Origin of the sequence: Streptomyces sp. NPDC126497 (genome assembly GCF_040302425.1) — a bacterium.
Classification (GTDB): Bacteria; Actinomycetota; Actinomycetes; order Streptomycetales; family Streptomycetaceae; genus Streptomyces.
Map to the genome: position 1 here is coordinate 1 of NZ_JBEORT010000007.1, position 114,818 is coordinate 114,818.

General features: G+C 72.1%; 95 protein-coding genes and 10 pseudogenes (1 of these 105 running past the window's edge). 54 read left to right on the forward strand and 51 right to left on the reverse strand.

What is annotated here, in order from left to right:
* Window positions 1–572 precede the first annotated feature (572 nt).
* Entirely contained in the window at window positions 573–983 is a 411-nt protein-coding gene (locus ABTY20_RS06085; protein ID WP_351995774.1) for a hypothetical protein, read from the reverse strand.
* Window positions 984–1,330: 347 nt separating this feature from the next.
* Here ABTY20_RS06085 and ABTY20_RS06090 point away from each other — a divergent pair, with 347 nt between their 5' ends.
* The 5 genes from ABTY20_RS06090 to ABTY20_RS06110 all read left to right on the forward strand — a co-directional run bounded on the left by ABTY20_RS06090 (window position 1,331) and on the right by ABTY20_RS06110 (window position 5,429).
* Complete coding sequence (locus ABTY20_RS06090; protein ID WP_351995775.1) at window positions 1,331–1,915, forward strand: TetR/AcrR family transcriptional regulator; 585 nt, start codon at window positions 1,331–1,333, stop codon at window positions 1,913–1,915.
* Between the two features lie 71 nt (window positions 1,916–1,986).
* Window positions 1,987–2,562: an MFS transporter gene (locus tag ABTY20_RS06095; RefSeq protein WP_351995776.1), complete on the forward strand. Its 576-nt coding sequence runs from the start codon at window positions 1,987–1,989 to the stop codon at window positions 2,560–2,562.
* 28 nt (window positions 2,563–2,590) lie between these two features.
* Window positions 2,591–3,355 (forward strand): SDR family NAD(P)-dependent oxidoreductase, encoded by a 765-nt coding sequence (locus tag ABTY20_RS06100; protein WP_351995777.1) that lies wholly within the window; start codon window positions 2,591–2,593, stop codon window positions 3,353–3,355.
* A gap of 735 nt (window positions 3,356–4,090) precedes the next feature.
* Window positions 4,091–4,501, forward strand: a complete 411-nt coding sequence (locus tag ABTY20_RS06105) for a hypothetical protein (protein WP_351995778.1) — start codon at window positions 4,091–4,093, stop codon at window positions 4,499–4,501.
* 79 nt (window positions 4,502–4,580) lie between these two features.
* The gene (locus ABTY20_RS06110; protein ID WP_351995779.1) at window positions 4,581–5,429 is read left to right on the forward strand and encodes an SDR family oxidoreductase; all 849 of its coding nucleotides are present in this window, start codon (window positions 4,581–4,583) and stop codon (window positions 5,427–5,429) included.
* A gap of 17 nt (window positions 5,430–5,446) precedes the next feature.
* Here ABTY20_RS06110 and ABTY20_RS06115 read toward each other — a convergent pair whose 3' ends face one another.
* Complete coding sequence (locus tag ABTY20_RS06115; RefSeq protein WP_502991750.1) at window positions 5,447–6,673, reverse strand: MFS transporter; 1,227 nt, start codon at window positions 6,671–6,673, stop codon at window positions 5,447–5,449.
* A 580-nt stretch (window positions 6,674–7,253) separates the two neighbouring features.
* On the opposite strand from ABTY20_RS06115, the pseudogene ABTY20_RS06120 reads away from it, so the two are divergent.
* Window positions 7,254–7,461: pseudogene (locus tag ABTY20_RS06120) on the forward strand (Tn3 family transposase); the annotation flags it as partial.
* A 55-nt stretch (window positions 7,462–7,516) separates the two neighbouring features.
* Here ABTY20_RS06120 and ABTY20_RS06125 read toward each other — a convergent pair.
* From ABTY20_RS06125 to ABTY20_RS06145, 4 genes and pseudogenes are all read right to left on the reverse strand, one after another.
* Window positions 7,517–8,110, reverse strand: a complete 594-nt coding sequence (locus tag ABTY20_RS06125; protein ID WP_351995780.1) for a CAP domain-containing protein — start codon at window positions 8,108–8,110, stop codon at window positions 7,517–7,519.
* A gap of 286 nt (window positions 8,111–8,396) precedes the next feature.
* Window positions 8,397–8,510, reverse strand: a pseudogene (locus tag ABTY20_RS06130) (IS5 family transposase); the annotation flags it as partial.
* 79 nt (window positions 8,511–8,589) lie between these two features.
* Complete coding sequence (locus ABTY20_RS06135; RefSeq protein ID WP_351995781.1) at window positions 8,590–9,141, reverse strand: hypothetical protein; 552 nt, start codon at window positions 9,139–9,141, stop codon at window positions 8,590–8,592.
* 600 nt (window positions 9,142–9,741) lie between these two features.
* On the reverse strand, window positions 9,742–10,866 hold the full coding sequence (locus ABTY20_RS06145; protein ID WP_351995782.1) for a GlxA family transcriptional regulator: 1,125 nt from the start codon (window positions 10,864–10,866) through the stop codon (window positions 9,742–9,744).
* 53 nt (window positions 10,867–10,919) lie between these two features.
* On the opposite strand from ABTY20_RS06145, the gene ABTY20_RS06150 reads away from it, so the two are divergent.
* The gene (locus ABTY20_RS06150) at window positions 10,920–11,573 is read left to right on the forward strand and encodes an HD domain-containing protein (RefSeq protein WP_351995783.1); all 654 of its coding nucleotides are present in this window, start codon (window positions 10,920–10,922) and stop codon (window positions 11,571–11,573) included.
* A 482-nt stretch (window positions 11,574–12,055) separates the two neighbouring features.
* Entirely contained in the window at window positions 12,056–12,787 is a 732-nt protein-coding gene (locus ABTY20_RS06155) for a DJ-1/PfpI family protein (protein ID WP_351995784.1), read from the forward strand.
* 872 nt (window positions 12,788–13,659) lie between these two features.
* Here the strand turns inward: ABTY20_RS06155 and ABTY20_RS06160 are convergent.
* Complete coding sequence (locus ABTY20_RS06160; RefSeq protein WP_351995785.1) at window positions 13,660–14,232, reverse strand: CGNR zinc finger domain-containing protein; 573 nt, start codon at window positions 14,230–14,232, stop codon at window positions 13,660–13,662.
* Between the two features lie 160 nt (window positions 14,233–14,392).
* Between ABTY20_RS06160 and ABTY20_RS06165 the strand changes: the two genes are divergently transcribed.
* From ABTY20_RS06165 to ABTY20_RS06185, 5 genes are all read left to right on the forward strand, one after another.
* Complete coding sequence (locus tag ABTY20_RS06165; protein ID WP_351995786.1) at window positions 14,393–14,848, forward strand: VOC family protein; 456 nt, start codon at window positions 14,393–14,395, stop codon at window positions 14,846–14,848.
* Between the two features lie 100 nt (window positions 14,849–14,948).
* A complete protein-coding gene (locus ABTY20_RS06170; protein ID WP_351995787.1) occupies window positions 14,949–15,866 on the forward strand; it encodes a pyridoxamine 5'-phosphate oxidase family protein in 918 nt (305 codons plus the stop codon).
* Between the two features lie 51 nt (window positions 15,867–15,917).
* Window positions 15,918–16,115 carry a ferredoxin gene (locus tag ABTY20_RS06175; RefSeq protein WP_351995788.1) on the forward strand — a complete coding sequence of 66 codons (198 nt, stop codon included), beginning with the start codon at window positions 15,918–15,920 and terminating at the stop codon, window positions 16,113–16,115.
* Window positions 16,112–17,365, forward strand: a complete 1,254-nt coding sequence (locus ABTY20_RS06180) for an NAD(P)/FAD-dependent oxidoreductase (RefSeq protein ID WP_351995789.1) — start codon at window positions 16,112–16,114, stop codon at window positions 17,363–17,365. Before ABTY20_RS06175 ends, ABTY20_RS06180 begins: the two co-directional genes overlap by 4 nt.
* Window positions 17,366–17,719: 354 nt before the next feature.
* On the forward strand, window positions 17,720–18,508 hold the full coding sequence (locus ABTY20_RS06185) for a sulfite exporter TauE/SafE family protein (RefSeq protein ID WP_351995790.1): 789 nt from the start codon (window positions 17,720–17,722) through the stop codon (window positions 18,506–18,508).
* A 564-nt stretch (window positions 18,509–19,072) separates the two neighbouring features.
* On the opposite strand, the gene ABTY20_RS06190 is transcribed toward ABTY20_RS06185, so the two are convergent.
* Entirely contained in the window at window positions 19,073–20,572 is a 1,500-nt protein-coding gene (locus ABTY20_RS06190; RefSeq protein WP_351995791.1) for a serine/threonine-protein kinase, read from the reverse strand.
* Window positions 20,573–20,750: 178 nt separating this feature from the next.
* A complete protein-coding gene (locus ABTY20_RS06195) occupies window positions 20,751–21,086 on the reverse strand; it encodes an N-acetyltransferase (RefSeq protein ID WP_351995792.1) in 336 nt (111 codons plus the stop codon).
* A gap of 764 nt (window positions 21,087–21,850) precedes the next feature.
* On the opposite strand from ABTY20_RS06195, the gene ABTY20_RS06200 reads away from it, so the two are divergent.
* Window positions 21,851–22,513 (forward strand): YceI family protein, encoded by a 663-nt coding sequence (locus ABTY20_RS06200; RefSeq protein ID WP_351995877.1) that lies wholly within the window; start codon window positions 21,851–21,853, stop codon window positions 22,511–22,513.
* Window positions 22,514–22,814: 301 nt separating this feature from the next.
* Here ABTY20_RS06200 and ABTY20_RS06205 read toward each other — a convergent pair whose 3' ends face one another.
* On the reverse strand, window positions 22,815–23,990 hold the full coding sequence (locus tag ABTY20_RS06205; RefSeq protein WP_502991753.1) for a PP2C family protein-serine/threonine phosphatase: 1,176 nt from the start codon (window positions 23,988–23,990) through the stop codon (window positions 22,815–22,817).
* Window positions 23,991–24,521: 531 nt separating this feature from the next.
* On the opposite strand from ABTY20_RS06205, the gene ABTY20_RS06210 reads away from it, so the two are divergent.
* Together ABTY20_RS06210 and ABTY20_RS06215 are read left to right on the forward strand one after the other, a co-directional pair.
* Window positions 24,522–25,379, forward strand: a complete 858-nt coding sequence (locus tag ABTY20_RS06210) for a MerR family transcriptional regulator (RefSeq protein WP_351995794.1) — start codon at window positions 24,522–24,524, stop codon at window positions 25,377–25,379.
* Between the two features lie 86 nt (window positions 25,380–25,465).
* A pseudogene (locus tag ABTY20_RS06215) lies at window positions 25,466–25,606 on the forward strand (IS5-like element IS4811 family transposase); the annotation flags it as partial.
* A 183-nt stretch (window positions 25,607–25,789) separates the two neighbouring features.
* On the opposite strand, the gene ABTY20_RS06220 reads toward ABTY20_RS06215, so the two are convergent.
* Entirely contained in the window at window positions 25,790–26,122 is a 333-nt protein-coding gene (locus ABTY20_RS06220; protein ID WP_351995878.1) for a hypothetical protein, read from the reverse strand.
* Window positions 26,123–26,151: 29 nt separating this feature from the next.
* Window positions 26,152–26,547 carry a S41 family peptidase gene (locus tag ABTY20_RS06225; protein WP_351995795.1) on the reverse strand — a complete coding sequence of 132 codons (396 nt, stop codon included), beginning with the start codon at window positions 26,545–26,547 and terminating at the stop codon, window positions 26,152–26,154.
* Between the two features lie 487 nt (window positions 26,548–27,034).
* Here ABTY20_RS06225 and ABTY20_RS06230 point away from each other — a divergent pair, with 487 nt between their 5' ends.
* The gene (locus ABTY20_RS06230; protein WP_351995796.1) at window positions 27,035–28,543 is read left to right on the forward strand and encodes a vanadium-dependent haloperoxidase; all 1,509 of its coding nucleotides are present in this window, start codon (window positions 27,035–27,037) and stop codon (window positions 28,541–28,543) included.
* Window positions 28,544–28,838: 295 nt separating this feature from the next.
* Here the strand turns inward: ABTY20_RS06230 and ABTY20_RS06240 are convergent, their stop codons facing one another.
* Together ABTY20_RS06240 and ABTY20_RS06245 are read right to left on the reverse strand one after the other, a co-directional pair.
* Window positions 28,839–29,645, reverse strand: coding sequence for a tat (twin-arginine translocation) pathway signal sequence (locus ABTY20_RS06240; RefSeq protein ID WP_351995797.1), 807 nt, complete (start codon window positions 29,643–29,645; stop codon window positions 28,839–28,841).
* A gap of 269 nt (window positions 29,646–29,914) precedes the next feature.
* The gene (locus tag ABTY20_RS06245) at window positions 29,915–30,754 is read right to left on the reverse strand and encodes a glycoside hydrolase family 16 protein (protein ID WP_351995798.1); all 840 of its coding nucleotides are present in this window, start codon (window positions 30,752–30,754) and stop codon (window positions 29,915–29,917) included.
* A gap of 661 nt (window positions 30,755–31,415) precedes the next feature.
* Here ABTY20_RS06245 and ABTY20_RS06250 point away from each other — a divergent pair.
* The 7 genes from ABTY20_RS06250 to ABTY20_RS06280 all read left to right on the forward strand — a co-directional run bounded on the left by ABTY20_RS06250 (window position 31,416) and on the right by ABTY20_RS06280 (window position 37,723).
* Complete coding sequence (locus ABTY20_RS06250) at window positions 31,416–32,480, forward strand: NAD-dependent epimerase/dehydratase family protein (RefSeq protein ID WP_351995799.1); 1,065 nt, start codon at window positions 31,416–31,418, stop codon at window positions 32,478–32,480.
* The gene (locus ABTY20_RS06255; protein ID WP_351995800.1) at window positions 32,477–33,313 is read left to right on the forward strand and encodes a UbiA family prenyltransferase; all 837 of its coding nucleotides are present in this window, start codon (window positions 32,477–32,479) and stop codon (window positions 33,311–33,313) included. The genes ABTY20_RS06250 and ABTY20_RS06255 overlap by 4 nt, the downstream gene beginning before the upstream one ends.
* Entirely contained in the window at window positions 33,313–34,494 is a 1,182-nt protein-coding gene (locus tag ABTY20_RS06260; protein WP_351995801.1) for an NAD(P)/FAD-dependent oxidoreductase, read from the forward strand. Before ABTY20_RS06255 ends, ABTY20_RS06260 begins: the two co-directional genes overlap by 1 nt.
* On the forward strand, window positions 34,491–35,573 hold the full coding sequence (locus ABTY20_RS06265) for a type III polyketide synthase (protein ID WP_351995802.1): 1,083 nt from the start codon (window positions 34,491–34,493) through the stop codon (window positions 35,571–35,573). The genes ABTY20_RS06260 and ABTY20_RS06265 overlap by 4 nt, the downstream gene beginning before the upstream one ends.
* A 3-nt stretch (window positions 35,574–35,576) precedes the next feature.
* Window positions 35,577–36,095 carry an isoprenylcysteine carboxyl methyltransferase family protein gene (locus ABTY20_RS06270; RefSeq protein ID WP_351995803.1) on the forward strand — a complete coding sequence of 173 codons (519 nt, stop codon included), beginning with the start codon at window positions 35,577–35,579 and terminating at the stop codon, window positions 36,093–36,095.
* A 10-nt stretch (window positions 36,096–36,105) separates the two neighbouring features.
* A complete protein-coding gene (locus ABTY20_RS06275; protein WP_351995804.1) occupies window positions 36,106–37,134 on the forward strand; it encodes an NAD(P)/FAD-dependent oxidoreductase in 1,029 nt (342 codons plus the stop codon).
* 73 nt (window positions 37,135–37,207) lie between these two features.
* A complete protein-coding gene (locus ABTY20_RS06280) occupies window positions 37,208–37,723 on the forward strand; it encodes a hypothetical protein (RefSeq protein ID WP_351995805.1) in 516 nt (171 codons plus the stop codon).
* Between the two features lie 127 nt (window positions 37,724–37,850).
* Here ABTY20_RS06280 and ABTY20_RS06285 read toward each other — a convergent pair whose 3' ends face one another.
* The gene (locus tag ABTY20_RS06285) at window positions 37,851–40,091 is read right to left on the reverse strand and encodes an MMPL family transporter (RefSeq protein ID WP_351995806.1); all 2,241 of its coding nucleotides are present in this window, start codon (window positions 40,089–40,091) and stop codon (window positions 37,851–37,853) included.
* Window positions 40,092–40,342: 251 nt separating this feature from the next.
* On the opposite strand from ABTY20_RS06285, the gene ABTY20_RS06290 reads away from it, so the two are divergent.
* On the forward strand, window positions 40,343–41,098 hold the full coding sequence (locus ABTY20_RS06290; protein ID WP_351995807.1) for a TetR/AcrR family transcriptional regulator: 756 nt from the start codon (window positions 40,343–40,345) through the stop codon (window positions 41,096–41,098).
* A gap of 697 nt (window positions 41,099–41,795) precedes the next feature.
* Entirely contained in the window at window positions 41,796–42,683 is an 888-nt protein-coding gene (locus tag ABTY20_RS06295) for an LLM class flavin-dependent oxidoreductase (protein ID WP_351995808.1), read from the forward strand.
* Between the two features lie 223 nt (window positions 42,684–42,906).
* Here ABTY20_RS06295 and ABTY20_RS06300 read toward each other — a convergent pair whose 3' ends face one another.
* Window positions 42,907–43,110: a hypothetical protein gene (locus ABTY20_RS06300; RefSeq protein ID WP_351995809.1), complete on the reverse strand. Its 204-nt coding sequence runs from the start codon at window positions 43,108–43,110 to the stop codon at window positions 42,907–42,909.
* Here ABTY20_RS06300 and ABTY20_RS06305 point away from each other — a divergent pair.
* Window positions 43,109–43,427, forward strand: a pseudogene (locus tag ABTY20_RS06305) (hypothetical protein); the annotation flags it as partial. The gene ABTY20_RS06300 and the pseudogene ABTY20_RS06305 sit on opposite strands and share 2 nt — an antisense overlap.
* Window positions 43,428–43,446: 19 nt before the next feature.
* Here ABTY20_RS06305 and ABTY20_RS06310 read toward each other — a convergent pair.
* Entirely contained in the window at window positions 43,447–43,821 is a 375-nt protein-coding gene (locus ABTY20_RS06310) for a hypothetical protein (RefSeq protein WP_351995882.1), read from the reverse strand.
* Window positions 43,822–44,548: 727 nt separating this feature from the next.
* Window positions 44,549–45,505, reverse strand: coding sequence for a quinone oxidoreductase family protein (locus tag ABTY20_RS06315; RefSeq protein ID WP_351995810.1), 957 nt, complete (start codon window positions 45,503–45,505; stop codon window positions 44,549–44,551).
* A gap of 49 nt (window positions 45,506–45,554) precedes the next feature.
* Here ABTY20_RS06315 and ABTY20_RS06320 point away from each other — a divergent pair, with 49 nt between their 5' ends.
* Window positions 45,555–46,136: a TetR/AcrR family transcriptional regulator gene (locus ABTY20_RS06320; protein WP_351995811.1), complete on the forward strand. Its 582-nt coding sequence runs from the start codon at window positions 45,555–45,557 to the stop codon at window positions 46,134–46,136.
* Between the two features lie 139 nt (window positions 46,137–46,275).
* Here the strand turns inward: ABTY20_RS06320 and ABTY20_RS06325 are convergent, their stop codons facing one another.
* From ABTY20_RS06325 to ABTY20_RS06340, 4 genes are all read right to left on the reverse strand, one after another.
* Window positions 46,276–48,363, reverse strand: coding sequence for a SpoIIE family protein phosphatase (locus ABTY20_RS06325; protein ID WP_351995812.1), 2,088 nt, complete (start codon window positions 48,361–48,363; stop codon window positions 46,276–46,278).
* 4 nt (window positions 48,364–48,367) lie between these two features.
* Window positions 48,368–49,525, reverse strand: a complete 1,158-nt coding sequence (locus ABTY20_RS06330) for an acyl-CoA dehydrogenase family protein (protein WP_351995813.1) — start codon at window positions 49,523–49,525, stop codon at window positions 48,368–48,370.
* Window positions 49,526–49,964: 439 nt separating this feature from the next.
* Complete coding sequence (locus tag ABTY20_RS06335) at window positions 49,965–50,942, reverse strand: magnesium and cobalt transport protein CorA (RefSeq protein ID WP_351995814.1); 978 nt, start codon at window positions 50,940–50,942, stop codon at window positions 49,965–49,967.
* A gap of 314 nt (window positions 50,943–51,256) precedes the next feature.
* Complete coding sequence (locus ABTY20_RS06340; RefSeq protein ID WP_351995815.1) at window positions 51,257–52,078, reverse strand: MerR family transcriptional regulator; 822 nt, start codon at window positions 52,076–52,078, stop codon at window positions 51,257–51,259.
* Window positions 52,079–52,358: 280 nt separating this feature from the next.
* Between ABTY20_RS06340 and ABTY20_RS06345 the strand changes: the two are divergent.
* Window positions 52,359–52,742: pseudogene (locus ABTY20_RS06345) on the forward strand (dihydrofolate reductase family protein); the annotation flags it as partial.
* Window positions 52,743–52,774: 32 nt separating this feature from the next.
* Window positions 52,775–53,068: pseudogene (locus ABTY20_RS06350) on the forward strand (dihydrofolate reductase family protein); the annotation flags it as partial.
* A gap of 531 nt (window positions 53,069–53,599) precedes the next feature.
* On the opposite strand, the gene ABTY20_RS06355 reads toward ABTY20_RS06350, so the two are convergent.
* Window positions 53,600–55,963 carry a SpoIIE family protein phosphatase gene (locus tag ABTY20_RS06355; protein WP_351995816.1) on the reverse strand — a complete coding sequence of 788 codons (2,364 nt, stop codon included), beginning with the start codon at window positions 55,961–55,963 and terminating at the stop codon, window positions 53,600–53,602.
* 171 nt (window positions 55,964–56,134) lie between these two features.
* The gene (locus ABTY20_RS06360; RefSeq protein ID WP_351995817.1) at window positions 56,135–56,380 is read right to left on the reverse strand and encodes a hypothetical protein; all 246 of its coding nucleotides are present in this window, start codon (window positions 56,378–56,380) and stop codon (window positions 56,135–56,137) included.
* Between the two features lie 327 nt (window positions 56,381–56,707).
* Between ABTY20_RS06360 and ABTY20_RS06365 the strand changes: the two genes are divergently transcribed.
* Window positions 56,708–57,301, forward strand: coding sequence for a dihydrofolate reductase family protein (locus tag ABTY20_RS06365; RefSeq protein WP_351995818.1), 594 nt, complete (start codon window positions 56,708–56,710; stop codon window positions 57,299–57,301).
* A gap of 89 nt (window positions 57,302–57,390) precedes the next feature.
* On the opposite strand, the pseudogene ABTY20_RS06370 reads toward ABTY20_RS06365, so the two are convergent.
* The 3 pseudogenes from ABTY20_RS06370 to ABTY20_RS06380 form a co-directional block, all read right to left on the reverse strand.
* Window positions 57,391–57,573, reverse strand: a pseudogene (locus ABTY20_RS06370) (IS5/IS1182 family transposase); the annotation flags it as partial.
* A 22-nt stretch (window positions 57,574–57,595) separates the two neighbouring features.
* A pseudogene (locus tag ABTY20_RS06375) lies at window positions 57,596–57,871 on the reverse strand (transposase); the annotation flags it as partial.
* Between the two features lie 134 nt (window positions 57,872–58,005).
* A pseudogene (locus ABTY20_RS06380) lies at window positions 58,006–58,329 on the reverse strand (VOC family protein); the annotation flags it as partial.
* Between the two features lie 93 nt (window positions 58,330–58,422).
* On the opposite strand from ABTY20_RS06380, the gene ABTY20_RS06385 reads away from it, so the two are divergent.
* Window positions 58,423–59,400: an NAD(P)H-dependent flavin oxidoreductase gene (locus ABTY20_RS06385; RefSeq protein WP_351995819.1), complete on the forward strand. Its 978-nt coding sequence runs from the start codon at window positions 58,423–58,425 to the stop codon at window positions 59,398–59,400.
* 826 nt (window positions 59,401–60,226) lie between these two features.
* Complete coding sequence (locus ABTY20_RS06390; RefSeq protein ID WP_351995820.1) at window positions 60,227–61,435, forward strand: hypothetical protein; 1,209 nt, start codon at window positions 60,227–60,229, stop codon at window positions 61,433–61,435.
* A gap of 253 nt (window positions 61,436–61,688) precedes the next feature.
* On the opposite strand, the gene ABTY20_RS06395 is transcribed toward ABTY20_RS06390, so the two are convergent.
* From ABTY20_RS06395 to ABTY20_RS06410, 3 genes are all read right to left on the reverse strand, one after another.
* A complete protein-coding gene (locus ABTY20_RS06395) occupies window positions 61,689–62,048 on the reverse strand; it encodes an STAS domain-containing protein (protein WP_351995821.1) in 360 nt (119 codons plus the stop codon).
* Window positions 62,049–62,708: 660 nt separating this feature from the next.
* On the reverse strand, window positions 62,709–63,356 hold the full coding sequence (locus ABTY20_RS06400; RefSeq protein WP_351995822.1) for a dihydrofolate reductase family protein: 648 nt from the start codon (window positions 63,354–63,356) through the stop codon (window positions 62,709–62,711).
* A 1,169-nt stretch (window positions 63,357–64,525) separates the two neighbouring features.
* Entirely contained in the window at window positions 64,526–65,290 is a 765-nt protein-coding gene (locus tag ABTY20_RS06410; RefSeq protein ID WP_351995823.1) for a calcium-binding protein, read from the reverse strand.
* Window positions 65,291–65,913: 623 nt separating this feature from the next.
* Between ABTY20_RS06410 and ABTY20_RS06415 the strand changes: the two genes are divergently transcribed.
* The gene (locus ABTY20_RS06415) at window positions 65,914–66,588 is read left to right on the forward strand and encodes a lytic polysaccharide monooxygenase auxiliary activity family 9 protein (protein ID WP_502991751.1); all 675 of its coding nucleotides are present in this window, start codon (window positions 65,914–65,916) and stop codon (window positions 66,586–66,588) included.
* Between the two features lie 410 nt (window positions 66,589–66,998).
* Here the strand turns inward: ABTY20_RS06415 and ABTY20_RS06420 are convergent, their stop codons facing one another.
* Entirely contained in the window at window positions 66,999–67,784 is a 786-nt protein-coding gene (locus tag ABTY20_RS06420) for an HAD family hydrolase (protein WP_351995824.1), read from the reverse strand.
* Between the two features lie 547 nt (window positions 67,785–68,331).
* On the opposite strand from ABTY20_RS06420, the gene ABTY20_RS06425 reads away from it, so the two are divergent.
* Window positions 68,332–69,057, forward strand: a complete 726-nt coding sequence (locus tag ABTY20_RS06425) for a ScbR family autoregulator-binding transcription factor (RefSeq protein ID WP_351995825.1) — start codon at window positions 68,332–68,334, stop codon at window positions 69,055–69,057.
* Between the two features lie 283 nt (window positions 69,058–69,340).
* Here the strand turns inward: ABTY20_RS06425 and ABTY20_RS06430 are convergent, their stop codons facing one another.
* On the reverse strand, window positions 69,341–70,417 hold the full coding sequence (locus ABTY20_RS06430; RefSeq protein ID WP_351995826.1) for a ferritin-like domain-containing protein: 1,077 nt from the start codon (window positions 70,415–70,417) through the stop codon (window positions 69,341–69,343).
* Window positions 70,418–70,921: 504 nt separating this feature from the next.
* On the opposite strand from ABTY20_RS06430, the gene ABTY20_RS06435 reads away from it, so the two are divergent.
* Complete coding sequence (locus ABTY20_RS06435) at window positions 70,922–71,791, forward strand: alpha/beta fold hydrolase (RefSeq protein ID WP_351995827.1); 870 nt, start codon at window positions 70,922–70,924, stop codon at window positions 71,789–71,791.
* Between the two features lie 13 nt (window positions 71,792–71,804).
* On the opposite strand, the pseudogene ABTY20_RS06440 reads toward ABTY20_RS06435, so the two are convergent.
* Window positions 71,805–72,356 (reverse strand): annotated as a pseudogene (locus ABTY20_RS06440) (flavoprotein); the annotation flags it as partial.
* A gap of 253 nt (window positions 72,357–72,609) precedes the next feature.
* Here ABTY20_RS06440 and ABTY20_RS06445 point away from each other — a divergent pair.
* Window positions 72,610–72,987, forward strand: coding sequence for an ArsR/SmtB family transcription factor (locus ABTY20_RS06445; RefSeq protein ID WP_351995828.1), 378 nt, complete (start codon window positions 72,610–72,612; stop codon window positions 72,985–72,987).
* A 123-nt stretch (window positions 72,988–73,110) separates the two neighbouring features.
* Here ABTY20_RS06445 and ABTY20_RS06450 read toward each other — a convergent pair whose 3' ends face one another.
* The 11 genes from ABTY20_RS06450 to gpmI all read right to left on the reverse strand — a co-directional run bounded on the left by ABTY20_RS06450 (window position 73,111) and on the right by gpmI (window position 88,854).
* Window positions 73,111–73,644 (reverse strand): 2'-5' RNA ligase family protein, encoded by a 534-nt coding sequence (locus ABTY20_RS06450; protein ID WP_351995829.1) that lies wholly within the window; start codon window positions 73,642–73,644, stop codon window positions 73,111–73,113.
* A gap of 100 nt (window positions 73,645–73,744) precedes the next feature.
* Window positions 73,745–74,833 (reverse strand): GNAT family N-acetyltransferase, encoded by a 1,089-nt coding sequence (locus tag ABTY20_RS06455; protein WP_351995830.1) that lies wholly within the window; start codon window positions 74,831–74,833, stop codon window positions 73,745–73,747.
* Window positions 74,820–76,040, reverse strand: coding sequence for an MFS transporter (locus ABTY20_RS06460; RefSeq protein ID WP_351995831.1), 1,221 nt, complete (start codon window positions 76,038–76,040; stop codon window positions 74,820–74,822). Before ABTY20_RS06460 ends, ABTY20_RS06455 begins: the two co-directional genes overlap by 14 nt.
* Complete coding sequence (locus ABTY20_RS06465; RefSeq protein WP_351995832.1) at window positions 76,037–76,927, reverse strand: hypothetical protein; 891 nt, start codon at window positions 76,925–76,927, stop codon at window positions 76,037–76,039. Before ABTY20_RS06465 ends, ABTY20_RS06460 begins: the two co-directional genes overlap by 4 nt.
* A gap of 46 nt (window positions 76,928–76,973) precedes the next feature.
* Window positions 76,974–78,227: a biotin carboxylase N-terminal domain-containing protein gene (locus ABTY20_RS06470; protein ID WP_351995833.1), complete on the reverse strand. Its 1,254-nt coding sequence runs from the start codon at window positions 78,225–78,227 to the stop codon at window positions 76,974–76,976.
* A gap of 34 nt (window positions 78,228–78,261) precedes the next feature.
* Complete coding sequence (locus tag ABTY20_RS06475; RefSeq protein ID WP_351995834.1) at window positions 78,262–83,253, reverse strand: non-ribosomal peptide synthetase; 4,992 nt, start codon at window positions 83,251–83,253, stop codon at window positions 78,262–78,264.
* Between the two features lie 17 nt (window positions 83,254–83,270).
* A complete protein-coding gene (locus ABTY20_RS06480) occupies window positions 83,271–84,425 on the reverse strand; it encodes a phosphonoacetaldehyde reductase (protein ID WP_351995835.1) in 1,155 nt (384 codons plus the stop codon).
* Window positions 84,415–85,542 (reverse strand): phosphonopyruvate decarboxylase, encoded by a 1,128-nt coding sequence (gene aepY, locus ABTY20_RS06485; protein WP_351995836.1) that lies wholly within the window; start codon window positions 85,540–85,542, stop codon window positions 84,415–84,417. Before aepY ends, ABTY20_RS06480 begins: the two co-directional genes overlap by 11 nt.
* Window positions 85,539–86,393 carry an isocitrate lyase/phosphoenolpyruvate mutase family protein gene (locus tag ABTY20_RS06490; protein ID WP_351995837.1) on the reverse strand — a complete coding sequence of 285 codons (855 nt, stop codon included), beginning with the start codon at window positions 86,391–86,393 and terminating at the stop codon, window positions 85,539–85,541. The genes aepY and ABTY20_RS06490 overlap by 4 nt, the downstream gene beginning before the upstream one ends.
* Before the next feature lie 144 nt (window positions 86,394–86,537).
* Window positions 86,538–87,302 (reverse strand): TauD/TfdA family dioxygenase, encoded by a 765-nt coding sequence (locus ABTY20_RS06495; protein WP_351995838.1) that lies wholly within the window; start codon window positions 87,300–87,302, stop codon window positions 86,538–86,540.
* 88 nt (window positions 87,303–87,390) lie between these two features.
* On the reverse strand, window positions 87,391–88,854 hold the full coding sequence (gene gpmI, locus ABTY20_RS06500; protein ID WP_351995880.1) for a 2,3-bisphosphoglycerate-independent phosphoglycerate mutase: 1,464 nt from the start codon (window positions 88,852–88,854) through the stop codon (window positions 87,391–87,393).
* 499 nt (window positions 88,855–89,353) lie between these two features.
* Between gpmI and ABTY20_RS06505 the strand changes: the two genes are divergently transcribed.
* The 6 genes from ABTY20_RS06505 to ABTY20_RS06530 all read left to right on the forward strand — a co-directional run bounded on the left by ABTY20_RS06505 (window position 89,354) and on the right by ABTY20_RS06530 (window position 96,220).
* Window positions 89,354–90,610 (forward strand): hypothetical protein, encoded by a 1,257-nt coding sequence (locus ABTY20_RS06505; protein WP_351995839.1) that lies wholly within the window; start codon window positions 89,354–89,356, stop codon window positions 90,608–90,610.
* Between the two features lie 74 nt (window positions 90,611–90,684).
* The gene (locus tag ABTY20_RS06510; protein WP_351995840.1) at window positions 90,685–91,908 is read left to right on the forward strand and encodes an argininosuccinate synthase-related protein; all 1,224 of its coding nucleotides are present in this window, start codon (window positions 90,685–90,687) and stop codon (window positions 91,906–91,908) included.
* The gene (locus ABTY20_RS06515; RefSeq protein ID WP_351995841.1) at window positions 91,902–92,693 is read left to right on the forward strand and encodes a hypothetical protein; all 792 of its coding nucleotides are present in this window, start codon (window positions 91,902–91,904) and stop codon (window positions 92,691–92,693) included. The genes ABTY20_RS06510 and ABTY20_RS06515 overlap by 7 nt, the downstream gene beginning before the upstream one ends.
* Complete coding sequence (locus tag ABTY20_RS06520) at window positions 92,690–93,910, forward strand: ATP-grasp domain-containing protein (RefSeq protein WP_351995842.1); 1,221 nt, start codon at window positions 92,690–92,692, stop codon at window positions 93,908–93,910. The genes ABTY20_RS06515 and ABTY20_RS06520 overlap by 4 nt, the downstream gene beginning before the upstream one ends.
* A gap of 88 nt (window positions 93,911–93,998) precedes the next feature.
* Entirely contained in the window at window positions 93,999–95,264 is a 1,266-nt protein-coding gene (locus ABTY20_RS06525) for a lysine N(6)-hydroxylase/L-ornithine N(5)-oxygenase family protein (protein ID WP_351995843.1), read from the forward strand.
* Between the two features lie 29 nt (window positions 95,265–95,293).
* On the forward strand, window positions 95,294–96,220 hold the full coding sequence (locus ABTY20_RS06530; protein WP_351995844.1) for a fatty acid desaturase family protein: 927 nt from the start codon (window positions 95,294–95,296) through the stop codon (window positions 96,218–96,220).
* A gap of 417 nt (window positions 96,221–96,637) precedes the next feature.
* Here ABTY20_RS06530 and ABTY20_RS06535 read toward each other — a convergent pair whose 3' ends face one another.
* A complete protein-coding gene (locus ABTY20_RS06535) occupies window positions 96,638–97,582 on the reverse strand; it encodes a helix-turn-helix domain-containing protein (RefSeq protein WP_351995845.1) in 945 nt (314 codons plus the stop codon).
* Between the two features lie 94 nt (window positions 97,583–97,676).
* Between ABTY20_RS06535 and ABTY20_RS06540 the strand changes: the two genes are divergently transcribed.
* The 5 genes from ABTY20_RS06540 (at window position 97,677) to ABTY20_RS06560 (ending at window position 105,157) form a co-directional block, all read left to right on the forward strand.
* The gene (locus ABTY20_RS06540; protein ID WP_351995846.1) at window positions 97,677–99,284 is read left to right on the forward strand and encodes an alpha/beta fold hydrolase; all 1,608 of its coding nucleotides are present in this window, start codon (window positions 97,677–97,679) and stop codon (window positions 99,282–99,284) included.
* A gap of 597 nt (window positions 99,285–99,881) precedes the next feature.
* Window positions 99,882–100,943, forward strand: a complete 1,062-nt coding sequence (locus tag ABTY20_RS06545; protein ID WP_351995847.1) for an ABC-2 transporter permease — start codon at window positions 99,882–99,884, stop codon at window positions 100,941–100,943.
* 303 nt (window positions 100,944–101,246) lie between these two features.
* Entirely contained in the window at window positions 101,247–101,867 is a 621-nt protein-coding gene (locus ABTY20_RS06550; RefSeq protein WP_351995848.1) for an SRPBCC family protein, read from the forward strand.
* A 36-nt stretch (window positions 101,868–101,903) separates the two neighbouring features.
* Window positions 101,904–104,216 (forward strand): FdhF/YdeP family oxidoreductase, encoded by a 2,313-nt coding sequence (locus ABTY20_RS06555; protein WP_351995849.1) that lies wholly within the window; start codon window positions 101,904–101,906, stop codon window positions 104,214–104,216.
* Window positions 104,217–104,422: 206 nt separating this feature from the next.
* Complete coding sequence (locus ABTY20_RS06560; protein ID WP_351995850.1) at window positions 104,423–105,157, forward strand: D-Ala-D-Ala carboxypeptidase family metallohydrolase; 735 nt, start codon at window positions 104,423–104,425, stop codon at window positions 105,155–105,157.
* Window positions 105,158–105,269: 112 nt separating this feature from the next.
* Here ABTY20_RS06560 and ABTY20_RS06565 read toward each other — a convergent pair whose 3' ends face one another.
* The 4 genes from ABTY20_RS06565 to ABTY20_RS06580 all read right to left on the reverse strand — a co-directional run bounded on the left by ABTY20_RS06565 (window position 105,270) and on the right by ABTY20_RS06580 (window position 108,374).
* Window positions 105,270–105,554, reverse strand: coding sequence for a hypothetical protein (locus ABTY20_RS06565; protein WP_351995851.1), 285 nt, complete (start codon window positions 105,552–105,554; stop codon window positions 105,270–105,272).
* Window positions 105,555–105,732: 178 nt separating this feature from the next.
* The gene (locus tag ABTY20_RS06570) at window positions 105,733–105,990 is read right to left on the reverse strand and encodes a hypothetical protein (protein WP_351995852.1); all 258 of its coding nucleotides are present in this window, start codon (window positions 105,988–105,990) and stop codon (window positions 105,733–105,735) included.
* Window positions 105,991–106,831: 841 nt separating this feature from the next.
* A complete protein-coding gene (locus tag ABTY20_RS06575; protein ID WP_351995853.1) occupies window positions 106,832–107,077 on the reverse strand; it encodes a DUF5133 domain-containing protein in 246 nt (81 codons plus the stop codon).
* A gap of 397 nt (window positions 107,078–107,474) precedes the next feature.
* Window positions 107,475–108,374 (reverse strand): aminoglycoside phosphotransferase family protein, encoded by a 900-nt coding sequence (locus tag ABTY20_RS06580; protein ID WP_351995854.1) that lies wholly within the window; start codon window positions 108,372–108,374, stop codon window positions 107,475–107,477.
* A 239-nt stretch (window positions 108,375–108,613) separates the two neighbouring features.
* Between ABTY20_RS06580 and ABTY20_RS06585 the strand changes: the two genes are divergently transcribed.
* A complete protein-coding gene (locus ABTY20_RS06585; protein ID WP_351995855.1) occupies window positions 108,614–110,101 on the forward strand; it encodes an FG-GAP repeat protein in 1,488 nt (495 codons plus the stop codon).
* A 433-nt stretch (window positions 110,102–110,534) separates the two neighbouring features.
* Here the strand turns inward: ABTY20_RS06585 and ABTY20_RS06590 are convergent, their stop codons facing one another.
* A complete protein-coding gene (locus tag ABTY20_RS06590) occupies window positions 110,535–111,269 on the reverse strand; it encodes a VOC family protein (RefSeq protein WP_351995856.1) in 735 nt (244 codons plus the stop codon).
* A gap of 353 nt (window positions 111,270–111,622) precedes the next feature.
* Between ABTY20_RS06590 and ABTY20_RS06595 the strand changes: the two genes are divergently transcribed.
* The 5 genes from ABTY20_RS06595 (at window position 111,623) to ABTY20_RS06615 (ending at window position 114,007) form a co-directional block, all read left to right on the forward strand.
* The gene (locus tag ABTY20_RS06595) at window positions 111,623–112,132 is read left to right on the forward strand and encodes an ATP-binding protein (protein ID WP_351995857.1); all 510 of its coding nucleotides are present in this window, start codon (window positions 111,623–111,625) and stop codon (window positions 112,130–112,132) included.
* Window positions 112,107–112,565: a Fur family transcriptional regulator gene (locus tag ABTY20_RS06600; protein ID WP_351995858.1), complete on the forward strand. Its 459-nt coding sequence runs from the start codon at window positions 112,107–112,109 to the stop codon at window positions 112,563–112,565. Before ABTY20_RS06595 ends, ABTY20_RS06600 begins: the two co-directional genes overlap by 26 nt.
* 42 nt (window positions 112,566–112,607) lie before the next feature.
* Window positions 112,608–112,811, forward strand: coding sequence for a hypothetical protein (locus ABTY20_RS06605; RefSeq protein ID WP_351995859.1), 204 nt, complete (start codon window positions 112,608–112,610; stop codon window positions 112,809–112,811).
* 50 nt (window positions 112,812–112,861) lie between these two features.
* Window positions 112,862–113,506, forward strand: a complete 645-nt coding sequence (locus tag ABTY20_RS06610; protein WP_351995860.1) for an ATP-binding protein — start codon at window positions 112,862–112,864, stop codon at window positions 113,504–113,506.
* A 282-nt stretch (window positions 113,507–113,788) separates the two neighbouring features.
* A complete protein-coding gene (locus ABTY20_RS06615) occupies window positions 113,789–114,007 on the forward strand; it encodes an EF-hand domain-containing protein (RefSeq protein ID WP_351995861.1) in 219 nt (72 codons plus the stop codon).
* A 141-nt stretch (window positions 114,008–114,148) separates the two neighbouring features.
* On the opposite strand, the gene ABTY20_RS06620 is transcribed toward ABTY20_RS06615, so the two are convergent.
* A protein-coding gene (locus ABTY20_RS06620) for a septum formation family protein (protein ID WP_351995862.1) crosses the window boundary here: on the reverse strand, window positions 114,149–114,818 show its 3' portion. It continues 218 nt past the right edge of the window; only the last 670 of its 888 coding nucleotides appear in the window; its start codon lies off the right edge, out of view; its stop codon occupies window positions 114,149–114,151.

A 114,818-nucleotide genomic window follows, 5' to 3' on the forward strand; every position in this document is an offset into this window, starting at 1 on the left:
CGGCCACCAGGCGGCCGGGCGCCGACGCCGGCCGGCCGACGGAAGGCGCGCGCACCCCCAGGACAACGCCGGTGTCCGCATCGGCTGCGGCCGGGGCGAGCAGAGCGCGCGCCGACCGTAGCCCGCTGTACGAGGCCGGACCACCGACGTGCACCAGGGCGAGGTCGTCGCCGAAGACCGGCAGCCGCACATCGTCGGGCAGCAGCGCGACATCGCGCGAGCAAGCCGGCCGACACCGCCCGGATCACCGCAGCGTCCGGGCGCACGGGGCCGCCGCAGCCGGCCGGACAAGCCGTCACCCCGCGTTCGCGCGGCAACACCGCCACCTCGAAGCCGGAAAGCCGGAAAGCCGGACCGTGGCCTCCTCGGTGATCTGCGGCGTCACCTTGACGAGCCGAAGTGACGTATCCGAGGTTGGTTCCACTGGCCGGGTGGGGGCACAGCGCCCGGTCCGATGATCTCGGGAACCGGGCGCTGGGCGCTCGCGGCGTGGAGCGTTGGCGGTGGCGCGGCTCCGTCTCCGCGCCGCTGACGTGTGTTGCGTTGCGTTGGGCCGTGACTCGGCCCGCTGCTCAGCAGCGGTTCGCGGTGCCGGTGGACCAGAGCGGGTGGTTGATGTCGCGGTAGATGGCGAAGTTGCCATTGTTACTGATCCGCGCGAACGTCGCGCCCTGGCCCCAGGTGCCGGAGTCCCAGATCGGGATGTCCTCCTTGGTGTACACGACGAGGTTACCGTCGCCCTGGAAGACGGCGTAGGCACCGGGGTTGCCGTCGGTCGCGGTGTCCCACAGGTACTTGCCCGCAGGCGAGGTGCAGTAGAGGACGAGGTTGCCGTCTCCTTGCATGATCAGGTAGCCGCGGTCCGACTGGTAGTGGTCGTCGGGGTTGAAGCGGAAGTCGGGCTTGAAGTAGATGTTGGCCGCCTGCGCGGGCGAGGCGCCCGCCACGGCGATGCCAACCACCGCGAGGCATGCGGTGAGCATGGTCATGAGTTTTCTTCGGAGCGGCAACGGTACCTCCTGGGGCGGGTGTTTCCGGTTGGTTGCGTCACCGGCGTCGGCTGACGTCGCCGGCCTGTCCTGATACTGACGAGGGCGCGGCAGGTACTCCATCCCAGGAATTGGGGGGGTAAGCACGGGGCGGGGGCGGTTCGGTCCCCACGGGCCCCCTTGAGGGGCGAGGGGGCCGATCCCCCGCCGGCGCCGCACCGGTCGGTGTGTCCCTCATCGGCCGAGCAGGCCCGAGATGAGTTTCGAGGGCAGCATCCTCGGCACGTCGCTCCATCAGACGGTACTTGACTGATCGTTTCATTATTTCCTAGGGTTCGAACGTGGCCAGAACCAAGGAATTCGACCCGGAAGCCGCACTGCAGTCAGCCCTGGAGTTGTTCTGGCGGCGCGGCTACGAGGCGACGTCGATGGCGGACCTCGTCGAACACCTCGGCATCGGACGCGCCAGCATCTACGCCACCTTCGGCAACAAGCACGAGCTGTATCTGAAGGCGCTGGACCGCTACAACGAGACCCACGACTCGGACCTGCTGCGCGAACTGTCCCAGCCGGGTCCCGCACTGCCCGCCGTGCGCAGGGTCGTGCTGCGCTTCGCGGCCGAGGCGAGCTCCGATGACCGGCGGCTGAAAGGGTGCTTCGTCACCAATACGGCCGCCGAACTGGGCGCGCACGACACGGCGGCGACCCGCCGGGTCGAGGCGAGCTGGGACCATGTCGAGACCCTGCTGCGCTCGGCGCTGGTACGGGCCCAGGCGCAGGGTGAGCTGCCCGCGGACCGCGACCCGCACGCACTCGCACGGATGCTGCTGGTGCTGATGCAGGGTCTGCGGGTGGTCGGCAAGGCGTCGGACGACCCGGGCCGGGTACGGGACGCCGCCGAACAGACGCTGAGGCTGCTGGACTGAGCGACACCTCCCGCAAGGAGGTGTCTTCATGACCAAATTACAGAACGCTCAGTCAAATACGAGGGGGAAAAGTGAGTGGCACGCGAAGCTGGAACACCACGATCGCAGCCACGTCGACCGGGTCCACGCCCGGCCCGGTTCTCGCGCTGCTCGGCACCGTACGGATGTCGCTGATCTTCACGCTCACCTCGCTCGTCGTGCCGCTGCCCCGGATCGGCCGCGAATTCCCGCTCGACCGGGACGGCTTGATTCTCCTCAGCGCCGCCTACGGGCTGACCTTCTCCGGGCTGCTGCTCTTCGGCGGCCGCGTCGCCGACCGTTTCGGCGGGCGTCGCGTCCTCACCGCCGGGCTGCTCGTGTTCACCGGCCTGGCACCGCACAGCCCCTACGCGTACGGGCTTCTCCCCGGCCTGCTCCTGCTGCCGGTCGGCGCAGCCGCCGGCTTCGCGGGGGCCGCTGTCCTCGCGACAGACGGGCTGGAGCCGCAACAGACCGGACTCGCGGGCGGCGTCATGAACACCGCGATGGAACTGGGCCCGACCGTCGTCCTCGCCGCCCTGCTCACCCTCGGCTCCGACACCGCCTCACTCGCCGCGACGGCAGTCGCTTTCGCCGCCGCCGCGTTCCTCAGCACCCGCACGAAGTGACCGAGTACCGACCAAGGGAGTCATCACCATGACCGCACGCTTCACCGGTAAGACCGTCCTCGTCACCGGCGCAGGCTCCGGCATCGGCCGGGCCATCGCACTCGCCTTCGCCGCCGAAGGGGCCTCAGTGATCGCGGCCGGACGTACCGCCGCATCGCTCGACGAGACGGTCACCCTGATCGAGAAGGAGGGCGGTTCGGCAGCCGCGGTCACCGCGGACGTGACCCGTTCCGAGGACGTCAGGACCCTGGTCCGCCGCACCATCGAACACTTCGGCAGCCTTGATGTCGCCGTCAACAACGCGGGCGTCTTCCGGGGCGGCGCGCCCGTAGCCGATCTCCCCGAGGAAGACTGGCGCACCCTGCTCGACGTCAACGTCACCGGTGTACTCCTCAGCCTGCAGGCCGAAGTCGCCCACATGCGCGAGCAACCCACCGGCGGCGCGATCGTCAACATCGCCTCCAACCTCGGCGCGCACAGCCGTACCCCGGGCTTGGCCGGCTACATCGCCACCAAAGCGGCCGTCTCCGCCCTGACCCGGGCCGCCGCCCTGGACCACATCGCCGACGGAATCCGCATCAACGCCGTCAGCCCCGGCCCGTCCGCCACCACCATGTCGCTGCGACCGGGCGAGACCGACGCCGACCGCGCCGTTCGCTTGAAGGGCGCGGTGCCGCTGGGGCGGGTCTCCTCCACCGCCGAGGTCGCGGCAGCCGTTCTGTATCTGGCCTCGCCGGATGCCGCTTCCATAGTCGGCAGCGACCTGGTCATCGACGGCGGCGCCTCTGCCTGACCGCGGTCCCGGTCGTGCAGCGATCCCGTGCGGGTGCCGGCAGGAAGCCAACCGGACTACGCCGGAAGCGTGCCGTGGGCCGCTGTGACCACCCCCGATGGCGAGCGGCGGGATCGTGCTCAGCGACGTGCCGGGCGGCCGCGTCGGCTCCGGGGCGGGCGTGGCGTTCCAGGGGCCGTACGGAGGCGTGACGGGAGCGGGCCGACAGCATCGGCGTGGACCTGCCGTCCTCCGCTTCGTGCGTCGACGCACTGTGCCTCAGCCGGTGCGGTGTCCACCCCTCCGGGCCCTTGATGTCCTCGGGCCGGGCAAGCGGGTTGTCCAGCGGCCGGGTGGACTCCTCGAAGATCTCCTCCGCCCCGCGGCAGGAGAGCCGGCCCCGGCCGGTCTCCTCGCACACGTCCGGCGCCGCGGTCCCAGCCGGGGCCTTGCACCCGGTCAGGAACAGCGGCCCGCGTGTGCGGCCGGCGATCAGACGAGGCGGGGGCCGAGGGGCGCCGGACTGCCAGTGGATCCACTCGGTCGCTCCGCCCTCGGCAGTGGTCCTGCCGCGCTTTTCCTGCGGGTGCAGGTCCTCCATGTTCAGGCACGACGCCTCGTCGGCTGGGGCCGCTGAGGCGTGGAGCAGCTTTCGGAAGGTCTTCTTCCGAAGCGCCACGTCGGGGTGTCACAGGGCGGTGATCCGGTTCGCGGCCAGGGCCTTGGGTGCGGTCCGGCGGGGCAGGACGCCGCTCGATGCCGATCGTCGGATCGCAGGTGATCCAGCACTGCCGCTGCCACCAGCCGATCGCCTTGCGCGCGACGGGCGGCTCCCGGTTGACGGTGTCGGCGGCCGACTCGGCCGGCACCCGCGGCAGTGCTGGGTCGTCGATGACGGGGACGGCGGGCCGCTTCGCTCCACGGCGGGCCCAGCCGGTCGGCGCCGGCTGCCCGGCGACCGTCCGCCCCCACGTCGTCAGCGAGATGCCGGATGCCGACGCCTCCACCGACGCCACGGAGGAGCACATCGCCCTTCTCGTCCGACAGGCGTCCGACGACGCCGGAAGGACCACGGGGAGGCCCGGCGTGAAGGGCCCCGGCTTCGAGAGCGCTCCGGCGTGCGCCGAAGCGCCCCCTCATGAGGGGGCGACCGGTGCGCTGCCGTAGCACACCATGAGGTCGGAGCGGACGAGGCCGGGCCGGGGCCTGGGCCGGCAGGGTTGTCGGGAACGCGACGGAGGCGTAGATGGTGCGGAAGTGGCTGGTGACAGGGTGTTCGTCGGGACTGGGGCGGGCGTTGGCCGCGGCGGTGGCCCGCGCGGGCGACGACGTGGCGATCACCGCGCGTGACACCGCCGCGCTGGGTGAACTGGTCTCCGCCTGGCCCGAGCGGGTCTTCCCCATCCCGCTGGAGCTGCGTGACGCCGCCCAGTGCGAGGAAGCCGTCCGCGCCGCCGCCGGTCAACTGGGCGGCATCGACGTCCTGGTGAACAACGCGGGAGCAGGCCTGTTCGGCGCGGTCGAGGAAGTCTCCGACGCCGAGGTGCGCGATCAATTGGAGACTCTCGTCGTGGGCCCCTGGCGGCTGATCCGTCTGGTGCTGCCGCTCATGCGCGCCCGGGGCCACGGGCACATCGTCAACGTCTCCTCGGTAGCGGGCCGGATGACGTTCCCCGGGCTGGGCGCGTACGTCGCAGGAAAGCACGCCCTGGAAGGCATGAGCCGGACACTGGCCGTGGAGGTGGCCTCGCAGGGCATTCGGGTCACCGTGCTGGAACCCGGCGGCTTCTCCACCCGCTACGGCACGTCTCTCGCCGAGTCGGGCCGCCGGATGCCCGAGTACACGGCGGTGACCGCCGAAACCCTCGCAGGGACACGCGGCATGGCGGACAACCCCGACATTGGACGCCCGGAGGACTTCGCCGCCCGGTTGCTCGACATCGTCCGCGCCGACGGTCCCACTCCGCTGTGCGTCCCGATCGGCGACGACGCCTACGCCTACCTCGAAGCGGTGGAACAGGCCTCACGCGAGGAACTCGCCGCCGCCCGTGCCCTGACGCAGGGCAGACCACCGTCACCCGCGACGGCGCCGTGACCCTCCCGCGGGGCGGGTCAGGCGTTGTCCGACCAGGTCGGGCGTCGAGCGTAGTGGGCCCATACGGCGATGACCATGAGGGCGGCCGTCATGCCTCCCAGAGTCATGACCGTCGAGGGTGAGCCGGCGTCGACGACGAGTCCGCCGGTCAGAGCGCCGAGGGAGATCGTGGCCTGGAACGACGCGGTGAACACGACGGAGGCGGCTTCGGGGGTGTGGGGGCTCGCCTTGGTGAACCATGTCTGTGAAGAAACAGGGACTGCCCCGTATCCCACGCCCCAGACGATGAGGAGGGCGATCGCTCCGGCCTTCCACTGGCCCAGAACGGGCAGGAGCAGGGTGGCGGCGGCCATCATGCCCGCGGCGGTGCCGAAGACGGCCCGCGGGTGGCGTGCGACCAGGGAGCCGCCCAGGAAGTTGCCGAGGACACCCGCCGCTCCGTAGATGAGCAGGAAGATGGTGATGAGCCCGGAACCGACGTCGGTGACCTGCTCGAGGAACGGTGTGACATAGGTGTAGGTGCCGAAGTGCGCCAGCACGACCAGAACGGTCAACAGCAGTGCGAAGCGGGTGGCACCCCTGTCGAGCATGCCGCGCAGGACGCGCAAGCGGGTGGCCTGGTGAGGTGGCAGTGGCGGTGTGACGATCAACAGCATGATCAGTACGCCGACGGTGAGGCCACCCATGGCGATGAACGCGGTACGCCATCCGGCCAGGTCGCCGATGAATGTGCCGGCCGGCACGCCGAGCACGGAACCCAAGGGCACCGCGGAGAAGATCACCGCTGTGGCTCGGCCGACCGATTCGGCGGGTACCAGGCGTTCGGCCAGTGAGGCGCCGATGGACCAGAAACCGCCGATGACGATGCCGACGATGACGCGGGAGACCAGGACCAGCCAGTAGTCGGGTGCTGCTGCCGCCAGGAAGTTCGCTGCGGCGAGCAGGGCCATGAAGACGCACAGCATCAGGCGGCGGTCGATCCGTGCGGTCGCGACGGTGACGACGGGTGCGGCAAGAGCCGCGAGGAAGCCGGGCATGGTCATCATCAGTCCGGCCATGCCGTCGGAGATGGTGAAGTCGGCGCCGATCCTGGTCAGAAGTCCGATGGGCAGGATTTCTGTGGTGACGATGGAGAAGATGCCCAGCATCACCGCGATGACGGCCAGCCATCCGATCATCGGGGAGCGGTGCGGTGGATCGGACCCGCCGGGATCGCGCGTGGTGACGGTGGTGGATGCAGCCATGAAATCCGTCCCGTGATGTGTGTGCCGTTGCCTGATCACTTCAGCAGGCGGAGCGGGGCAAGGGCTGGCGGATCCGCGACATCAGCGCTGTCTCGAAGGGTGACGTCGCACATCTGCTCATGGCCGCCCCGCGGTCGTTGCAGGCCACGGGTCGGAGGAGGGACTCCGCTGCTGAGGACCGCGGCCGTGCGGTTCATGCGCGGCTCGGGCGGATTCCCTCTGCGATGCATTCACAGGGCCCTACGCATGTGCACCACGAGCGTACTTACGCACGACTTCGGCAGGATTGCGTTGACCGGCACGGAGAGCCGGACGAGGGCGGGTCCCGTGCCGGTATCCGTGGCTCTGCTTCTCCCTTCAGCCGCTGCTGGATTGGACATCTCAGCAGCCCGTGAGGTTTTCGGCGTCGACCGTTCCGATCCGGCCGACCTGTGGTACGAATTCGCCGGCTGGACCCGGAACGACGCTCGGAGTTGCCGTGCCTGCCGTGTGGAGCTCCGTGCCAAAGGAGCGGGAGGCCCACCCAGCCGGTCCTGAAGCGCAGGGGCGGCCCTGAGGTGCCATGCGACGCGCGACATGTGTCGAGACCGGTACCTACGGCGCGGTGGAGGACCTGACCCGCAACCGCGTGAACCTGAGCAAGGGGATCACGCACTGGCCGGACATGCTGGAGGTCGCCGGCTCTCTGGATCACCCACCGGGTCCGCGCCCACGACCTGCTGCGCGTGTTCGGCCGCGACGGCCGCCCGACTCCGCCGGGGGCGGCGTTCACCGAGTACGGGCGCATGCACCGCGACGCGCCCGGACCGGTATGCACCCGGCCACGCTGATGGCCCCTCCCCGTCAGGCCGGCTGACAGCTCCCGAACGTCACGACGTAGGTTCCCGCTTCGCTCGCGCCGGCGCCGGCCGGATCAGCCGCGCCTCCCAGACCCCAGCGCCCGATCTCCTTCAGTGATGGGTCGAGGACGATCTGGCGGTGCCCCCATGTGCTGACGTTCACCCACCAGTTGACGGCCGCCCGTGGTGTGCCCCCGCCGCCCCAGCCGGTGTAGGTGATCTCGTTGACCTTCCAGGACCGGGGGTTCGGGCAGTAGCCCGCGGCCTTGATACGACTCTGTGGCGTCGAGCCGGTCTGGGGGTCGGTGTGCGAGTCCTTGCCGGGCCCCCACCATTTCAGGCGCACCGCCTGGCCGGCGTGCTGAAACGCGGCGTTCGTCAGAGACTGGTTGTACGTGAGCGCTGGTAGCCCATGTCGTGCGCGTTCGGCATTGATGAGACAGACCAGGGCCTGCTGTGTCCCGAGGGTGCCGTCGCCCTCTCCCGGGCTCTGGTCGTAGTAGGCCGCGGCGTTGTCGCACTCCGAGACGGCGATGGCCTGCGACGCGGTGACGGGGACGAGGGCTGCCGAGAGAACGCCTGCCGCGACGAGGGTCAAGGTGGTTCGGGTATGTGAAGCGTGCTTTCTCACAGTGGTTCGACCTCCCCCGCACAGATGGACAGATGGTTCGAGGCGGGTGCCGGGGTTGCCGTCATGCGATGTGAAGCGCCTTCTTCAACCGTTGCCCCATACGGCACGGACCGCAACTCAACTGGGGGCCACCGCGCCCACGAGGGAGTGCTGATCAGACGGCGGTTCTGACCTCATTCATGTGCCCGTGTACGTCGAGTGAGCGATTTTGTCGGGATTTCACGGTTCCCAGAGGTCGCTTTCACCTGATGCTTCATCCCGGAAGCAGCTGTTCGGCCTGGGGTGTCGGGTCGCGCCAGGAGATGGTGTTCTCGCCGGTGAGGCGGCGGGCCACGAGGTCGGTCATGGCGAGGCGGATCACGGCTTCGACGACAGCCACGAAGCATTCCCCACCTCGGACGCGCACCCGTCTGCCGACGGCGCCTTGAGACTGTACGCAGCCGGGTTCAGACGGCCTCGAGTGTCCAATCGCCCGCCGGTGCGGAATGAACCCACAGATAACCGGGGCCGCCCACACGAACTGTCCCTCGCCGGGTTCCCGTCCTGTCCACCTCGAGTGATTCACCGGTGTCGAACGCATGATGCGTGAACTGCAGGCCACCTGAACGGTCGGCGTACTCGTAGCGCATCTCCAGCTGCTCACCCTCCCAGCTGAAGAGCCGGGTGCCGTGGCCTGTGACGGTGGTCGGCAGAGGGGGCACGTCTTCAGGCGGCATCCTGTCGAGTTGCCAGCGAGCCACGCCGTTCCCCCTCGCCTTGCACACCTCCACGTGCGTATATCTGCCCGGCAGCACGAACGGATGCCACGACCGCCCCCACGTGTGGAAAAGGACGGCATCCGACGACCGCTCCCGCGCCGTGTCGATCCAGGGTGTCGCGAAGTAGGTGGTGATCGGCCCCCGCGACCTCAATTTCAACAGTGCCGGCTTCCCGAGCGGTCGAGGGACGGCAACAGTGCGCGTCTTCCAGCCCCCCACCGGAAACGTCTGTGGTGTCACGCCCAGCCCTCCTGGGACGAGCCCCTCCGGGCATCCCCTGCTTCGCCGGCCCGGAAGGTGATCCGGGCCATCTCACAGATCATTTCATGAGGGGTTCCAGGGCCCGTCTTCAAACGGATCTCGCCGGAGGAGGCAGGAATTCGTCCGCCTCCCCGGGGCGGCGTGCAGACGGGGCCGGACGCCGGCCTCGGTCCGGTCCCGCAGCCGGCGCCAGGCCCCCCCCCGGAACAGGCCACAGTCCCCGCGGGGACGTCCCGCCAGGCGGCACCGGTCCGCGACACGTACGGGGAGCAGAGGGGCCGGTCCGTGGCGATGCGATCGATCGGCAGGAGTGTGCGCCCAGGAACAGGTACACCTTCGCCGACGTGGCGCGGGCGGCGTCGGCCGGAGCGGGTCCGAGGGCCGCCCGGAGGACGACGCGCCGCCGGCTTTCGGACGGCCGGGACCAGCGTCCGCGTGTGACCGGCCCGGCTGCCGATGGGCGCCGCGGCCTCGGTGAGCACTTCCGGCACGCTCCGGCCACGCCGGTTCGTGCGACTGCTCAGGGACCGCTTCGCCGCTCCCGCCCGGATCGGTCGCGACAGCGTCCCGAACCACCGGCTACCTGAATGGGAGGCCCTCTTGCGGCAACGGCGAGGGCGGCACCTGCCGTGAGGTCGCCGCTGGGGTTCCCGGCGTCGTTTCCGGCCGGGACGGCAAGGCGGCCGACGGGCCGGCAGCCGTCGTCGGGGCGTGTACCCGCACGGAGTCCGGCCGTGCCGTCGGGGCGAACGCCGTGCGATAGGCGGTGGGGGTCGTCCCGAGGGCGCGCCGAAAGTGCAGCCGGAGGTTCGAAGGGCTCCCCAGACCGCACCGGTCGGCTATGTGGTCGACGGCGAGGTCGGTGCTCTCCAGGAGCTCCCTGGCGCGGTCGAGCCGGGCGGCGAGCAGCCACCGCAGGGGCGTCGTGCCGGTCTCGGTGACGAACCGCCGGGCGAAGGTCCGCGGCGCCATGTGCGCGTGCGCGGCGAGCCGCGGGACCGTCAGCGGTTCGTGCAGGCGGTTCAGGGCCCACTCCCGGGTGGCCGCGAGGGTGACGCCGGGTCCTTCGGGGGCCAGCGGCCGTTTGATGTACTGTGCCTGCCCGCCGTCGCGGTGGGGTGCCGCGACCAAGGTGCGCGCCACCCCGTTCGCCGTCCGCGCGCCCAGGTCACGCCGCACCAGGTGCAGGCACAGGTCGATGCCGGCGGCGACGCCCGCCGAGGTCAGCACCTGTCCCTCGTCCACGTAGAGCACGTGCGGGTCCACCGACACCGCCGGGTACCGCGCGGCCAGTTCGTCGGCGTACTTCCAGTGGGTGGTGGCCTTGCGGCCGTCCAGGATCCCGGCCGCCGCCAGCGCGAACGCGCCGGTGCAGATGGACACCAGCCGCCGGCCCCGGGCGTGGGCCCCGGCCAGTGCGGCGAGCACGTCCTGCGGAAGCTCCCGCAGGTGCGGTGCGTACCCCGGGACCACCACGGTGTCCGCGCCACGCAGCGCTTCCAGCCCGGCCGTCACCGTCACGGCGAACCCCGCAGCGGTCGTGACCGGGCGCGTGGTCCGTCCGCACAGGGTCAGCCGGTAGGGGGCGCCGGGCACGGCGATGAAGACCTGGGCCGGGATGCCCAGGTCCAGAGGCAGGACGTCGTCCAGGACCAGTACCGCCACTCGGTGCGGTGCGGCAGGGGTGGCAGTTTCCTCTCGCATGGAGGCAAGTCTGCCACTTTCACCGATAGTTGGAGCAGGCGATCGTTTACGCCATGAACAACGTGATGACCGCCGGCGTCCCGCCGCTGCCCGACTCCCCCGTCGCCCGCCGGGCGCTGGCCCTGGTACGCGAGACGGAGTCCGCCGCGACCGCCAACCACAGCGTCCGCAGCGCGCTGTTCGCCCGGCTCCGCGCCGACCACCAGGGCGCGGAGCCGGGGCGCGACTACGATCCGGAACTGCTGTTCCTGGCCTGCGTCCTGCACGACATCGGCCTGACGCGGACCGGTGACCGTCACCAGCGGTTCGAGGTGGACGGCGCCGACACGGCCGCGGAGTTCCTCACCGAGCAGGGCCTGCCCGCCGCCGACGTCGACGCCGTGTGGGAGGCCATCGCCCTGCACACGACGCCGGGCATCGCCGAGCGCCGCGGCGTCCTGTGCGCCCTGGTGCACCAGGGGACCGGCATGGACTTCGGCTGGGACACCGGTTGCGTCGACGACGCCACCGGGGCCGCGATCCACGCCGCCTACCCGCGGCTGTCCATGGCCACCACCCTCACCGACGAGATCGTCGCCCAGGCACGGCGCCGTCCGGAGAAGGCCCCGCTCTTCTCCATCGCGTCCGAACTGCTGCGGGAGCGGTCCGCGGCGCCCCACAGGACCCGGATGGAGACCATGGCCGACTCCGCACGCTGGGGTAACTGAACATGACCGCGTACGGAATCCTGCTGTTCGACTCGGCGCCCCCCGCTGGACGTCGTCCTCGTACCGGGCGGTTCCGGCGCCCGGGAGGTCGAGCCGTACGACGGGCGGGTCACCGGCCGGCTCACCGGCACCGCCGTGCGCCACCTGGGCGGCCGGCGTCCGCACCGGACCCTTCCTGCTCCACGCCGCCGGCCCGGGCCCGCCGGACCGCCACCCGCCGGCAGTACGAGGGGACGCTCGAAGGACGCGGCGACGTCACCGTCGTACGGGGCGCCCGCCATGTGGTCGACGGCAACCTGCTCACCAGCCAGGGCGTCTCTCCGTCGGCGTCGCCGGCACCCTGTGGTCCGTCGGCCACCTGCACGGGCGCGAGCACGCCCGCGCCGTGCGCCGCGCCCTCCGGTACAACCCGGCACCTCCGTACCTGGCCGACGGGCCTCTCCCCTGCTCATGACCGACCGAGAATCGGAGCACCGACCGAGATGAACCGCCGTACCCTCCTGCACGCCACCACCGCGCTCGGGGCCGCAACGCTGACCGTCGGCACCGCCGCCCGGGCCGGTGCGGCGGCCGCCGCACCTCCCGGGCACAACCGTCCGTTGCGCGTACACGTCGTCATGTTCGACGGTGTGGAGGAACTCGACTTCACCGCCCCGTACGAGGTGTTCTCCGCCTCCGGCCACTTTGCCGACCGGGAGGTGAGGGTCCGCTACGTCACGCTCGACGGTCCTCGTACCGTCGAGGCCGCCTACGGCACCAGACTGCGCGTCGACCACGGATGGGCTCCTCGGGAGGCGGACCTCCTCGTCGTCCCCGGCGGCGGGTACGCGCGCCGCGAGGACCCCGGAGTGTGGGCCGAGATCCGGCGCGGCTCCCTGCCGCGGGCCCTGGCCGCTGCGGCCCGCCCGGGTCTGACCGTCAGCGCGCTGTGCACGGGTGTGATGCTGCTCTCCGCCGCCGGGCTGACCTCGGGGCGCCCCTGCACCACCCATCACCGGGCGCGGGCCGACCTTGAGCGGCAGGGCGGCGTGCTGAAGAACGCCCGCGTGGTCGACGACGGCGACCTGGTCACCGCCGGCGGGGTGACTTCCGGACTGGACCTCGCCCTGTGGCTGGTGCGCCGGGAACTCGGCGCGGACGCCGCGGTCGGTCTGGAGGAGATGCTCGAGTACGAGGCCCGCGGCACGGTATGGACCGCGCGGGGCAGTCGGTGAGCGGACTTCGCCGGTCACGGTCCCGGCACGGAGGCGTCCGCCCCGGGACGGGTGTTCGGCCCCGCGGCGTCACTGTTCAGAGAACTTGACGCGCCGAGCACCGGCTCCTGTCCGCGTTCAGCGGCGTCTCGCCCCCACTTCCGGCCCCGCCGCCACCTGATGACCGCCAGGGTGGTCGCTCGCGGCTCGGCCGCGTGGCTGCGGCCGAGCCGGGTACAGCGGGTGGTTGCGGCAGGGAGGTGAGCTGCCGTAGCCGGCCGGTCGGGGTGAAGGCGGAAAGGGGCACGGTGCCGATCTCCGGGGTGCCGGTGCTGGATGCGGTGGGGGCGGGTCGAGCACGGGGGCGGTGGAGCGGTCGCCGCACACCAGGTGGGGTGCGGGCCCGTGGCGCAGGAGTTCGGTGCGCCGGTGGTCGGCGTCGTCGTATTCGCCGCTGTGGGCGTGCTCGTGGAAGGGGCAGTACTCGGCGACGGGGTGGCCGAAGCCGGCGGCGAAGCGCCGTCAGGAGCGAGCGCCGCTGCTGTCGCCGCTCAGGTGCGGCAGGCAGGTGAGGACGAGTGCACCGGCCTTGGCGGCACAGCGGCTGGTGGCGAAGGCGGCCATTCGCCTGCGGGCGTCCGGTCCGAGGGCCGGCGGGCAGACGGCCTTCGAGTCCCATGTGATCCCCGCGCCTGGGCGCGCCCATCACGGGCGGGGCAGGGCGGAGCGGTCCTGGACGGTGGTGTGGAGGGCGTGGAGTGGCCGGGTGCGGGTCGGGCGGATGACCTCGAACCAGTCGGTGCCCTCTTTCAGGGGTGGGCGATGCTGCGGTAGCGGCGCCGGCTGACGGCCCCTCGCGGGATCGTGCCGGACGAGAAGCCTGCCCCTGGCGGTCAGGCCTTTTTCTGACGTGCGTAGTGGCGTTGCGCCTTCGCCCGGTTTCCGCAGCCGGCCATCGAGCACCAGCGCCGCGTGCCGTTCTTGGACACGTCGTAGAAGTGCAGGATGCACTCGGGGTTGCCGCACGACCGGATCCGTTCGGGCCGCTCCGCGAGCAGCCGCAGGTAGTCCTCGGCCGCCCGCCACGCCGGCAGCCAGGACGGGCTTTCCACCTCGACGTAGGTGTCCGGCCCGTCGGGGCGCAGCAGCAGTCCCCTGCGGCCGTGCGCGAGTACGGCGTTGAGGGCCTCGACGGCGTCGGCATCCGGGTGCTGCGGGTTGGCGATCGCCTGGTCCAGGGCGGCGCGCGCCTGGAGCAGCCGCTGCAGCGTGTCGTGGTCCACCGGGGCCGGTACGTCGCCGAGAGCCTGGCACACCCGGGGGCCGGCGAGCCAGGTCGCCAGCCCGTCGAGCGAGTCCAGCAGGTCATGACGGCCGGTGGCGTCGATCCAACGGGTGTTGAGGAGGTCGATGCCGAGCGGCTCGTCGGTCATGGGACGGGGGTCGGTTCCCGGAGTCGGCGGCACGGTGCGGCGTCCTTCCTTCACGGTGAGGGCTGGCTCACACGACCACCATAACCGGTCATCCATTGATCATCGGTTGACACCTTTTTCCCCTAACCCCTAAAGTCAATTTCAGTGGTTGCGGGACGAGCTCGTGACGATGAGTGAAGGCATGTGATGGACCATGGCCAAGGCGAAGACCCTGCAGACCGGTCACGTGGGAGTGAACGTCACCGACCTCGCGCGTTCCCTGGCCTTCTACCGCGCCGTCTTCGACTTCGAGGTGATGGCGGAGGGCACGGAGGACGACCGCCGCTGGGCGTTCCTCGGCCGGGACGGCCGGATGTTCGTGACGCTGTGGCAGCAGAGCGCGGGCTCGTTCGCCACCGACCGGCCGGGGCTGCACCACCTGTCGTTCCAGGTGGAGACCGTCGAGGAGGTCAAGGCCACCGAAGAGGTGCTGCGCGGTCTGGGCGCCCGGTTCCACTACGACGGTGTCGTCCCCCACGGCGAGAACGGCACCTCCGGCGGCATCTTCTTCACCGACCCCGACGGCATCCGCCTGGAGATCTACGCGCCCACCGGTGCCGACCCGGCCGACGCACCGACCCCCCACGCCCCCACCTGCGGCTTCTTCTAGGAAGCCCGCCACTCCGCCCGGGGACGGCGGCCCTCCGGCCCGGCGCCCCCGGGTGGGTTGCCGGACGACCGCACGCCAGTACGCTCGGAAAGGACATGCCGTGGCCACCTATCACAGCGGCGAGATCGCGGTACAGGAACGCGCCGGCCTGGCCGGGCAAGCGGAGTTCTCACTCCGCGGCATCGGCGAGAGCATCCCGCCCGTGGCGAAGGACTTCCTTGCCGAGCAGCCGTTGATCGTGCTGGGCGGCGCCGACCTCGACGGCCGCATCTGGGCCACCCAGTTGACGGGCGAGGCCGGGTTCCTGCGGGTGCCCGACCCCCGCACCCTCATGATCGACACCCTGCCCCTGCCGGAGGACCCGCTGGCCGGCGTCCTGACCGGTGGACCGGCCGTCCGGATCGGGATGATCGCCATCGAGCCCGCCACCCGGCGCCGGATGCGCATCAACGGCCGGGCCCGCCGGGAGGGCGAGGGCCTGCGCGTCGACCTCGACCAGGTCATCGCCAACTGCCCCAAGTACCTGCAGAAGCGGGACCACCGCCGGGCCGGGCCGGGGCGGGGCGAGGCGGCGAACCGCACCGTCACCGACAGCGCCGAACTCAACCCGGTCCAGCAGCGGGCGGTGCGCACGGCCGACACGTTCTTCGTCACCACCGCCTCCGACCGCGGCGACGCGGACGCCTCCCACCGCGGCGGCAACCCCGGCTTCGTCCAGGTGCTCTCCCCCACCCTGCTGCGCTGGCCCGACTACGTCGGCAACGCCATGTTCCTGACCCTGGGCAACCTGCTGCTCAACGCGTCGGCGGGCATCCTGGTCCCCGACTGGGAGACGGGCACCACCTTGCACCTGTCCGGCACCGCGCGCACCGTGTGGGACGCCGAGGAGATCGCCAAGGTGCCCGGCGCGCAGCGCCTGGTCGAGTTCTCCGTCGAAGCCGTACGGGAGATCACCGCCGCCTCACCACTGCGGTGGACCAGCCCTCGATACTCGCGCTTCAACCCCCCGGCCGGCTGATGTCCGCACCGCACGCACCGACGACCATCACGGAACCCCTACGGAGCGACCATGCAGATCATCGTGGACATGAACCTCTGCGAAAGCCACGGACAGTGCGTCTTCGCGGCTCCGGAGATCTTCTCCTTCGACGACGACGACCACCTCGCCCACGAGGCCGCCCCGCCCGACGCGCTGCTCGGCAAGGCCGAGAAGGCCACGGCCGTCTGCCCGGTCCGCGCCATCACCGTCTCACCGGCCGCCTCATGAGGGCCGCAGACCGCCGCGAGCTGGTCGTCGTGGGCGCCTCGCTCGCCGGACTGCGGGCGGCCCGGACCTTGCGCGAGCGGGGTTTCACCGGAGCCCTGACCATCGTGGGCGACGAACCGCGTCCGCCCTACGACCGGCCACCGCTGTCCAAACGGGTACTGACCGCCCCCGACCGGCCGCCCGACGTCGAACTGCCCGTGCCGCACGGGCTGGAGGCCCGCTGGCGGCTCGGACAGGCGGCGACACGCCTGGATCTCGTGACAAGGACCGTCACCCTCGCCGACGGAGCGCGGCTGCCCTACGACGGGCTGGTCATCGCCACCGGATCGGCCGCCCGCAGCTGGCCGGCCGCGAAGCTCTCGCCACCGGCCGGCGTGGTCACCCTGCGCAGCTGGGACGACGCGCTCGCCCTGCGGGCCGCGCTGGCCGAGGGAGGGCCGCTCGTCGTCATCGGCGCCGGGTTCCTCGGCGGCGAGATCGCCGCCGCCGCCCGCGAACGCGGGCTCGACGTCACGCTCGTCGAAGCCGCGGCCCAGCCCCTGGAACACGCCGTCGGCACCACCGCGGGCGCCTACGTCGCCGCGCTCCACCGCGAGGCGGGCATCGAGATGAGGACCAGCACCACCGTCGAGAGCTTCCTGACCGGGGCCGACGGCCGGCTGGCCGGCGTCCGCCTCAGCGACGGCACCACCGTCCGGGCCGACACCGCGGTCCTGGCGCTGGGCGGGATGCCGGCGACGGGCTGGCTGGCCGGCTCCGGCCTCGCCCACGACGGCGGCGTCCACTGCGACCCCCATCTGCGTGTTCTGCGCACCGACGGCTCGGTCGTGCCCGACGTGGTGGCGGCCGGTGACGTGGCGCGCGTGCCGCAGCCGCTGGCCGACGGTGAACGCCTGGCACTCGGCCACTGGACCAACGCCGTCGAGCAGGGCGCAGCGGCCGCCGCCACGCTCCTGGCCGGACAGGACCCGGCCCAGGCACCCGGGCCGTTCGCGGCCGTGCCGTCCTTCTGGTCGGACCTGCACGGCGCCAGGATCCGCTCGGTGGGCCTGCCCGCCGGCGCCGACGAAACGCGGGTCGTGGAACACGACCTGGCGGGCCGCCGGCTGGAAATCAGCTACCACCGCGCGGGCCGGCTGGTCGGAGCGCTGACCATCGGACGGACGGGGAGGCTGGCTCCCTACCGCTCCGCGCTGGAGGAACGCCTGACCCCCACGACGGCGGAACCACCGCGATCGTCACCGCAGTGAGCGTCGCCGCGGCCGTCTCCAGCGCCGCCACCGGCGCCCGGACCGCCTCCGGCTTCGACGACGCGCTCCTCGTCGCCACCGGCTCGGCTGCTGACGGTCGGCTCACCGGGCGCGACTCCCCTGATCGGCGGCTCCCGGCAGGACGGCGGCGAGGGAAGACCGACCGGCAAGGGACATGGGCGCAAGCCCTGGGCCCAGCGGACCACCTGCCAAGCCGTGGACAGACGCCGCGTCCCGACCGCCGCACCCACGGCCGCCCCGGCTGCTCCTGCCGCTCATGAACATCTTGTTGCAGGCCACCCTCATGGGGGCCGGGCCACTGATACTGACCGGACGGACGAAACGAGGACACCGGTGGACTGGACATGGGCGGGAGGGCCGGCCGTCGGCCTGCTGATCGCGACCGTGACCGCGCCCGTCGGCGTGTCCGGTGCCGTGTTCCTCCTCCCCGTCCAGTTGAGCGTCTTCGGCGTGCCCAGTCCGGCGGTGACCCCGACCAACCTGCTGTTCAACGTCGTCGCCGGTCCTGGCGCCCTGTGGCGCTACCGCCGCGACGGCGCACTGCGCGGAGACCTTGCCCGCCGCCTGGTGCTGGGCACGCTGCCCGGCGTCGTCATCGGCGCCGCCATCCGTGTCTTCGCCCTTCCCGGCCCGGACGTCTTCCGGCTCCTGATCGCCGTTCTCCTGCTCCCGCTCGGCCTGTGGCTCTGCCTGCGCCCCCTCACCCCGATGCACCACCGCCGGCAGACGTCCGCGGGTGAATTGTCCCCACGCACCCTCACCGGCCTCGCCCTGGCGGTCGGCGTGATCGGCGGCATGTACGGCATCGGCGGCGGCTCCCTCCTCGGCCCGATCCTCATCGGACGCGGCCTGCCCGTCGCACGCGTCGCCCCGGCCGCGCTCGCCGCCACGTTCGCCACCTCCCTCGTCGGCGCAGCCGCCTACGTACTGCTGTCCCTGGTGAGCTCCGGAGACATCGCTCCCGACTGGTGGCTCGGACTCGCCTGCGGCACCGGCGGGCTGATCGGCGGCTACCTCGGCGCACGCCTCCAACCCCGCCTGCCCGAGCGAACCCTGCGCCTGCTGCTCGGTGTCCTCGCCACAACCCTCGGAGCCCTGTACGCCGCCAGGACCCTGCACTGAGCCACTCCGGGCCGGTGGGAGATCGGTGGCCGGAAGTCCTCGACCGTTGTCCGCACCGGGCATCGGTCACGGCGAGCGTCTGCCCGCGCCCCGGTCGGGGTGAGCGCTTCCAAGGCGGTCGCGGGACGGCTGCGGGTTCGCGCGTACTCGTTGGTCTCGGCGTCGGGTGGACGGGGGCGGGTCGGAGGTGCCGCCCGACGCCGGGCCACCGAACGGGACCCGAGGGCAGCACAGTGCCGGGTACTCGCGGACGTCGTCGCCCACGGCCGCTTCGGAAACCCGTCGCTGCGAGTGCAGGCGACGGGCCGGCTCAGTGAGCGGTGGGCGGGTGCGTCGATCGCGGGCCCCGGCGGCGGCAGGTCGAGGTGGCCGAGGCGTGCGGTGCCCGAGGGAGCGGACCCCGCGCGCCCGACCGCGGAGATCCCTGCGCCACTCGGCGGGACGCCGTCCGGACCAGCCGGGCGTGGGCGGCGCGGAAGCGGCCTGCGCGCGCTTCAGCGGAACCACTCGGCCGGGGAGGGGAAGGACGGAGAACGGCCTCGCCCTCCGTCCCGGGTCCTGGGCTCAGTGGCCGGAAGCTCGGTCCGCGGCGGCCGTCCTTCCCTTGTCCTTCCGCGCCCTCTTTTCTTCCCCCTGCGCTTTTCCCCTGCCCCTCTCAGCCGTTTCGGCCTTGCCGGGCCGTTCGCCGGAGGTCTTCGTCCCGGTCGGCTTTCCCGCATCGGGGAGGTCTGTGATCAGGTCGCCCTGAGGACCGTCCGCACGGGAGTGGGGTGTTGAGGCTCCGGTGCCGTGTGCGGCCGTCTCGGTGACTGGGTTCCGGACCGGCTCAGCCGGGGCGGAGCGAGGGCTTCGCCCCGAAGAGGCGTCGCGGGGCGGCTCGGCCGGGGCGTCGGGGAGGGAGGGCGACGCAGCCGCGGATGCCGCGTCGTTCCTTTCGACGGCGGTGTGCGGCGGGCCGGTCGGCGTGGAGGAGCGGTGGGCAGCCCGTGCCTCCTTCTCGCCGCTTCCTTCATGTGGGGAACCGCCGGGGAGGGCGAGAGCAGTGGTCAGCACGGCGGCGAACACGGCAGTCCCGCCGGCGGCCAGGACGCGGCGCCGTGCGGCGGCGGCTTTCGGCCCGGTCGCACCGCCCGCGGGCAACGGGTTCGGGTGCGTGGGCCCGGCATCCCGCACCGGTCCCCGACCCGGCGCGACACTCGTGGCGCGGGGCGCGGAGGGGACGGACACGGGATCCGCCGTGCCGGCGAGGGCGGTCAGCGTCCGGGCGCACTCGGGTGCCGTCGGGCGTTCCCACTCGTCCAGGGCGGTCATCTCCCGCAGCAGGGTCGCGAGGTCTTCCGGCAGGGATGCGGGCAGTACGGGCCGGCGATGGAGCCGTGCGATCGCTGCCTCGAGAGGGCCTCCGCCGTATTCGAGCCTGCCTGTGAGGCACTCGAGGAGTACGAGGCCGAGGGCGTAGACGTCGGCGGGCCGGTCGACGGACCGGCCAAGCACTTGCTCGGGGGACAGGTAGGCGGCCGTGCCGATGAGTGTGCCGGTGGCGGTACGGGTGGTGGCGTCGAGCAGCCGGGAGATGCCGAAGTCGGTCAGGTGGGGGCGTCCGGATGCGTCCAGGATGATGTTGGACGGCTTCACGTCGCGGTGGACGATCCCCGCTCCATGCGCGTGAGCCAGGGCTTCGGCGAGGTCGGCGCCGAGTGCGGCCGTCTCTTCGGGGGACAGGGGTCCTTCGGTGATGCGGCCCTTCAGCGTGGGGCCTTCGATCAGTTGCATGACCAGGTAGGCGCGGCCCTTGTGCCGTCCGGCGTCATAGGCGGTGACCAGCCCGGGATGGTGCATCCTGGCCAGGATGACCGCTTCGTCCCGGAAGCGTTCCTCCATGTCGACATCGGCGCCGGACCGGAAGACTTTGACCGCCACCGATCGTCTCAGACGCAGGTCGAAGCCGCGGTGGACGTCGGCGGCACCGCCCGAACCGATGAGTGCGTCCAGACGGTACCGTCCGGCCAGCACCTCGGTGGAACACCGGGAGGTCAGTGCCGAAGCCGATTCGCGGAACCTCATTTCATCTCCCACTGCTTCGAAGAGGTGTCCGTACAGGCACTCGTTGCCGACGGGATTCCGGACACACGTACCCATGAGGGATCGGGCTACCCCGACGGTCACGGCGGCGAAGGCCTCACCCGGTGCCGGCCGTCGGGACGACTCCACCGCCGCGCAGGAGGAAACTGCGGGGAACCCTTCACCCGGCGCTCCCGGCGGCGGCAGCGGACCGGAGGTGGGAGCAGGGGGCCTCGGTGGCCACCCGGGGAATGCGTATCCTGTGCAGCAGATCACGCGTGAGGCGATGGCCGTCGGTGGCACGCCAGGTGACGCCGGGGTACCGGGAACGCAGATGCGACAACGCCCTGGTGCCCAGTCCACTGTCGCGGAACGAGCCGTCGATGACCACATCGGTGATCACGCCCTTGGCGCACTCCTCGCACGTCCGGTAGGTCACCCGGCCGACCACCTTGCGGATATGAACCAGCAGCAGGCACTCCTCCCCTGCGGCACCGGGCGCGGGTGACTGCAGCAACCCGACCTCGCGATAGGCCAGGAGCCTGCGCCGCCACCGGCCCCTGCGTCGTCCGGCACGCCGGTGCCTGCCTCCGTTGCTGCGTGGCGACACGACGGACCACGGTTCCGACAGCCGACCGTGCGCGACATCCCTGGCGGATGTGTGAACGTGATGCATGGAGTAGCCGGTTCCCCCTTGTGCGGGAGTGATGTCCGCATCTCCCCCATCGGGGTGGAACCGATGAAGGCCACGTTCCCCATCCACCGGCCGGCGGTCCGCACCGGCACCGTCCGCGGCCGGACGTGCCGGGACGCGACGCGGCCCAGCCGTCGCCGACACCGCGCAAGCCGTTCTCGTGACCTTGTGGAGCGCGGCCATGACACGCGGCGGCATCATCGGCGGCACACTCCTGAAGTCCGTCGACATCACCGCCGGCGCCATCGCCGCGGCAGCGCTCGGAGCCCTCGGCCCGACTGTGATCACGCTCATGCGGAAGCATGCCTCCGCCACAGCGGACCGGGGCGCTTCTTGACCTGCCCCCTCGGCAGGAAGCGGTGACGCGGCCGGCGGGCCCCCGGGCACCCACGTTCTCTCCCTGTCGCTGCACGTGCCGGCCACGCGGGGGATCGACCTCATCGGCCATCCGCGGAGCACTCATGACGATCTTGTGCAGCTTTGCAGTCGACGGCATGGAACCCGGACGAGGCTCCTCATCTCGCCACGCAGCATCCGTCGACTTCGTGATAGCACGGAGCGACCAGACAGAGAGGGCCTACGACGTCATGGGCATCTTCAGCCGCCGCCAGACAGACGTGATCGAGCCGACGCCGGTTGCCGGTGTCGGCGTGCCCGCAGCGAGGGCCTCGACCACCGGTGCCGCACTGGATCCGACGCTGCGAGCGTTGACCGGGCGATGGACCATCGACCGCCCGCACAGCCGCATCGGATTCTCTGTCCGTCACGCGATGGTGACGACGGTCCGGGGCGCTTTCAGCGACTACGACAGCACTCTGTACTTCGACGGAGCGCGGCCTTCCGAGTCGCGGGCCGACCTCGTCGTCCGGGTTGCCAGCGTGGACACGGGCGTGGGACAGAGGGACGCGCACCTCATCGGCCCCGACTTCTTCGACGCGCGGCGCCACCCGGAGATGGTGTTCCGCAGCACCTCCACCCTCCACGAGGGCGGGGAGAGCTTCCGCATGACGGGAGAGCTGACCATCCGCGGCGTCACCCGGCCCGTCGACCTGCAACTCGACTACCTCGGCTCGGTCCTGGATCCGTTCGGGTACGAGCGGGCCGGCTTCGACGGCACCACCACCATCGACCGCACCGAGTGGGGCCTGGCCTACAACCAGCGCCTCAAGAACGGCGGCGCCATGGTGAGCGAGAAGGTCCGGTTGCAGTTCGACATCTCCGCGATCCGGGTCCCGTCGTCACTGTCCTGATGGGCGCCCTCGCCCTCCGGGAGGCGCCCGCCCCGCTGCGGACGGCCACCGCGGCGGAACGCACGGCTCAAGTCCCCGGCCGGACAGGTGCGCCAGCACGCTCTCACCGCCGGGGAGCAGCAGTGGCTGCAGGGTGACGGCGGGTCGGGAGGCCGTGTGCGGATCCAGGGCTCCCTCGGCCGCGACGAGGCGCCGGTCGGCACCCGGGCGATGGACGTACACCTCCAGGGCGTCTCGCCGATCGCGGTAAGCGCGCCGCCGGTCCGTGCTCGTCATCGATTCCCTTCGGGTAAGCCGTGGTTCACGGGATCAGTTCCTGCTGGTGGCCGCCGCGCCATTCGGTGAGCAGGAGGGTGGCGTCGTCGTCGAGTCTGCCGTCCTGGTGTTCCAGGACGGCGGCCATCAGCCGGCGCAGGGTCTCGTGCAGGGTGTGCCGGCCGGAGTGGTGACGGCGGATGAAGTCGACGAACCGGTCCCGGCCGAATTCCCTGCCCTCCGTGTCGCGGGCCTCGACGATGCCGTCGGTGTAGAGCAGCAGGCGGTCTGCGGGTTCGAGCTGTTCGGTGGCCGTGGTGATCGGCAGGCCGAGGCCCGCACCCATGGGGCCGGCCGGGGAGCAGTCCAGTTCGATGGCCCAGCGGTTGCCGCGGATCAGGATCGGCAGGTGGTGGCCCCGGTTGATCCACGTCAGCCGGCCGCTCTCCATGTCCAGGTCGGCGAGGATCCCGGTGACGTAGCGGCTGGTGCTGAACTGCTCGATCAGGGTCTGTTCCACCTGCTCGCTGGTCTCGGGCAGCGAGGCGCCCTGGCGGCGGGCGTTGCGGCAGGCGGCCACGGCGACATTGGCGGTGATCCCGGCGGTGGTGTCGTGGCCCATGGCGTCGAAGACACCCAGATGGAGGGTGCCGTCGGCCACCGCGTAGTCGAAGGCGTCCCCGCCGACCTGGTAGGCGGGCTCCATCGCCGCGCCCACGGTGGCGTCGTTCCCGGCGTAGGCGGGCGGCGGGGTGAGGTTCCACTGCATCTCGGCTGCCACGTTCATCGGCTCGGTGCGCACCAGACGGGCGTAGGAGTCACTGAAGGACCGCTTGCTCAGCAGCAGCAGTGCCGTCATGGACGCCAGATCGCGCAGGGCCTGCCGGACGGGTTCGTCGTCGGTGCGGGTGTCGGCCCGCAGCACGCCCAGGCGCTCCACGCCGTCGGTGACGGCCACCCACCACCGCCGCCCGCCCGTGGCGTCCCGTCCGGGTTCGGGGAGCAGTTCCACGCGCTGGTAGGCCTGGCCGGGCAGACTGCCCGAGACGGTGAACTCCTGCCCGCCGCCCCCGGCATCCAGTCCCCGGCCGGTGAGCCGGCGCAGCACCCTCTCCCGCATGTCGACCACGAAGAGCGCCACGTCGTACATGCCCGCCACAGCGGCGTGCTCAGCGATCATCTGCGGGAGCTGTTCGAGTGTGGCCGTATGACTGGCCTGCATCAGCCGCACCAGCGACACGGCGCTACTCTCAGTCACACCTCTGATCCCCTCGCCGGGCAGGCACGCGGCCTTGGGCGGACGGGCCACTTCGGAACTCCTTCACGGCCACCCAGGTGTATCCATCCTCAGGCACCGCACGGGTACCCGCTCCCACGCCGCGCAGGCGGGCCACCGCTTCACCGGCCGGCCCTTCGCGAACCGTCGGCCGTGAGCCTTGGCCGACTTGAGAACCGCTGGTCAGCGGGGCTGGTGCGACCGTGTTCCGGGGTACTTGTGCCGGCCGGGGGCCGGAGTCTGCGCTGTGGATCGTCCGTCGGCGGGCGGCTTGCCGGTTCCTGCTCGCGGCGGCGGACGGCCTTCCACGATCCGGTGTACGGGTCCCGAGCTGCTGGAGCGGATCACCGCGCGGCGATCCGTACGACCCTCGACGGTGCGGGAGCGCGGGGCGCGCACGGCAGAGCGGGGTTTGCATGTGTCGTAGCGGCATGTGGTCCAGTAGGCGGCGAGCACGAGATCGAGAGGTTTCCGCGCATGCCCCTTCCTGCGATTCCCCGCCGGGTCAAGATCGGCGATGCCGCCGCGTTCGCCGGGACCACCCCCCGCGCCATCCGCCACTACCACGCCATCGGACTCCTCGCCGAACCGGAACGCGGCGGCGACGACCGCCGCCGCTACGCGTACGACGACATGATCCGCCTGCTGTGGATCCGCAGGATGGCTGATGCGGGTGTCTCCCTGGACGACATCCGGGCCGGCTTCGAGGGCGCCACCGGCATCGAGCAGTCCCTGGCCCGGCTGGAGGAGTCCCTCGTCTCCAAGGCGGCCGCCATCGAAGCCCAGCGGGCCGCCGTGCACCGCCTCCGCGAGGTGGGCAGCCCCCTGGGCCTGCTCTCACCGCTGGTCAGCGGCCGCCTGCATGACCTGGCGCCCGGAGCCCTGCGCCCGGCCGATCTCGATACCCTTCTGGTCACGGAGCGTGTCTTCGGCTCCCTGGGGGCCGCCGTCCAGGCCGACCGGTTCATCGTCCTGGCCACCCACCCCGGGCTGCGGGCCGAGGAAGACCGCCTGGCCGAGGCCGAGGCGGCCTTGGACGACACCATCTCCCCCGACGACCCCCGCATCGAAGACCTGGCTGTCCAGCGGTGTGCTCATGAGACCGCCTTGGGAGCCACCATCGACAGATCCGGCCTGGACGAGGCCCTCGACGTCCTCCTGGACCAGGAGGACGAACACGCCGGCGAGGAGGAAGGCGGGGCGAGGACGAGTCCGACGGAGGCCATCGGCACGATGCCGTACGACTTCTCCCCGGCCCGCGTCCGGTACGAGGAACGTGTCATCGAACTGCTTCACTCGGCCGATCAGGACGGCGACACCCCACCGGTCTGCTGACTGGCACGGCTCGTGGACCGGTGGGCGGCTCGCGGGGTGGTGGGCTGGTACGGCCGCGGGCCATGTCGAGAGCGTGACGACGAGTGATGATGCACGCCCGTCGTCACGCGAGGGACGACGAACGGCTCGTCCGGCACTCCGAGACGCCGATCACCTGGGCGGCCGTCACCCCCATGGCCAGACGCCTTGCCCGGAACGGGGCCGTCCCCGGCCGGCGAAGGAAACCGGCACCGGCCGTCTGATCGCCCGGCCCGTCCACGCGCAGCCGGGCTGCTCGGACAACCATTCCCTTGCCGCTTCCAGGACAGGATCCTCGCTTCCCCCGCGTCCGAGGTTGTCGACGACTGGCTGGTCAGGTGGGATGGGGCTGTCGTACGCACGCCTCGTGCGGTCGGCATCCATCACCTCTGTCAGGTTGAGGGTCGCCCCGTCGGACAGTCGGTGCCGTGTGTTTCCGGTGGGGACGCCTGTGGTGTCCTCCCCGAAGGAGCGGTGTCAGGGCGTCCGCGGGAGGCCACCGTCACCGCCTCCCCGGAACTGGCAGTGGAACGGCTGGTGAGCACCGCGACAGGGGCTGATCCGCCGCCTACGGGAGGGCCGGTTCCCCAGCCGGTGGATTCACCGTCCAGCCGAGGGCTGCCCTTCTCGATGGACCACACCGTCTTCCTGCCGTCCGCATCGACGAACGACCCGACGTCGCCGTCACCGAGGCTCGGTCCCGCGACGGCAAGCATCGGCCACATGTTGCCACCGCGGTTGCGGCGCAGGTCGATCACCCAGCCGCAGGGTTCGGGCGATTGGCCTTCGCCACGGCGTCTCGCCCCTCCCGCACGTACTGTTGATAGACCTTCTCGGATCCCTGGACACCGGGAAGCGACACATACCCCATGCGGCCGGCCAACGCCCACCCTTCCACAGGCCGGCGGATCTGCTCGTCCCCGTCCGGCTCCTTCGCCCTCTTCGGGGCGTAGAAGCCGCTGTGCCCGTCTCCCAGTCCGCCCAGGGCAGCCTCAATGGCCCGATGGGTACCGGCGGGACGCCGCGCGTCGCCGGCTTCGGTGAAGGCTGTGCGCCGTACCTCGTCCCAGTCGACATCGTCGCGGCGAAGTGCGTTGTCCTCCATGAGGTCCAACGCCGTGGACGGGTAGGACCGGGCCTCGTCGGACATCGCCGCCCCTGGAGCCGACGCCTCCCCCCTCGAGCACCCAGCCCCAGCAGCAAGAACACCTACCAGACCAACAACTTTCCCATGCGGCAGACGCCACCACGCCATGCGCCCCCCATGGAGCCGTCGAGAATCCTGGTAAGACCGGCCCATTACAGGGGCACACCCGCGCCCGCCAGGATTGGGTACCTGGCCCGGTGCCGGCGGGGGGGAACGCTCTGGACCAGCTCAGTTGCGGTAACGGCCCGCGCACCTGATGCCCGGCGGTTGGCCGGGAAGGCTATGGCCCAAGGTGACCGAGAGCACCAAGATTCTTTCTGAGTTCCCTGGGCCGCCGTGGACGGCCGGGTTCCGTGCGTCCTCGCGCGGACGACACGTCTTCTTCCCGTAGGAGTGAGAGTTGCGTCAGAGAACCTCGGCCGCAGGCCATCCCTCGTCCAGTGCGGTCACAGCCGCCCCGCCGCTCCCTCAACGGCGGTGGAGGCGGCTCATGACGGCGCTGCCGGTGGCCCTGGCGGCCGTCCTCGCTGCCTTGTCCCTTCCGTCCCACCCGGTCGCGGCCGCGCCGCTCGCAGAGACGGCGGTCGACAGGGACCACGTCATCTACTGGAACAAAGTCCTGCAGCGGACCTTCCGCCAGCTGACCGGGGCGAGCGCGGCACCCACCGAGCTGGCGCGGGCCAGCGCGATCGTCCATGTGGCGATCTACGACGCGGCGAATTCCGCCAAATGCGTGCGTCCTGTCGGATGCCTGGGCCAGCCGTACCTGGTGAAGGTCCCGCTCGCGCAGGGGACCACTCCGGACTACGACACCGCAGTCGACTACGCCGCCTTCCGGGCCCTGACGAGCGTGTGGCCAGACCTCGACTTCTCGGCGGATCTGAGCGCGGCACAGGCCGCCGTGCCTTCGACCGTCACGAAGACCGCACGTGCGGCCGGGGCCGATGTCGGCACCAAGGCGGCCGAAGCCGTAGTGAGCGCCCGAGCGGGTGACGGGGCCGCGAATGTCACTGCCCACCCCGGAAGCACGCAACCGGGTTTCTGGCGGCCGACGGGTTCGGGTGCGGCGGTCACCCCGCACTGGGGAAAGGTGAAGCCCTTCGCGCTGACGACGGTCGACCAGGTGCGGCCCCAGCTCCCCGCGGGTAAGACCTCGATGCCCGAACTACTGGCCAGCCCTGAGTACGCCGCCCAAGTCAACGAGGTCAAACGCCTCGGCGGTGCCACCTCCACCACGCGTACGCCCGACCAGACAGAGGCCGCCTACTTCTGGGCCAACGACGTGGACGGAACGTACAAGCCCATCGGCCAGATCTTCGCGAACACCCAGACCCTGGTCGCCCAGCAGCGCATCCAGACCTCGGGTACGGCCAAGCTGTTCGCCATGCTGTCGTTGGCGCTCGCCGACGCGGGGATCGCAGCCTGGCACGCCAAGTACGAGACGCCGATCAACCTGTGGCGTCCGGAGAGCGCCATCAACCTGGACGACGACGGCAACGCCGGAACGGTGGCGGACCCGTCATGGCGCCCCTTGTCGGCCGACCGCAACGGCCAGAGCTTCAGCCCGCCCTTCCCGGCCTATGTCTCCGGCCACGCGACGTTCGCGGGTGCCTGGGCGAAAGTCATGTCCTCCTGGTTCGGTCAGGACCAGATGACCTTCGACGCCGCTACCGAGGACCCGCACGCGCAGGGCGTCATCCGACGGTTCCACAGCTTCTCGGCCGCCGCCGAGGAGAACGCCCTCGCGCGCCTGTGGCTCGGCGTCCACTACCGCTGGGACGCCGAACAGGGCCTGGCCACCGGTGGACGGGTCGGCGCCCATGTGTCGTCGAACCATCTCGGCCCGAACTCCGCCGCTGACTGGGTCTCGTTCGGAACCGCGTACAACCAGGAAACCTGTCCCGACCAAGGACAGAAGCTGCTCGATGAGCACCGGTGGACGCAGTACCAGTGCCAAGCGCTCGCCGACGGTGCGACCTTCCGCCTGCTCGTGAAGTGAACAAGCAGTACGACGGCACGAGCGATGCCGGCGCGGCTCCCCCGCTGCGCCGGCGGCGCGAACCGCGCTCGGCGCGAGCGGTCCGGCACAGGACGATTTCCCCCGGGCGTGGGGGCGGGCGTCATCGACTCGGATCACCCGTCGAGCGGACGATCTCCTGGCTGCACGGCTCCCGCCGCCTACGCGTCCACCGGGAAAGACGCGACGACGCCCGCGAAGCCCTCCCCGGACTCGCCCTCTGCCCGATACCCACCGGCACGTCCAGAGGCTTCGTCGGGGCCGGTAAGTGCGTCGCTCACCATCCCCCGGCGAAGAGGTGGGCGAGTGCCCGGGACGAGTTCGCCGCGTTCATGACGTTGGAGACGGTGATGACCAGCGCAGCAGCCGCCCACAGTGCCGAGACGGCAGCGCCTGGTCTCGTCGCACGCGGTGAGCGCCCGTCGGCCGATGCCCTCGACCGGTTCCACAACATGATGCTCGTGCCGGCCAGCACGCACGTGACCGTGGCGGCCATCGCGGCCAGTACGGCATGGTAGACGGCGAATTCGCCGACCATGAAGGCGAAGGCGGGAGAGTGCCCGGAACCCGGGTGGGCCTGTGCTTGCTGCCGGACCTGGGCGAGGACGGTGGCGAGTTCGCCCTCCGCACCGCCGTTCACCAGCATGGGCAGCAGCGAGGCGAAAGGCGCCACCGCGCCTTGCACGTTGGCCATGAGCGCCACCAGAGCGAAGAGTCCGAGCATTCCGGCCGGGACGCAGGACAGCCCGCGCCGAAGGCGAGCGGACCGCCCACCGGCGCGCTGCCGGGCGTGCCGCCACAGGACCACGCCCAGGGCCACAGCCACCGCGAGGAGCAGCAGGGAGAGGCCGGCCTTGACGAGGTGGAAGCGGAACCAGAAGGTGACCGTGTCCTCCAGCCGGGGTGGGAATCCCCGGCCGTCGGACTGCCAGTAGTCGATGAATCCCTGACGGAAGGAATCGCTGACGTTCGCCGTGCTGACGGACGTCCGGGCCAGGGCGTCGGGAGCGAGGAAGAAGGCGAGGAGGATCGCCCCGGCTGACGCGATCAGTGTGCTGATCCGCCGTCGTGGTGTGGCAGTCACGTAGGAAAGGGCACCGAAGCGTTTCATCGAGGCTCTCGTGTCTGTCGGAAGGCGGCGACTTTCCGCTGTGGTCGCGGATCGGGGTTCCCGGACACGGAAGTTAGCGCGTTGGTGCCCGGGTGGTCTCTGCAGCCTGCCTCCGGCTGGAGGGTGGGGTTTTCCTCACCACGGGAACGATGCGCGGCCGAATGCCGCCGGCGGGACGCCGGGACGGCTGGCCCGGGCCCGCCCTCTCCCCCGCCGTCCGGCCCGGCGGGCCCCTCGGACCCTCAGGCGTGGCCCTCGCCGTAGAGGCGGACGTAGTCGACGGTCATCGTCGCGGGGGACGGCGTCGAGGCGTCGGGCGGGCCCGGCCAGTCTCCTCCGACGGCGACGTTGAGCAGCAGGTGCATGTCCTGTTCGAAGACCCAGTCGCGTGGTGAGGGGAGCTTCGACGGGGTCAGGGTGAAGTACGGCTTTCCGTCGACGGACCAGGTGATGCGGTGCGGCTGCTTGTCGACGGCGTAGGTGTGGAAGGCCGTCGAAGCATCCGCGGTCAAGGTGGCGGCTCCGCCGATCCCGTCCTCGTTGGAGTAGGTCGGTCCGTGGGCGGTGCCGTACACCGTCCGCGGTTCTCCGCCGACCACCTCGCAGATGTCGATCTCCCCCTGTCCGGGCCATTGGGCTCCGTTGTCGCCCAGCATCCAGATCGCGGGCAGCAGCCCCGTTCCCGTGGGCATCCTCGCGCGGATCTCCGCCCGTCCACGGGTCAGTGCGACCTTTCCCTCCGTGGTCAGCCGGGCCGACGTCCAGGGGCAGGACCTCTCGGTGAAGCACGGCAGTTCGGCCCCCGGTGGAGCCGGACGCGCCGAGACCTCGAGGTGACCCGCGCCGTCGAGGGCGGAGTTGGCCGCGTCGTCCGTGTAGTACTGCAGCTCGTTGTTCCCCCACCCCTCGGCCTCCCGGTTCCCGGTCTCGGTGTTCCAGAACCTCTCCGACGGGCGGATGCCCGCCGCTCCGTCGAACTCGGCCTGCCAGAAGGGCTTCTCCCCGGCCGGCGCCGGGCGGTGCGTCCGCGGCGGCGTACCGCAAGCGCCCAGCAGGCCGCACAGGACCAGTACGAGTGCCAAGCCGGTCCGCCGGTTCACCGCGCTGTTCCCGAACGAGCCGGAGGAGTACGCATGGCCCGAAGCCTACAGAGGAGCTCGTGCACCTGACCGGACCGGTCGCAGCATGCTCGGCGATCACGCTGTGTCCTGCTGGGGCCGGTTGTCCCGACCAGCCGGTCCGCCGCCTTGACGGGTGCCCTCCGCAGCACCGAGCGGGCCCGGCCGACCGCGGTCCGGTCGGCGTCGGGACGCCGGCCGAGATGCCGAAGCCGGCGGAGAGGGGAGCCGGCGTCTCGTACGCGCGCAGGTGGACCGGGCCGATGAGCGCGTCGGCGCTACGGCGGAAGCGTGGAGCGGCGATCACCCTCATGGGTGACGACGAGCATGATGCCCCGCTCGGCCCGCGCGGGGGCGGGCCGAGCGGGGCGCGGCAGGAGACCGCCGAGGCGTCCGTACCGATGCGCTGATGCGTCGAACGCCCTCCTCACCGGCGCGGATGCCCTCGTGCGTCGCGTCCTCGCCCCGTCATCCCGCCTCGGTGACCGCTCAGCGAACGCCCGGTGCCTCCTCCGAGCCCGGAGGGACGCGCATACGCGCGGTGCACCGGCCGGGTGACGCCGGTGTCCGCCGGATGCCGGAGTGCCTCGTGTGAGGGGGGAAGCGACGGGGCAACCCATCCCGCATGCGCATCGTGGTCACCGGGGCGACCGGGAACATCGGTTCCACCGTCGTGCGACGCCTGCGTGCCGAGGGCGGACACGACCTTGTGGGTCTGGCCCGGCGGCTGCCCGGAGGCCCTGACAGCCAGGGGGTCGACTGGCGCTCGGCGGACCTCAGCGTCGAGGCCTGTCACGGCACGCTCGTCGAGGCGTTCACCGGCGCGGACGCGGTCGTCCACCTGGCATGGGGCTTCCAGCCGTCCCACGACCTCGCCTACCTCACCGAGCTCGGCGTCGGCGGCACCCGCCGCGTGCTGCGGGCCGTCGCCGACGCCGGTGTCCCGCACCTGGTCCACATGTCCTCGGTCGGCGCCTACTCACCGAAGAAGGACGATCGTCCGGTGGACGAGTCCTGGCCCACCGGGGGCGTGCGCAGTTCGCGGTACAGCCGGCACAAATCGGCGGCCGAACGTCTCCTCGACCGGCACGAGGCCTCCGGCGCCGGCACCCTCGTCACCCGTCTTCGGCCGGGAATCGTCGGGCAGCGCGCCGCCGGCAGCGCTCTCCTGCGGTACGGCGTTCCCGCCCTCGTGCCCTCGAAGGTGCTCGGTCTGCTGCCGGTCCTGCCGATGGACCGGAGGCTGACCATCCCGATGGTGCACACCGACGACGTCGCCGAGGCGATCGTCACGGTGTTGCACCGGCGCGCGGCAGGTCCGTTCAACCTCGCCGCCGACACGCCCGTGACCGCGGCGGTCATCGCGGACGCGCTCGGCGCCAGGCTGGTCCACGTGCCCTCCGCCGCGGTCCGCGCCGTCCTGTCGGCCGCCTGGCACGCGCGCCTGCAACCGGTCGACACCGGGTGGCTCGACATGGGCTTCGCCCTCCCCACGCTGGACACGACCCGCGCGCGCACGGAACTCGACTGGACCCCGGCCAAGGACGGCCCGCAGGTGCTCGCCGAGGTGCTCGAGGGGATGAGGGAGGCCGCGTCCGGCCGGACACCCGTGCTGCGCCCGCGCACCGTCCTCGGAGCGCTCGGCGACGCGGCCCGTCGTGGGCCGGTCGCTGTGCGGCGACGCCCGTGACCACCGGCACGGCGTCGTCGCGCCCCGGGCCGCCGCCCGTCCGCGCCCTGCTCGCCGCCGCCCACGGCGGGCCGGCCCTGGCGGTCGCCGCCGTCGCAGGCCTGCTCGCGCTCCGCAGCGACCTGCACCCGCTCGATGCCGCCGCCGTCACCGCGGCGGTACTCGCCGGCCACCTCACGATCGGGTGGGGCAACGACCTGCGTGACCTCCCCCGCGACCGCGCCGTCGGCCGGACCGACAAGCCGCTGGTCACCGGGGCCCTGCCGGCCGGCCGGGTGGTGCGCGCCCTGGCCGTGGCCGGACTCGCCTGCGTCGTGCTGTCCGCACTCGCCGGCTGGCGCAGCGCGCTGGTCAACGTCGTTCTCGGCGCCGGCGCGGGCCATGCCTACAACCTGGGACTCAAGGCGACCCGGTGGTCGTGGGTGCCGTACGCCAGTGCCTTCGGGACGCTGCCCTCGGTCGTCACCCTCGCCGGCCCCGCCCCGGCCTGGGCGCCGCTGTGGACGACCGGCGCCGGGGCCGCGCTCGGTGTCGGGGCGCACCTGCTCAACACGCTGCCCGACCTCGCCGACGACGAACGCACCGGCGTCCGCGGTCTGCCGCACCGGCTCGGCGAGCACCCTTCGCGCGTCCTGGCCGTCGTGCTGCTGTCCGCCGCCTCGCTGCTGGCCGTGCTCGGTCCCGCCGGGCCCCCTCCGGTAGGGGCGCAGGCGGCCCTCGTCCTGGTGGCGGTCCTCGTGGTGCTCACGTCGGTCGCCCGCGGCCGTGCTCCCTTCCGGGCCGCGGTGGCCGTCGCCCTGCTCGACGTCGTGCTGCTCGTGGCGGCCGGTTGATGGCACCCGCCTCCACTCTCTGGGACCTCGCGGTGGTCGGCGCCGGACCGGCCGGCGCCGCCGCCGCCCTGGGCGCGCTGCACGCCGACGCGAGCCTGCGCGTCGCCCTTCTGGACCGGGCGGGCTTCCCACGGGACAAGGTCTGCGGCGACGGGGTGGCCCCGCACGTCCTCGACCTCCTCGCCGAGGTCTGCGTCACCGGTCTCGTCGACGACCGGATCCCGGTCGAGCGCCTCCGCCTCGGCCGGGGTGACCTGGTCGTCGAGCGGCGGACGGCCCGCCCGGCGTGGGTGGTGCCGCGCCGGGTCTTCGATGCCCGACTGGTCGACGCGGCCGTCGCCGCGGGCGCCCGGCTGCTGCGGCACCGGGTCCGCGACCTGAGGCAGCACACCGACGCGGTGGTCCTGGACGGGGAGGTCCGCGCCGCGGTCGTGGTCGGCGCCGACGGCGAACACTCGGTCGTCCAACGCGCGCTCGGCCGGTCCCGCGGTCCGGTCGCCCTGGCGCTGCGGGGCTACGCCCCGGTCGCAGCCGGGCGGCGAGGCGTGCAGGTCATCGAGTTCGGCACCCGCCACCAGCCGTCGTACGCCTGGTCCTTCGACTGCGGTGACGGCCGGGCGAACGTCGGGTACGGCGAGGTCCTCCACAGGGGCCGGCCGGCGCCGACCCGTGCCCAGTTGTTCGAGCGACTGGATGTGCTCCTGCCCGGTGCGGCCGAGGAGGGACGGAACTGGGCCGGGCACCTCCTGCCGCTCTCGACGGCGCGCTGGCACCCTCCGGCCGGCCGCGTACTGCTCGCGGGCGACGCCGCCCGCCTGGTGAACCCCCTGACCGGAGAGGGCATCCATCACGCCGTGGCCACCGGCATCGCGGCCGGTCGCGCCGCCGCCGCGGCCCTGCGTGACGGGCGGCCCGAGCGGGCGGGAGAGCAGTACGCCCGCCTCACCCGCCGGATCCTGCTGCCCCACCTGCGCCACACCGCTCTGGCCGCCCGGCTCGCCCGCACCGCCGGTGTCCTCGACGCCGGGCTGCGGGCCTCAGCCGCCGACCGGCGCGTCTTCGACGACCTCGTCGAACTCGGCCTCGCCCGGGGCCGGCTCACCCCTACCGTCGCGCTCGGTCTCGGCCGGGCGTTCCTCGCACCCGGCCACCCGACCGGCCGGCCTCAGGAGCCAGCATGACCATGCGCGTCCTCAGTGTCTGCGGTGTCCTGCCCGATCACTGCTACCGGCAGGAGGAAATCACCGAGTCCTTCGTCGGCATACTGGCCAGGGGTGCGGTCGACCGCGGCCTCGTCGAGCGGTTCCACCGCAACACGTGCGTCGAGACCCGGCACACCGCGCTGGCCCTGGAGGAGTACGCCCGCCTCGGGGACTTCGGGCGGTCGAACGACGTCTTCATCCGGACGGGTGTCGAACTCGGCGGTCGCGCGGTCGTCAACGCGCTCAAGGACGTCGGACTCACCCCGGCCGACGTCGACTTCATCGTGTCGTGCACGGTGACCGGTCTGGCCGTCCCCTCACTCGAAGCCCGCATCGCGACGGAGATCGGGCTGCGCCCCGACGTGGTGCGCATGCCCCTGGTCGGCCTCGGCTGTGTCGCCGGCGCGGCCGGCATCGCACGTCTGCACGACCTGTTGCGCGGCTGCCCGGACGGGGTCGCGGTGCTGATGTCGGTCGAGTTGTGCTCGCTCACGTTCCAGCGCGAGGACACCTCGCTCGCCAATCTCGTGGCGAGCGGCCTGTTCGGGGACGGCGCGGCGGCGGTGGTCGCCGTCGGTTCCGAGCATCCGCTCGCACGGTCCGACGATCCCGCCCACCCCGAGGTCCTCGCCTCGCGCAGTCGCCTCTATCCCGATTCGGAGCGCACGATGGGCTGGGACGTCGGCTCCGGCGGATTCAGGATCGTGCTCGACTCCTCGGTCCCCGACCTGGTGCGCCGGTACGTCGGCGGCGACGTTCGCGGCTTCCTCGCCGACCACGCCCTCACCGGCGACGACATCGGCTGGTACGTCGCGCACCCCGGTGGTCCCAAGGTCCTGGGGGCACTGCAGGAAGTGCTCGGAGTCGGACGTGACGCCCTGGAGGTGACCTGGGACTCGCTGCGCCGGATCGGCAACCTGTCCTCCTCCTCGGTGCTGCACGTCCTGGCGGACACGCTCGCCGGCCGCCCTCCGCGGCCCGGCTCCCACGGGCTCATGCTCGCCCTGGGCCCGGGCTTCTGCTCCGAACTCGTGCTCCTGCGCGCCCCGGGAGGATGAGAGATGAGCGGCGAGGTCCTGTTCACCGTCCTGCTCCTGACCGTCGGCCTGGAACGGGTCGCCGAACTGGTCGTGTCCCACCGCAACGCCGTCTGGAGCATCGCGCGGGGCGGCGTGGAGAGCGGGCGGGGCCACTACCCGTTCATGGTGGTGCTGCACGCGGGCCTGCTGGTCGGCGCGCTCGTGGAGGTCTGGGTGCGGCGACCGGCCACCGCAGCGGTCCTCACCTGGGCCATGCTCGCCCTCGTCGCGGCCTCGCAGGCGCTGCGCTGGTGGTGCATCAGCGCCCTGGGCCGGCAGTGGAACACCCGGGTGATCGTCGTGCCCGGCGCCGTGCGTGTGACCGGCGGCCCCTACCGCCGGTTCCCGCACCCGAACTACGTCGCCGTGGTCGTGGAAGGGTTCGCGCTCCCGCTGGTGCACTCGGCCTGGGTCACGGCGGTCGTCTTCACCGTGCTGAACGGGTTCCTGCTCGCCGTCCGTGTCCGCACCGAGGACGCCGCCCTGGCGCGGCCGGCCTGAGGAGGGGCGCGTGGATCTCCTCGTCGTCGGTGGAGGACCGGCGGGTCTCGCCACGGCATTGCACGCGGTTCGGGCAGGCCTCGAAGTCGCCGTCTGGGAACAGCACGCCGGCACCGTCGACAAGGCGTGCGGCGAGGGGCTGATGCCGGGTGCCGTCGCCGCCCTGGCAGCACTCGGCGCACATCCGCCGGGACACGCCCTGCGGGGCATCGGGTACGTCTCCGGGCCGCATCGGGTCGACGCCGACTTCCGGGCGGGGCCGGGGCGCGGGGTGCGTCGCACCGTCCTGCACGCGACGCTGCGCGAGGCGGTGCTGGCCGCCGGCGTACGGGTCGAGCAGCGCACCGTGCGCCGGGTCGAGCAGGACGAGGACGGTGTGGTGGTCGACGGCACCCGCGCCGACCACCTCGTCGCCGCAGACGGCCTGCACTCGCCGATCCGCCGGTCCCTGGGGCTGCACCGGCCGCGTCGGGCCCACCGGCGGCACGGGCTGCGCCGCCACTACGTGCTCGCCCCCTGGAGCGACCGCGTCGAGGTGCACTGGGCCCGTGACGCGGAGGCCTACGTGACCCCGGTGGGCGACGAGCTCGTGGGCGTCGCGGTGCTCACGTCCGGCCGCGGACCGTACGACGACCACCTTGCCGCCTTCCCCGAGTTGCGGGAGCGGCTGGCCGGAGCCGGACCCGCCGGGCCGGTGCGCGGGGCGGGGCCGCTCCGCCAGGACACGAAGGCGCGCACCGCCGGCCGGGTGCTGCTGGTCGGCGACGCGGCCGGTTATGTCGACGCGCTGACCGGTGAGGGCATCGCGCTGGCGCTCGCGCAGGCCTCGGCGGCGGTGCGCGCAGTCGCCGGCAACGACCTGGCGTCGTACGAGCGGGAGTGGCGACGGCTCACCCGGCGCTACCGCTGGCTGACCCGGGCACTGCTCGGCGCGACGAGGGTCCTCCCGGTCCGTGCGGCGCTGGTGCCTGCGGCGCAGCGGCTGCCACGGTTGTTCTCCGCGACCGTCGACGCGCTGGCGCGCCCGGCGGGGACGTGATCCGGCAGGCTTCGGACACGTGCGCCGTGGACGGACGCAGGGGTGTGTCGACGACTGACGGGACAGCGGAACGGTGCGGACGCGTCGGCCGGGCGGGTCGATCCCCGCTGCCGCCGGCCTGCGGACTCGTCCCGGCGGCCCGTCCGCCCCGCAGGCCCTGCGTGGGCCCGGAGTCGAGATCCGCCCGGCCTGGGAGTCCGCTGGGCACCGCGGACCGAGCGAAGAGGTCGTCCCTGTCACCGAGTACCGCGACAGCCTCCCCCACCGGGACCGTCCCACGCACGAACGGCCGATCCGCCTGGCCTCCGACGCGCACGCGACCGGCCTGACCGCCTCCGGCTCGCACGCCCGCACGGCGGGCAGCGGGATCCTCGTCGGCCTCGTCGACGAACTGCTCGCCGTGCGGGACGGCCGGCCCGCCCGCGGATACGGCGGCACCGCCGACGTCGTCGCCTGCGGCCGGCAACAGGGAACACCCGTGTGCGTGCTGTGGCCCGAGGGGGCCTGCCGGCAGGGGCGCCGCCACGGTCACCGCCTGGGCGGCGCCTTCACGGTCCGGCCCGTCGCCGGCCGGCCCACCACCACCTGACCACAGCCTCACATCGCGGGACCGCGTGCCGTGACGCGTCGTCAGGCCGCCACACACCCCACGACGTGACAACGCTCCTGAGCCTTGCACGACGGGTCGCGGGGTGGCTGAGCGGTGGCCGGGCGGGTCACACCATGGTCGACTCCTTCGTGTCCGCCCGAGCAGCTGCCGCCGGTCCGGGGACGGACGTCGGCTTGGGACCGCCTTCGCTGAGGCCGTACCGGGCGTGGACCGTGCGCAGAAAGCCGGGCGCGTACCAGGCCGATTTCCCCAGCAGACGCATCGCGGCGGGGACGAGCACGCCGCGGACGGCGAGGGCGTCGATGAGGATGGCCAGTCCGCTGCCGAGGCCGAACATCTGTATGAAGCTGAGTTCGGAGGTGCCGAAGGCGAAGAAGCTCACCGCGAGCAGGAAGGCGGCCGCGCTGACGATGCGCCCGGTGTGGCCGAGGCCGTTGACCACGGCGGTCTCGTTGTCCGCTCCCTGGTCGTGGAGTTCCTTGATCCGGCTGGTGACGAAGACCTCGTAGTCCATCGAGAGGCCGAAGCCGATGCAGAACATCAGCACGGTCATCGCCAGCTCCATCGGCTGGGCGGTGAAGCCGAGCAGTGAGGAGAGGTTGCCGTCCTGGAAGATCCAGGTCATCACACCGAGGGTGGCACCCAGGCTGATCAGGTTGAGGACCAGCGCGCGCAACGGCTGCACGACGCTGCCTGTGAACAGGAAGAGCAGCAGGAAGGCGCTGAGGACGACCAGGGTCACGGCCAGCGGGAGTTTGTCGGCGATGGATTCCTTGGCGTCGACCAGTACGGCGTCGTTCCCGCCGACCAGGGGGTCCGTCCCCGGGGGCGGAGTCACCGAGCGCACCTGCCTGACCAGGCTCTCGGCCGCCTCCGACTTCGGCGTCAGGCTGCTCACCACACTGATCCGCTGTGCGTCGGGCCGGCCGAGGGCGGAGTCGGCCGGGCCGGTCGCGGCGGGCCGTCCCGCGCTGTAGGTGCCCGCGCTGGTCTCGACACGCTCGACGCCCTCGAGCGCGGCCAGTCGCTCCGCGTACGAGGCCAGCGGGGCTTCGGCCACGGAGGTGTCGATGGCGATGAAGACGGCCGAGTCCTCGCTGCCGCCGAACTCCTCCCGCAGGACCTGCGAGACCTGGCGGCTCTCGGCGTCCTCGGGCAGCACGCGTTCGTCCGGCGTTCCGAAGGTGATGTTCAGCAGGGGGCTCGCCGCCAGCAGCAGCACGGCGAGGACGGGCACCGCGGTGAGCACGGGCCGCCGCATGACGGTGCGCGCCAGACGTCCCCACACGGGTGTCCGAGCTTCGGAGCGCCGCGACTTCGCCCACGGCATCCGCCCGCCGTTGACCCGGTGCCCCAGGAGCTTCAGCAGGGCCGGCATCACGAACAGGGTGCTCAGGGCGGCGATGGCGACGACGCCGACCCCGGCGAAGCCGAACGAGCGCAGGAAGTACTGCGGGAACACCATGAGGGCCGCCAGGGCCGCCGCGACGGTCGCCGCGGAGAAGGCGACGGTGCGGCCCGCGGTGTGCACCGTCCGTCGGACGGCGTCGTCCACGCTCGCACCGACCGCGATCTGCTCCCGGAAGCGGCTGACCATCAACAGGGCGTAGTCGATGCCCAGTCCGAGACCCAGGGCGGTGGTGAGGTTGGTCGCGGTGTCGGCCACGTCGGTGACGCTGCCGAGCAGGAAGAGCTGGGCGAACGAGCCGAGGATGGCGATGACGGCGATGACGAGCGGCAACAGCGCCGCGACGACGCTGCCGAAGACGATCAGGAGCAGCACAAGGGTCAGCGGTATGGCGATCGCCTCGGCGAGGATCAGGTCATCGACCACCTGGTTCGACAGGTCGGCTCCTACCGCGGCGCCTCCTCCGGCCCGGACGGTGAGGGTGTCCCTGTAGGAGCCGCTGTAGGTGTCCAGGATCGCGATGGCGCTTTCCCGCTGCTCGGTGGTGTCTCCTTTCACGTGGGCGAGCACCATGGCCTCACGGCCGTCCTCGGAACGCAGGTCCGGGCTGTTCGTCTCCCAGAAGGAGACGACGTTGCTGAGCCGCTCGTCCTTCTTGAGCTCGGCCACCAGGTCCTGGCCGTCCTCCTCGACGGCGGGGGTGTCGATGCGGCCGTCGGGAGAGCGGACCAGCAGGACGAGGTTGGTCTCGCCGCCGAACTTGTCGGCGATGACGTTCGCCGCCCGCGTGGAGGGGGAGGCGGGGTCGTCGAAGCCTCCCCCCTTCAGCTTGTCGAAGGCGCCGGCGCCCACGATGCCCATCAGTGCCACGGCCAGGGCGGCCACGAGCAGCACCGGCCGGGACCGGCGGATCGCCAAGTCGGCCATACGTTCGAACACGAGTGGATCTCCTTCAGGGTTCTTCGGGGAAGGACGAGAGGTGGCGGCCGGGCGAGAAGCCGGCGGAACGCGTCGCGGAGCCCTCTTCGCCCCGGTGGACGGTGCGCGATGCCGCGCTCGTCGCCGCCGGGAACGACGCTAGTAAGGCAGCGGGTTCTTGAGCAGAAGGAGATTTACCTGACACTGTCAGGTTTTCCGTGCGGGTGCAGTTCTCTGGTGACTCGTCCCGTCAACCGCCTTAGGATCGGCGCATGTTCGTCGAAGAGCCCGCGACGGTCCTGCCGTCCCTGCGCCAGCGACGCCGAGCCGTCGCCGTTCGAGAGATCATGGACGCCGCCGAGCGCCAGATCGCCGGGCACGGGCCGCACGCCCTCTCCCTGCGAGCGGTCGCCCGCGACCTCGGCATGACCGTGCAAGGGCTGTACCACTACTTCCCGAACCGGGACGCCCTCGTCACCGCGTTGGTGGCCAAGGCGTACGACGACCTGGCCGATGCCGTCACGGCGGCCGTCGACGCGGCGGCCGACGAGCCGGCCGCACGGCGGTTCCTGGCCGCCACCGAGGGCTACCGCCGCTGGGCCGTCACCCACGTCGAGCGATTCCAGCTGCTGTACGGCGCACCGCTGCGCCACTACGAGGCACCTGCCGAGGGCCCGACCACCCAGGCGATGCGCCGACTGAGCACGGTCTTCCAGCGAGAGATGTTCGACGGGTTCACCACGGCGCAACTCGCCGCAGCCGACACCCGGGCGCTCTCGCCGGCACTGCAGGCGCACCTGGAACCCCTGTTCCCGCACGGCTCGGAAACCCTGCCGCCTTCCGCGGCCGCTCTCCTCCTCGGCGCCTGGGGGCGCATGCACGGCATGGTCGTCCTGGAGGCCTTCGGGCACACCTCCTTCATCGGCGAACACCAGGCGGAGATCTTCCGCATGGCCATGCGTGACCTGCTGGAGGACCTCCATCGGCGCATCCCCACGCAGCCCCCGGGGGCGCCGGCTGCCCCGTGAGGGGCGGCGCCGGACGCGCGGCGGACGCGTGGGCGGCTGCCCCGGTTGCGCACCGGAGCCGGCGCTGACGGGACGAGTGCTCCCGATGCTGTCGCCCCCTCGACCAGGCACTCCCGGGGGCGCGGAGGCCGGTCGGTGAGGCGCTGCCGTTCCTGCCGGCACGTTGCGACCTGGTCGATGCCCTTGCGGGCGGGAGGGGCTGCGAGGAGGAGCGCGTCCTTGACCTTGCGACGGCGCACCCGCGCGGCGAGGAAGTCGATGCCCGCCATGACGAGGGCCTCGTTGGCGGGGTGCTCGCGGTCGCCTTGTCCGGGCCGCCGTCGTAGGCGACCTCGAACTGCCCGAGGACGGCGACCTCGTTGCGGCCGGTCCGGCGCCGAGCAGCCCGGCGCGGCGCACCGTGGGGCGCCGGGAGAGCTGCTGGGGCGACGGCTCCTCGTCGGGGCGGCCGGGTCGAAGGCCGCCGGTACGGCGTCGGGTTCGACAACTCGGTGGCTGTGGTCGTGGCCGGGTCCATGGTGGTCGTGCCCGCTGCCGCTGTGGGCCATCCCAGTTCCCGCTGATCGGTGGTGTGCCCGTGACCTGCCGGGATGTCGTGCCGGCAGCGAGCGCCCGCGGTGAGTACGGGCGCGGGAACGGTGGCCGGCGGTGCCCCGACCGTTGATCATCGGTACGGACGGCGCATAGGTTGCGGTCCATGACGACGACTTCGCAGAACGGCGTTCGGATCGGCGTGATGTACGACCGGGACTGGGCGCCTGAAGGGCTGCCCGGGTTCGCGCGGGAGGTCGAGGCTCTCGGTGTGGACGACCTCTGGGTCGTGGAGGACCTCGGCTGGAACGGGGGCGTGTCCGCGGCGGCCGTGGCGCTGGGGGCGACCGAGCGGCTGCGGGTCGGCATCGGGATCACCCCGGCGCCGCTGCGCAGCCCCGCGCTGCTCGCGATGGAACTGGCCACGCTGGCGCGGGTGTTCCCGGGTCGGCTGGTGGCCGGGGTCGGGCACGGGGTGCGGGAGTGGATGACGGCGGTCGGCCTCGCCCCGCGCTCCCCGCTCGCGCTGCTGGAGGAGACGATCACCTCCGTGCGGGCGCTGCTGCGGGGGGAGCGCGTCGAGCTGGCGGGCCGGGAGGTGCGGCTGGACGGGATCCGGTTGGTGCACCCGCCGGCCGAGGTGCCGCCGGTGGTCGCGGGAGTGGTGCGGCCGCGTTCGCTGGAGCTGTCCGGGCGGGTCGCCGACGGCACGGTGATCGCGGAGGGGCACGGCCCCGCCGAGGTGACGGCGGCCCGGGAGCTGGTGGCCAAGGGCGGCGCGGGCGCGGAGCACACGATGACGGTGCTCGCCTTCACCTGCGTGGACGAGGACCCCGCCCGCGCCGCCGAGGCACTGCGCCCGCACACGGAGGGTCAGGCCGCCTGGCTCGGCCGCCCGGCGGACGAGGTGTTCACCGTCTCCGGCCGCCCGGAGGACGCCGCCGGTCACGTACGCGAACTGGCGGCGGCCGGCGCCGACACGGTCGTCCTGCGAGTGGCGGGAGCGGAGCCGGTACGGCAGCTCGGGCGCCTGCTGGAGACACTGCGACGGTAGGCCGCCGGGCGCGGTGGCACGGCGGACCGGCGGACCGGAGGGGCCGGGCCGGCGCGGAAGCAGACGTGCAGCGCGGCGTACAGGTCGGCGGGCACGGCACGGCACGGCCGGTCACCGGTCAGACCGCCCGGGGGTGCCGGAGACGTGCCGTGGGCCGGACGAGGGGGCGCAGGAGCGGCACCCGCCGGGCCCACGCGCGCCGGCGGGGCGGGTGAACCTGGCGTCAAACGCTGTCCCGTACGCCGTCCCCGCCGGGGAAGTGCCGGCCGATCCCGCAGGTGTATTCCCAGCCGTACGGGAGCGGGGCGGAGCCGTCGCGGGTGGGGAGGACGGGGACGTTGGTGCCGTCGCGCTGTCCGCGGAAGGTGCCGATCACCCCGTGTCCGGCGCGGCGGACGGTGGTGGTGGGGTCGAGGCCGGTTGCCATGCGGTCCCCCTTGGGCGGGTTCACCCGACGAGGGCGGCGGGCAGTGCGGCGCCGAGGACGACGCCGCCCAGCGGCACGCGGACACCCTGCGGTTCGTGCTGTTCGAGGCCGGATCCGCGGGGCTGCTGTCCTCCCGGCTGACCCGCGCCGGCAGGCTGTCTCCCGGCCAGGTCAGGCCGGGGCTCGCCGCCCTGCGCGACATCACCGCCGAAAACAGCCGGCCACCGCTGATCCGGACCAGGGCCGACGGCTACCAGCTCGGCGCAGAACGCGCCGAGCTGGAGGCATGTGAGCGGGCCGTGCTCACCGGGAAGCTGAGGGGACTTCTACAGGTGCTCAGCCGGCGTCCCAGAAACCGGAGGCCACCCGGCTACCGGAGGTGCACCCGGCGTACACGCCCCTGCGGTCCCCGTAAGCGCGGGTGTACGAGCTGTACTGGGTCTTCCCATTGGAACACTTGACCCAGGTGCCGTACTTCTCCGGCCCGGTCCCGTCACACCAGCCGGTGAAGCCTGTGGTGGTGAAGCTGATCGCGTCGCAATTGCCGTTCCAGTCCTTCACACCGGCGCCGGTCCTACTGTCGCGCGAGACGGCCGAAGCAACGACGGTCTGTTCGGTTTGAGTGGACGAGGCACTCGCCGCCTCCGATGTCAGTGCCAAACCGCCCAGCACCAATGCCCCGATGGCGGCGTAAGCGCGGTACTTCTGCATGGTGGATCCCCCTTGATGAAGCGCTGTGGTCACTTACCTGCCGGGCGCTCGTGGATGGTGGCCCCCTCCTGCACGAGCCCTGCCCACCTGGTTCCGCGCCCCGCAGAACACCATCGGCCTCCCACCTGGAGCAGACATTGCGAGAACTTTGAATTGCCTGGTCAGCACATTGGCAGGCCGGCCGAAGCGTTTGCCTGGCCACCCCTCGGGCAGATCTCCTGACCTGCGTAGGCGCTGAATTTTGACGTAGCTTGGCTTTTACGGTCCTCCGGCGAACACTGCCTCGAGCTTGCTGATGATTTCTTCCAGGTTCCGGACGTAGAAGCGGACTGTAAATCGTTCGGTGCGATTCCCGGTCACGGAGGACGCGGATCCGCCGGTCCGGAGATCCTCCAGTCCGCCGGAAGGTGGCGGCACGACGGCCCGTCGCGCAAGGACCGGGTCCGCGCATCCGTGACGGGGTGCCTCCTGGGGCACGCGCCTGTCCGGGTGCCGTGCCGTCCCGCAGCAGGCCGACGACTCGCGGTGCAGCCCGGACGGCACCGTCCGGCCTCTCGGCTTCTCACGCGGATGGAGGAAACGGTGGCATCCCGCGGACCGGCACACGTGGCACCCGAACATGCGGGTTCACGTGTGCCGGGCCGGAAGCGGTCCGGCGATCACCGGGACCCTTCCGGCCCGCCTCGGTGGCGGCGACCGCTCGCCGGGCTGTACCACCGGTCGCCGGTCACGGAACCAGCAGCAGTTTCCCGGTGGTCGTGCGCGACTCGATGTCGGCGTGGGCCCTCGCCGCCTCCGCCAGCGGGTAGCGGCCGCCGATCCGGACGACCAGCTCCCCCCTCTCGACCAGCGCGAACAGCTCGGCCGCGTACGTGGCGAGCTCCTCGCGCGTACGGATGTGGTCGGGGAGCGTGCCGTAGGTGAGGCGGATGCTGCGCGGGATCTCGTTCATCGCGATGGTCGGCACGTCGCCGATCAGCGGCCCGTAGAACACCATCGTGCCGTGCGTGCGCAGTACCTCCAGTGATGCGGAGAACGTCGGTCCGCCCGCGCCGTCGAACACCGCGTGCACCCCCTCGCCGCCGGTCAGCTCCCGCACCGGCTCGACAAACCTGCCCCCCGTGGACACCACGACGTGGTCGGCGCCGGCGGCGGTGGCGATCTCGACCTTCTCCGGCCGCGACACCAGGCCGATCACGGTGCCGCCACGCGCCTTGATCAACTGGGTGAGCAGCAGCCCGACCCCGCCGGCCGCAGCGTGCACGAGCGTGACGTCACCGGGCTGCACCGGGTGGCAGACGGTGCAGTGATGGTGTGCGGTCAGCCCCTGCAGCAGCACGGCCGCGGCCGTCTCGTCGTCGATGGCGTCGGGTACCGCGACGACGCTGTCCACGGGGAGCACGACCTGCTCCGCGTAACTGCCATGGGCGTCGGTCGTCACCCACGCGACGCGGTCCCCCGGGGCGACCCCGTGCACGCCCTCGCCCGTCTCCACCACCACACCGGCACCCTCCGCACCCGGCACCTCGGCCGCCCGCTCCCGGCGGATGCCGACGTCGAAGAAGTTCACGCCGGCCACCCGGACGTCCACCAGTATTTCTCCCGGACCCGGACGAGGTGTCAGCCGCTCGCGCAGCTGCAGTACTTCGGGTCCACCCGCTTCGTTGATGACTATCGCCTTCATGCGGCCAAAGCTAGGTTTCGAAAAATGTACCTACAAGTACACTTTTTCGATGACCACGAGGAAGGGCGCGGCGACCCGCCTGCGCATCATCGAAGCCGCCGCGGCCGAGATCCGGGAACGCGGCGCGAACGCCACCACGCTTGACGACGTGGGCCGGCGCAGCGGTACCGGGAAAGGGCAGATGTTCCACTACTTCCCGAAGGGCCGGGAGGAGCTGCTGCTCGCGGTCGCCGTGCACGAGGCCGATCGCGTGTTCGAAGGCCAGCAGCCCTACCTCAGCGAACTCACCTCGCGCGTGGCCTGGGAAGCGTGGCGCGACCTCATCGTCGAGCAGTACCGCGACCAAGGGCTGTACTGCCCGCTCGGGGTGCTGATCTCCGACGTGGGGCGCCACAGCCCGGCCTCGCAAGCCGTCGCGGCCCAACTGGTGCGGCGTTGGCAGGAGTGCGTCCGGGCCGGTATCGAGGCCACGCAGGCGGCCGGCGAGGCCGACCCGGAGCTCGACGCCGACCGCACGGCCGCGGCCGTGATCGGTGCCATCCAGGGCGGTGTCACCGTCCTGCTCTCCACGAACTCCACGGAGCACCTGGAGGCCGGGCTGAGCCTCTGCCTCGACCGTCTGCTGTTGTGAACGCGCGATCACCGGTGGCAGCTCCCCGCCCGTTCCCGTCGCAGCGCCGGGGTCATCGGCCAGGAGACCGCCCCGTGGACCCGGGCCCCAACCAGGTCGACGGCGCTCCGGGCCGGTTGCCGGAAGGCCTTCCGTGTCGTCACCTGATGCTCGTGTCGGCGCTCTCTTCGGGCCGGCCGTGGATCGCAGTTGCCGTCAGGGCCAGGACGGCGAGGTCGTCGCGCAGCCGTTCGCCCCACCAGCGGTGGGCGTCGTCCATCAGCACGGTGGCCACGTTCTCGGCAGAAGCCGGCTCATCGGTCGGCGGTAGGGAGGCGACGATGGCAGCGAGGTCTTCCGGGGTGCGCTGGTCTGCGGCGCCGGCTCCCTCGGTGAAGCCGTCGGTGTAGAGCACCAGGGTGTCGCCGGGTCGCAGTTCCGCTTCGGTGATCAGGTGGCGCGGCGTCTCCAGTACGCCTAGCAGGGTGCCTCGTGTCTCCAGCGGGGCGGTGTCGCCGTTCGCTCGGCGCAGGAGCGGTGGGGGGTGGCCGGCGCCGGCGATCCGGAGGCGGGTGGGGGTGCGGGTGGTGTCGATGACTACGTAGATGAGGGTGCAGAAGGGGGTGTTCTGGCGGCGCAGCGCGTTGTTGATCAGGCTGAGGACGTGGGAGGGGTCGCTGGTGTGCTGGGCGGCGGCCCACACGGTGTGGCGGACCAGACCGGTGATGGCGGCCGCGTCGGGGCCTTTGCCGCAGACGTCGCCGAGGACCAGGACGTGGCGGCCGTCGGGAGCGGTGAAGGCGTCGTAGAAGTCACCGCCGATGTGCAGGCCCTGACTGAACGGTTCATAGCGGGCGGCGAGATCGAAGCCCGGCAGGTCGGGCAGCCTGGGTGGGAGCAGGGGACGCTCGAGGGCGCGGGTCGCCTCGCTGAGGCGGTTGAGCAGGCGGTCCTGTTGCGTGCCGACAGCTATCTGGTCGGCGATGTTCTCCAACGTGGCGAGGACGGTACCGGGCAGCGCCAGGCGCGTGGTCAGCGACAGCACGCCGAGCAGCTCCCCGCCGGAGATGAGGGGGAAGCCGGTGAACGATCCGCGGCCGTTTGCCGGTTGGTCCGCGCGCGAGTCGGTACGGGGCGGGACGTCCAGGTACGGGCGGCGCGCCGCGACGACCTGTTGCGCGAGGACGCGCTGAGCCTTCTCGCAGAAGGAACCGTCGGAGGGCTCGTCGTCGTCCTCGGTGCAGATGGCGTGGACCAGTTCGCCGCGAGTGTTCAGGCTCCAGACGCAGACGCGGTCGGCACCCAGGCGGTCGGTGGCGGCGCGCACACATCTGCGCAGGCGTTCCTCCAGTGGTCCTGGCGCCGTCATGGCGGCGGCGACTTCGGCGGTGAGCAGGGCGTTGCTGGTGCGTTCGGCGAGCTTGCGCTGGGCGTGCAGGCGGTCGGTGACGTCCTCGGTCAGGACGAGGGTGCGGCTGCGTCCCTCGGTGTCCAGGACCTGCCGCACGGCCATGCGCAGGGCCTGGGAGGTGCCGTCGCCGCGGACGCGTTCGAAGACCGCGTCGGGTTCGGCGCCCCCGTGTTGCCGAGGCGTGGCCAGATGATGGTGCAACGTGGTCCGTTGGTCCTCGGGGAACAGGTCGGTCACCGGTCGGCGCACCGAGTCCGGCTCGGTCAGCTCCAGGAGGCCGGCGGCTCGCTGGTTCCAGGCGATCATCGCGTCGCCGTCCAGCATGAGCACGCCGATCGGTGCTTGGGCCAGGAACTGTCCCAGCAGCCGCTGTCCCAGTTGCCGGTCGATCGAGGTGCCCGAGGACAGCCGCTGTTGGGCCGCGGCCCGCGCCGCGGCGTGTGCCCGACGACGGGTGAGCTGCTGGAGCAGCTCGCTCACCACGTGGGTCGTCCGTTGCGCCGTCTCGCCGCCCGCCACACGGCGAACGGTGTCGGAGGGGAACAGGAGGGGGAGTACGGCGAGCTTGTCCTCCGTGTCGGGGGTGACCGTCACGGCGACCGTCAGATCCGCGGAGTGCGGCCGCAGGGAGTGGACGACGCCGACAGGCGCCGTCACCGTCTCCCCCAGCACCACCACCGTGGGCCGGCGCAGACCGGGCGGTCCGCCGGTATAGGCCAGTACGTCCTCAGCGGTGCTCTGGAGGATCTCGGCAGTCGCGGCGAGCTCGGCGGTGAGCGTGGTGGCCGTCTGCCGGGGGAGGTCGACCAGCAGCAGCAGAGGCAGGCTGGGGTTCATCGCTTCAGCTCTCGAGCAGGGGTTCGTCGAGCAGGGCTCTGCCGGTCCATACCCGCAGCAGGTCGGTCACCGGGGACATCACGTGCGCGGCGCGGGCGTCGCGCAGCATGCGGTGCAGGGGCGAGTGCTCGGCGTAGCCGATACCGCCGACCAGGGTCAGGGCGTCGTTGACGGTGGCCTCGGCGGCCTCGGCCACCTCGGCCTTGGCCGAGGCCAGCCCCAGCAGAGCCTCCGGTGCACCGATCTCCGCTTCGGCTGCGGCATGGTAGATCAGCCGTCGAGTACGTTCCACGCGCGCCCACATCGTGCCCAGTCGGTGCTGGACGACCGGCTGCCCGGCAGCGGACCGCCCCACGCGTGCCCCTCTGTGCCGCAACAGATGGGCACGGGCTTCCTCCAGGGCGGCCGCGGCCACCCCTAGATAGGTGCCGGCCATGGCCATCAGGAAATAAGGGGCGACGACGTTGAAGACGTACCAGATCTCATCGCCCTCCTCCCCCAGCAGGCACCAGTCGGCGATTTCCACTCCTCGCAGCTCCAGACCGCGCGAGGCGTTGCCGCGCATGCCGAAACCCTGCCATGACGGCCCCCATTCCAGTCCCGGCACAGTGGCGTCGACCACCGTGCACGAGAACTGACCCGGTGGCGTTCCCGGCCCGGCGGCCAGGGTCGACAGGACATAGGAATCCGCATGGCCGGCGTTGGTCACAAAGCTCTTCGCTCCGGTCAGCCGCAGCGCGCGCTCGCCGACACGCTCCATACGGGTCTGCGGCAGCCAGAACTCCCCGCCCGTCCCCGGCTCGGACAGAGCCAGAGTCGTCAGATGTTCACCGGCCGCGATCGGCTTCAGGTAGTGCTCCTGCTGCCGTCGGCTGGCCTTCGCAGCGATCACCGCCGAGCCGACGAGGTGCATACCGAAGCAGATCGACGTCGAGGCGCAGGCCTGCCCCGTCGCCTCACCGACCTGCGCAACCGCCGGCAGGCCGTGCCCCATCCCCCCGTACTCGGCCGGCACCACCAGCCCGCCCAGCCGGGACCGCAGCGCGGCCATGCCCTTCTCCGGCCATCTCTGCTCCTGGTCCACGGCCGCGGCCTCAGGGGCGAGGACCTGCTCACCGATCTCTCGCGCCGCGGCCACCGCAGCCCCGAGCTCCACTCCCACCAATGCTGCACTCCGTCACTTCATAGGGCCCGGTCGACAGCATCGGCGGGCACGACAGTCCTCCTTCGGCGCACTACTGCCAGACGCCCACGCCCCTCAAGCCTACGGCGTACTCGGCCGTCGCCCGCACGGCCACCGAGTCCGACTCGGCCCCGGAGCGGTTCGCACCGCGCGCCAACAGGTCCGCGTGCCGCTCGTGCCGTGGCGGACTTCCGGCCCTCGGCAAGGGCCGCTGCCCCGGTTCCCCCGTCGGCCGGGGTACCGACGGCTCCCGTGCGCGTGCGTCGTGGACGCGGAGCACCTTCCCGGGTGCTCGTCGAACGCGGTCACGATGCGCCGGCGGACGGTGGCGGTCCCCGCGGGGGCCGATTCGTGACCGGGTGGGGTCAGGCTGCCGACGACCTTGCGGAGGCGGCGAGTTCGGCCGGTCCGGCCTCGGTCACAGCCAGCCGTTGCGACGGAACGCCCGGTACAGCAGTCCTGCTCCCAGGGCCATGACGGCGAGTGCGCACGGATAACCGTAGCGCCAGTCCAGTTCGGGCATGTGGGCGAAGTTCATGCCGTAGAGCCCGGCGACCATGGTGGGGATGGCGAGGATGGCCGCCCAAGCGCTGATGCGGCGCATGTCGTCGTTCTGCCAGGTGCCCACTTTTGCGAGATGGGCGTCGAGGACGGAGGCGAGCAGCTGGTCCAGGGCGCGGACCTCCGTGTCGGTGCGGGTGAGGTGGTCGGTGACGTCGCGGAAGTAGGGCAGGACGTGCTGTGGCCAGTCGTCCCGCCTGGCGGTGAGGAACTGCAGGACGGGGACGAGTGGCTGGACGGCGTCGCGGAACTCCACCACCTCGCGCTTGAGGGAGTAGATCCGCTCGGTGAGGTCGTCCCGGGAGGGCGAGAAGACACACCGTTCCAGCTCGGTCAGGTCCGTACGGACCCGGGCGGCGGCCTCGGCGTAGGCGTCGACGACGACATCGGCCACGGTCTGCAGGACGGCGACCGGCCCGAGCCGTGCCATGTCCGGCTGCTCGTGGAGACGGCGCGCGGCCTCCGCAGTGGGATCGTCCGCGCCGTGCCGCACGGTCAGCGCGAACGAAGGGCCGAGGAAGATCATCACTTCCCCGGTCTCCACGTCCGCGGTCCGTTCGACGAACCACAGCGTCTTCATCGCGACGGCCAGCACATCGCCGTAGCGTTCCTGCTTCGGCCGCTGGCGCGCCTGGACGGCGTCCTCGATGGCCAGGGGATGCAGCTCGAGGTACTCGCCGAGTCGCTGCAACTCCTCCTGGCGGGGCTCGTCCACGCGGATCCACGCGAACTCACCCGGCTTCAGGCCCGCCAGACGCTCCAAGGTGGCATCGCACGCGTCCGCCTGCCCGCAGTCGATCCGCTCGCACTCGCCCGTCGTCTTCTGATAGATCATGCACTCCATGCCGCTACGGCTGCTTCCGCCGCCGCATTCCATGCCTGGCAGTGGGCGAGGAAACCGCGGTACCGCATCCGCGCTCCAGTGGTCACCGGACCTTCGCGTGAGTCGGCTGCCGGGCAGGGAGCGGCTGGCAACCCGACGATTCATTGCCGGCCGAAAGGGTCCGCCATCATGCCCGACGTCGCCGCGCCGATGCCGCCTGCGCCGCGCCTGCCGCGGGAAGCCCTCAGGACTGAAGTCGGGCGGCGGGACACCGTAGCGGTCTCCCGCCGCCCGGACGTGATCCGGTCGGGCCGGGGCGTGATCGATCAGGCCCGGGTCACCGGTGCCTGCAGTTCCGTCACCCAGTCGTCACGGTTCTCCGGGCACTCCAGGTTGATCTCCCGGGGGTATCCGGTCGACCGGTAGCCGTTGGCGTCGATCCATCGGGCCAGGGCCTGGGCGGTGGGGAGCACGGCGTCCATCGGGCCGCGGTGCACGATGGTCGCCGCCCGGTCGAGGGACGGCAGGTCGAGGATCCGGAAGGTACCGTCCTGGAGAGGGGCGGATACCTGGACGGCGGCGTGGACGCTGATCCTGCCTCCGCCCTCCGGGGCCTCCTCGTAGTACGCGATGCCGGGACCCGTGGGGGTGACACCCGCTGAGCGCAGGGATCGGAACAGCTCGTCGTAGAGCGGTCTGATGACCGGGCCGATGTCCTCGGGCTCGAAGCTCGCGGCGGTCGCGGTCAGCTCCGCCACCCGGACGGAACGGACGCTCTTGACGACTACGTCGTTCGTGGGCATGTGCCCCTCACTCTCGATCGCTCGGAGCCTCGCCTCGACCTGGACCAGCCGTGCTCCCGCCGCAGCCATCGCGGTCTCCAGTTCGGCCCGCCGCAGCCGCAGCATGCCGCGCAGTTCCCCGATGCCGACCTTCTCGTCCACGATGTCCCGGACCTGCTGGAGAGTGAATCCGAGGTCCTTGAGCGCGATGATCCGGTTGAGGCGGGCGAGCTGGGCAGCGGTGTAGTAGCGATAGCCGCTGGCGGGGTCGACGTGAGCCGGGCGCAGCAGTCCGGTCGCGTCGTAGTGACGCAGCATCCGGACCGAGACGCGGCCGTGCCGGGCGAAGTCTCCGATGGTGAACATGATGTCTCCGAGCTGACCGCCTGACACGGTGTGAGGGTCAAGAAGCTACTCGGCGGCCGGGACAGCGGGAACTCGGAGCCCCGTCGACGCGGTTGCACGGGTGTGCCCACTCAGCGGTGGTCCGCGCTTGCGCGGGTGGGACGACGACGCGATCCGGACACCCGTGCCGGGCTGGAGCGGCGCCGGGGCGGCTTCACGTTCCGGAATCGCGTGGATCGTCGGGTCCGTTCGCGGATGGGGCCGAGCCGGGTCTTCGACGGAACTCGAACCGCCGTTCGCGATCGCGTTCGTCACCTCCCTCGACGGCCACGCGTCGGGAGAGGGACGGCCCGGGTTCCGGGGCCTCGAAGGACCGGAGCACCTCGCACGGCTCGGCGAGCAGCCCGAGGTCACCTACCTGGTGGGGGCGAACACCCACCGCCTGGTGTCGGGCTTCGCCGCAGGCGGGGTCCCGACTGGCCAGGACGCGTTCAGGCCCGAAGAAGAGGCGTCCGTCGACGAGCTCACGCAAGCGTCCAAGACGGTGTTCCCCTCCTCGCTCGAGGGGCCGCCGACGTGGGCCAACTCCACGCCCGTCCGCGACGACGCCGTCGAGGCGGTCCGCGCCGTGAAGTCGAGTGGCGCGGGACTCCTCGGCACGATCAGGCCACTGTGTGTACTCAGGCGGCGTCCTCGTGGACGTGGTTGCCGTGCCACTCCCCCCTGCTAAAGGGCGACGTCGCCGACGCCGTGCGCGAGTTGAAGGCCTCCGGCGGCGGGGACATCGACGTCGTCGGCAGCGGCGACCTCGCCCGGACGCTCATGCGGCACGACCTGGTCGACGAGTACCGGCTGACCATCCATCCGGTGGTCATCGGCACCGGCAAGCGGCTGTTCGCCGAGGGGACGGTCCCCACCGCCCTGGAGCCGGTCGGTGTCTCGACGACGAAGAGCGGCACCGTCGTCGGCGTCTACCGGCCGACCGGCAAGCCCGGCTACGGCAGTTACTGACACCGTGTCCCGCGTGGTGAGTCGGATGAGTCGTGGGTAGCGGCTCAGCCCGGCCGTATGCCTCGTCGGTGTGCGGCCGCCGGGACTCGAGGTGCCGGTCGACCGGTGTGGTCGTGGCCCGGGGCGTGCCGGGGCGTACCGGCGCAGGTCCTTCACCCGGCCGGGCGGGCACGTGGTTCGGACGCCGCGCCACCGGTGCTCCTCGGTGTCTCCGACTCAGGCGTCGAAGGCGGGCGGGTGCCCGCTGCGGTGGCTGTGCCGCTGCGGGCTGCGAGTCCGGTGGGCCCGTTCCGGGAGGGTGCGCTCGACGCCTCGCCCTCGCAGGGCGAGGCCGGGAGGCGGCCGCGTTGGTGCCGGACGAGGAGGCCGGCGTGCCTTCGATCATCTGCTCGCCGATCGTGTGCGTGCCGGCGGTGAGGTTGTCCAGGGGGCGGCGGGCGCGGGGGCCGCGCTCCCCAGGTGTGTCGCGTCATCGGCGAAGGCCGATCGCCGATCAGCGCGGTGCACTCCGTCTCGGCCGGTCGCGTCCGCTCAGGCCGCCAGGGGTATCTCGGCCCAGATCGTCTTGCCCTGCGCGGCGTGGCGGGTGCCCCAGTGCCAGGCGAACTGGGCGACGAGGAGCAATCCGCGTCCGCCCTCGTCGAAGGAGCGGGCGCGGCGCAGGTGAGGGGAGGTGCTGCCGGCGTCGGAGACCTCACAGACGAGGCTGCCGTCGTGGATCAGCCGCAGCTGGATGGGGGGCCGGCCGTAGCGGATGGCGTTGGTGACCAGCTCGCTGACCACCAGCTCGGTGACGAAGGCGGACTCGTCCAGCCCCCAGGCCGTCAGCTGGTCGGTGACCTGTTTGCGGGCCCGGGCGACGACGACGGGTTCCGGGGGCAGACCCCAGGTGGCGACCTGGTCGGCTCCCAGGACGCGGGTGCGGGCGACGAGCAGGGCGACGTCGTCGTCGGGAGGGGTGGGCAGCAGCGTTGCGAGCACGTCGTCGCAGAGCGTGTCCAGCGTCCGCGCGGGCCGGGTGAGGGTCTGGCGCAGCGTACCGAGCCTCTCGTCGATCTCATGGCCGCGGGCTTCGATGAGGCCGTCGGTGTACAGGGCGAGGAGGCTGCCCTCGGGCAGTTCGACCTCGTACGCCTCGAAGGGCAGGCCTCCCAGGCCGAGCGGTGGGCTCGCGGGGAGGTCGAGGAAGGCCGCTTCGCCGTCCGGGGTCACCACGACGGGCGGCGGGTGGCCGGCACGGGCCAGGGAGCAGCGGCGGGAGACGGGGTCGTAGACCGCGTAGAGACAGGTGGCGCCGATGTCTCCGGCGATGTCGGCATCGGCCGCGGCCTCGCAGGACAGGCGGATGACGACGTCGTCGAGGTGGGTGAGCAGTTCGTCGGGCGGCAGGTCGATGTCGGCCAGGGTCCGGACGGCCGTGCGCAGCCGCCCCATGGTGGCGGAGGCCTGGATTCCGTGGCCGACGACGTCACCGACCACCAGGGCGACCCGGGCGCCGGAGAGCGGGATGACGTCGAACCAGTCGCCGCCCACGCCGGCCCGGCCCCCGGCGGGCAGGTAGCGGGAGGCGGCCTCGAGCGCCGGCCGGTGGGGCAGTGCCATGGGCAGCAGACTGCGCTGCAGGGTCACGGCCGTGTTGCGCTCACGGGTGTAGCGACGGGCGTTGTCGATGCACACCGCGGCCCTGGCCGTGATCTCCTCGGCCAGCAGGACGTCGTCCTGCGTGAACGCCTCCGGGTGCCGGGTGCGCCCCAGGAATACCGAGCCGAGGGTGACACCACGGGCGCGCATCGGCACCACCATCACCGAGTGCGCCCCGGACCGGAGGAGCCGGGTGGCCCGCTCGGGATCCTGGGCCCTCCATCGGGCCATGGAGGAGTCGTTCACCTCGTACACCGCGGAACGGCCGGTGGCCAGACACTCGGCCGTGGGTGCGAACGCCGGGTACTCCACCTTGCTCCCCAACCGGAGCATGGTGCCGAGGAGGACATCGCTCTCTGCCTGCCGTGCGGTCCGGCGCATGGTGATCGGGCCGCGCAGCGGGCCGTCGGGCGGCTCCTCGCCGCGGGGGATGAACTCCAGCAGATCGACGGACGCGTAGTCCGTGAGCCGGGGGACGACCACGTCGACGAGTTCCTGCGCGGTGCGGGCGACGTCCAGGGTGCTGCCGATGCGGTTGCCGGCCTCATTGACCAGTTGCAGCCGCTGGCGGGCCAGGTACTGCTCGGTGATGTCGAGAAGCACCACGGACGATCCCCGCACCTGGCCGAGGTGGTTCTTCAGCGGAGAGAGGAACACGGACCAGGCACGGCCCCGCGACTCGCCGGGGGCTCGGAGGTACCGGACCACGTGCACGGGTTCCCCGGTGCGCACCACCTGCTCCTGGAGCTCTGTGAATTCGTCGTACGCCGGGCTGGGCAGGAAGTCCCTGAGGCGGCGCCCCCGTATCCGCTCCTCGGACAGGCCCACTATCCGGGCTATCACGTCGTTGGCCCCCACCGCCCGGTTGTCCCGGTCGTAGAACGCCACGGCGACCGGAAGCTGCGACAGGGTGAGATCCCTCAGCAGGGTGTTCTCCTCCCCGGACGGGCTCGGGCCGTCCGGAACCGGGGAGGTGAGGACCCATTGGGCCTGTCCGTCCCCGACCGGGCACGGGCAGGCCCGGACCACCACGTCCAGCGTCCGGCCGTCCCGGTGTCGAGCCGGGACGACGCCGTGCCACGGTGCCTGCTCCGCCAGACGGCGCAGGGCCGACGGGGGGAGGGGTGAGGCGAGCAGATCGGCCGCGGGGCGTGAGACGACCTCCCCGGGTACGTGACCGAGCAGGCTCCGGGCTCCCTCGCTCCATCCCGTGATCACCCCTCGCTCGTCGACGATGGCGACGGCGGAGGTCATGGTGCACGGCTCGGGCGTGTCCTCGGGTCGGCTCCCAGCACCATTGTCCTGAAGTGCCATTTGAACCCATTTCATCCCAATCGCCGCGGCGGGTGCGTCGGGCGGCGGCCGAGGGGCAGGCGTCAGGCGAGTTCACCCGTGGTCAGGAGACCGGGTGGTGCGCCGTGCGCATCAGCCACGGCCGGTGGACTCCTCGTCGTCGCCGCCCTCGGGTGCGGCGCCCCCTTCGGACTCGACACCCTCAAGAGGCCTGCCCGCCGTCGTGCCCCGTCCCGGCTGGTAACCCTCCTTGCTGCTCCCCGTGCCTGAGAGGGAACGGTCCCGGGCCTGGCTCTCGGCACCCGAGTGCGATCCGGGCTCCTCGGGGTCGCGGGCCCGGTCGTAGCCGTCCTCGTGGCGGTCTTCCTGGCTGGCCATGTCTGCACCTTCCACGTCGGGTCATCGCCGGGTTCCCTCGGGTGCGACACCGGAAACGGCGGCGCACCACGAGGACCGCGGGGCCCCCTGGCGGAGGGTGGGCCGGTCGCCCCGGTCGGCCGACGCATCCGGGGTCCGGCGACCTCACGCACGTGCGACGTCCGCTCCCCCGCGCGGCCGGGGAGCAGACGTCGGCCGGATCGCCCGCCGGCTCGGGTCGACGAGGGCCGTGCGGCGCCGATCACTCCGCCTCGCCATTGACACCACTCCAAGCGTAGTACTACATTCAGACCACTTCAAGCGGAGTACTACATGCGGGGGACCACTGTGCGAAAGCTCGTGTACTACATCGGCGTCTCGCTCGACGGCCGCATCGCCGGCCCCGGCGGCGAGTTCGACTTCTTTCCGCAGGGCGATGAGCAGCAGGCCGCCGCCTACGCGACCTGGGTGAACGCGCTGTACCCGGAGACCGTCCCGACCGCCCACCGCGCGGCCGTCGGCGTCGCCGACGCGCCCAACCGGCGTTTCGACACCGTCGTCATGGGCCTCGGCACCTACCGCCCCGCCCTCGACGACGGGATCACCAGCCCGTACACGCACCTGCGTCAGTACGTCGTGTCCACCACCCTCAAGCCCGACACCGACCCAGCCGTCACCGTCGTGCCGGGCGACCCGCTCGCCCTCGTCCGCGAGCTCAAGGGCGAGGTGGGCGCCGGCCTGGACATCTGGCTCTGCGGGGGCGGTCGGCTCGCGGGCACCCTGTCGCCCGAGATCGACGAGCTGCTGATCAAGACCTATCCGGTCGTCGCGGGCACCGGAGTCCCGGTGGTGGACGGCGCCTTCGACCCCACCGTCTTCGACGTCGCCGAACGCACCGCCTTCCCCAACGGGGTCACCCTCACCCGGCTCATCCGCCACTAGACGGTTTCGGTCCAGCGGGCGGACCGGATGAGGACGCCCCCGACGGGGAGTCCGGCCGGGTGGACGGTCGCTGTCTTCTCGTGACGAGTGGCGATGCCCCGCCGCAGCCGGTGAGCCTGCTGGTCCGCCGGGACAGGGGCCACCGTGCGGATCCCACGCCTGCGCAGGTGGGCGCGGATCGCTCATGAGGAGTACGCCTTGCCGGCCGGGACCGCCTCCGGCCGGTGCGGGGCCGCCCCCGCCGACACGGCGAGGGCGGCGGGGACCGGGAGGTGCGAGAGGTCCGGCCCCGGTCCAGGCCCGCAGGGGCCGCCGGCGCGTCACCCCACTGCAGCCGACCGTCTCGCCCGGCACGTCCGCCCAGGTCACCCCCTTGCGCAGGACAGGGACGAGCCTGCGCAGCGTCGCCCGGTCATCCGCCGGCATCCGGTCGGGGAACCGCCGACGCCGCGGCGGGCGAGGAGGGAGCAGCGGAGCGGCACGATCCCACGGACCGTCGGACACGGGATCATCCGGCACCTGCGGCACTCCGCCGCCCGCCGGCCCACCTGCCGAGCCTCCGAACCGCACTCGTCCTGAACCGATCAGTTGAAAGGCACGGGGCGGTGGCCACGAGATACGCCGAACCCTCCGTCCGCCACGAGGTGACCGTGCTGGTCGCAGCCATCAGCGAACGGCTGCGAGCAGCACCGCCGCAAGGGCCCTCATACGACGTCGAATTCGTTGCCCTCAGGGTCCTGCATGGCGGCGGCGTAGAGCCCCATGTCCGGCTCGTCCTTGATCCGCAGCACGGTGGCGCCGGCTTTGACCAGCCGTTCCACCGTGGTCTTGACCCGCTGCGCACGAACGTCCAGTGGGACGTCACGGCCCCCACCGACCTTCAGGTCGAAGTGCCACCGGTTCTTGGCGACCTTCGGCTCCGGAACCTGCTGGAACCACACCCTCGGTCCACGTTCCGCGGGATCGGTGATCGACTCCGGGATGTCCCCGGCACCGGCCGGCAACTCCGCCTCGGGCACCCCCACCGCCGCCCCGGGCCGCCGCGCGCAAACCCGGTCACCGGGGCAGGATGGAGAAAACGGCTCCGCTCCGCTCGATCGCAGTGCAGGGAGGAGGGGACAGTGCTCCGGACGCGACTGTGCGACGTGCTCGGTGTCGAGGTGCCCCTCATCGGCGCACCCTACGGGCCGTTCGACCAGGTCGAGCTGGCCGCGGCCGTCTGCGAGTCGGGCGGCCTGGGCAGCCTGGGCACCGCGGTGCGCCCGGTCGCCGACCTGCGGCGCCAGTGGGCACGCATGCGGGAGCTGACCGATCGCCCCTTCGCCGTCAACCACACCCTGCGCCCCCTGAACGAGGAGGCGTTCCAGGCGACGCTGGAGGAGCGTCCGGCCGCGATCTCCTTCCACCTCGGTGTCCCCGACGACCTGGTCGAGCGCGCCCATGACGCGGGCATCCTGTGGATTCAACAGGTCATGGATGTCCGGCAGGCCGAGCAGGCGGTGCGCGCGGGTGCGGACGTCGTCGTCGCCCAGGGCGGCGAGGCGGGCGGCCAGGGCGGCGAGGTGTCGACCGTAGTGCTGGTGCCGCAGGTCGTGGACATCGCGGCAGGAACTCCGGTCGTCGCCGCGGGCGGGATCGCCGATGGCCGGGGGCTGGCGGCGGCGCTTGTCCTGGGAGCCCAGGGCGTGGCCATCGGCACACGGCTGCTCGCGTCGGTGGAGATGGACATCGCCAAGGAGTGGAAGGACCGGATCGTCGCCGCCGAGGCACGCGACACGATCAAGCTGGCGCACAGCGACCGGTTCATGCCGCCGTTCTCACGGCCGGACGCCTACGGCTTCCCCCGGTCGCTGCGCACCGCCTTTCTCGAGGATGTGGAAGCGCATCCCGAGCGGGTGCAGCCGGCCGAAGCCGGTCCCCGCATCGTGGAGGCCATGCTCACCGGACGAGGACATGAGCTCCTCCCGTTCACCGGACAGTCCGCGGCCCTCGTCCATGACATCCTTCCGGCAGCCGAGATCGTGCGGCGGATCGTCGACGACGCCGAGACGATCCTGCGCCGGACCGCCGAGGCGAGCACGCGGGCCTCTCCGCACTGATCGGCGCCTTTCACCCGCCCGCCCGGCGGAGGGGGTGCCGGAGGTGAGGGCCCGGGCCGTTCGCGCGGTGGGTTCGCGCCCAGTCCCCACCTGAGTGCGGATGGCCGCTGCCGTCCGCCGTCCCTGGTGGTCACACCGGACCGGCGAGCGGACCGCACCCGGTAGTTCAAGCCGGTGCCGGAGAGAATGCGCGCTCCCCGGCCCGGGACGGACGGTCGCGCCGCGGACAAGGCCTGCAGCAACGGCCGCTGCCGCGAGTACCCGCGGCGCCGCGGTATCCGGCACGCCGTCCCGGAGAAGGCCGCCGGCCAGGCCGCCCGCCGGCGCAGGGGTTCACGCGGCGGGCGGCCACCTGGCTTCGACAGGGCGCCGTACGAGAAGCGCACCACCGGCGAACGGGCCGTCAAACGCTTGGACCAGTCCCGAGCGACAGCCACTCTGAAGGATGTGGAGGACCTGGTAAGGGGGTCGGGCCGGCGTGCGTTTCGGGGCCGAGCCACCGGAGGGCGGGGAAGGCCTGGGTGGCGGTGACGAGGGTGACGTGGTGGTCCCGACCGCGTCCGCCGCGCCCCCGCGCCGGTGACGGCTTCGCCTGCGGCGCCCCGCCGGGACTGCCCACCGCTCGATCCACGGGCCGGCAGCGGCTGCCGGGCGCCGGACGGGCAACCGTTCGCGGCCGGCAGGAGTCTAGCGAGCGGGGACCGCTCCCCCGCGAGACACCGTCCGTTCCCTCGCGTCCCCAGCAAAGGATTCCTCCGTGCCGACACCCTCACCAGCCCGTCGCACCCTCCGGTCCTCCGTCGCCGTCCTCGGCACGGCAGGTCTCATGGCACTGGCCGCCGCACCTGCGGCCCACGGCGAAGAGGACGCCCCCGACCTGGTCGTCGGGGGCATCGCGCCGGTCAGCGGGCTGAGGCCGGGAGACGGCATCGACGTCACGGCCACCGTGGCGAACAAGGGCACGGTGACGGCCGGGAAGGTGTGGGTCGCCTACTCCGTCACCCGAGGACTCGACTTCGCCCAGGTGCCCTCCAACTGCCAGGTGCAGCACGTGCGGCCCTACGACGAGATGCCCGAGCGGTGGACTGCGGTGTGCGCGTTCGACCAGGCGGTGGAACCCGGCGCCGTCTACACGACCGACAGGCCCCTGCGCGTCACGGCTCTGGACCGCGCGCTCAACGACGAAATGCGCCTGCGTGTCGAGAGTGCCGATCCGGGGGCCGACGAAAACGGCGATGACCCGGTGGCGGGAACCGCATCGCCGGTGAAGCTGGTTGCGGCGGAGGCCGGGAGCGGGAGGTCGGCGCGCATCGTCGACGTGCCCGTCACCACGGTGAACACGGCCGACTACCAGGTGACGGGCGCCGCGCTCAAGGGGAGCGTCGGGGACACGGTCACGATGAAGGTGAGGTTCACCAACGCCGGGCCCGCCTGGGTGTGGCCCAGGGAAGGGGACAGGGCCGTCCGCGTGGTGATCACTCCTCCCCCCGGAACGTCGGTCGTCAAGCGCGGCACCTTCTGCCGGGCCGAGGACGGGGCGTACCTCTGTGGCATGCGGTCCCTCCACGAGGGCAGCGGGGAGACCTACACCTTCCACTTGCGCATCGACAAACGGGTGCCCGGCGCCCAGGGGTCCATAGCCCTGAGCAGCGAAGCCCGGCCGTTCGATCCCGACAAGGCCAACGACCGGGCCGACATCACCCTGGACGTCGCGGATGGTGGCTCCTCCGGCTCGGCAGGTGGTTCGGACGGGTCGGGGGGCTCCGACGGTCCGGGGGGCGGCTCCACCAGCGGCGCGGACGGGTCGACGGGCGGCTCGAACGGCTCGACGGGCACCTCGACCGACGGCTCGGACGGCGGATCGTCCTCCACGGCCACCGGCGGGACGGCAAGCAGCGGGCCGACGAGCGACGGCGGCCTCGCAAGGACCGGCTCTTCGGTGCTTCCGGCCGCCGGCGTGGCTGCTGCGGCGGTGGCGACGGGAGCCGGCGTGCTGCTCGTCCAGCGCCGTCGCCGCACCCAGCGGCCCGACTGACCTCTTGCCGAGTGGGATCGGCGCCCGGACAGCGTCCTGATCCGCGACGGGGTCCAGGTCCGCTCCGGCCGGCCGTGTGCCGGCGGACCCTTGAGCGGCTCACGCTCCAGCACGGCGGACAGGTCGTCGCTCAGCAGCGGCAGCGACGCCGGCCTCTTCACGACCGGGGCTTCCGGCCCGCCGCGGGGCCGGGCTTCGCGGCGGCGCCGCACCGACCGGACACCGACACGCGGGGCGTGCGCGATCACCGCCGTCAGGGGCGCTCAGGGGCCGTCCGCTGGGCGCCGATGGGCGGCGTGTCGGGGAACAGGCGGGTGAGGTCGAAGGTGGCGGGGTGCAGGTCGGCGGCCAGGAGCAGCAGGCGCAGCGGCTGGCGGCGCAGTCCCGTCACGGTCGTGCGGCGGTTCGGGCCGTCGGCCGGGAGGGGCGTGAAGAGGAGGTGGAGGCCGGCGGTGTCCATGAAGACCGTGTGGTTCAGGTCCCAGATCAGGTCGGTCACGCGTGCCGGCAGTGCGTCGGCGGCGGCGCGCAGCGGGGGCAGGGTGTCGAGGTCGATGTCCCCGTACGGGGTGATGCGTGCGGATGTGTCGTCGATGGTGGTGGTGATGTTCACGGTGAGCGCGCCCCCTTCCGGGGGTTGATGAGCCCAAAGGCGAAGCACCCCGGGAGTGGAGGGGGTGAACGACGATGGTGAGGGGCCGGGTACCCGGGATGGGGGCGACGCCCGGCTCCTCAAAAGGCCCGCACCCCGGGGTGCGGGCCGGTCTCGTTGTCCGTCCACCATCGCACACCGCCGCGCGTGGCCGCGACCCCCCGCAGGGGGCGCTGTCGCGCCCCCTGCGGGAGTGCGGCCGCTGGAGGAGGGCGGCGCCTCGTCCGTCCGGCCGGCTGTTCCCCGTCCGCTCGGTGGCCGGTGGAGTGCGCACAGGGGCCCGGCCCGGGTGGTTCCACCGGTGTCGACCTGGGCGAGGACCGGGATGTCACGCGGTCCCAGGACATCGAGCACCACGTCGCGCGGATCCGCGCGGCCCCCGGCGCCGTCGTGGGGCGTGACCTCCCGTCCGGCGGTGCACGCCGTACTTCTCCGCGAGTGCCCGCTGCGGCATCTCCGGATCGAGACGTTTGTCCCTCCGGATCGCGGCGAACAGTTCCGTCCGCGACAAACCCACCCCGGCCTCCCGACAGGACCGTGATCGACGCACAAACCCTGCCGTCGCGGGGCGGACGGAGCAGTGCATCCACTCCGAAGAGGGCACGTCGCAAAGTCCTCGTGTCACTTTCGCCAGAACAGGTGGTGCGTCACGCCGCTCGGGCTGGGGACGACCTCAAGGTGGAACCGGTCGAGCAGCTCATCGGGGGAGTCCCAGAGCCGCAGTCCGGATCCGAGCTTCACCGGTGAGACCGCCACATGCATGGTGTCGACGAGGTCGGCGTCGAGGAACTGCCGGATGGTGGTGACCCCGCCGCCGAGGCGCACGTCCTGACCCCGAGCCGCTTCCCGCGCCTGTTCAAGGACCGCGGCCGGGTCGCCGTCAACAAAGTGGAACGTGGTGTCGGAGAGCGTGAACGAAGGGCGCTCGTGGTGCGTCATGACGAACACCGGGGTGTGGAACGGGGGCTCGCCACCCCACCAGCCGCGCCACTCATGGTTCTCCCAGGGGCCGCGCTGGGGCCCGAACTTGTTGCGGCCCATGATCTCGGCGCCGATGTTGCGTGCGTAGTCCCGCGTCAAGTAGTCGTCGAGGCCACGGCTGCCCCCGGGATCGGTACGCATGGGCCAGCTGGCCGTGGCACCGGCCCACGCGAACAGCCTTGCGGGATCGACACCGTGACCGAACGGGTTCTCGAAGCTCTGGTCCTCGCCGGCACCGATGCCGTCACTGGAGACGTTGAAGTTCTGGACTCTCAGTAGCTGGGCCACGTGTTTCCTCCTGCGTTGTCGATGACGGTGATGAGACTCTCCAAGCCGCGAAAACTCATCGCTGTGCCCATGACCGGCCAGGATTCCGTCGTCGGGCACCCGGCAACTCGGCTTGGCCACTGCTCAACCGCCCGTCGGTCCCATCGACCGCACAGTCCGTCCGCCGAGCCTTTCACGGCCTCCTTGACCGCCGGGTGGAGCCGTAGACACCCTCCGGCCGACGCCGCCGCGTCGCCCCTGGTGGGCCTGACCGCGCACCAGGCGCTGTTCGACCACGGCAAGCTGACGGGCGGGCAACGCGTGCTGATCAACGGCGCCGGCGGCGCGGTCGGCGGCTGCGCCGTACGGCCGGCCAAGAACGCCGGTGCCCACGTCATCGCCACGGCCGGCCCGCGCAGCAGCGAAGCGGTCACGTCCGCTGGTCCTACGACGACAGCCTCACCGCCTGGCCGGCCCTGCTCGGTGAAGCCGCCGCCGGGGCCGACGTCCCGGCAACGGCGGCCCCGGCCCGGCTCGAGGACGCGACCGGCCCGCCGCCGGCCTACACCGAGGTCGGCCGGCTCGACGCCTTCCGCGACGAGGACGCCGCCTACGCCGTCACGCTCAGCCGCGCCGACGTGCCGGTCGGATTCCACCTGCGCCCCCGGCGCCCCGGCGCCCCCACGAGTTCGACTCCATCGTCTTCGACTCCGACGTCGCCCGGCGCGCCATCGCCGACCGCGTCCGGATCCTCATGTCGCTCCGAACCGCAGCCTTGTCCACGGACGGCTCGCTCGTGGACGGGTACGGCCTTCCTCCGGGCTCGCCGCAAGGTGCTGCGGCCGAAGGACGCCGGGTTGGGCTTCAGGCAGACGCCGTGACGCCCCCGCTTCCCGGCAACGGCGACGCCACAGGACGCCCCCGACGCACACTCCCGGGTCACGGTCGGGTCCTCGCCGGCCCCTTCGCTCCCCTGTGGCACCGATACATGAAGGCCGCTTTCGCACGGTGTGTGCACATGATCGAGGCGGACGGAGAACACTCCCCGGCCCCATCCGGAGGAACCGCCTGGCAGCGGCTGACGCGATGAACCCTTTCCCACCCCGGGTCGGCCCTCACCGGGGCGGCGGCTCGGCGTCCGCGACGCCGTTCGCGCCGCAGGCCGGGGCCTTCGGGCACGGAGGCGGCACTCACGGGAGGACGATGTCGCGACCGGGTCCGCCTTCGAGGGTGTCCTTTCCGGTGCCACCGCAGACGAGGTCGTCGCCGCCTTCGCCGTCCAGGGTGTCGTCGCCGGGGCCACCGAGGACGATGTCGCGGCCGTCCCCGCCCATGGCGTGGTCGTCGCCGGGGCCGGCGTGCACGATGTCGTCACCTCCGTAGCCCTCGACCATGTCGTCGCCCCGGCCGCCCCACATCTGCTGGTTGCCGCTGTCACCCATCAGGTGGTCCATGCCGTCGCCGCCGTGCAGGGCCGCGGGTCCCATGACCATGTCGTTCCCCGCGTCGCCCAGCACCCTGCGTGCGGTGTGGGCGTGCAGTTCGTCGTCGCCGGGGCCGCCTCTGACGGTGCCGACCCCCGGGGTGAAGGCGGCGATCGTGTCGTCGCCGTCGCCGAGGAGGACGTCGATCCTGTCGGGCCGGGGGCTGTCGGCGGGCAGTTCGCAGACGACGGAGGTGGTGTCCTCGGGTCTGGAGTACGCACAGTGGTCGCCCGGTTCGAGCGGGACCACGTCGCTGAAACCGATCCGCCGGATCCCGTCGCTGGTGTACATGGAGAACACGTTGAGGTTGTTGGCCTGTCCCGCAGCGGCGGTGAAGACGATCGACTGAGTCGCCCAGTCGGCTCCGACGCGGGCCTTCGCCTCGGCGGCGGTGGCTGCCGGACCGACGGCGAGGCCGGCGGTGAACAGGGTCACGGCGACCGCGCTGACGGTGGCTCGGTTTCGGTTCATGGGACCTCGTCTCGGTGGAGTGGCGGTGAACCGACCTGCTTGACGTGGTGCTGCCGGGGACCGGGCGGCCCCGGCCGTGAAGGCAGTCTCCCCTACTGATCCGGATCCGCAAGACCGCGAGTCGACGCGGCGTCACGGTAACCCGGTGTCCTCCGGACGTCATGACCGGGCTTCTTCGGGCAGGCATGCCCCCGGTGCCGCCTCGACGGGGTTCGCCGGCTCGATTCCCAGTCGGGGAAGGCGCGTTGACCGATGCAGTGGTACGGATCGTCGAACCGGTGGCCGCTACGCGGGTGAGGGCGGAGAGCCCGGCGGGGGGGAACCCTCGCCGGTGGGGACCGGCGACCGCCGAGCCGCGGCCCGTGCCGCCCGCTCGCCGCGGGGCGGCCCTGTCCGGAACGGCCGGGTCGGCGCACGGGAGACGGACCCGGGCGTGATCGGCCGGGGCCGCGTCCTCGCTTCCCGGTCCCGGGGACGGTTCCGGCCCCCGGCTCACGGCAGCTTCCCCGCTCGTCACCCGTCCCTTCAACCAACTCCGTTTGCTTCATTGACATTTCATCCAGAAGACGTACTGTTGGGAGCGCTCCCATGACAGTCTTGCAACTGGAAGGAGTTCCCCCCACATGCGCAAACAGAGTCCGTTGACCGGGCGTTCACGGTCGTCCCTGCGTCGGCCTCTCCAGGCGCTCGTCATGCTGTTCGCCGTGGTCGTCGGCGCACTGGCCTGGTCGACTCCCGCCCAAGCTCATGGCACCATCATCAGCCCCGCCACCCGCGCGTACCAGTGCTGGAAGACGTGGGGCAGCAACCACATGAGCCCGGCCATGCAGACCGAAGACCCCATGTGTTACCAGGCGTTCCAGGCCAATCCCGACACCATGTGGAACTGGATGAGCGCGCTCCGTGACGGTCTCGGCGGCCAGTTCCAGGCACGGACCCCCGACGGGACCCTCTGCAGCAACAACCTCTCCAGGAACGCCAGCCTGAACAAGCCCGGGCAGTGGAAGACGACCAACATCAGCAACAACTTCACGGTCCAGCTGCACGACCAGGCGTCCCACGGTGCCGACTACTTCAGGGTCTACGTGAGCAAGCAGGGCTTCAACCCCAAGACCCAGACCCTGGGCTGGGGCAACCTCGACTTCATCACGCAGACCGGCCGCTACGCCCCGGCACAGGACATCAGGTTCAACGTCAACACCTCCGGCTACACCGGACATCACATCCTGTTCGTGATCTGGCAGGCCTCGCACCTCGACCAGGCCTACATGTGGTGCAGCGACGTGAACTTCGGCTGAGCCGGAGAGCGCCGCACACGGCACCGACCCCGGCCGGGCGCCGGTGAGACCCGCCGCCCGGCCACCCGAGCTCCGCCGGGGCAGGGGGACCCGTCCGGTCCCCCTGCCCCGGCGGAGCTCCCTGCTCTCCCGGTGTTCACACCCGGTCGCGCGGCAGTCGCACGGCAGCCGGCCCCCACCGCCTCGTCGTGCGGCTCCGGCGCTCAACGGCCTTGGGGATTCCTCGGCGCCGACGGCTCCCGGAGATCTCATGCCCTGGCGAAGCCCTCTCCCGGAGCACGCCCCTCTCATGACACGGGGAACGATTGCCGGTGAGCGGGACGGCTGGACGTGATCGCCTTCGATCCCGGCGCGCCGTGGCGGTGTGCCGCTGCCGGCGACTCGTCCGCCTCACCGCGCAGGGCACCGCGTCAGGACGGTTCGTCGCGTTCACGGTCCTGCCCGGCGCCCGGTGGCGAGGTGCGCCGCCGGCCCCGCGCCCACTCCAGCACCTCCCGGCAATCCAGAGTCACGGCCCAGGCATCGGCATGCCCGGTGTTCCCGTCGTCCGGCAGCGGACCCACGCCGAGCACCCGCAGGCCGGCGCGCCACGCCGACTCGATCCCCGTGAGGGAGTCCTCGACGGCCAGCGCGGCTTCCGGGAGGACTCCGCACAGTCGTGCCGCCGTGGTGTACACGTCGGGCCACGGCTTGGGTCGTACCACCTTCGGCCGCTCCCCGTCGCTCACCGGTTCCGGCGCGGCGGGCTCCCCCGGCGGCATCGCGGGCACGACGACGTGGCGGAAGTGGCGGCGCAGTCCGGCACGACCGAGGCTCTCCTCCACCACCTCGAGCGGGCAGTTGCTGGCCACGGCCAGCGGCAGCCGCCCGGAGAGGAGACTTACGACCTCACGGGCGCCCGGCATCGTCAGCGGATCCTCCGCCACAAGGGCCAGGAAGTGTCCGAGCAGCGCCGCGGTCAGGTCCGCGGCCAGTTCGGGCTTGTTCGTCTCCTCGGCCATCAGGCGGCCGCAGTCGGCGTAGTGCACACCTTTGGCGCGCTCGGCGAAACCCGGCGGGGGCAGCAGACCGAACTCGCGGAAGGCACGGTTGCGCGCATCCTGCCAGTGACGTTCCGTGTCCATCAGTGTGCCGTCGCAGTCGAAGACGATGGCCTCGGGCGACCAGTTCGCCAGGGCTTGGAGCGTCGGTGCCATGGGGTCCTCCTGGGGGAGAGGGCGGGGGCGGTCACTCGAGTCGTGGGACCGCGGGGTGAGGCGGTGCGGCCCTCGACGACGGGCCGCAGGAAAAGCCGGCGTTCCGTCGACGGTTCGAACGGCGAGACGGCTCGACCGGCGAGACGGCTCGCGTTTCGGGGCATCAGCCGCAAAGAGAAAACATTGCAGCCACTACGATATTTAGGCGCGGAAAAGTGATGCAATCACCATTTCGAGTACTCGACCGTCAAGCGGCCAAGGTGTAGGAGGTCACCGCGGTCGACCGCCCACGACCTCCTGACGAGGCGTCATTGATGCCTGTGCGAAAGCGAGTTGCGGCAGAAGCGCGCGGCGACGGATCACACGTCGCCATGTGGCGGGGAATTCGGCCGGTGAACCGGGGGCGACGCCCGAGAAGCCAATTTCCACTCGCGGGTGTTCAGATTCGAAAGAAATGCGCAATCACCGTGCGAGGCTGACGGTTCATTGCTCCAGGCGTACGCGGGCGCACTACATTTTGGGGCGTTCACTACGGAGCCGAACTGAGGTGCACGAGATCTTGCAGGAACGGGCCAGAGCAACCCGCAGATCACTCCTGGAGGCAGCCGCCTGTCTCTTCGCCCAGCAGGGCTACGCGGGCACGAGTGTCAACGACATAAGCGCCCGGTCCGGCCGAACCAGCGGATCCGTCTACTTCCACTACGCCAGCAAGGAAGGCATCGCCCTGGCTGTCGTCCAGGACGGCTTCGCGACCTGGCCGAACCTCGTCACGCGGTACGGCGACCGGAGCGTGCCGCCACTGGAGCGCCTCGTCGCACTGAGCCACGAGATCGCCCGCGCCCTCGCCGAAGACCCCCTGACGCGCGCGGGTGCCCGCCTGTGGGCTGAGCGCCACACCATCAACGTGGACCTTCCCGACCCCTTCGTCCTCTGGACGACCGCAGCCACGCGTCTGCTCGCCCAGGCCCGAACCGGAGGGCATCTGGCCGCCGACGTCCGCCCGGCCGCCACCGCCCGCACCCTGGTCCGGGCCTTCTTCGGGTTCTGCACGCTCACGGAGGCGCTGGAGGGCCCTCACGCCCTCACCGGCCGCCTTCCCGACTGGTGGCAGTTGGTCCTGCCCGCACTCCAACGGGACCCGCGATCCGGTCGGATCCCGGCGCGGCCGACGGCCGTCACACGTCCCCACGGCAGTAATCCGCCCGCGCCCGAACCGCTCCTGCCGGCGCGCACCGCCGGAGACGGGCCGACCGCCCGGCCTACGGAGCATTGACCGGGACCGTCCTCCTCGCCGAGCACCGTGGAACGAACGGCCCCTGTCGCCGGGAGCCTGGGGCGCGCGCCGGTGCGGATCGCGATCCGCTCGTGACGCAGCGCGCAGCCGGTGCCCTTCGCGCGGTGGTGCAGGGTCCCGATCACCTGCCCGCCTTCCCGGCCGGCCGGCTCACCGGGACGGACGCCGGGTGTGCGTGCGCCGCGCCGGCACCGGCCGGACCGCACGTGACGCGACCGCGTACGCCGGCAACCGGCTCCTCTGGTTCCGCGAGCGTCCTGACTCAGGGTTCGTCCTCGACGTAGCGGAATTCCGGTCCGTAGGTGCGTCCGCTCCCGTCGGGCAGCGGCGTGCGCATCAAAGCCCGAGCGGGTTCCCCCAGGTCGAACATGTGCGCCACCGCCCGGCCGAGCATCTGCGCCGCCGTGTTCGGCTGCTCCGCCCGCCAGGCACCTTGCAGGAAGCGGAGCAACGCGCTGTAGTGGCGGTTGAAGGTGTCGAGGTTCGTGCGCACGTCGGCGGGGACGGGGACGCCCCCCTGCTCCCAGCCGCCCGCCGGCACCGTTCCCATCGGGAGGGTGCGGGGTAGGTGAATCTCGTCGCCCTGGAAGTCGAACCGGGTCGGATCGCCCGGCACGCGGATCAGTCTGCGCCCGTGGAAGATCTCCCGGAACGCATAGAAGTGGGCGAGTTCTCCGGTGTCGCCGGGGAAGGGGTTCTCCGGTGACGCGGCGGTGCCCTCGCCCTGCTCCTTGATGATTTTCACGGCCGCCTCGACGTCGTCCAGTGAGGCGAGTCGGACGATGTTGTTCCCCGCACCGTGGGACGACATGTTCCTGGTCAGCTGCCGGGTGCCTTTGATCAGTTCCGGCCGGGAGCGAAAGGCCTCGAGGATGGCCTGGTAGAAGGCCCCGATCGAGGTGTGCTCCTCCAGCTCCTCCGTGACGGGGTCGTCGGGCCTCTCGATGCGGGAGTACATGTCGAGGGCTTCCTTGCTCAGCCCCATCAGCGAGACCGTCAGGCCGGGCTGCACACCACCGGGCAGTGGCCCCGGATAGACGGGTACGCGACTGCCGTCAGCGATCTGCGGCTCCCCGCCGATGGTGGTGAGCATGTTGCAGGCCAGCCCCATGTGCGACATCTCGTCGAAGACGATCGCGTGAATCATCCGGAAGACGTCCGACCCCTGGTCCTCGTCGGCGATCGACCAGAGGCCGCACAAGTAGGGCGGGAGTGTGGCGAGTTCCAGGATGATGGCCTGCTGCAGCGCCTCCTTCAGCCAGAGTTCGCCGTGCTCCTCGGCAGGCACCCGCATGAGTTCGGTGATCGCGCTTCTTCGGGGGTCGGCGATGTCTGTCACGATGGCTCCTAGCCTGCCCGGAGGTGTGCGGCCATCATGGAGCGGGCCGGCCGGGCCTGCGACGGTGTGCGGCGGTGTGATCGCCGAGTCCACCCGCTTGGGGCAGCGGCGGCGCCGACCGGATCCGCCGGCCTGATCCCGCGGGGCGGCCGGACCGAACCGGCGGGCCCTGTCGGTGCGGCTCGACGGAGCCGCGTCCCTCGGGCAGGGCGAGCCTTTGCGCAGGCCGGACCACCGGCCGCTGGTCGGAGAACCGCTCCTGGACGGCGGCTCCCCGCCTTCGGTGTGCGAGGGGCGTGGTGCAGGTCCCGTGCCGGCGAGCAAGGCGGTGGTGTTCACGAGGTCTGCGGGGGCATGCGGAAGTCCGTGTCGGTTCCGCACTCGTCGGCACGGGGGCGACGTGCGCCGCCTGTCGGTCCGGGGCCTCGTGGACGAGTGAAGGACGTACCCCGGGCCTGCAGGGCGCCGTGGGCGGTGCACCAACGAGGGCAGGAGGTTCGGGCCGTGTTCGAGGACTTCGAGACCGGGCGGGTCCAGGTCGGTGAGGCGTCGGTCTTCGTTCGCCACGGCGGAGAAGGGCCACCGGTGGTGTTGCTGCACGGCCACCCCCGGACCTCCGCGACCTGGCATCGCGTCGCCCCGCTCCTCGTCCGGCACGGTTTCACCGTGGTCTGTCCCGACCTCCGGGGGTACGGCCGATCCACCGGTCCGGCGCCCACCCCGGACCACACCGGGTACTCCAAGCGGGCCGTCGCCGGTGACGTGGTCGAGGTGATGCGCTCCCTCGGCCACGCCCGGTTCGCGCTCGCCGGGCACGACCGCGGAGGCGCTGTCGCGCTGCGTCTCGCCCTCGATCACCCCGAGGTGGTCTCGCGGGTGGCGCTGATCGACTGTCTGCCCCTCACCGAGCACCTGTCCCGCATCACGACCGAGTTCGCCACGCAGTGGTGGCACTGGTTCTTCTTCGCCCAGCCGGACGTCCCCGAGCGGGTCATCAACGCCGATCCGGACAGCTGGTACCGCGGCGATCCCCGGACCATGGGGCAGGAGAACCACGACGAGTGGCGCACGGCCATGAGGAACCCCGACGTGGTACGGGCGATGCTGGAGGACTACCGGGCCGGCCTCACCGTCGACCGGCGGCACGAGGAGGACGACCGCGCCGCCGGGACACGGATCCAGTGCCCGGCGCTGATCCTCTGGTCGCTCCGGGACGACCTCGAGGACCTGTACGGGGACCCGGTGGAGATCTGGCGGCAGTGGGCTCCGGACGTGCACGGCCACGGCATCGACTCCGGGCACCACGTGGCCGAGGAAGCCCCGGAGGCACTCGCCGCCTCCCTCACGGAGTTCTTCGCCGGACAGCGGGGGTGAACGGAGTGGCGGGTCAGCCGCAGCAGCCGCCTGCCGGGGCCGCCTCGGCTGCGGCGCCCGCTGCCGCGAGCGTGCCGAGCCGGACGGACTGCGGCGCGGGCGCGCAGCAGCCGCCGTCGGCCTGAGCGGCGTCAGGGGCGTCGAACAGGCCGCTGCCCCCGCAGACTCCGGTCTCGGGCAGGGTCAGTTCCACACGGTCGGCGGACTCGAGATCGCCGGCGATCGCGGCGGCGACGGAGCGGACCTGCTCGTGGCCCGTCATCGCGAGGAACGTCGGAGCGCGGCCGTAGGACTTCATCCCGACCGGGTAGACGCCCTGCTCGGGGTGGGAGAGCTCACGATGGCCGTGCGGGTGGACGGTGCCGCAGGAGTGCTGGTTGGGATCGATCAGCGGCGCCAGGGCGACCGGCGCCTGAAGGCGCTCGTCCAGGCCCAGGCGGACCTCGGAGAGGAAGGACGGATCGGGGCGGAAGCCGGTCAGCACGATCACCTCGTCGACCGGGTCCAGGCGGCGCCCGTCCTCGCCGACCAGGATCAGGCGGCCGTCGCCCGCCCGCTCGATCGCCGCGACATCTGCATCGATGAACGTCAACATAGACATTCATCGAAATTGAGGGGTCCGTCGACGGGCCGGCACTGCAAGGGCCACGTCGGCTGCGTGCCGGGGCCGGTGTCCGTCGGGCGGGGTGGCGGCGCAGCCCGTCGTCGAACTCGCCGCGCGACGCGGGCCGGGACGCGCGGCCCGGCGCCCGGCCGCCCGCCCCACGTGCCGGCGACGACCCTCCCCGCACTGGTTCGACGTGTGTCAACATAGACACATGTCGAATGCGAAGGCGCTGCCGCTGCTCGGACCCGCCGACGGTCAGGGTGTGACGCCGTGCTGCCCGCCGCTGACCGAGCGGCCGATGACCGCCGAGGAGGCCGAGACGGCGGCGCGGATGTTCAAGGCGCTCGGCGACCCGGTCCGCCTCCGCCTCTTCTCGGCCGTGGCCTCCCACGAGGGCGGAGAGGCGTGCGTGTGCGACATCTCCGACGTCGGCGTCTCCCAGCCCACGGTGTCCCACCACCTGAAGAAGCTCAAGGAGGCCGGGTTGCTCACCTCCGAGCGGCGCGGCACCTGGGTCTACTACCGCGTCGAACCGTCCGTGCTGGCCGCCATGGGCCGACTGCTGACAGGCGCGTCGGCCGCGGCATGACCACACCCGGACCGCCGGCAACGCCCGTCCCCGCTTGCGGCGGGGCGGCCGCCGCAAGCGGGGGCGGAGGCGACCGGCGGTCACCGTCCTGACGGGGTGCCGGAAGCGGAAGCCGGAGGCCTCTCAGGGACAGGGCTCCAGCACCTCTACGGTGCCGGTCCCGGTGTCGTAGCTGCGCAGGGTGACGAGCCGGGCCGGCATCGGCGGCGCCGGCAGCAGTCCGGGCAGGTGCCGGTCGGCGAAGGCGCCTGCCCGCCGGGTGCGGCCGAGGGTGATGTGCGGACTCCAGCGCCCGGGAGCGTGGAACGGGCTGAGGGTGCCGGGCGGGCTGTCCGAGGCCACCGCCTCCCACACCCGGCGGTGCAGACCGGCCAGCGCGGCGTCGCAGTCCAGCGCCCAGGCCAGCACCGAGGTGGGCCGCTCGAAGCGAACCACTCCGGTGAACCGCACCGGCAGCGGCAGGGCGGCGGCCACCTCGGCGAGCTCCCAGCGGATCGGGGCGGTCAACTCCGGGCAGGCGGCCAGGGTGAGGTGCGGGCTGTTGGTCGGTGAGCGGTGACGTGCCTGACTGGGCAGCCCCGCGTCCGCGAGCCGCCGCCAGGCCTCCCGGACCGCCGACTCCGCCGCCTCGTCCAACAGAAGCTCGACCGTACGCACCGCCGCAGCTTACCGGCGGTCCGTCGTGCCGGCGGCCGCCGGCGGTCCGACGGACGGGACCTCGACACGGCCCGGCGCGCCCGTCCCGGCCGCCGTCCCGTCATCCACGCCGCCGGCGGTCCGGGGATCCGTCCGGCCGGTCCTGGCCGGTCCGCCCCGCTCCCGGGCGCTCCGCACCACCGCTGGGTCGTCCGTCGCTCCGCCGACCGGTCGCAGGCGTGACGGACGACCCGCCCGCGGCGACGGAAACCGAGCGGACCTCTCGGAATCCGTCCGTGCGGAAGCGGTCGGCCGATGCGGCACCGGGGGCCCGGGACAGTACGAGCAGGTCGTGTCCGGGCTTCCGCGCGGCGTCGGGCCAGGACGGCGACGCCCCCCGGTGGCTGCCCCAGGTGACCACGAGCGCGGGGTCCGAGAGGGCGTCGAGTCGGAGGATCCGGTCGGCGAACTCGCCTGCGAGGGAGGGGTCGAGGACCTGGGAGGGGACGGGGGCGAAGCCGAAGCGGCTCTTGAAGTTGAACAGGCCCGGCTGGACGACGTGCCCGAAGAGGGACGGGTCGTTGCCCAGGGAGACATGGGTCAGACCCTGGTCGCGGGCGTACTGGAACGCCTCCGTGTAGGCGGCCCGCATCACGCGGCCCGATCGGGCGTCGGGCGCCGCCGCGGAGAACCGCATCTGCAGGACCGACGGCTCGGGCCGGGCCCACCAGAGCGAACCGACGATCATCGTGGTGCCCTGGTGCACGCTGACGCCGACGTGTTCGCCGGCCGCAGCGAGCAGACGGTCACGCCATCGGCGGGCGAAGTTCTTGCCGCGCCGCATTCCCGCGATCTGGCGGTCGTAGACGGTGAGGAACTCGTCCACGTACTCCTCGGTGAGGCCCTTCCGTATCCGGATGCGCATGCCCTCGTCCTGCACGGTTCTGCGCCCCAGACGGATGTTCCTGCGCTCGGTGCCGGAGAGGGCGGCCTCGAAGTCCTGCTGGGAGGCCCGCGTGGGGGCGCACCAGTTCAGCCACTTCGGGCGGGCCACGAAGCCCAGGTCGCAGAGCGTGGCCTCGTCGAGGTCCTCGGAGTCGGTGAGCCTGACGATGTCGATGGGCGCGTCCGCCTTCTTCCAGGTCTGGTGCTCCGCCTCCTCCCGGTCGACCTGGGCGATGACGACCTGGTCCTGTTCAGTGATCTCCACGGGCGGCTCCTTCCAAGGGTGGTGCGGCCGGGGCGCGTTCGGCGCGGCGCGTGTACACGGCCCAGATGACGATCGCGACGGTCCACAGGACGAGGGCCGGCAGCCAGGAGCGGTAGCCGCTGAACCGGCTCGACCAGGCGTAGAGGAATCCGGAGAGCGGGGCGGCGCCCGTGATGAACATGCGGATCGTGGCGTTGGCCCGGCCCGCGACGTCGGCGGGGATCGTCTCGTGCCGGTAGGTGATCGAGGCCACGTTGCTGACGGCCACCGCGAAGCACTCCACCATGAAGCCGACGATCCGGACGGGCAGCGCCGGTGTGGCGACCAGGACCAGGCCCGCCAGGCCCATCACCTGCGCGGCGAGGATGCGTTGTTCGGGGCCGAGGGAGGGAAGGATGTGCGGTGCGAGGCGGCTGGCCGCGGCACCTGTGAGCAGGCCGACCGCGATGACCACGGAGATCAGGGTGGTGTTCATCCCCTCGTGCCCGAACTCGGTGATGAGGGCCGGCTCCAGCTGGCCGATGGCGAGGTTCGTCATCGACATGGTCACCACGAGCCAGAGGATCCCGCGCTTGCCGACCCAGCGGAAGCCGATCGCGAGATCGCGCCGGATGTCCATCCGGCCGTGGCTCGACGCCACCTTGGGCAGCAGGAGCGCGACGCAGCCCGCCGACAGGTACAGCAGGGCGATGCCCAGGGAGGCCGGGGCGGCACCGAGCAGGCTCAAGGAGGCTCCGCCCAGGACGAGTCCGATGACCTTCGACAGCTCGATGGCGGCGTTCAGCTTGGCCACGGCCGCCGGGCGCGCGGGCGCCGCGATCAGCTTCGGGATGAGGACGAACTGTCCGGTGATGGTACTCGCGACACCGCCGACTCCGGACAGCAGCACCAACGCGGCGACGACCAGCGGGTGGGAGAGCGTCGCCGCCAGCAGCACCAGGCACACGGCCTGTTGCAGCTGGGCGAGCACGAAGACGGTGCGCTTGTCGAAGCGGTCGATGACCGCGCCGAGGAACGGGGAGCCCACATAGGTGACGCCGCGCAGCGCGAAGGAGACGAGGGACAGGGCGACGGAGTCCGACTCGGCCAGCACGGCCAGCGGAATGACGATGCCGAGCTGCCAGTCCGCGACCTTGGAGAGCATCGAGGACGTGACCAGGACACGCAGCACGCGCGTGTCCGCCGGCGTCGCGACGGGTGCCGTCATGCGATCACGTCGGCGGGGCGCGGTGGGGCGGCCAGGCGCCGTGCCAGTTCGGGGTGCGCGCACAGGGCTTCCAGGCCACGGGCCGTGTTGGCGTCCACGCCGCCGTCGTCGACCTCGTGGACGATCCAGCCCCAGGAGTCGGCGTGTTCGCGGAAGAGCCTGGCCGTCTCGTCCTGCAGACGGCTGAACGACTCCTCGCTGCGTTCTCCCGCCGCCCCGTAGTCCTCCAGCGCGCCGACCGCGCCGTTCTGCGCGGTGCGCCAGCGGTAGGCGTACGAGGACGGGCCGTCGACGAGGATGCCGACGTCGGGACGGAGCAGCGACGAGCCGAAGACCGTGTTCAGCAGGCCCCGCACGATGCCGACCAGCTCGCCGACGGCATCGGCGGCCGGGTCGTCGGCGCCCCCGGCGGCGAGCCGCTCGGCCACCGCGAGTTCCTTCAGGACGTGCTTGATGGGATACGACTCCTGGACCACGATCGCACCCCGCTCCAGTGCCCTGCGGGTCACCTCCGAGGCCAGCAGGACGTTGCCCGCGATCTCCACGAAGGCGGCCGCCAGAGCCCCCGACGCACGGTTCTCCATCACGGGTTCCGCCGCCAGACGGCGCTCCCAGTCGTTGTCCCGCCACTCGTCGTATCCGCGCGGTATGTCCAACGGTCGGCCCTCGCGCACGCCCGCCCCGTAGAGGGTGCGGAACGATTCGAGCCACAGCTGCTGGAGCGGGACGGCGGGCCACGGCTCGCCGGTCTCCTCCAGGGCGGAGCGCCAGGTGACGGTCACCACCTCGTGTCCGCTGCTCCGTACGCGTTCCTCGAAGGCGCGGCACAGGGTGCTCTTGCCGATGCCGTCGATGCCGAGAAAGGCGACCGTCAGTCCTTGACTCATGTGTTTCTCCGGTGGTTCGACCGTGATGTGCGTGGGCGTGGGCGTCTCAGCACTCGTCGTTCAGACGGTGCAGGATCTCCTGCAGGTAGCAGCGCAGTCCCTCCACGCGGGACGCCTCGAGGCCCTTGCGCAGCAGGCGGGCGGCCGCGGCGCGCGAGGAGTTCGCGGCGAGTGCCTGGGCGAGGATGAGCTCGTAGGTGACCGGACGCGCGGGATCGACCGTCCAGGTGAACGTCACCGCGTCGCCGTCGGCCATCTCGAACCGGGAGAGCGTGCCCACCTCGGGGAACGAGCCCAGCTCCGACGGGTGGACGAAGAGCCGTGCCTCCAGGCAGTGCCGGGCACGGTCGACGGGGTACGCGTCGGCCGGGACCGGCTCGCCACGGGCGATCCGCAGCTGGAGCTCCACGAGGTCGATGTCCATCTGGCTCTCGGACATCCGGTAGGCGAGCGGGAGCCTGCCGTTGACCTCCAGGAAGTAGTAGCGGTCCGGGCCGACGATGAACTCCACCGTCATGACGTTGCGCAGGCCGAACTCGCCTGCGACACGGGCCGCGTCCGCGCGCATCGCGGCCAGCGTCGAGGTGTCCACTCCGGCGACCGGTGACGCCTCCAGCAGCTTGAGGCCGTCCGCGACGAGCAGGCTCTCGCGCTCGCCGAGCGGCAGCACGGTGCCGTCCCGGTCGACGGCGAGGGAGATGCCGATCACCTGGTTGACGGGGAGGTACTTCTCCACGTACCAGGACGTGCGGGCCGGGCCCGCCGCCACGGCCTGCTCCACGTCGGCGGCGGTGTGGGCGATGCGCACTCCCTGGCCGCCGTGACCGAACTCCGGTTTGAGGACGGCCGGCAGGCCGATCTCGCGGACCCGGGCGAGGACTTCGTCGCGTCCCCGGCCGGATGCGTGCGGGAGCACGGGCACACCGGCCCGCCGTGCGACCTCGACGGCCTCGGCCTTGCTGCCCGCCAGGCGCAGGGCCCGCGCCGGCGGTCCCACGAAGGTGACGCCCCGGTCCTCCAGGCCCATGACGAACTCGGCGTTCTCGGCCAGCGATCCGTATCCCGGGTACACGCAGTCGACGCCGCTGCGGTCCACGGCGTCGAGGACCCGCTCGGCCGAGTCGTAGGTGTCGGACAGACCGTGGCCGGGCACCGTGATCTCGTGGTCCGCCCAGGTCACATGGGTGTTCTGGGTGTCGGCACGGGCCGACAGCGCGGTCGTTTCCAGGTTCATGCCGCGGCAGGTGCGCGCGGCGCGCGCGGCGATCGCCGCGCGGTTGGCGATGAGTACGTGCTGCATACGGATGCGGTCTCCAGTGCGGGCGGAAGGGAGGTCAGGAGCAGCGGGACAGGCGGTCCAGCCAGCGCCCGCAGTCCCGCGCCATGCGCCTGATCCGGTCCTCGTCGTCGACGTCGGAGCTGTACTGCCACTGCAGCCGAAGGACCTCGGGGGTCGTCTCCGCGTAGATCTTGATGCGGTAGGGCTGTGTGCGGTCGGGCGTCATCTCCGTGCCGACCTCCCCGCCGCGCAGCCGGAACGGTCCGGACAGCTCGACGTCGTGCATGCGGGCACCGAGGAAGTTCAGGTAGACGTCCGGTGCGGGCAGTGCGGCGATCCGGTCGCGCACCGTCGCGTCGTCGTGCAGGTGGAGCAGGGCGCCCCAGGTCTGCTCCATGTCGCGGATCTCCGTGATCTGGTGGGCGAGCGCCGCCGCGATCCGGTCGTCCCCGGCGTCCTCGGGCAGGCGCAGGACGTAGGGCGCGATGCTGTTGAGCCAGCCCACGGTTTCGGCGTAGCCGGGTCCGCCGGTCGGGTCGGTGCGGCCGTGCCGGCACACTTCGACGGCGCCGGTGCGGCCGTCCGTCGCTCCGGCCACGGCCGCGGCCAGTGACGCGATGAGCAGTTCCTCCTGCCGGGGGGCGTTGCCCTCGGGCAGCGGCAGCTCGGTCCAGAAGGACCTGACGTGGCTCAGATGCATGCTGCCGTCCGGGCGATCGGCGGGCAGGCCGCCGGGCGCGGGCCAGGGCAGGGCCTCCCAGCGGCGCAGGAAGTGCTCGCCGAGCGGCCCGTTGACGAACCGGTGCAGGGTGCTCGCGTGCACGGCCCAGGACACCGCGGCGTGCGGCGGCCCGCTCCCGGCGTCCCGGGTGGCGACGGCCTCGTACAGCGCGCCGAGATCACGAGCGATGATCTTCAGGGACATGCCGTCGGTGATGAAGTGGTGGAAGACCAGCAGCAGCCGGTGGCCGCCGTGACCGGAGAAGAAGGCCGCCCGCCACACCGGTCCGTCGCGCAGGCTCAGGGATTGCTGGACGCGTTCGGCCTCCTTGAGGAAGACGCGTTCCGTCTCCTCCTCGCTGCGGGTGACGGGCAGTTCGTGCCAGGACAACGGGGCTCGAACGGCCCGGTCGGTCACGGGCGTGGCGCCGTGCAGCCGGAGCCGCAGCGCGGGGTGCCGTTCGGCGAGCCGGCGCAGGGCCTCTTCGAGGGCTGTGCGGTCGACGGTGCCGGCCACGTCCAGGAGCAGCGAGGTGTTGTAGTGGTCGGCCTCCCGGTAGCCCCAGTCGAGGAAGCGCCGCTGCGCCGGGGAGAGCACGGTCGGGAGGTCCGCTGACGGAGCGGCACCGTGGCGCGCCGTCACGAGCTCGCTCACCTCGCCCAGGGTCCCGCCCCGGTACAGGTCGGCGGGGCGCAGGGGGATGCCGAGGTCACGGGCCCGGATGGTCACCTCCATCGCGCTGAGGCTGTCGCCGCCCAGCGCGAAGAAGTCGTCCGTGGGGGCGACGTCCGCGACGCCGAGGACGTCACGCCACACCCCGGCCAGCCCTTCCGCCGGGGCGGGCCGGGCGGGGGCCGCTGCCCGCAGTGCCCGGCGGTCCGTCTTGCCGTTGGGGCTGAGCGGGATCTCGGGGATCGCCACGATGCGGTGCGGCAGCGCGTACTCGGGCAGATACCGGGCCAGGTAGGGGCGCAGGCCTCCGGTGTCGGCGCTCGGGCCGCCGGCCATCACCACGTAGGCGGCCAGCCGCAGGGAGTGATGGCCCTGTTCGGCGACCACGGCCGCCGCGCGGACGTCGGCGTGCCGGGCCAGCCGTGCCTCCACCTCGCCCAGTTCCACCCGGTGCCCGCGGATCTTCACCTGGTCGTCGGCGCGGCCTTCGTAGGCGAAGCGTCCGTCGGGCAGGCGGCGGGCGAGGTCGCCGGTGCGGTAGAGGCGCCCGCCGGGCCGGAAGGGGTCCTCGATGAAGCGTTCCGCGGTCAGTTCCGGGCGGTCGAGGTAGCCGACGGCCACCCCGGGGCCGCCGATGTGAATTTCGCCGATGTCGCCGTCCGGGCACCGTGCGCCGTCCCGCAGGAGCTCGACGATCGTGCCGGGCACGGGCCGGCCGATGGTCACGCCCGTGTCCCGCGCGGAGGCCGTGTCGACCGGAGCGGCGCCCGTCGCCACCCTTTCGTACAGCGAGTAGATCGACGTCTCGGTGGGGCCGTAGATGTTCCACAGGGCTCCGGCGGAGCCGAGGGCCGCCGTGACCGCGGGGGTCAGGCTCTCCCCGCCCGAGACGATCCGCAGTCCGCCCGGCGGGCGCCAGCCGAAGGCGGTGAGCGCGCTGAACATGGACGGCGTGCCCATCACGAAGGTGGCGCCGTACTCTCGGAGGGCCGCTTCGAGCAGCTCCGGGTCGCGGGCCACGGCCCGATCCATCAGGTGCACGGTGCCACCGCTGATCAGCGGCAGCAGGATCTCCAGTTGGGCGAAGTCGAACGAGAACGCGGCCAGGGCGAGCACCGAGTCGTCCTCGGTGAAGGCGAACGCGTCCCGGCTGTGGCGCAGGATGCCGGTGATTCCCCGGTGCGGGAGCACGACGCCCTTGGGGGTGCCGGTGGAGCCGGAGGTGTAGATGACGACGGCGGGGTCGTCCGGACCGCGTGTCGTCCGCGCGCGGTCGACCGGTGCGGTGGCGGCGTCGCCGACCTCGTCGATGTGGACGAGCCGCGTCCCGTCGCCGTGCGGGAGGGCGGGGAGGGCGCGCCGGGTCAGAAGCGCGGTGGGACGGGCGTCGTCGATCATGAACCGCAGCCGGTCCGGCGGGTACTGCGGGTCGAGCGGCAGGTAGCAGCACCCGGCGCGCAGTACGGCCAGGAGCCCGGCCACCAGGTCACGGGACCGGTCCAGGTGGATGCCGACCCGGTCGCCCGGCCGCACCCCGGCCGCACGCAGTGTGCCGGCCAGTCGGTCGGCGCGGGCCAGCAGCTCGGCGTAGGTCCAGCTGCCGGCTGCGTCCCGGACGGCGACGCGCTCGGGCGCGCGCTGCGCCTGGGCGTCGACCAGGGTGTCGACGAGCTCCGCCGGACGGGGTGGCGCGGCGTCCTCCGTGACGCCGAAGGCGTCGCGGAACAGCGCCAGTTCCGCCTCGACACACTCCACGATCGTGGTGGCGCGCTTGAAGCCGTGCCTCTCGCCGTCGAACACCAGGTGGCGGTACGGGGCCGCCCCGGGACGCACGCCGGCCAGGAAGACCTCCGCCTGTGCGGGCGGGCAGATCGGATCGGCGCTGCCCTGGAGCAGCAGGAAGGGCACGGCGACGCGGGCTGCCGCGTGGGCGGGCGAGCGGGTCAGGTACTCCCCCTCGGCCTGCGGCCACGGGCCGATGAGCGCATCCAGGTAGTACGCCTCGAACCCGCCGTTCTGCGTGTTGCGCCAGGTGACGGGGTCCAGCACGGGGTAGTGCAGGGCCGCGCAGCAGTAGGTGTCCAGGGTGGTCACCGACACGGCCGCCGTCCAGCCGCCGGCGCTCGCCCCGCGGATGGCCAGGCGCCCGGGGTCGGCGCTGCCCTCCGCGGCCAGGGCCTCCGCCACCAGGGCGCAGTCCGCGACGTCTGCGACCCCCCAGGCGTGCCGCAGCCGGTTGCGGTACGCGCGGCCGTATCCGGTCGAGCCGCCGTAGTTGACCCCGACCACGCCGATGCCCCGGCTGGTGAGGTAGGCGATCTGCAGGTCGTACGCCATGGGGAAGCGGCCGGTGGGCCCGCTGTGCGCGAACACCACGTACGGGGGCCGTTCCCCGGGAAGCCCGGTGAAGTCCGGGTTGCGCGGCGGGAAGACCACGGCGTGCACCCTGTGGCCGTCCTGGCCCGTGAACGTCCTGCCCTCGGGACGGGGCAGCAGGTCGGGGTGGGCGGTGGCCCGCGGTTCGGACAGGGGGGTCCAGGTACCGTCGGACGTGTCGATGAGTACGGCGGTGAAGTCGCGGTCCGCGCTTGCCCCGACGGCGATCAGCCGGTCGCCGTCACTCGCCAGGAGCGGCTTCCACTCGGTGAACGGGCCGGGCAGCGGGGTCAGTTCGCCGGTGGCCGGGTCGAGCACCGACAACCGGGCGGAGTGGGTGCCGTGGACGACCGCGAGGCGGCCGCCGGACAGCGGGGCGCACCAGGCGAGCCCGAGCTTGCTCAGCGCCCCGGCGAACTCCTCCTCGCGCGGGCAGACGTTGACCGTGTCCGAGGCGGTTCCCCCGGGGTCGGCCCGGTGGACGTTCCACCAGCCCGACCGGTCGGTGATCACGTACAGACCGCCGTCGTCGGTCCACTCGACCTGTGCCACGGACTCGTCGTGTCCACCGGCCACGGTGCAGGCGGCGGACAGGGTGCCGTCCTCGTGGATCCGTGCGACGCGGGCCCGGCTCTCGTCCCAGGGCATGGCGGGGTGGTCCCAGCCGACCCACGCGACGTGCCGGCCGTCCGGCGAGACGCGCGGTCCGGTCACGAAGTCGTGACCCGAGGCCAGGCGGCGCACGGCGGCGGGGTCGTCAGCAGCACTGCCGTCCAGCGGGACGGCCGCCAGGTCGCGTCGTGGGGCTTCCCCCACAGCGGTGCTCTCCCGTACGCACCACACCTCGACCGGTGCTCCCGCGGCGTCCGTGCGCAGGACCGGGTCGGCCCAGCTCAGCTCCCCCCCGTCGGCGCCGACGGGCGTGAGCGGCCGGGGCACGGCGCCGGGGAGGCCGGGCTCGAAGCGGTACAGGCGCTGGTCCCGGGCGTGGACGAACACGATCAGCGGACCGCGCTCGGACATCGCACCCGTCCAGGCGCGTCCCCCGTACTCCATGACCCTGCTGCGCACGTTCCAGGGCTGCGGGAGCACGCTGAGCGCGCCGCCGCCCTCGACGGCACGCATCAGCGTCGTCCGGCCGCCCTCATGGGGCAGGCGTTCGGACCACCAGATCTCGTCACCGACGAACCCGGGCCAGTTGGCGTGACTGTCCGTGGCGGCGACGTCCGCCGCGGAGATGGGGGACGTCCACGCCCCATAGGGAGCAGCCCGTCTCATGCCCTCTTCCTTCCACGTCAGTGGATGGCGCGCAGCGCCATCAGCACCAGCGATTCATCCAGTCGTACGGGGTTGTTGGCGGCCCGTGCCGTCGAGCCGAGACCCGCGGCCACGTAGGACGGCAGGTCGTGCTCGGCCAGTCCGTAGTCGGACAGCCGTGGTGACCAGCCCAGGTCGGACAGCAGCCGGCCCAGGTGGCCGGGCACCCGGTCGGGCTCCAGGCCCCAGGCGGCCGCCACGGTGCCCAGCTGGGACCGGACGTGGGCCGCGCCCCTGGTGTCGTCGCAGTGGGTTTCGACGTGCTGGGTGTTGTACGCGTAGAGCCACTGCAGGTTGACCAGGCAGGCCACTCCGTGCGGGACGCCGTGATGGCTGGTCAGCCGGTAGGCGAAGGCGTGTGCGGCCGTGGTGCGGGTCACGTTGATGGCCCGCCCCGCCTCCATCGCCGAGCGGGCCAGTTGTTCCCGGACGGGCAGCGAGGTGTCCTTCAGGCCGTTGGCCAGGGGGCCGGTCAGTCCGTGCAGCGCGCGGAGCGCGAGGGCGCGCGAGCTGTCGTCGGAGCGGCGTGCCCACAGCGATTCGACCGCGTGGCACAGGGCGTCCATCGCACAGCTCGTCATGACCTCGGCCGGGCAGGTCGCGGTCAGCTGCGGATCGACGACGGAGCAGGTGGCGGCGGCCAGTGGATGGTCGAAGGAGTACTTGCGCTCCCCGTCGAAGACCGTGGCGAACTGTGTGACCTCGCTGCCCGTGCCGCTGGTGGTGGGGACCAGGATCAGTGTCCCGGCCCCGGCCGCGAGCTGCGCCGGGCCCGCACCCAGGCAGGCGCGGGCGGCGTCGCCGTCGGCCGGCAGGGCGCGCACCATCTTGGCCACGTCCATGGCGCTGCCCCCGCCCAGTCCGACGACGAGGTCCGGCTGCCAGCCGTCCCGCAGCGCGCAGCCGGCCAGTACGTCGGTGAGGTCGGGATTGGGCCGGAACGCGGAGAAGACCCGGTGGCCGGGGCTCGTGCGCCAGTGTCCGAACCCTGCCCGCTCCAGGCCGCGTTCGGTGGCGACCACCAGGACACGCTCCGGCTCGTACCGGGCGACCAGGGCGTCGAGGCGGTCGGCCTCACCCGCTCCGAACAGCACTTTCGGGGTACCGTCCAGGACGGAGAGGTCATCCGGCACGGGACGTCTCCTTGCTGTGGAGTCGTGCCGCGAAGCCCTCGCGTATGTCGGTCGTGGTCATGGCGGCGGTGGCCCGGGAGAAGGCCGCGATGCCGCTGCCGGCCACTCTGGCGACGACAAGGTGCGGGCCGTCTCCCCGCAGTGCCGCGGCCAGGGCCGAGGTGACGTCCTCGACCGTGTCGCACACGCGGGCCGAGGCGTATCCGGCGGCTTCGGCGATGCCGGCGAAGTCCGTGGACGGGGAGGTGGTCGCCTGCCCGCCGGTGGATTCGTAGGAGCCGTTGTCGAAGATGACGTGGACGAGGTTGTGCGGTGCCGCGGCTCCCACGGAGGAGAGCGTGCCCAGGTGCATGATGGCCGCGCCGTCGCCGTCGAGGACGACGACGGGGCGCTCGGGGGTGCGCAGGGCGGCGCCGAGGCCGAACGCGGCGGCGTGCCCCATCGATCCCTGCATGTAGAAGTGGTTCTTCGAGCCGGTGACGCCGAACAGTTCGCGCGAGGTGTAGCCGGTCGTCGACACGACCGCGGTGCCGTCGAGGAGGTACTCGATCGCGCGCAGTACGTCGATGCGGCTGGGCCGGTCGGCCGGGCCGCCGGGCGCGGCGGGCGCCGTGTGCTTCTCGACGGCCCCCTTCTGGGTGAGGACGAACACCGTCCTGCGCGCGGCCAGTTCCTCCTGCGCACGGTCGAGGACGGCCCGGTAGTCGGCGGCTTCGGCGGTGGCGGGGACGGTCAGGTGGGGAACGCCCACCGCGTCGAGGATCCGGTGCGTGGAGGTGCCCATCACGGCGTGCTGGGGCTCGTCCTGGGCGGGGTCGGGCCAGCCGCGCAGGCTCATGAACACCAGGACGGGGATGTCGTACGTCCGGGTGAGGGAGGTCAGCGGGTTGATGAGGTTGCCGAGGCCCGAGTTCTGGGCGATGACCGCCGCCCGGTGTCCGGCGACGGCGGCTCCCGCCGCTGCGGCGAGCGCGGCTCCCTCGTTCGCGGCCGGGAGGTAGATGCCCTCGCGGGTCAGCCGGGCGATCGGCCCGCTGAAGTACGAGCACGGGACGCCGGCGACGAAGTCGAAGCCGCGTTCGGTGAGCGCCGTGCAGAATTCGTCGTTGGATATCACGCTTCGAGGGCCAGCCAATCGTCGAGACGCTGGAGGGCGAACACGTCCGAGACCGGCGCGATACCGGACTCGACGCCGAGCGACGTGCCGTCGTCGTAGATGGTGCGGAACGTGTCGCGCAGGGCCTGGACCGTGGCGCGCAGCCCCTGGTTGGCGTAGATCACCACGGAGACCCCGTGCTTGGTGGCCTCCGCCGCGGACCACTGCGGGTAGGTGGTCGGCACGATCACCACGGGCCGCCGTCCGTCCCATCCGTCGAGGAACTCGACGACCTCGCGTTCGTCCTTCTTCTTGGAGTGGACGAGAACGGCGTCCGCGCCGGCGTCGGCGTAGGCCGAGCAGCGTTCGAGGGCTTCGTCGACGCCGAGGCCGTTGATGAGGGCCTCGGTGCGGGCGATCACGTAGAAGTCGTCGCCCTGCTGGGCGGACTTGGCCGTGCGCAGCTTGGCGGTGAAGTCGGGCAGCGGAAGCAGGTCGTGGGAGGTCGCGGCGAAGCTGTTCACCTTCGGGAAGAGCTTGTCCTCGATGCAGACGGCGGTGATGCCGGCCGCCTCGTATTCGTGGACCATGTGCGCGACGTTCAGGTTGTTGCCGTAGCCGGTGTCCACGTCCGCGACGACGGGGATGCCGATCGCCTTCTGCATGTTCGCCGCGGCGGAAAGGTACTCGGTCATGGTCAGGATGCTGGCGTCGGGCAGGCACCGCGAGGCCGAGACCTCGAAGCTGGACGCCCACACCGCCTGGAAGCCGGCTTGCTGGGCCAGGGTGGCGCCCAGGGCGTCATGTGCGCCTGCGACCCGCACCAGTTCACCTTGAGCCATGAGTTCGCGGAAGGACCGATAAGAGGTCAAGCTTGCTGCTCCTTTGAGTGGCGCCGGAGACAGGACCGCAGGGCGGTTCCCCGGCGGCGGAGGGAAGGGCCGACGGTACGCAGGGGTGTGCCGCGGGACCGGGAAGGTGTCGCAGGTGGAGCTGTGCGGCGACGGGAGACGGGCTCAGGAGGCGGAGGCGGCGATCCAGGTGCGCAGCATCAGGCGCTGGTGGCCGTGCTCGCTGTCGCGGAACTCCACTCGGCCGTGCAGGGTCCACCGGTTGTCAATGAAGATCATCTCGCCTTCCTCGAGCCGGTCCTGGGACCGCAGTTCGGGGTCGTCGAGCAGGGCGTCGAGCGCGTCGAACGCGCGGATCTGGTCGTCCGTCAGCGGCGCGACACCCGGGCTGCGGTGGCCGATCTCGATGTAGTCCCGCAGATAGTGCACGTGGTCCCGGCCCGCGCGCCGTTCCAGGACGGGGCGCAGCACCGTGCGGGGGGCTCCCGGGGTGTCGTCCCGGGTGTCGAAGTGCACGGGCCGGCGCAGTGTCTCGATCACGTCAGGCCGGTCGCTGAGCCGGTCCAGGATGTCGGACAGCCGGACGAGGACCAGGTCGCCGCCCACGGCGGCCTGGTGCACGCAGGCCAGGGCGAAGTAGTCGGGCACCGCGGTCGGCCGGTGCGGGGAGTCGGTGTGCAGGCTGCCACCGGACCGGGAGTCCGAGTAGCGGCCGGTTGCGCCCTCGCCCAGCTCCACGCCGCGGTAGCGGACCTCGCGCAGCAGCGTTCCCTTGCTGTCCTGGGGGACCAGGTCGCCCAGCGCCGCGGAGGCGTCGAGGGCGAACTGCCGGTACTCCTCCTCGTCGAGGTGGTTCAGCCCGGTGACGACGAAACAACCGGGGCTGCCGTCCAGGCAGCGCTGCGCGTGGGGCAGGAGCTCTGCGCGCAAGGCTTCACGGGTGGCTCCTTTCGCCAGATCCGGCGGGAGTTCGAACCGCACCGGGTTGAAGGCGTGTCGCCTGGTCATCTGGGGTCCTTTACAGAACTCGTCCGGACATGGCCGTCGGCGGCCGGATGCCCAGGAGGTGAAGGCAGGTCGGCGCGATGTCGCGCAGGTCCCCGGTCGGCGCCAGGGCGCGGTCCGGTCCGAGCACCCACAGGGGCACCGGATTCGCGGTGTGCCGGGTGTCGGGGGTGGTGCCGTCGGCCTCGCGCATGCTCTCGCCGTTGCCGTGGTCGGCGGTGATCACCAGGTACGCCCCGTGGTCCCGGGCGGCCCGGGCGATCTCCTCCAGGCAGGTGTCGACCACCTCGGCGGCCCGTCGGACCGCGTCGTAGTCGCCCGTGTGCCCGACGGTGTCGACGTTGGCGAGGTTGGCCACCAGGAACCGGGCCTCGCCGGAGGCGATCTCGCGCACCAGCTCGGCCGTGATCTCCCGCGCGGACATCTCGGGGGCCTGGGCGAAGCTGGGCACGTCCGTCCTGCTGTCGACGAGGATGTGCCGTTCCCCCGGCTGGAGTTGCTGGGTGTAGCCGTTGAGGAGATAGGTGACGTGGCCGTACTTCTCCCGTTCGGCGATGTGCACCTGGGCCAGTCCGGCCCCGGCGACCGCCTGCGCCAGGGTGCCGTCCACCCGGCCCTGGTCGAAGACCACGGACGCCGGGATGTCGTCGCTGTACCGGGTCATCGTGGTCAGCGGGCGCCCGGTCCCGGCGAGCAGGGTGGCGAGCTGACGCAGCCCGTCGGGGCGGAAGTTGGTCAGGACGATCTCGTCCCCGGCCGCGATGCGGGGGGCCGCGGTCACCACCGGCTGCAGGTCCTCGTCGGTGACGCCCGCGCCGTACTGCTCCGCGATCGCGTCGCGCCAGTGCGCCGTGGTCGCGGCCGGCTCGCCCTGTCCGGTCAGCGCGGCCACGACGGCGGCGGTGCGGTCCATGCGGCCGGAGCGGTCCATGGCCAGCTTGCGTCCGACGACGGTGGCGATCCGGGCGCCCTTCTCCTCCAGCTGCGTGAGGTCGTCCAGGGCACTGCGGGCGGGCACGTCGCGGCCGTCGCTGATCGCGTGGACATAGGTCCGCTCCGACCAGTCGTAGTGGGCGGCCAGGTCGAGCACGGCGGCGATGTGGTCGATGTGGCCGTGGGCACCGCCGTGGGAGGCGATGCCCACCACGTGCACCGGCGTGCCGGCCGCCCGCGACCGGGCGAAGACCTCGGCCAGTTCGGCGCGGCCGCGGAGGCCGTTGTCGGCGATCGCATGGCCGATTTTCACCGCTGCCTGGTCGATGGTCCGCCCCGCCCCGATGGTCAGGTGCCCGACTTCGGAATTTCCGACCTGACCAGGGGGAAGACCGACCACCGGGCCCGACGCCTCCAAGAGCGTCGGGGGGCACTTTTCGGCCAGTCCGGAGAGAAATGGAATGTGGGCTTCCTTCAGTGGATTGTGCTTGCCCTCAGGGGCCCATCCGAATCCATCCAGCACAAGCAGCACAAGACGCTGCATTGTGTCACCCACGCGAATCCTCCATCATTCAACGAACTGTGCCGAGCAAGATCGCCGCAAGCCTTGCTGAATGGACAGTGAACGTCAAGGGAAAATTTTCCGGGGCCCGGGGGTGGCGCCACATGACCGCTTTGGTCCGTTCCGAACGGCTTCCCCACCTTAAGGTCAGGATGACGCGGAAGCCGCCGGCCGGGCTTCGGAAATGGCCGTTGACTCTCGTCCACAAAGCGGCCTAGCATGCCTCCTCGTTGTGATCTTCTCGGCCCTTGAGGGCTGAGCCATCCCATCCTGGCAATCCCGCTCATCCGCCCCGGAGTTCCTGATTCCGGCGGCATTGCGGGCAGCGATCCGGCCCAGTGGTTGCCGGTCAGGCGCGTCAGTCCCATCGAGAAATCGGCCCTTTCACTCCGCTCTTTCCTTCTGCCGCCTCAAGGGATTCAACGAAGACTCGTCTGTCGCCCCGAGTATCTCGATTCGAGGAGTTGCTTTGACAGCGCAGTTGACCGAAAGCACTGCGGGGCCCGGCGTCGGCGTCACCAGGCGTCTCGTCCTTGCGGACATCGCCCACCAGTACTCCGTCGCACCGACGGAAGGCGCGCCGACCGTCGTGGCCGAACTGGCCCCGGAGGCGGGGAACGGCACACGGGCCATGGAACTGCTGCGCCAGGAAGACACCACGGCACAGGCGATCTCCCTGATCGACGACGCGGGGGCCGCCCGGCCGCTCCCCCGGCCGGCCGAACCCCTCACCACCTGGGCGTGCACCCGATTCCCCGAGGAGTTCACCGCATATCTGAGTGGCGCCCTCCCCCCGTCGGCCGGACCCGCCGGCTCCCCCCTCGCGGCGCTCGCGCCGCTGATGCTGCTCCGCACCCACACGGCCGCGGACCGGCCCTGCACGGAAGTGCTGATGTGCGCCCGCGTCCGCACGATCGGGACGTTGTTCGTACGGGCGGCCCGATTCCACCATGCCGCCGATGCCGGACTTCCCGAGATCGTCGCCGAGGCCCTGCGGCATCGCACCGCACTCCAAGACCACCTTCGCATCGAGAACAACGCCTACCTTCCCTACGAGAAGGGCGTCGAGATCGAACAGAAGGTGACACTCCTGGACGACGCGTCCATCTGGTCCCTTTCCAAGGACATCTGGACGTCCGTCGAGAACGGCGGATTTCCCGGTTTCGTCACCGATCCCGGATACGAACTGACCCGGTGGCACTTCGTCCAGCACAACTACGAAGTCGTCGCACCGTCCGAGGCGGCCGGACACTACGCCTTCCAGGAGAATCCGGACGGCCGCTACCAGCTCAAGATGAAGACGTTTCCCGCTGACGCCCTGCGCCGGACGGAGATATTCCGTAAGGGCGTGGAAGTGCCGGACCAGAACTTCGACGAGTATCTGGCGCGGGAGTTCCCGGGCCTGACCTTCCGGCGTCTTCCGAGCTTCCGGCGCACCCGGTTCGACGTGAATGTGCAGTCACTGGCCACCGGGCACTGTTTCGGTATCGAGTCGGACGAAACCACCGTGGACGGACCCGACGGACGCAAGCTGCGCCAGGTCGAGATGGAGTATCTCGAAACCCGGTGGCACGAGGGAATGGACGCCTCCTCCATCGATGACGAGCTGCGGCGCCTGACCGACCTGGTGGAGGCCTTCCTGGCGAAGGACGGCATCGCCGCCGAACGGAACTTCTATTCGAAGCTCTCTTTCCTCAAGGACTGTACGGCGGACGCCGCGGCGGCCGTCCCTTCCTGAACAGCGATGCCGCGGCGCCGCCGACCGCGGCCACCCCCGCTGCCGGAACCGGTTGAACGATAAGGACGTGTGGTGTGAAGACAAGCCGGAGGAGAATCCGTTCCTTCCGCGACATCACCCATGGCGATGTCGACCTGCGGCGTCCCGTGGTGACGCTGTTCAGCGGAGGTCTGGACAGCTCCTACCTCCTGCACCGCCTGGTGCAGGCGGGGGCCACCGAGGTGCACGCCCTGAGCGTGAGGGTGGGGGGTGACGAAAGCCTTCCCCATCTCCGGCGGATCGCGGACGCCATGGGGGTGCGGCTCCATGCCGTCGACCGGCTCACGGCCTTCGCCGAGGAATTCGTCCAGCCGGCCATCACCGCCCACGCGGTGTACCTGGACACGCATCCCGTCAGCTCCTCGCTGAGCCGGCCACTGATCGCCCGCACGGCCACGGAGCTGGCCCGGGAACTGGGCGCCGAAGTCGTCCTGCACACCGCCAACCGCTCCCAGAACACCCTGCGCAGGCTGGACGGGGCCTTGGACCAGCTGGGGTTCGAGGGATACTTCGGCAGCCCCTACAGCCTCGAACCGGTGGACCGCGAGAGGAAGATCAAGGAGCTGCGGTCCATCGGCCTCGACGAGATGGCCGAGCGTTCGGCCAGCGGCGATTCCAACCTGTGGTGCCGGGAGTTCGAGTCCGGGGCCCTCGACGACCCCGAGGACCACGCCGTCCCGGAGTCCTGCTTCCGGTGGAGCGGTGTGCGGGAGCCCGACCCGTCCGAGGACGTGACGGTGACCTTCCGTCGCGGGGTGCCCGTCGCCCTCGATGGGCACGAGCTGCCTCTCGCCACGATCATCGAACGGCTGAACTGGCGGGCGGGCGCCCACGGACTGGGGCGGCACACCGGACTGGAACACCTGCCCGGCGGGGTCAAGGTCCTCGAAGTGCGCGAGATGCCGGCGGCCTGGCTACTGCTGGCCTCACGCCGTCACCTGGAGACGGCGACGCTCGACGCCGAACTCATGCGGGAGAAGCTCCACATGGAGCAGCTCTGGGTCCGCGAGGCGCTCGAGGGACGGTGGTTCGGCGAACTCCGCGCCGCGTGCCAGGCCTTCATCACCCAGGCCGTGGCGCCCGTCTCCGGGTCCGTGACGTGGCGGCTCGCCGGTGCGCGGACGTCGACCACGTCCATCGTCGCGGACGCCCCCCGCTATGTGCGCAGCCGGGAGGAGTGGGAGGCGGCGTCGATCAGGGACGAGCTCTCCTGCCTCGGCGCGGCATCACAGTACGAGAACGGAGGCATGCAGTGGTAGGAGTCGGCAAAGCGTCACGGCTCGCCGGGCGGCGCCTGGTCGTCATCGACGCGAGCGTGCGCACGGCGAGGATCGCGCACTCCCTCGGGTGTCACACCGTCTTCGTGCAGTCCCCCGGCGCGCCGGTGCAGGACCTCGTCGACGACTACTCGGGGTATTACACGGTGGACTTCGCCGGAAGGCCCGACGACGGCCCGGAAGGGGCGGTGGGAGACGAATTCGCCGGCTTCGTCGAGGCGGTGCTGCGCCCGCTGGCCCCCACCGCAGTGGTCTCCCTGACCGCACGGGGCCTGCTGCCCGCCGCCGTCGCGAACGCGCTGCTCGGTACGCCCGGCACGCCGGTGGAGGTGCTCAAGCGCATGGCCGCCGGGGTGACCACCGCCGGCAACGGCGGCAGGGAATTCACCGCGTACACCTTCACCCGTGACGGGGCCCACCGCTGGCCGGCACTGCTCGACAGCCAGTCGCCGCCGGTGCGGGCCGAGGGCGTCGTACCGGAGCAGTGCCTGTCCCCGCAGGAGTACGGTGCCGCACAGACCGCGCTGAACCGTTTCCTCGACGCCACCGGGCTGGAGCACGGACCGGCCCGCATCCGCCTGTGGACCGGTGGCGGTGAGGTCCGCGTCACCGCTGCCGACCACTTCCCCGGCGACGACGAAGAGGCCGCGCTGCTCCTGCGGCTGACCGGCCTGGACCTGACGCGCTGGGCTCTCGGCGGCCCCCTGGGGCTGCAGGAGGCCGACTGCGACGACCGCCGGGAATCCGTGGAGGGGAACGCACGATGACGACCGCAGCGACGAAGCCGACCGCCTTGTTCATCAACAACCATCCCTACTCGCACTTCAGCCGGGGCGGCGACTACATCCTGCCCACCTCCGAGATCGACCTCCACATGGTGACCCGCAACCAGTACCACGGCGGCGTCAGCGGACTCGCCGACCACCCCCTCGACCATGTGGCGGTGTGCGACGCCGAGGAGGAGGAGCGGTGGCGGGCGGTCTGTGAGTGGACGCTGCGCACCCATCCCATCAGCCGGGTCATCGCCGTGCACGAACGCGCGGTGCTCCTGGCCGCCGAGATGCGGTCGAAGTTCGGTCTGGCCGGCCTGGACCACGACACGGCGCTGCGCTTCCGGGACAAGGTGCGGATGAAGGAGGCCGTGCGTGCCGCGGACGCCGCACGGGTCCCCGACTTCGCCGCGCTCGACTCCATGGACGACCTCACCAAGGTGGACTGGAGCACCGGACGCAAGGTCATCAAGAGCCGCTGGGGGCTGGCCGCCAAGGACCTCTACATCGTCGAGTCGCTCCAGGAGGCGCGCGGCATCACCGCCGGACTGGACCTGTCGGGCTCGCACTACGAGATCGAGGAGTTCGTCACCGGCCAGATCCACCACTGCGACTCCGTTGTGCAGGACGGGCGGATCACGTTCAGCAGCGTGGGGAAGTACCTGGCCGATCCGGCGAGTTACTCACCCGGCGGGATCTTCGGCACCGTCCTGGTGCGCGAGGGCGAGCTGGTGCGGCGGATCACCGAGCTCAACACCAAGGTGCTCGCCGCACTGGGGCTGCAGGACGGCACCACCCACCTGGAGGTGTTCCACACCCCGGACGACGAACTCGTCTTCTGCGAGGTCGCCGGGCGTCCGCCGGGTGGCATCATCCCTCCCGTCCTCCAGTGGCAGTACGGCTTCAACATTGTCGAGGCCCAGATCCGCATCGACGCGGGGCTCGACGTCCCGCTCGGTGCCGGTCCTGACACCGCGCAGGGGACGTGCGGCTTCATCGCGTTCTACCCCGGCGGCGGCGAAGCCCGCGGCATCGACGCCGGGCGCATGGACGAGCTCGGCGTCGTCGAGCACATCCGGCACGGCAGCGCCGGGAACGGCCGGGGAGGTGTGCGCCACTCCACCGACTTCCTCGACTCCTACGTGATCAAGGCTCCTGACGACAGCTCGCTCACGCACCGGATCGCGCGCATCCAGAACGAGTACTGGCGGTAGGGGCGCCGCGCGGTCCCTCCTCCCACGGCCGGCCCAGCGCCGGTGGCACCCAACGGCAGCACTTCGCTCCCTGAACGAAAGATGTGGAATGCCTGACCTTGATCTGATCGGCATAGGTGTGGGACCGGCGAACCTGAGCCTGGCGGCGCTCTCTGCTCCGCTCACCGAGGTCCGTGCCGAATTCCTGGAAGCCGGACCGGAGTTCCGGTGGCACCCGGGGCTGATGCTGCCGGACTCCCAGCTCACGGTGACCTACTTCCGCGATCTCGTGACGCTCGTGGACCCCACCAGCAGGTTCTCCTTCCTCAACTTCATCGTGCAGGAAGGCAGGGCGTTCCGGTTCCTGGAGGCGAACGGACTCAACTGCTCGCGCCGGGAGTTCGAGCAGTACTACCAGTGGGCCGCCGCGCAACTCCCCTCCATCCGCTGGGGGAAGCGCGTGGAGTCCGTGTCGGTCACCGACGACGGCTTCCAGGTCACCACCGGCGGCGGTGAGTCCCGCACGGCGAAGACGCTCGTCCTCGGCTCGGGTGCCGAACCCCGGCTGCCCGACTTCGCGAAGCCCTTCGAGGGCAGCCGGGTACTGCACGGCAGCACCATGGCCACCGCCCTCCCAAAGTGGCGGGACCAGCGGGTCGTCGTCGTCGGTGCCGGACAGAGCGGCGCCGAGGTCGTGAACCACATGCTCGCCGACGAGCACAACCTGCCCGCTTCGCTGACGTGGACGTCCAACAGGGCCGGGTTCCAGCCGCTGGACGACTCGCCCTTCAACAACGAGTGGTTCTCGGTCAACTTCGTCGACCACTTCACCGCTCTTCCCGCCGCACGCCGTGCGGAGATCATCAGGGAGCAGCGCGACGCCGGTGGCGACGGGATCACCGACCAGCTGGTGGCCTCCATCTACCAGCGGCTGTACCACCTCGACTACGTCATCGGATCCGGCCTGCGCCACCGTCTGCTCACGCACCGGCGCGCCGTCGGCCTGGAGCAGGACGGTGACCAGTACCTGGTCTCCCTGAACGACCTCAACCGCGACGCGGTCGAACAAGTCCCCGCGGACCTGGTGATCTTCTGCACGGGCTACCGCTCCCGCATCCCGGAATACCTCAAGCCGATTCGGGACCAGCTGCCCGTCAAGGACGGCAGGTTCCACATCAGGCCCGACTACTCCCTCGACTGGGCGGGTCCGGACGGCCTGCGCATCTACGCCCAGAGCTTCGGAGAGTACAGCCACGGCCTCAATGACACCGTGCTCAGCCTCGGGGCATGGCGCAGTGCGCAGATCATCAACTCCGTGCTGGGCCGCGAGGTGTACCGCACGAAAGCCGGCACGACCACGGTGGCCTGGCAGTAGTCGGTCCGGATCCGCCTACGGGAGAGAGCATGAACACTGACAACGACGCAGCCGGCGTGCTGTTCGCCCGAGCACGAGTCTCGCCCCGGGACGAGCGGGTCTTCCTCCTGAAGCTCGCCGTGGCACTCCTCATCTGCTTCCTGGGCGGATTCCTCGCCCTGAACGACGGATGGGTGGCGGTGCTCCTCGGTGAGCTCCTGCTCGCCGCCATCTACACGCACATGGTGGAACTCCAGCATCAGTGTCTGCACCATTCCGCGTTCCGCCGCAGCGCCACGCACCGGCCGGTCGGCTTTCTGCTCGGACTGCCGCTGCTGTCGGCGTACAGCCACTACCGGGTCCAACACCTCCAGCATCACAAGTACCTCGGCACGCCGGACGACTCCGAGTTCTTCGGTTTCGACTCCCGCGCCCCGCTGACCTGGGGCGCCCTGCTCCGGGGCACCTTCAGCCCCGCACGGCTGGGGCAGGTCGGCGTGGACATCGTCAAGAGCTGTCGCGGCAGCTGGGCGTACACGATGGGCCAGATCGCCGAGCGCGCCAAGCGTCAGGTGATCGCCGAGTACCGCCTCTTCGCGGTCTTCGTCCTGGCCGCCGCGGGCCTGACGGCCACGGGCCACGGTCACGCCGTCCTGGTGCTGTGGGTCGTACCGCTCCTGCTGTCGATTCCGATGCACTTCCTGCTGGAGCTGCCGGAGCACGTACTGTGCGACAACGACAGCACCGACGTGCTGCGCAACACCAGAACCATCAGCGGCAGCCGGTTCAGCCAGTGGTTCACCAACGGCAACAACTTCCACGTCGAGCACCACGCCGCGATGGTCGTCCCGATCAACCGGCTCTCGGAGCGCCACCCGCTGGCCAAGGAGTGGGCCACGCACACCGAGGAGAGCTACCTGACCTTCTACCGGAAGGTCCTGCAGGAGGCCTCCCGCAACAGCCGCCGGCGCACGTGAGAGCCGGGCCGGCGGACCCGGTGCCACCCGGCGGCGAAGGCGGGCGGCCGGGGGCGGCACTGCCCGGCCGGGCGAACACCACGGCCCGGCGGTGGGCGGCACACCGCCGGCCGTCCTGAAGGAGACGTCCCGGCAGGAGCCGGAGGAGCCGGGCACGAAATCCCCGCCGTGCCCGGTCAGGCGCAGCGGCGGTCCCGCCCGGGAAGGGGACGGCAGCCGCTCGCCGGCCCCGGCGGCGGCCGTGTGCCGGTTCCGGTGTGCTCGGCAACGCGGGCGGCGAAGGCCTTGTCCTCCCCTCCCCTGCCGTCGGCCCGCGTCTCCGCTGTGTTCCGAGGGCTCTCCCGGGTGGGGAAACCCGGCAGTGGTCTCGGCCTGCCGCCACCGGACCGGCCCCACCCCGCTCCGCCCGGTGGCGACTCAGGCCGCCGCGTCGTTCTGTGCCCGCAGGGCCGCGAGCAGCCAGTCGTGCGCGGCCCCGGGCGTCGGCTCGGGGCGGCCGCCCCGCGGGGTGTTCACCACGGCCGTCAGCTCCCAGTACCGGTCGAGCCGCGGGTCGGCCGTGAGCTGCCCGGCCAGCAGACGGCGGAAGACCGGGGTGTCCCGGGCGTCGTACGCGCCTGCGTAGGCGGCCACGAAGCCGTCCAGCGCCTCGCCAGGGTGCGGGGCGCGGTCCTGGCGCAGCTGCGGGCCTGCCAGCTCGTACGCCTCGGCGAGCCCCGTGTACAGCACGTCCGCCCCGCGGGCCCCCGTGGCCCGGTGCGCCTCGGGCTGGGGCTGGGCGCCGACCGGGCAGGGACGGGTGACGAGGGCGTTCAGCCGGGCGAAGGCGAGCACCTGGGCCGGCTCAGGGTCGTCGGGCGGCTTCGGGACCGTCATTTCCAGGAACGCGGCGGTCGGCCCGGCCGACATCCGCGGCGGCAGCCAGGCGCGCCAGAACCGGGCCAGCGGGGCCGTGCTCGGCGGGGCGTCCACCGCGCCGAGCAGCCGCAGCCGGTCGGCCCGCTCCCCGGGCGGGCACTCCCGCACCAGGTGCAGTGCCGCCTCCCGCCAGCGCAGGGCCGTGAGCTGGGAGCCGAGTACGCGCAGCCGTCCGGCGACGGCGTCCTCGAGGGCGGCGCCCCATGCGTCCTCCTCGTCGAGGACGCGGCGCACCTCGGGGACCGGGAGGTCCAGGGCGCGCAGGGAGCGGATCAGGCGCAGCCGGTCCAGCGCGCCGGGTCCGTACCGGCGGTGCCCGCCGACACTGCGGGACGCCTCCGGCAGCAGCCCGTGGTCGGAGTAGTAGCGGACGGTCTTGACGGTGACGTGCGCGTGCTCGGCGAGTTCCCCGATGCTCCACAGACCGTCGTGGGACGCGGACACTTGAACCTCCCTCAGGGGGAGTTCCTACCGTACCGGCGAGCGTGGGCCGGGCGTACGGCCGGTCCGCGGGCGACCGCGTGCGAAGGAGAGGGTCATGACCGCGTTCATCATGGTGCCGGGCGTGTTCACCGGCGTCCACGTCTGGGAGGAGACAGCCGCCCGGCTGACCGGGGCGGGCGCCGAGGTGCGCGCGGTCGCCCTCACGGGACTGGGCGGATCACACGGTCCGGCGGGGTCCCCGGGTGCCGCGCCGTCCGGTGTCGACCTGGAGACGCATATCGCCGACGTGATCGCGGCGATCGACTCGGTGAGCACGGCTGACGCGGTGGGAGGGGCCGTCGGCCGGGAGATCGTGCTGGTCGGCCATGACTACGGCGTCCATCCGGTTCTGGGCGCTGCGGACCGGCGGGCGGAGCGCGTGGCCCGCGTCGTGTACCTGGACGCGGGATTGCCGGGAGACGGCGTCCCGGCTTTGGCGGCGGTGCCCGACCGGGCGCTGCGCGAGCAGGTGTGCGCGCAGGCCGGTGCGGAGGGAGCCGGCGGGGAGTTGGCGCCCCCGGACCGCGACGGGTGGCGGCGGTGGGGCAGTACCGAAGGGGTTTCCGACGCGGCCCTCGACCGGCTCACCGCGCTGGCCGCGCCGCAGCCGCTGGGAACCCTCCTCCAGCCGCTGCGCCTGACCGGTGCGGCGGCCACGGTGCCCACCACCGGAGTGCTGTGCACCGCCAACGGGGCGAGCATCGACATGGTGAGGAGGCTGGTGGGCTTCGGCGACCCGGCCCTCCGTCCCCTGGCCGATCCCCGGGTGACCTTCTTCGAACTCCCCACGGGGCACTGGCCGATGCTCTCCTGCCCCGAGGAGCTGGCAGAGGTCCTGCTGCGGGCCGCGGCCGGCGAGGGGCAGCGGCTGGAGCCGGCCGGCGCCGCGGGGCCACCCGCCCACCTGCGGCCGTTCCGGCTGGAGGTGCCCGAGATCCCCCGTGAGCGACGGGAGCACGTCGACCTCTACCCGCCGCCCGGCGCCGAGGGCCGGCGTCCCGCAGTGGTGTTCGTGCACGGCGGACCGGTGCCCGCCGGGGCCCGGCCCACCCCGCGGGAATGGCCGACCCTGGTGGGATACGCGCGGTACGCGGCCGGGCGGGGAGCCGTGGGCGCCACCCTCGACCACCGGCTGCACGATGTGGCCGACTACGGGTGCGCCGCCACCGACGTGGCCGCCGCGGTGGAACTGGTCCGGGCCGATCCGCGGGTGGACCCGGACCGGATCGCCCTGTGGTTCTTCTCGGGCAGCGGGCTGCTCATGGCGGACTGGCTGGGCGCGCCCCCGGCGTGGCTGCGCTGTCTGGCGGCCACCTACCCGGTCCTCACTCCACTGCCGAACTGGGGGCTCGCCGACGACCGCTTCCACCCGGCGGACGCCCTGCCCCGCGCGGGCGCCCTGCCCGTCGTCCTCACCCGGGCGGGGCTGGAGAGCCCTGAGATCGCCGCCACCGTCGAGGCGTTCCTGGCCGCGGGCAAGAACTGCGGGGCGGCCGTCGAGGTGGTCGACGTACCGAGCGGCCACCACGGCTTCGAGACCGTCGACCCGGTCGGCGAGTGGCACCCGGCCGTGGACCGCGCGATGCACTCGGTACTGGCGCACCTGGAGGGTGTCGCGGAAGGCCCTCAGCCGGGCGTCCCCGATGTGCGGCCGGGAGCATGACCGCCCGCGCCCTCGGCCTGGCCCGCCCCGCCCTCCCGGCACCGGCCGGCCGGCGAAGCGCAGTCGCACACGACGTCCGCAGCGAGGGCTGCCCGGTGCGGACGGCCTGCCGGGCGACACGTCCGCACGGGGCGGTCAGTCGGCCGCTCGCAGTATCAGCCGCACCACGCTCATGACCCCTCTCCCGGCCCACCCGAGCAGTCCTGTCTCCACGGCCAGCTCGGCGGCGTCCGCGGCCGTGTCCCCCCGGTCCGGCCGGGAAGGGCACCGGGAACAGGAACGAGGCCAACGGCGCTTTCGCGCACCGCACTTCCTACACATCGCCATGGCCCCATCCTCCCTTGTCCTCGGAACCGTCGGCACACGTCCGGCCCCTGTCCGCCCGTCCGCCTTCTGGGGCGACGGCCGCACGGGAGCGGCGCGGGGTGCGGGCCGAGCCGTCCTGAAGGGTCCGGCCGTCCAGGTCCACCGCGCGGCGGTGCCCGCCTTCCCTCCGCGCCCGAACGCCTGTGAGGGTGGCGCACCCCCTCCTGGACGGTCCCACGGGCGACGGCGCTTTCCGTGCCCCTTCACCCCACTTATGGAAATGTCGCATCCATGGCCGACATGTTCGATGGTGCCCACGCCCAGCCGCCGACACGCGGACAGCGGTGGTCCGAGTTCCGGCAGTCTCCGTTGTGGCCGGCCATCGTGCTGGTGCTCATCCTGGCGGCCGCGGCCGGCCTCTTCGCCGGTTCGTACACCTATTCCATGGCCGATCCGACGCCGCACTCGATCCCCGCGGCCGTGGTCGGGTCGTACGAACAGGACCGCGGGCAGGCCTTTCTGGACGGTCTGGAGGAGGCGTTGAACGCGTCCGTGAAGGTGCACGTGTACGACAGTGCCGCCGGGGCCCGTCAGGCCGTGGAGGACCAGGAGGTCTTTGCGGTCTTCGACATCCGCGACGGCGGGAGGACCGTGGTCCTCGACCTGTCGGGGGCCTCCGGTGCCTCGGTCGCGGAGGTGCTGGCCGACACGGCGCCGGCCGTGGGGGACGAGACCGGCGTCGAGGTCACCGTCCGGGACCTCAACCCGCTGCAGGAGGGTGACCCACGCGGACTGGCGATCTTCTACATCTCGCTGGCCGCCGTCATCATCGGCTTCGTCGGGGCGATCCAGCTCAGCGTGCACGCACGGTCCCTGACCCCCTTCGAACGCATCCTGTTCACCCTCGCCTACGCGCTGCTCGGCGGATTCGCCATCGCCGCGACCGTGGACTGGCTGCTCGGCGCGCTCGACCTGCCGTTCGTGGAGTCGTGGCTGATCCTGGCGCTCACCCTGTTCGCCAGCGGCATGGTCTTCACCATGTTCAACACCCTGTTCGGGCGTTGGGCGATGCTGCCGACGTGGGGGCTGATGATCCTGCTGGGCAACCCCTCGTCCGGCGGCGCGGTGTCCTGGCCGCTGCTGCCGTCCCCGCTGGGCGAGATCGGCAAGTGGCTGCCGCCCGGCGCCTCGGTCAACGCGCAGCACACGGCGGTGTACTTCCAGGGGCACCAGCACGCGTTCCCCTTCCTGGTGCTGGGCGGATGGGCCCTGCTGTCGTGTGCGGTCTTCTGGATCTGGCGGCACCGGCATCCCGGCGGTCGCGAGCACCGTCCGGCGCACGCCGAGTCGTGACGGCCGCGGTCCCCCGGCCGTCGGCTGTCCCGCGCGGCGGGCCGTACGAGCGGTGCCCGGGTCCGGCGGCCGGTTCCGCGCCCCTGCCGGGTGCCCGCCGGGCAGGAGGGCTCGTGGCGCACGGCCGGGCTCACCGGCCCCCGGCCCCGTGGGCACGCCCCTCTCGTGGCCGGGACCGCGCGGGACACGGACGCACCGGGACGACTCGAAGTGCGCCACGGGGGAACCGGAAGGGAAGCCCTGACGCACGAGGGAAGGCCGGGTGCCCGCGCGGCCGGCTCCCTCACCGGAGGAGAGACCACGATGGCGCACGAGGACGACACCCGGCAGGCCGTGCCGAACACACCGGGGAGGCTCACTGACGGTGACGGCATCACGCGCCGCCGACCGCTGCGGGAACGGCACGTCGAGGAGACGGTCGAGGTCGCGGTGCCGGTACGGACGGCGTACAACCAGTGGACGCAGTTCAAGACCTTCCCGCGCTTCTCGACCGTGGTGCACGGCGTCGAGCAGGTCAGACCCACCGTGACCGCCTGGACCATCGGCTACGGGCCCCTGCGCCACCGCTTCGCGGTCGAGATCGTGGAGCAGGACCCCGACGCCTACCTGGCCTGGCGCGGTCTCGAGCAGACCCCCTCCCACGAGGGCGAGGCCGAGTTCAGGCCGACGGAGTCCGGTGGCACCGCGATCACCGTCCGGATGCTCCTGGAACCGCGGGGGGCCTCGAGGATCCTCACCCGTTCGCCCGGGGTCGCCCGGCTGACCGCCCGGCTGGTGCGCGGCGAACTCATGAACTTCAAGCGGTTCATCGAGGGACTGGGGCAGGAGGGCGGGGCCTGGCGCGGCACCATCCGCAACGGCCGCGTGCAGCACGATCACCCGGAGCCGCCCAGGAGCCGCGTGGCCCAGTGGCCCGTCGGCTGACCCGCGTACCGGACACGGCGAGAGAAAGGCGAACCGATGCAGAACTCGTCCGGCGAGGAGCCGGAGACCACCCTCTCCGTGACACCCCCGAAGAAGTGGGCGGCCGGGGTCCCCGCGGTCGTGCACGCGCTGGAGTACTCCCTGGAGCAGACCTCCCCGCGCAGGACCGGGGTGGACCTGCTGACCATGAACCAGGTGGGCGGGATCGACTGCCCCGGCTGCGCGTGGGCGGACCCGGCTCCGGGCCGGCGCCATCGCAACGAGTACTGCGAGAACGGCGCCAAGCACATCAACGACGAGGCCACCACGCGCCGGGTCACCGCGGACTTCTTCCGTGAGCACAGCGTCTCCGACCTCGCCGCCCGCTCCGACATGTGGCTCAACCAGCAGGGACGGCTCACCGAGCCGATGATCAAGCGGCCCGGTTCCGAGCACTACGAGCCCATCGGCTGGAACGACGCCCTGGGCGTCCTCGCACGGGAACTGAAGGCGCTGGCCTCCCCCGACGAGGCGGTCTTCTACACCTCCGGCCGGGCCGGCAACGAGGCCGCCTTCGTCCTGCAGCTCTTCGCCCGCGCCTTCGGCACCAACAACCTGCCCGACTGCAGCAACATGTGCCACGAGTCCAGCGGCTTCGCCCTGAGCGAGACCCTGGGCACCGGCAAGGGAACCGTCGGCCTCGACGACCTCCACCACGCCGACCTGATCTTCCTGGTCGGGCAGAACCCGGGCACCAACCACCCGCGCCAGCTCAGTGCCCTGGAGGAGGCCAAGCGCAACGGCGGCCGGATCGTGGCGGTCAACCCGCTGCCCGAGGCCGGGCTGCGGCGCTTCAAGAACCCGCAGAAGCCGCGCGGGGTCGTCGGACGCGGCACCCGGATCGCCGACCGCTTCCTGCACATCAAGCCCGGCGGCGACCTCGCCCTGTTCCAGGCCCTGAACCGCCTGCTGCTGGAGGCCGAGGACGCCCGGCCCGGCACCGTCCTGGACCACGACTTCATCGACGCCCGCACCACCGGCTTCGAGGAGTTCGCCCGGCACGCCCGCACCGTCGAGTGGGACGACATCCTCCGGGCGACCGGACTGACCCGCGAGGAGATCGAGGGGGTCCGCGACGAGGTCCTGCGCAGCGAACGCGTCATCGTCTGCTGGGCGATGGGCGTCACCCAGCACAAGCACGGCGTGCCCACCATCCGGGAGATCGTCAACTTCCTGATGCTGCGCGGCAACCTGGGGCGCGCCGGTACCGGCGCCTGCCCGGTGCGCGGGCACAGCAACGTGCAGGGCGACCGGACGATGGGCATCTGGGAGCAGATGCCGGACTCCTTCCTCGACGCGCTGCAGCGGGAGTTCGGCTTCGACCCGCCCCGCGCCCACGGACTGGACTCGGTGAACGCGATCAGGGCGATGCGCGAGGGCCGCGTCAAGGTCTTCCTGGCCCTGGCCGGCAACTTCGTCCGGGCCGCTCCCGACAGCGCGGTCACCGAGGAGGCGATGCGCTCGTGCCGGCTGACCGCCCACATCTCCACCAAGCTCAACCGCTCGCACACCGTCTGCGGCGACACCGCGCTGATCCTGCCGACCCTGGGACGCACCGAGCGTGACGTCCAGTCGGGCGGCGAGCAGTTCGTCACCGTCGAGAACTCCATGAGCGAGGTGCACACCTCCCGGGGCCGCCTCGAACCGGCCTCCCCGCTGCTGCTCAGCGAAGTCGCCATCCTGTGCCGCCTCGCCCGCCGCACCCTGGACGGCGAGGCGGACATCCCCTGGGACGAGTTCGAGGGCGACTACGGCACCATCCGCGACCGCATCTCCCGCGTCGTGCCGGGCTTCCACGACTTCAACGCACGGGTGACCCGCCCCGGGGGCTTCCAGCTGCCCAACCCGGTCAACGAGGGCGTCTTCCCCAACAAGGTCGGCAAAGCCCTGTTCACCTGCAACGAGCGTGTGGTCCCCCGGGCACCCGAGGGTCACCTGCTGCTGCAGACGCTGCGCTCGCACGACCAGTGGAACACCGTCCCCTACACCAACAACGACCGTTACCGCGGTATCCGCGGCAGCCGTCACGTCGTGCTCGTCAACCCGGCCGACCTGGCCGAACTCGGCCTCGCCCGGGGCGATCGCGTCGACCTCGTGAGCGTCTGGACGGACGGCAGCGAGCGCCGGGCCGAGAACTTCGAGGTCGTGCCCTACCCGGCCGCCAAGGGCTCGGCCGCCGCCTACTACCCGGAGACGAACGTCCTGGTGCCGCTGGACAGCGTCGCCGACGTCAGCAACCAGCCCACGTCGAAGGGCATCGTCGTGCGTCTCGAACCCACCCTCGACCGGACGCGGTCCACACCCGTCTGACCCGCGGCGCGATCCCGACGGGCCCGCGGCGGCAGCGGGCCCGGGGGGTCGGCGGCCGGGCCGGCGCCGACGGGCGGGTGACATGCGGGAGGCCCACCGGAGACGGGAGCGTCGCCTTCGCTTCCCGGTGGACGCCATTGACGCGCGTAGCTCGTTGCCGCACCCTGGGCTCCGGTTGTTGTCGACCCGACGGTCGGGAGGCCGGAATGTTCAGACGCGTGTCACGCCTTCTTCTCTCACTTGTCATGCTCACGACTGGAATGGCGGTCGGGGTGGGCGTCACCGCCGGCGCCGCGCACGCCGACTCCTGCTACACCTGGAACCGCTCCCTCTCCCAGGGATCCTCCGGCAGCGACGTGACCCAGCTCCAGATCCGGGTCGCCGGCTGGGTGACCTCCGGCGAGCGCCTCTCCTACGACGGCCAGTACGGCGCACGGACCGCCGCCGCCGTCAAGAAGTTCCAGGCCGCCTACGGACTGAGCGCGGACGGGATCGCCGGGCCCGCGACCTTCAGCAAGATCTACGCCCTCCAGGACGCCGACTGCACGCCCGTCCACTTCAGCTACGCCGAACTCAACAAGTGCAACTCCGACTGGTCCGGCGGCGCGGTCTCCGCAGCCACCGCCAAGTCGAACGCGCTCAGGACCATGTGGAAGCTGGAGGCGATGCGGCACGCCCTCGGCGACGTCCCGATCACCGTCTCCAGCGGCTTCCGCTCCCGCACGTGCAACAACGCGGTCGGCGGCTCCGCCACCAGTCGCCACCTCTACGGCGACGCGGCCGACCTCGTCGGCTCGCCGTCCCTGTGCCGTCTCGCCCAGCAGTCCAGGACGCACGGCTTCTCGGAAATCCTCGGCCCGGGCTACCCGGGCCACAACGACCACACCCATGTGGCCTTCGACCCGTCACCGTACTGGTCGGCCCCCACCTGCGGCATCTGACCCACCGGGGACGAACGCGGAGCGGCGGTCCGCGCATCCCGCCGGTGCCGTCGGCCGTCCGCCGGGCACGGTCCATGACGGCGGGGAGCGGGAGGCGGGCCGGGCGAGGTGATCAGGTGGACGGCCGGCCCGTGATGGCCGGCAGGATCGTCGTCCTGATCCGGCGGCAGGTCACAAAGCCGTTCACGGTCAACGCCGTCCAGATGACGGCGTTGGCCAAGGGCCACCACAGGTCCCGTCCCTGTTCGTCCCCGCCGAGATTGCGGAGCCAGGTGGCCGCCCAGCTGACCGCGAGGATCAGGGCCGGCCACCTGGCCCACTGCCAGGTTCGCATGGTCCATCGAGCGCGGGCTTCCTGCCGGCTCCGCTCGTCCTGCTGGGATCGTGTGCCGTCCATGACTATCGTCTACCCCCTTCCCGCCCCTGGTTTCCCGGACCTTCGACGGGAAGCGCCACCCGGGCGGGTCCCACCGGCTCCCGGCGTGCCCGGGGCGGTTCACGAGGGCCTGACGTGCGGTCGGGCGCCCAGGGGTTCCCCACCGCACGCAGGACCGGAGGCGGAATCCGGCGAAGCGCTACCTGCTGGATCCCTCAGGGCTGTCGGCGGGTTCCTGCACGGTGTGGTTGCTCTCGCTGCTCGAGTCCCCCTGCAGCAGGTTGCGAGCGAGGACCGGGACCAGGGTCGTCAGGTCCCCCAGGCTCCTGCCGTCCCCGGCGGACGCGGCGGCCGGGTCGGCCGGCACGGACGGGGCCGCCTGCGAGGCGGAGGCCGGGAGGAGCACCCCGGCAGCGACAAGGGCCACGACGGCACCGACGGCGAGACTATTACGCATGTTTGTCCCTTTCGCGTAGTAAATGGCGCATGGGTCAACGATCGAACCCGGCGTAGGACACGTGTCGACAGGGACCGCCCGTGGACAGCCACGGCGCCCGGGGCGCAGTGGGCCGCCCGGCCATGGGGGACGGCGGGAGGGGCGGTGGCGTCCGCGGCCGGCGAGGTCCTGAGGCGGGCGGCGCGAACCGGAGGAAGCCCCGCTTCCGCCAGGGCGGAAGCGGGGCTTCCCGTGGAGCGCCGGGCAGGCCTTGCACCTGCATTTCCCCGCGGGGAGCGGGACGTCCTTCCTTGGACGACCGACGCACGGACATCGACGCCGCCGCGGCGCCCCTTGCCCTCGAGGTCGACCTTGGCGCGGCCCGGCCGGCGGGGCGCGCCATGCGCTCCGCCACCCGAGTGAACCCGCGGCCGGGGCCGCCCGGTCGGCGTTCCACGACCGGAAGGGGCGTCGGCCGGGTCGATGTGTGCGGTCACCGTGACCCTGTCACCGTCGTGCGGGCGTGCGGAGGTCAGGCGCGGCAGGTAGGCCGGCAGGTTCTGCACATCGGCGAGGTAGGAGAAGAGCCGTTCCGGCGGCACCGCCACCGTGATCGTTTCGCTGTAGTCACCCATGGCCCGCTGGGTGCCCGGGCGGCCACAGCATGAAACGGAATGACGGGTTCACCGCCTGGTGGGCGCATCGGTCCCGCACAGCCGCCTGTTCGACACGTACGGCACGCGCCGCCGACGGCGGACGCGGGGTCGTCGGCGGTCCGGTGACCGGCGGCCGAGCTCGCCGCTGCCGCACTCCGGACGGAGCGCCGTCGGCCGACGTGGCGGCGGGGGGAGGGGATCCGGACTCACGCGGCCAGCGTCTCCTCCTTCCGGGGGGAGCCCGCCCGACCCGCACCGTACTGCTCGAGCAGCGCGTCGGCCGCGAGCAGCGCCTCCTCGACGGTGCGGGATCCGGTCATGACGCACAGCGTGTACGCGGAGTCCTCGAGGTCCCGGCTGGTGCGGCCGGTGGGGCGTACATCGTGTTCGATGCGCGCCTGGGCGAACCGGGCCAGCACAGCACGCAGTTCCTTCTCCGCCGGAAGGATCATGGTGATACCTCTCCCCTCAAAGTCCATCTCGCAGACCGGTCGGCCGCACCACGGGAAACTGGCTGCGCCCACCACGCCCGGCACCACGGCTCACCACCGGGCAGCGTCCGGGCAGACCTTCATGTGCCCCGCATCGGGAGACCTATGCCGCCGTGATCACTGAAGCGTGCGGGTTCGCGGATCCCCGCGTGCGGTCGTGCTTCGGCCCGCGCACGGCCGACGGCCCTGGCGGCGTCCCCGTGCGGGTCCACCGCCCGGCCGCCTCGGGGCTGTTGCCGCCGGGATGCGCGTGCCCGTACCGGGCCGGCCGCGCGTCCGCCTCGAAAGGCACCGCGCCGTCGCCACGCGATGCGACGGGTGGCGGTGACCGGCCCGGCCCGGCACGCGGGGGAACGGCTCAGCCTTCGCCCAGCACCGCCCGGATCACATGCCGGGCGTTGCGTGCCATGGCCGGGTTCGTCCTGCGGTAGTACGGCAGCGCGATCAGCGCTTGGGAGAGGGCGCGGCCGCGGCCACGGATCCAGGTCGCGTCGTCCACGGCGAGTGCCTCACGGAAGAGCTCCCTCGCAGCGGCCGGCAGCAGGTTCCACGCCGGGAACAGATCGCAGGCCGGATCCCCCACCCCCGCGCACCCGAAGTCGATCACCGCGGCCAGTCGGCCGCCGTCGATCAGCAGGTTCCCCGGCATCAGATCGGCGTGCAGCCACACCGGCGGCCCGTCCCAGCCCGGCGCCCGCAGCGCCTCCTCCCACACGGCGGCCGCGGCATCGCAGTCGACGCCCTCCTCCGGGATCCCGCGCAGTTCCTCGATCGCGGCCCGGGTCTCCGCGTCCTGCGAGGCGACCGGCCCGCCCCGGTACGCCTTCGGCGCAGCCGACGGCGTCATGCTCCGCATCGCCGTCACGAATGCGGCCAGATCCCCGGCCAGCAGCAAGGGCTCGCCCAGCGCCCCCGCTTCGGGGGTCTCCCCCGGCAGCCACCGGTACACCGACCACGGCCATGGATACCCCCGGGCGGGCTCTCCGGCCCCCAGCACCTCGGGGATACGCGTGGGCAGCCGGGGAGCGAGGCGGGGCAGCCACTCCCGCTCCCTCGCCACGTCCTCGGCCCCGCCCCGTACCAGCGGCATCCTCACGACCATGTCATCGCCCAGCCGGTACACGGCATTGACCGTGCCACCGGACGGCCACCGCTCCACCGCCAGCCCCTCCCACCGGGGGAACTGTTCCGCGATCAACCGTCGTACGAGGTCGTCGTCGATGGGGTGCACATCACGATGCATCTGTTCCGCGCTCATGGGCGTCACCCGACCACCGGACGTTCACGGGCGTCAAACGCCTTTCCCCCTGGTTGGTTTCGCGCCGGCGCGGCGGCGGCCGGCCGAGGTCCGCCGGCACCTCGGGACGGGTCCGACGCCCTCCCGACGTCAGCGTCACCGCTCTGTCACAGAAGGCGGCGGACCACAACCTTCCCCGTGCGCCGCGGATCCAATCGGTGACCGCGTCCCACCCACGACCCCACCCACGGGAGCAGATCATGACCCGCAGACGTTCCACGGCCGTTGCCGCCGCGTCGTTCCTGCTGCTGACCGGTGCGGCCCTCACCGCCGCACCCTCGGCCTTCGCGGGCACGCCCGGAGGGACCTACGCCGACGACCGCAACAGCGACTTCGACGGCGACGGCTATGACGACGTCCTGACCGGAGCTCCGGGCGGCACCGACGGCGGCAAGAAGGGCGCGGGCTACGTCACCGTCCAGTACGGCGCCGCGAGCGGCATCGGCACCGCCACCAGCCTCCCCCGGGTCCGCACCGCCGTCTTCGGTCAGGCGACCGCGGGCGTCCCGGGCACCGCCGAGTCCGGCGACGGCTTCGGCACCGCCGTGGCCACGGGCGACCTCGACGCCGACGGCTACGACGACGCGATCGTCGCCGCGCCGGGCGAGGACGAGGGCTCGGTGGGCGACGCGGGCCGGGTGACGGTCCTCTACGGCTCCCGGACCGGACTGACCCCCGCCCGCAGCGTCAGCCTGAGGTCGCAGGCGCCCGCGGCGAACGCCCGGTTCGGCCTGGCCGTCGCCGCCCGGCTCTCCGGGACCACACCGGGCGACGTGCTCGCCGTGGCCGACCGCGAGGGCGCCTCCCTGTTCACCCACGGCGCCGACGCCCTGGAAGGAGCGGGCCGGCTCGACACCGCCGGTGTTCCCGGCCGCGCCCCGATCCGGCCCGCCTCCCTGACCACCGGGAACTACGACGGCGACGGATACGCGGACCTGCTCGTGTCCGGCGACAGCCTGGAGGAGGACCCCAGGCCACGCTCCTCCCTGTACATGGGCGCCGCGGACGGGCCGGCGTACACCCGCGACCTGGCCGGCGGCTCCGCCACGGCGTCCGGCGACATCAACGACGACGGATACGACGACCTGGTCTACGGCAGGCCCGACAAGCCCGAGGACGAGCACGAACCCCTCACGGGTGGGTACGTCGGCGTCTACCTGGGCTCCGAGGACGGCATGGAGAACGTGGACGAACTCGGCACTCCCGCACAGGTGTGGGCCCAGTACACCGCCGGTGTGCCGGGCACCGCCGAACTGGGCGACGGCTTCGGCGCCGACGTCTCCCTCGCCGACATCGACGGCGACGGTCACGCCGACCTGGCCGTGGGCGTGCCCGGCGAGGACATCAACGCCGTGGCGGACGCGGGCGGGGTGCGGATCCTGCGCGGCTCGGCCGCCGGGCTGACCGCGGTGGGCGCGAAGTCCTTCGACCAGAGCCTGGCGGGCGTGCCCGGCACGGCGGAGGAGGGGGACCGCTGGGGCGGGCAGGTCCGGCTCGTCGACACGGACGCCGACGGCCGCTGCGAGCTGCTGGCCGCGGCACCCGGCGAGAACACCGGCGACGGAGTGGTCTGGTGGCTCGCCGCCTCCACGACCGGGACGGTGAGCACCGGCTCGTGGTCGTACGGCGGAGGATCGCTCGGCGCTCCCGGAGCCGACGCGCGCTTCGGTGCCTCGATCGACGAGTGACTCGTGGCCCCCGGCGCTCCGCTGATCGTGTGACGGACAGGTCCCGTCGCACGATCGGCCGAGGGGCTCGGGTCCGCCACGGGGCGAGGCCGGCGGTGTCCGTCACACCACGTTCACCGGATGCCGCACCACGGCGTCGAACAGGTATCCCTGGGTGTGGGGCACGGAGAGGTCCGGCTGGGTACGGCCGGCCGTGTCCGTGGCGCGGGCCGGCAGGTCCGTGGTGCCGGGCGCTTCGGGCTGCCGCCGAGGGACCAGCGGGTCCGGGCGTCCGCGCGGGGGCGGTCGTGCAGCCGGGCCGCCCGCCGGTTCGTCCCGCCGTCGGTGCTGGCGTCGGCCCGGGCGACGGCACCCGCGGACGATCGTTCCGTCGGCCGCGTGGGCGGTCCCGCCCCCGCTTCGCGCCCGGACGGGTCCCGCACAAGATCCGGGGCTACTTCGCCGACACCGGCGGACCCTGGACGACGAACTCGTTGCCGTCGGGGTCGAGCATCGGCTCCCGGCCGCCGTCGTCCCCGCCGGCGCCGGTGCGCGTCGCACCGAGTGAGACCAGACGGCCGATCTCCGCCTCCCGGTCCGCGCCGACGGGGAGCGCCAGCTCGAAGTACAGCCTGTTCGCTCCCGTCTTCGGCGCCACCGGGGGACCACCCCACGTGATCTTCGTGCCGCCGTCCGGCGACTGGATCGCGGTCTCCTGGTCCTGGTCCCACACCAACGGCCACCGCAGCGCCTCGCTCCAGAAGAGACCGACCTGCCGCGTGCCGTCGCAGGCCAGCGCTCCGATGAAGCCGGTGCCGGAGAGGAACGTGTTGCCGGCCTCGATGACGCAGAACTCGTTGCCCTCCGGATCGGCGAGCACCACGTGCTCCTCCTCCGGAAGCTGCCCCACGTCGAGGTGTTTCCCGCCGAGCTCCAGCGCCCTGGCCACCGTCCGCCGCTGCTGCTCCGGGGAGGCGCTCGTCAGGTCGAAGTGCGCCCGGTTCCGACCGGTCCTCGGCTCCCGGCTCGGCAGGAAACGCATGCGGAACCCGCCGGTGTCGGGGGGCAGGATCGTGACGCCGTGGTCCGGGCCGTCGGCCGGCTCCCACCCCAGGAGCCCGGACCAGAACCGAGCCAGGTCCGCGGGCCGGGCGGCGTTGAAGCAGATCGCGAACAGTCGGCTGGTCATGTCCTGTGCATCTTCCGGTCCGTCGACGGTCGGTACGGGGCCTCACCCGCCCCGCGGGCGCAGCCTAGGGAGGGCCGTGCGGCACCCGCATCCGGTTTTCCGCTTCCGGCGCGGTCGACGGCCGGGCGTGCGGGGGAAGCGATGGTCATCCGTCCGGCCGGCGTCGCGGGGGTGCGGTCGCGACTGTTCCTCCGGAACCGTGAACAATCATGAAAAAGGATGTCATCCATACTCTTGACCGATTCAAGAAGAAGCGTACGGTCGTAAGGGAGACCGCAGCCGTCCCCCGAAAGCGCGCTTCCATGGATCGCACAGCTCCCCGGGCCTCCCTCCCGGGTGGAACGATCACCGATGTGGCCGTCCCCGGTCCCCAGCGACCGGCCGCCGCCCTGCCGTCCGGTGCGGCGGCCCCGACCGGCGTGGAGTCGTTCGTGGGCGGGCCCTGGCCCCTGCCCTGGTCACCGACCGCGTGCTCCTCGGCGAGGGCCGTCATACGTGACGTGCTGCGGCAATGGGGGCTGGACGACCTCGTGCCGACCGCCGAGCTGCTGGTCAGCGAACTGGTGAGCAACGCACTGCGGCACGCCTCCGGTCCGGTGCACCTCACCCTGGAGCGGGTGTCCGGCCTTCGTTGCCTGGTCGGCGACGGCACCCCGGACCTTCCCCGCCCGGCCGACGCGGGCCCGGAGGACGAGTCCGGTCGCGGACTGGTCCTCGTGGACACGCTGGCCGCACGGTGGGGCTGCGAGCGCGGGCCCGAGGGCAAGAGCGTGTGGTTCGAGCTCTCCGACGACCCCTGCGCACCCGGTCTCGGCGACGACGCGAAGGAAGGGCGGCATGACGGCCTCCGGCACGGGCGATGAACCGATGGCGCTGGCCGCCGAACGGCTGCGCACGGCCGGCGTGCGAGTGACCGCTCCGCGCATGGCGGTGCTGATGGCCGTCTCGGACCCGGGCGGTCACCTCGACGCCGACACCCTGCGTGAGCGCGCAGAGCGGATCACCGGCCGCCTGTCCCTGCAGACCACCTACAACGTGTTGCACGCCCTCACGGACGCCGGCCTGGTCCGGTCCACCCAGATCGCGGGCCGACCCGCCCGTTACGAGATCGAGCGCCACGACAACCACCACCACTTCGTCTGCCGCGCCTGCGGTTCCCTCCGTGACGTGGAGTGCGCGGTGGGCGCGGCACCCTGCATGCAGCCGCGGCTGCCGGAGGGATACGACACCCAGGAGGCCGCAGTCACCTTCTGGGGCCTGTGCCCCGGCTGCCGGGCCACGACGCCGGTGTCCTGACGGAACGCGCCCCCGTGGCCCCACGGCGTGCGGGCGAGGCCCGTGCGCCGGCGGGAAGCCGCGCCGCTGTCGCCGGTGATCACCACCGCCCTGATCGCCGGGCTCCGCCCCGGCACGGGCCGGCGGCGCACCGCCGCGTCCCTCGGACCGCGCCCGGCACGCACCGCCCAGCCGGACCTGCCGGGTCCGGCCGTCGACCGGATCGAGGAGGCGGAACGGGAGTCGCCGTGCCCGCGCCACGCGTGACCTCGGCCCGGGTCCCTCCTCGACGGCCGGCCTCGACGCATACTTGTCCGATGGACGGATCAAGGGCCTCCTGGGTCAGCACCACGCACGACTGGGCCGCCGCCGTGGACACGGACCATCTCGCTCGGATCCGCCAGGAACCGGCACGCTTCGCTCCGTGCGGGCCGGAACACCTCGTTCTCGAGACCGTCGCCTACGCCGCCGACGAGGCGGCGAGCCGGAGCGGCGGACGGTGCGTGGTCACGTTGCACACCGACGGCTCGGTGTCGGTGGAGGACGACGGACGGGGCACCGACACCCGGGTCGACGAGCACGGCCGGGTGGTGAGGAAGCCGGTCATGGCCACCAGGGACCTTCGTTTCTTCGACCGTCCGGAGGCGGAACGGCTTCCGGACGGACATCCGCGTCGCGGCGTGTCCGTCGTCGCGGCGCTGAGCGAGTGGCTGGTCCACACCAACCGCCGCCTCGACGGATCCTGGAGCCGGCGCTATGAGCACGGCGTCCCGGTGACCGGTCTGGAGCCCGTCGAGGCCGACGGCACCACGGGGACCTGCGTCCGCTTCCTGCCGGACGAAGCCCTGCGTGCGCAGTGGTCGCTGAACGCGGACGACCTGGCGCGGTGGTCCGGGCACTGGCCCCATCTGGCCGTCCGCCTCGAGGACCGGCGCGACGGCGGGGACCGGTCAGGCCGGTGACCGCAGGCGTCACGGCCGGACCGCACCGGCGGGAGCGGCCCGCCCGGCTCCCACCCCGCGGGCGCGGTGCCCGGTCCCGGTAGTGCTTCGCGCCGCACCCGGTCGTCGCGGATGCGTTCGGCGCCGCTTGGTCCGGTTCCGGGGCGTGCCGCGGAGGAGACGCCCGGCCCTTGTGCGGGCGGGGCGGGACGCCGGGCGGAGAGGGCGGCTCCGCCCGCCCGGTCGCCCGGAAACCGGCGGATAGGCTGGTGCCGTCAGTCAGGATCGCGGAAGGAAGACCACATGACGGACAGGGTGGAGAAGGCGGCGCGGAGTGTCTTCGAGCGCTACGACCTGGACGGGGACGGCTTGGTCACCGCAGAGGAGTACCGGCAGGTCGTGGCGGAACTGGAGGGCACCGCGATCACCGAGTCGGAGGCCCGGGGAGTGATCGACTCGCTCGACACCGACGGCGACCGCCGGATGTCCTTCGACGAGTTCTGGGCGGCCATGAACCGCTGACGCCGCCGGCCGGGCCGCCGCCTTCGGCCAGGGGCCGGCGGCCCGCGGGGAACCCGCGTCCGGACGGCTCCCCGCCGGGTCCGCGGCACGGGCGCGGACCCGGCGGCAGCGAGCCGCGGAGGCCGTTGATCCGGCGGGGCGTCAGCCCGCCCAGACCTCGGCCTCGTCGGCCGGGACGGTGGTGGCCAGGCCCAGTTCCTTGCGGGCGGCGACCGACTCGTTCGGGTCGATGCCGGTGAACGCCGGGTCGTAGGCGAGGTAGAACGCGTCGGCGTCGGCGGCGTCCGCGGCCTTCTTCCAGTTCCCGGCCGCCTTCGTCAGCGTCGCCCGGAGCTTGCCGACCTCGGTGCCCTCGATGCCGTCCAAGCCCTCGATGTGTGCGTCGAGGGCGGCCGCGACGGCCTTGGCCTGCGCCTTGTAGCCGGTCAGGTCGTCCTCGACGGTGTCCTTCTCGGGCTGGTTCGCCCACAGGGCCTCGTAGAGCGCGTTCGAGCCCTCGAGGTACGTGGCCTGCTCGGGCTCGAGGGACTTCGCGGTGTCCAGCGAGCCCTTGAACGTGCCCTTCTCCGCGGTGTAGGTGCAGCTCACCGCGCGGTCACCCGTCGCCCAGCTCTCCTTGGTCGGGGAGTAGGAGAAGAGGACGACCCCCTTGGGGAGCGCCCAGGTGTCCGGGGCGTACTTCTGCGCCTCGAGAGGGCAGCGGTTGTCCGCGATCGCCGAGACCTTCTCGTCCCCGGGGTACTTCTCGCCCTCGTCGATCGCGAATTCGCCGACGACCTGGCCCTCGTGCGCCTCGTCGCAGGGTACGACC

Coding starts and splice junctions, on each gene's coding strand:
- ABTY20_RS06220 (WP_351995878.1), bottom strand. CDS start 26,122: ATGTGGCCGATGCTTGCCGTCGCGGGACCGAGCCTCGGTGACGGCGAC.
- ABTY20_RS06265 (WP_351995802.1), top strand. CDS start 34,491: ATGACCATGCGCGTCCTCAGTGTCTGCGGTGTCCTGCCCGATCACTGC.
- ABTY20_RS06540 (WP_351995846.1), top strand. CDS start 97,677: ATGACCGCGTTCATCATGGTGCCGGGCGTGTTCACCGGCGTCCACGTC.
- ABTY20_RS06295 (WP_351995808.1), top strand. CDS start 41,796: ATGACGACGACTTCGCAGAACGGCGTTCGGATCGGCGTGATGTACGAC.
- ABTY20_RS06110 (WP_351995779.1), top strand. CDS start 4,581: ATGGTGCGGAAGTGGCTGGTGACAGGGTGTTCGTCGGGACTGGGGCGG.
- ABTY20_RS06575 (WP_351995853.1), bottom strand. CDS start 107,077: ATGATCCTTCCGGCGGAGAAGGAACTGCGTGCTGTGCTGGCCCGGTTC.
- ABTY20_RS06300 (WP_351995809.1), bottom strand. CDS start 43,110: ATGGCAACCGGCCTCGACCCCACCACCACCGTCCGCCGCGCCGGACAC.
- ABTY20_RS06580 (WP_351995854.1), bottom strand. CDS start 108,374: ATGAGCGCGGAACAGATGCATCGTGATGTGCACCCCATCGACGACGAC.
- ABTY20_RS06230 (WP_351995796.1), top strand. CDS start 27,035: ATGACGGCGCTGCCGGTGGCCCTGGCGGCCGTCCTCGCTGCCTTGTCC.
- ABTY20_RS06465 (WP_351995832.1), bottom strand. CDS start 76,927: ATGAGTCAAGGACTGACGGTCGCCTTTCTCGGCATCGACGGCATCGGC.
- ABTY20_RS06205 (WP_502991753.1), bottom strand. CDS start 23,990: ATGCAGGCCAGTCATACGGCCACACTCGAACAGCTCCCGCAGATGATC.
- ABTY20_RS06315 (WP_351995810.1), bottom strand. CDS start 45,505: ATGAAGGCGATAGTCATCAACGAAGCGGGTGGACCCGAAGTACTGCAG.
- ABTY20_RS06565 (WP_351995851.1), bottom strand. CDS start 105,554: ATGGACGGCACACGATCCCAGCAGGACGAGCGGAGCCGGCAGGAAGCC.
- gpmI (WP_351995880.1), bottom strand. CDS start 88,854: ATGCAGCGTCTTGTGCTGCTTGTGCTGGATGGATTCGGATGGGCCCCT.
- ABTY20_RS06320 (WP_351995811.1), top strand. CDS start 45,555: ATGACCACGAGGAAGGGCGCGGCGACCCGCCTGCGCATCATCGAAGCC.
- ABTY20_RS06180 (WP_351995789.1), top strand. CDS start 16,112: ATGAGGGCCGCAGACCGCCGCGAGCTGGTCGTCGTGGGCGCCTCGCTC.
- ABTY20_RS06590 (WP_351995856.1), bottom strand. CDS start 111,269: ATGACCAGCCGACTGTTCGCGATCTGCTTCAACGCCGCCCGGCCCGCG.
- ABTY20_RS06145 (WP_351995782.1), bottom strand. CDS start 10,866: ATGCGAGAGGAAACTGCCACCCCTGCCGCACCGCACCGAGTGGCGGTA.
- ABTY20_RS06470 (WP_351995833.1), bottom strand. CDS start 78,227: ATGCAGCACGTACTCATCGCCAACCGCGCGGCGATCGCCGCGCGCGCC.
- ABTY20_RS06360 (WP_351995817.1), bottom strand. CDS start 56,380: ATGGCCAGCCAGGAAGACCGCCACGAGGACGGCTACGACCGGGCCCGC.
- ABTY20_RS06445 (WP_351995828.1), top strand. CDS start 72,610: ATGTCGAATGCGAAGGCGCTGCCGCTGCTCGGACCCGCCGACGGTCAG.
- ABTY20_RS06335 (WP_351995814.1), bottom strand. CDS start 50,942: ATGATCTATCAGAAGACGACGGGCGAGTGCGAGCGGATCGACTGCGGG.
- ABTY20_RS06325 (WP_351995812.1), bottom strand. CDS start 48,363: ATGAACCCCAGCCTGCCTCTGCTGCTGCTGGTCGACCTCCCCCGGCAG.
- ABTY20_RS06390 (WP_351995820.1), top strand. CDS start 60,227: ATGGCACTGGCCGCCGCACCTGCGGCCCACGGCGAAGAGGACGCCCCC.
- ABTY20_RS06290 (WP_351995807.1), top strand. CDS start 40,343: ATGTTCGTCGAAGAGCCCGCGACGGTCCTGCCGTCCCTGCGCCAGCGA.
- ABTY20_RS06200 (WP_351995877.1), top strand. CDS start 21,851: ATGGGCATCTTCAGCCGCCGCCAGACAGACGTGATCGAGCCGACGCCG.
- ABTY20_RS06310 (WP_351995882.1), bottom strand. CDS start 43,821: ATGCAGAAGTACCGCGCTTACGCCGCCATCGGGGCATTGGTGCTGGGC.
- ABTY20_RS06560 (WP_351995850.1), top strand. CDS start 104,423: ATGTTCAGACGCGTGTCACGCCTTCTTCTCTCACTTGTCATGCTCACG.
- ABTY20_RS06250 (WP_351995799.1), top strand. CDS start 31,416: ATGCGCATCGTGGTCACCGGGGCGACCGGGAACATCGGTTCCACCGTC.
- ABTY20_RS06340 (WP_351995815.1), bottom strand. CDS start 52,078: ATGTTCACCATCGGAGACTTCGCCCGGCACGGCCGCGTCTCGGTCCGG.
- ABTY20_RS06155 (WP_351995784.1), top strand. CDS start 12,056: ATGAACCGCCGTACCCTCCTGCACGCCACCACCGCGCTCGGGGCCGCA.
- ABTY20_RS06270 (WP_351995803.1), top strand. CDS start 35,577: ATGAGCGGCGAGGTCCTGTTCACCGTCCTGCTCCTGACCGTCGGCCTG.
- ABTY20_RS06420 (WP_351995824.1), bottom strand. CDS start 67,784: ATGGCACCGACGCTCCAAGCCCTGGCGAACTGGTCGCCCGAGGCCATC.
- ABTY20_RS06550 (WP_351995848.1), top strand. CDS start 101,247: ATGGCGCACGAGGACGACACCCGGCAGGCCGTGCCGAACACACCGGGG.
- ABTY20_RS06115 (WP_502991750.1), bottom strand. CDS start 6,673: ATGGCTGCATCCACCACCGTCACCACGCGCGATCCCGGCGGGTCCGAT.
- ABTY20_RS06615 (WP_351995861.1), top strand. CDS start 113,789: ATGACGGACAGGGTGGAGAAGGCGGCGCGGAGTGTCTTCGAGCGCTAC.
- ABTY20_RS06525 (WP_351995843.1), top strand. CDS start 93,999: ATGCCTGACCTTGATCTGATCGGCATAGGTGTGGGACCGGCGAACCTG.
- ABTY20_RS06610 (WP_351995860.1), top strand. CDS start 112,862: ATGGACGGATCAAGGGCCTCCTGGGTCAGCACCACGCACGACTGGGCC.
- ABTY20_RS06225 (WP_351995795.1), bottom strand. CDS start 26,547: ATGTCCGACGAGGCCCGGTCCTACCCGTCCACGGCGTTGGACCTCATG.
- ABTY20_RS06355 (WP_351995816.1), bottom strand. CDS start 55,963: ATGACCTCCGCCGTCGCCATCGTCGACGAGCGAGGGGTGATCACGGGA.
- ABTY20_RS06210 (WP_351995794.1), top strand. CDS start 24,522: ATGCCCCTTCCTGCGATTCCCCGCCGGGTCAAGATCGGCGATGCCGCC.
- ABTY20_RS06520 (WP_351995842.1), top strand. CDS start 92,690: ATGACGACCGCAGCGACGAAGCCGACCGCCTTGTTCATCAACAACCAT.
- ABTY20_RS06105 (WP_351995778.1), top strand. CDS start 4,091: ATGCCGATCGTCGGATCGCAGGTGATCCAGCACTGCCGCTGCCACCAG.
- ABTY20_RS06415 (WP_502991751.1), top strand. CDS start 65,914: ATGCGCAAACAGAGTCCGTTGACCGGGCGTTCACGGTCGTCCCTGCGT.
- ABTY20_RS06260 (WP_351995801.1), top strand. CDS start 33,313: ATGGCACCCGCCTCCACTCTCTGGGACCTCGCGGTGGTCGGCGCCGGA.
- ABTY20_RS06190 (WP_351995791.1), bottom strand. CDS start 20,572: ATGAGGTTCCGCGAATCGGCTTCGGCACTGACCTCCCGGTGTTCCACC.
- ABTY20_RS06475 (WP_351995834.1), bottom strand. CDS start 83,253: ATGAGACGGGCTGCTCCCTATGGGGCGTGGACGTCCCCCATCTCCGCG.
- ABTY20_RS06585 (WP_351995855.1), top strand. CDS start 108,614: ATGACCCGCAGACGTTCCACGGCCGTTGCCGCCGCGTCGTTCCTGCTG.
- ABTY20_RS06085 (WP_351995774.1), bottom strand. CDS start 983: ATGCTCACCGCATGCCTCGCGGTGGTTGGCATCGCCGTGGCGGGCGCC.
- ABTY20_RS06410 (WP_351995823.1), bottom strand. CDS start 65,290: ATGAACCGAAACCGAGCCACCGTCAGCGCGGTCGCCGTGACCCTGTTC.
- ABTY20_RS06460 (WP_351995831.1), bottom strand. CDS start 76,040: ATGACGGCACCCGTCGCGACGCCGGCGGACACGCGCGTGCTGCGTGTC.
- ABTY20_RS06165 (WP_351995786.1), top strand. CDS start 14,393: ATGGCCAAGGCGAAGACCCTGCAGACCGGTCACGTGGGAGTGAACGTC.
- ABTY20_RS06175 (WP_351995788.1), top strand. CDS start 15,918: ATGCAGATCATCGTGGACATGAACCTCTGCGAAAGCCACGGACAGTGC.
- ABTY20_RS06545 (WP_351995847.1), top strand. CDS start 99,882: ATGGCCGACATGTTCGATGGTGCCCACGCCCAGCCGCCGACACGCGGA.
- ABTY20_RS06570 (WP_351995852.1), bottom strand. CDS start 105,990: ATGCGTAATAGTCTCGCCGTCGGTGCCGTCGTGGCCCTTGTCGCTGCC.
- ABTY20_RS06100 (WP_351995777.1), top strand. CDS start 2,591: ATGACCGCACGCTTCACCGGTAAGACCGTCCTCGTCACCGGCGCAGGC.
- ABTY20_RS06555 (WP_351995849.1), top strand. CDS start 101,904: ATGCAGAACTCGTCCGGCGAGGAGCCGGAGACCACCCTCTCCGTGACA.
- ABTY20_RS06530 (WP_351995844.1), top strand. CDS start 95,294: ATGAACACTGACAACGACGCAGCCGGCGTGCTGTTCGCCCGAGCACGA.
- ABTY20_RS06150 (WP_351995783.1), top strand. CDS start 10,920: ATGAACAACGTGATGACCGCCGGCGTCCCGCCGCTGCCCGACTCCCCC.
- ABTY20_RS06600 (WP_351995858.1), top strand. CDS start 112,107: ATGACGGCCTCCGGCACGGGCGATGAACCGATGGCGCTGGCCGCCGAA.